Origin of the sequence: Paenibacillus sp. SN-8-1 (genome assembly GCF_050995535.1) — a bacterium.
Taxonomy (GTDB): Bacteria; Bacillota; Bacilli; order Paenibacillales; family Paenibacillaceae; genus Fontibacillus.
In genome coordinates, this window is the sequence record NZ_CP194782.1 from 2220247 (window position 1) to 2334949 (window position 114703).

126 protein-coding genes and 4 pseudogenes (2 of these 130 running past the window's edge) are annotated in these 114703 nt (G+C 43.5%); 24 read left to right on the plus strand and 106 right to left on the minus strand.

Translation table 11 applies throughout. The annotated features are described in order from the left end of the window. Together ACRRNK_RS10490 and ACRRNK_RS10495 are read left to right on the plus strand one after the other, a co-directional pair. On the plus strand, positions 1-814 hold the 3' portion of the coding sequence (locus ACRRNK_RS10490) for an alkaline phosphatase family protein (RefSeq protein ID WP_433946671.1). Its footprint begins 11 nt before the window's first position; the window shows 814 of its 825 coding nt (coding positions 12-825); its start codon lies beyond the left edge, outside the window; its stop codon occupies positions 812-814. Between the two features lie 19 nt (positions 815-833). Further along, entirely contained in the window at positions 834-1826 is a 993-nt protein-coding gene (locus ACRRNK_RS10495) for a histidinol-phosphatase HisJ family protein (RefSeq protein ID WP_433946672.1), read from the plus strand. 81 nt (positions 1827-1907) lie between these two features. On the opposite strand, the gene ACRRNK_RS10500 is transcribed toward ACRRNK_RS10495, so the two are convergent. The 3 genes from ACRRNK_RS10500 to ACRRNK_RS10510 all read right to left on the minus strand — a co-directional run bounded on the left by ACRRNK_RS10500 (position 1908) and on the right by ACRRNK_RS10510 (position 5169). Next, positions 1908-3140: an aminopeptidase gene (locus tag ACRRNK_RS10500; protein ID WP_433946673.1), complete on the minus strand. Its 1233-nt coding sequence runs from the start codon at positions 3138-3140 to the stop codon at positions 1908-1910. A gap of 90 nt (positions 3141-3230) precedes the next feature. Beyond that, a complete protein-coding gene (locus tag ACRRNK_RS10505) occupies positions 3231-3764 on the minus strand; it encodes a PadR family transcriptional regulator (RefSeq protein ID WP_433946674.1) in 534 nt (177 codons plus the stop codon). A gap of 52 nt (positions 3765-3816) precedes the next feature. After that, on the minus strand, positions 3817-5169 hold the full coding sequence (locus ACRRNK_RS10510) for a TrkH family potassium uptake protein (protein WP_433946675.1): 1353 nt from the start codon (positions 5167-5169) through the stop codon (positions 3817-3819). Positions 5170-5427: 258 nt separating this feature from the next. On the opposite strand from ACRRNK_RS10510, the gene ACRRNK_RS10515 reads away from it, so the two are divergent. From ACRRNK_RS10515 to ACRRNK_RS10525, 3 genes are all read left to right on the plus strand, one after another. Further along, the gene (locus ACRRNK_RS10515) at positions 5428-5673 is read left to right on the plus strand and encodes a hypothetical protein (protein ID WP_433946862.1); all 246 of its coding nucleotides are present in this window, start codon (positions 5428-5430) and stop codon (positions 5671-5673) included. Positions 5674-5718: 45 nt separating this feature from the next. Beyond that, positions 5719-6801, plus strand: coding sequence for an AI-2E family transporter (locus tag ACRRNK_RS10520; RefSeq protein WP_433946676.1), 1083 nt, complete (start codon positions 5719-5721; stop codon positions 6799-6801). 286 nt (positions 6802-7087) lie between these two features. Further along, complete coding sequence (locus ACRRNK_RS10525) at positions 7088-8908, plus strand: hypothetical protein (protein ID WP_433946677.1); 1821 nt, start codon at positions 7088-7090, stop codon at positions 8906-8908. Between the two features lie 78 nt (positions 8909-8986). Here the strand turns inward: ACRRNK_RS10525 and ACRRNK_RS10530 are convergent, their stop codons facing one another. Beyond that, positions 8987-10066 carry a permease gene (locus ACRRNK_RS10530; RefSeq protein ID WP_433946678.1) on the minus strand — a complete coding sequence of 360 codons (1080 nt, stop codon included), beginning with the start codon at positions 10064-10066 and terminating at the stop codon, positions 8987-8989. Positions 10067-10250: 184 nt separating this feature from the next. Between ACRRNK_RS10530 and selD the strand changes: the two genes are divergently transcribed. The 7 genes from selD (at position 10251) to ACRRNK_RS10565 (ending at position 15922) form a co-directional block, all read left to right on the plus strand. Continuing rightward, a complete protein-coding gene (selD, locus tag ACRRNK_RS10535; protein WP_433946679.1) occupies positions 10251-11303 on the plus strand; it encodes a selenide, water dikinase SelD in 1053 nt (350 codons plus the stop codon). A 60-nt stretch (positions 11304-11363) separates the two neighbouring features. Continuing rightward, positions 11364-12398, plus strand: coding sequence for a tRNA 2-selenouridine(34) synthase MnmH (gene mnmH, locus ACRRNK_RS10540; protein ID WP_433946680.1), 1035 nt, complete (start codon positions 11364-11366; stop codon positions 12396-12398). Between the two features lie 165 nt (positions 12399-12563). After that, positions 12564-13304: an ABC transporter ATP-binding protein gene (locus tag ACRRNK_RS10545; protein WP_433946681.1), complete on the plus strand. Its 741-nt coding sequence runs from the start codon at positions 12564-12566 to the stop codon at positions 13302-13304. Continuing rightward, complete coding sequence (locus tag ACRRNK_RS10550) at positions 13301-14131, plus strand: ABC transporter permease (protein WP_433946682.1); 831 nt, start codon at positions 13301-13303, stop codon at positions 14129-14131. The genes ACRRNK_RS10545 and ACRRNK_RS10550 overlap by 4 nt, the downstream gene beginning before the upstream one ends. Before the next feature lie 14 nt (positions 14132-14145). Next, the gene (locus tag ACRRNK_RS10555; protein ID WP_433946683.1) at positions 14146-14916 is read left to right on the plus strand and encodes an ABC transporter permease; all 771 of its coding nucleotides are present in this window, start codon (positions 14146-14148) and stop codon (positions 14914-14916) included. Between the two features lie 35 nt (positions 14917-14951). Next, a complete protein-coding gene (locus ACRRNK_RS10560; RefSeq protein WP_433946684.1) occupies positions 14952-15077 on the plus strand; it encodes a hypothetical protein in 126 nt (41 codons plus the stop codon). A gap of 134 nt (positions 15078-15211) precedes the next feature. Continuing rightward, the gene (locus tag ACRRNK_RS10565; RefSeq protein ID WP_433946685.1) at positions 15212-15922 is read left to right on the plus strand and encodes an alpha/beta hydrolase; all 711 of its coding nucleotides are present in this window, start codon (positions 15212-15214) and stop codon (positions 15920-15922) included. A 271-nt stretch (positions 15923-16193) separates the two neighbouring features. Here the strand turns inward: ACRRNK_RS10565 and ACRRNK_RS10570 are convergent, their stop codons facing one another. Genes ACRRNK_RS10570 through ACRRNK_RS10580 form a run of 3 tightly spaced genes read right to left on the minus strand, consistent with a single transcriptional unit; the run spans position 16194 to position 18282 of the window. Continuing rightward, positions 16194-17054, minus strand: a complete 861-nt coding sequence (locus ACRRNK_RS10570) for a hypothetical protein (protein WP_433946686.1) — start codon at positions 17052-17054, stop codon at positions 16194-16196. Further along, a complete protein-coding gene (locus ACRRNK_RS10575) occupies positions 17051-17626 on the minus strand; it encodes a hypothetical protein (RefSeq protein WP_433946687.1) in 576 nt (191 codons plus the stop codon). The genes ACRRNK_RS10570 and ACRRNK_RS10575 overlap by 4 nt, the downstream gene beginning before the upstream one ends. Continuing rightward, positions 17626-18282, minus strand: a complete 657-nt coding sequence (locus ACRRNK_RS10580) for a hypothetical protein (RefSeq protein ID WP_433946688.1) — start codon at positions 18280-18282, stop codon at positions 17626-17628. Before ACRRNK_RS10580 ends, ACRRNK_RS10575 begins: the two co-directional genes overlap by 1 nt. A gap of 179 nt (positions 18283-18461) precedes the next feature. On the opposite strand from ACRRNK_RS10580, the gene ACRRNK_RS10585 reads away from it, so the two are divergent. Both ACRRNK_RS10585 and ACRRNK_RS10590 read left to right on the plus strand, forming a co-directional pair. Beyond that, a complete protein-coding gene (locus tag ACRRNK_RS10585) occupies positions 18462-19610 on the plus strand; it encodes a copper amine oxidase N-terminal domain-containing protein (protein ID WP_433946689.1) in 1149 nt (382 codons plus the stop codon). Further along, the gene (locus tag ACRRNK_RS10590) at positions 19611-21059 is read left to right on the plus strand and encodes a hypothetical protein (protein ID WP_433946690.1); all 1449 of its coding nucleotides are present in this window, start codon (positions 19611-19613) and stop codon (positions 21057-21059) included. A gap of 259 nt (positions 21060-21318) precedes the next feature. Here the strand turns inward: ACRRNK_RS10590 and ACRRNK_RS10595 are convergent, their stop codons facing one another. The 7 genes from ACRRNK_RS10595 to ACRRNK_RS10625 form a co-directional block, all read right to left on the minus strand. After that, entirely contained in the window at positions 21319-22158 is an 840-nt protein-coding gene (locus ACRRNK_RS10595; RefSeq protein ID WP_433946691.1) for a copper amine oxidase N-terminal domain-containing protein, read from the minus strand. A 306-nt stretch (positions 22159-22464) separates the two neighbouring features. Beyond that, positions 22465-22941, minus strand: a complete 477-nt coding sequence (locus tag ACRRNK_RS10600; protein ID WP_433946692.1) for a hypothetical protein — start codon at positions 22939-22941, stop codon at positions 22465-22467. A gap of 51 nt (positions 22942-22992) precedes the next feature. Beyond that, entirely contained in the window at positions 22993-23190 is a 198-nt protein-coding gene (locus ACRRNK_RS10605) for a hypothetical protein (protein ID WP_433946693.1), read from the minus strand. A gap of 284 nt (positions 23191-23474) precedes the next feature. Further along, positions 23475-24638 carry a serine hydrolase domain-containing protein gene (locus ACRRNK_RS10610; protein WP_433946694.1) on the minus strand — a complete coding sequence of 388 codons (1164 nt, stop codon included), beginning with the start codon at positions 24636-24638 and terminating at the stop codon, positions 23475-23477. A 453-nt stretch (positions 24639-25091) separates the two neighbouring features. Next, on the minus strand, positions 25092-25262 hold the full coding sequence (locus tag ACRRNK_RS10615) for a hypothetical protein (RefSeq protein WP_433946695.1): 171 nt from the start codon (positions 25260-25262) through the stop codon (positions 25092-25094). A 265-nt stretch (positions 25263-25527) separates the two neighbouring features. Beyond that, the gene (locus ACRRNK_RS10620) at positions 25528-26739 is read right to left on the minus strand and encodes an MFS transporter (RefSeq protein WP_433946696.1); all 1212 of its coding nucleotides are present in this window, start codon (positions 26737-26739) and stop codon (positions 25528-25530) included. Between the two features lie 38 nt (positions 26740-26777). Further along, on the minus strand, positions 26778-27425 hold the full coding sequence (locus tag ACRRNK_RS10625) for an SDR family NAD(P)-dependent oxidoreductase (RefSeq protein ID WP_433946697.1): 648 nt from the start codon (positions 27423-27425) through the stop codon (positions 26778-26780). Here ACRRNK_RS10625 and ACRRNK_RS10630 point away from each other — a divergent pair. Then, positions 27418-27759, plus strand: a complete 342-nt coding sequence (locus tag ACRRNK_RS10630) for a hypothetical protein (RefSeq protein WP_433946982.1) — start codon at positions 27418-27420, stop codon at positions 27757-27759. The two genes, ACRRNK_RS10625 and ACRRNK_RS10630, sit on opposite strands and share 8 nt — an antisense overlap. A gap of 38 nt (positions 27760-27797) precedes the next feature. On the opposite strand, the pseudogene ACRRNK_RS10635 reads toward ACRRNK_RS10630, so the two are convergent. After that, positions 27798-28079, minus strand: a pseudogene (locus ACRRNK_RS10635) (RNA polymerase sigma factor); the annotation flags it as partial. A 603-nt stretch (positions 28080-28682) separates the two neighbouring features. Here ACRRNK_RS10635 and ACRRNK_RS10640 point away from each other — a divergent pair. Then, a complete protein-coding gene (locus tag ACRRNK_RS10640; protein WP_433946698.1) occupies positions 28683-29573 on the plus strand; it encodes a LysR family transcriptional regulator in 891 nt (296 codons plus the stop codon). On the opposite strand, the gene ACRRNK_RS10645 is transcribed toward ACRRNK_RS10640, so the two are convergent. From ACRRNK_RS10645 to ACRRNK_RS10705, 13 genes are all read right to left on the minus strand, one after another. Beyond that, entirely contained in the window at positions 29570-30181 is a 612-nt protein-coding gene (locus tag ACRRNK_RS10645; RefSeq protein WP_433946699.1) for a MarR family winged helix-turn-helix transcriptional regulator, read from the minus strand. The genes ACRRNK_RS10640 and ACRRNK_RS10645 overlap by 4 nt on opposite strands. An 80-nt stretch (positions 30182-30261) precedes the next feature. Beyond that, positions 30262-30501, minus strand: coding sequence for a thioredoxin family protein (locus tag ACRRNK_RS10650; protein WP_433946700.1), 240 nt, complete (start codon positions 30499-30501; stop codon positions 30262-30264). Between the two features lie 189 nt (positions 30502-30690). Continuing rightward, on the minus strand, positions 30691-31512 hold the full coding sequence (locus ACRRNK_RS10655; RefSeq protein WP_433946701.1) for a uroporphyrinogen-III synthase: 822 nt from the start codon (positions 31510-31512) through the stop codon (positions 30691-30693). Further along, positions 31505-31870, minus strand: coding sequence for a nitrite reductase small subunit NirD (gene nirD, locus ACRRNK_RS10660; RefSeq protein ID WP_433946702.1), 366 nt, complete (start codon positions 31868-31870; stop codon positions 31505-31507). The genes ACRRNK_RS10655 and nirD overlap by 8 nt, the downstream gene beginning before the upstream one ends. Before the next feature lie 20 nt (positions 31871-31890). Beyond that, positions 31891-34332 (minus strand): nitrite reductase large subunit NirB, encoded by a 2442-nt coding sequence (gene nirB, locus ACRRNK_RS10665; RefSeq protein ID WP_433946703.1) that lies wholly within the window; start codon positions 34330-34332, stop codon positions 31891-31893. 331 nt (positions 34333-34663) lie between these two features. Beyond that, complete coding sequence (locus tag ACRRNK_RS10670; RefSeq protein WP_433946704.1) at positions 34664-34906, minus strand: glutaredoxin family protein; 243 nt, start codon at positions 34904-34906, stop codon at positions 34664-34666. A 99-nt stretch (positions 34907-35005) separates the two neighbouring features. Continuing rightward, positions 35006-35356: a metal-sensitive transcriptional regulator gene (locus ACRRNK_RS10675; protein ID WP_433946705.1), complete on the minus strand. Its 351-nt coding sequence runs from the start codon at positions 35354-35356 to the stop codon at positions 35006-35008. A gap of 180 nt (positions 35357-35536) precedes the next feature. Continuing rightward, the gene (locus ACRRNK_RS10680; RefSeq protein WP_433946706.1) at positions 35537-35782 is read right to left on the minus strand and encodes a hypothetical protein; all 246 of its coding nucleotides are present in this window, start codon (positions 35780-35782) and stop codon (positions 35537-35539) included. Then, positions 35763-36263: an MFS transporter gene (locus tag ACRRNK_RS10685; RefSeq protein ID WP_433946863.1), complete on the minus strand. Its 501-nt coding sequence runs from the start codon at positions 36261-36263 to the stop codon at positions 35763-35765. The genes ACRRNK_RS10680 and ACRRNK_RS10685 overlap by 20 nt, the downstream gene beginning before the upstream one ends. A gap of 47 nt (positions 36264-36310) precedes the next feature. Continuing rightward, positions 36311-36640, minus strand: a complete 330-nt coding sequence (locus tag ACRRNK_RS10690) for an MFS transporter (RefSeq protein WP_433946707.1) — start codon at positions 36638-36640, stop codon at positions 36311-36313. Between the two features lie 249 nt (positions 36641-36889). Next, positions 36890-37975: a sensor histidine kinase gene (locus tag ACRRNK_RS10695; protein WP_433946708.1), complete on the minus strand. Its 1086-nt coding sequence runs from the start codon at positions 37973-37975 to the stop codon at positions 36890-36892. Continuing rightward, the gene (locus ACRRNK_RS10700) at positions 37972-38664 is read right to left on the minus strand and encodes a response regulator transcription factor (protein WP_433946709.1); all 693 of its coding nucleotides are present in this window, start codon (positions 38662-38664) and stop codon (positions 37972-37974) included. The genes ACRRNK_RS10695 and ACRRNK_RS10700 overlap by 4 nt, the downstream gene beginning before the upstream one ends. Positions 38665-38791: 127 nt before the next feature. Next, entirely contained in the window at positions 38792-39319 is a 528-nt protein-coding gene (locus ACRRNK_RS10705) for a nitrite reductase (RefSeq protein WP_433946710.1), read from the minus strand. Between the two features lie 469 nt (positions 39320-39788). Between ACRRNK_RS10705 and ACRRNK_RS10710 the strand changes: the two genes are divergently transcribed. After that, positions 39789-41414 carry a multicopper oxidase family protein gene (locus ACRRNK_RS10710; protein WP_433946711.1) on the plus strand — a complete coding sequence of 542 codons (1626 nt, stop codon included), beginning with the start codon at positions 39789-39791 and terminating at the stop codon, positions 41412-41414. A gap of 72 nt (positions 41415-41486) precedes the next feature. On the opposite strand, the gene ACRRNK_RS10715 is transcribed toward ACRRNK_RS10710, so the two are convergent. The 4 genes from ACRRNK_RS10715 to ACRRNK_RS10730 form a co-directional block, all read right to left on the minus strand. Continuing rightward, a protein-coding gene (locus ACRRNK_RS10715) for an IS3 family transposase (RefSeq protein WP_433943524.1) occupies positions 41487-42649 on the minus strand; the annotation gives its coding sequence in 2 pieces (ribosomal slippage) (positions 41487-42385 and positions 42385-42649; 1164 coding nt in all). A gap of 184 nt (positions 42650-42833) precedes the next feature. Further along, a complete protein-coding gene (locus tag ACRRNK_RS10720) occupies positions 42834-43877 on the minus strand; it encodes a sensor histidine kinase (RefSeq protein ID WP_433946712.1) in 1044 nt (347 codons plus the stop codon). Further along, on the minus strand, positions 43874-44593 hold the full coding sequence (locus tag ACRRNK_RS10725; RefSeq protein WP_433946713.1) for a response regulator transcription factor: 720 nt from the start codon (positions 44591-44593) through the stop codon (positions 43874-43876). Before ACRRNK_RS10725 ends, ACRRNK_RS10720 begins: the two co-directional genes overlap by 4 nt. 29 nt (positions 44594-44622) lie before the next feature. After that, complete coding sequence (locus ACRRNK_RS10730; protein WP_433946714.1) at positions 44623-44895, minus strand: hypothetical protein; 273 nt, start codon at positions 44893-44895, stop codon at positions 44623-44625. Between the two features lie 335 nt (positions 44896-45230). Here ACRRNK_RS10730 and ACRRNK_RS10735 point away from each other — a divergent pair. Beyond that, positions 45231-45359: pseudogene (locus tag ACRRNK_RS10735) on the plus strand (Tn3 family transposase); the annotation flags it as partial. A 126-nt stretch (positions 45360-45485) separates the two neighbouring features. Continuing rightward, entirely contained in the window at positions 45486-45902 is a 417-nt protein-coding gene (locus tag ACRRNK_RS10740; protein WP_433946715.1) for a VOC family protein, read from the plus strand. A gap of 79 nt (positions 45903-45981) precedes the next feature. Here ACRRNK_RS10740 and ACRRNK_RS10745 read toward each other — a convergent pair whose 3' ends face one another. The 32 genes and pseudogenes from ACRRNK_RS10745 to ACRRNK_RS10900 all read right to left on the minus strand — a co-directional run bounded on the left by ACRRNK_RS10745 (position 45982) and on the right by ACRRNK_RS10900 (position 76167). Next, complete coding sequence (locus ACRRNK_RS10745; RefSeq protein ID WP_433946716.1) at positions 45982-46407, minus strand: SRPBCC family protein; 426 nt, start codon at positions 46405-46407, stop codon at positions 45982-45984. A 76-nt stretch (positions 46408-46483) separates the two neighbouring features. Then, the gene (locus ACRRNK_RS10750; protein ID WP_433946717.1) at positions 46484-47440 is read right to left on the minus strand and encodes a sigma-70 family RNA polymerase sigma factor; all 957 of its coding nucleotides are present in this window, start codon (positions 47438-47440) and stop codon (positions 46484-46486) included. A 229-nt stretch (positions 47441-47669) separates the two neighbouring features. Continuing rightward, positions 47670-47825 carry a hypothetical protein gene (locus tag ACRRNK_RS10755; RefSeq protein WP_433946718.1) on the minus strand — a complete coding sequence of 52 codons (156 nt, stop codon included), beginning with the start codon at positions 47823-47825 and terminating at the stop codon, positions 47670-47672. A 166-nt stretch (positions 47826-47991) separates the two neighbouring features. Continuing rightward, complete coding sequence (locus ACRRNK_RS10760; protein WP_433946719.1) at positions 47992-48447, minus strand: HIT family protein; 456 nt, start codon at positions 48445-48447, stop codon at positions 47992-47994. Between the two features lie 373 nt (positions 48448-48820). After that, positions 48821-49843, minus strand: coding sequence for an MBL fold metallo-hydrolase (locus tag ACRRNK_RS10765; RefSeq protein ID WP_433946720.1), 1023 nt, complete (start codon positions 49841-49843; stop codon positions 48821-48823). Between the two features lie 20 nt (positions 49844-49863). Then, positions 49864-51594: an MFS transporter gene (locus tag ACRRNK_RS10770; RefSeq protein WP_433946864.1), complete on the minus strand. Its 1731-nt coding sequence runs from the start codon at positions 51592-51594 to the stop codon at positions 49864-49866. 52 nt (positions 51595-51646) lie between these two features. Continuing rightward, positions 51647-52252 (minus strand): TetR/AcrR family transcriptional regulator, encoded by a 606-nt coding sequence (locus tag ACRRNK_RS10775; RefSeq protein WP_433946721.1) that lies wholly within the window; start codon positions 52250-52252, stop codon positions 51647-51649. A gap of 255 nt (positions 52253-52507) precedes the next feature. Next, positions 52508-52816 (minus strand): hypothetical protein, encoded by a 309-nt coding sequence (locus ACRRNK_RS10780; protein ID WP_433946722.1) that lies wholly within the window; start codon positions 52814-52816, stop codon positions 52508-52510. Between the two features lie 39 nt (positions 52817-52855). Continuing rightward, the gene (locus ACRRNK_RS10785; protein ID WP_433946723.1) at positions 52856-53431 is read right to left on the minus strand and encodes a dihydrofolate reductase family protein; all 576 of its coding nucleotides are present in this window, start codon (positions 53429-53431) and stop codon (positions 52856-52858) included. Positions 53432-53528: 97 nt separating this feature from the next. Next, entirely contained in the window at positions 53529-53966 is a 438-nt protein-coding gene (locus tag ACRRNK_RS10790; RefSeq protein WP_433946724.1) for a GNAT family N-acetyltransferase, read from the minus strand. Between the two features lie 98 nt (positions 53967-54064). Continuing rightward, a complete protein-coding gene (gene cntE, locus ACRRNK_RS10795; protein WP_433946725.1) occupies positions 54065-55288 on the minus strand; it encodes a staphylopine family metallophore export MFS transporter CntE in 1224 nt (407 codons plus the stop codon). A 28-nt stretch (positions 55289-55316) separates the two neighbouring features. Continuing rightward, entirely contained in the window at positions 55317-56060 is a 744-nt protein-coding gene (locus ACRRNK_RS10800) for an ABC transporter ATP-binding protein (RefSeq protein WP_433946726.1), read from the minus strand. Then, positions 56047-56867: pseudogene (gene cntD, locus ACRRNK_RS10805) on the minus strand (staphylopine uptake ABC transporter ATP-binding protein CntD). Before cntD ends, ACRRNK_RS10800 begins: the two are co-directional and overlap by 14 nt. A gap of 7 nt (positions 56868-56874) precedes the next feature. Beyond that, a complete protein-coding gene (cntC, locus tag ACRRNK_RS10810; protein WP_433946727.1) occupies positions 56875-57765 on the minus strand; it encodes a staphylopine uptake ABC transporter permease subunit CntC in 891 nt (296 codons plus the stop codon). Further along, positions 57765-58697, minus strand: a complete 933-nt coding sequence (gene opp1B, locus ACRRNK_RS10815; protein ID WP_433946728.1) for a nickel/cobalt ABC transporter permease — start codon at positions 58695-58697, stop codon at positions 57765-57767. Before opp1B ends, cntC begins: the two co-directional genes overlap by 1 nt. Then, on the minus strand, positions 58690-60327 hold the full coding sequence (gene cntA / locus ACRRNK_RS10820) for a staphylopine-dependent metal ABC transporter substrate-binding lipoprotein (RefSeq protein ID WP_433946729.1): 1638 nt from the start codon (positions 60325-60327) through the stop codon (positions 58690-58692). Before cntA ends, opp1B begins: the two co-directional genes overlap by 8 nt. Positions 60328-60341: 14 nt before the next feature. Next, on the minus strand, positions 60342-61637 hold the full coding sequence (locus ACRRNK_RS10825; protein WP_433946730.1) for an opine metallophore biosynthesis dehydrogenase: 1296 nt from the start codon (positions 61635-61637) through the stop codon (positions 60342-60344). Continuing rightward, positions 61630-62469 carry an SAM-dependent methyltransferase gene (locus ACRRNK_RS10830; RefSeq protein WP_433946731.1) on the minus strand — a complete coding sequence of 280 codons (840 nt, stop codon included), beginning with the start codon at positions 62467-62469 and terminating at the stop codon, positions 61630-61632. The genes ACRRNK_RS10825 and ACRRNK_RS10830 overlap by 8 nt, the downstream gene beginning before the upstream one ends. Continuing rightward, positions 62423-63307, minus strand: coding sequence for a diaminopimelate epimerase (locus ACRRNK_RS10835; RefSeq protein ID WP_433946732.1), 885 nt, complete (start codon positions 63305-63307; stop codon positions 62423-62425). The genes ACRRNK_RS10830 and ACRRNK_RS10835 overlap by 47 nt, the downstream gene beginning before the upstream one ends. 335 nt (positions 63308-63642) lie before the next feature. Continuing rightward, the gene (locus ACRRNK_RS10840) at positions 63643-64206 is read right to left on the minus strand and encodes a flavodoxin family protein (RefSeq protein WP_433946733.1); all 564 of its coding nucleotides are present in this window, start codon (positions 64204-64206) and stop codon (positions 63643-63645) included. Positions 64207-64260: 54 nt separating this feature from the next. Beyond that, a complete protein-coding gene (locus ACRRNK_RS10845) occupies positions 64261-65514 on the minus strand; it encodes an ATP-grasp domain-containing protein (RefSeq protein WP_433946734.1) in 1254 nt (417 codons plus the stop codon). A gap of 34 nt (positions 65515-65548) precedes the next feature. Further along, entirely contained in the window at positions 65549-66763 is a 1215-nt protein-coding gene (locus ACRRNK_RS10850; protein WP_433946735.1) for an MFS transporter, read from the minus strand. Continuing rightward, positions 66753-67694 carry a transketolase gene (locus ACRRNK_RS10855; protein WP_433946736.1) on the minus strand — a complete coding sequence of 314 codons (942 nt, stop codon included), beginning with the start codon at positions 67692-67694 and terminating at the stop codon, positions 66753-66755. Before ACRRNK_RS10855 ends, ACRRNK_RS10850 begins: the two co-directional genes overlap by 11 nt. Next, positions 67691-68509 carry a 1-deoxy-D-xylulose-5-phosphate synthase N-terminal domain-containing protein gene (locus ACRRNK_RS10860; protein ID WP_433946737.1) on the minus strand — a complete coding sequence of 273 codons (819 nt, stop codon included), beginning with the start codon at positions 68507-68509 and terminating at the stop codon, positions 67691-67693. The genes ACRRNK_RS10855 and ACRRNK_RS10860 overlap by 4 nt, the downstream gene beginning before the upstream one ends. After that, complete coding sequence (locus ACRRNK_RS10865; RefSeq protein WP_433946865.1) at positions 68510-70357, minus strand: M20/M25/M40 family metallo-hydrolase; 1848 nt, start codon at positions 70355-70357, stop codon at positions 68510-68512. Further along, positions 70357-71406 carry an N-acetyl-gamma-glutamyl-phosphate reductase gene (gene argC, locus ACRRNK_RS10870; RefSeq protein WP_433946738.1) on the minus strand — a complete coding sequence of 350 codons (1050 nt, stop codon included), beginning with the start codon at positions 71404-71406 and terminating at the stop codon, positions 70357-70359. Before argC ends, ACRRNK_RS10865 begins: the two co-directional genes overlap by 1 nt. Continuing rightward, positions 71403-72725 (minus strand): DegT/DnrJ/EryC1/StrS family aminotransferase, encoded by a 1323-nt coding sequence (locus tag ACRRNK_RS10875; RefSeq protein WP_433946739.1) that lies wholly within the window; start codon positions 72723-72725, stop codon positions 71403-71405. The genes argC and ACRRNK_RS10875 overlap by 4 nt, the downstream gene beginning before the upstream one ends. After that, the gene (locus ACRRNK_RS10880; protein WP_433946740.1) at positions 72722-73384 is read right to left on the minus strand and encodes a degT/DnrJ/EryC1/StrS aminotransferase; all 663 of its coding nucleotides are present in this window, start codon (positions 73382-73384) and stop codon (positions 72722-72724) included. Before ACRRNK_RS10880 ends, ACRRNK_RS10875 begins: the two co-directional genes overlap by 4 nt. Before the next feature lie 23 nt (positions 73385-73407). Then, the gene (locus tag ACRRNK_RS10885; protein WP_433946741.1) at positions 73408-74301 is read right to left on the minus strand and encodes an ATP-grasp domain-containing protein; all 894 of its coding nucleotides are present in this window, start codon (positions 74299-74301) and stop codon (positions 73408-73410) included. 10 nt (positions 74302-74311) lie between these two features. Continuing rightward, positions 74312-74485, minus strand: a complete 174-nt coding sequence (locus ACRRNK_RS10890) for a lysine biosynthesis protein LysW (protein ID WP_433946742.1) — start codon at positions 74483-74485, stop codon at positions 74312-74314. A 393-nt stretch (positions 74486-74878) separates the two neighbouring features. Next, positions 74879-75624 (minus strand): annotated as a pseudogene (locus tag ACRRNK_RS10895) (cation diffusion facilitator family transporter). A 144-nt stretch (positions 75625-75768) separates the two neighbouring features. Then, on the minus strand, positions 75769-76167 hold the full coding sequence (locus tag ACRRNK_RS10900; protein WP_433946743.1) for a hypothetical protein: 399 nt from the start codon (positions 76165-76167) through the stop codon (positions 75769-75771). A gap of 373 nt (positions 76168-76540) precedes the next feature. Here ACRRNK_RS10900 and ACRRNK_RS10905 point away from each other — a divergent pair, with 373 nt between their 5' ends. After that, positions 76541-77233, plus strand: coding sequence for a L,D-transpeptidase family protein (locus tag ACRRNK_RS10905; protein WP_433946744.1), 693 nt, complete (start codon positions 76541-76543; stop codon positions 77231-77233). A gap of 18 nt (positions 77234-77251) precedes the next feature. Here the strand turns inward: ACRRNK_RS10905 and ACRRNK_RS10910 are convergent, their stop codons facing one another. From ACRRNK_RS10910 to ACRRNK_RS10930, 5 genes are all read right to left on the minus strand, one after another. Then, positions 77252-77680 (minus strand): MarR family winged helix-turn-helix transcriptional regulator, encoded by a 429-nt coding sequence (locus tag ACRRNK_RS10910; protein WP_433946745.1) that lies wholly within the window; start codon positions 77678-77680, stop codon positions 77252-77254. A gap of 14 nt (positions 77681-77694) precedes the next feature. Beyond that, positions 77695-78102: a hypothetical protein gene (locus ACRRNK_RS10915; protein WP_433946746.1), complete on the minus strand. Its 408-nt coding sequence runs from the start codon at positions 78100-78102 to the stop codon at positions 77695-77697. A gap of 211 nt (positions 78103-78313) precedes the next feature. Beyond that, entirely contained in the window at positions 78314-78787 is a 474-nt protein-coding gene (gene tnpA, locus ACRRNK_RS10920; RefSeq protein WP_433942914.1) for an IS200/IS605 family transposase, read from the minus strand. 331 nt (positions 78788-79118) lie between these two features. Beyond that, the gene (locus ACRRNK_RS10925; RefSeq protein WP_433942885.1) at positions 79119-80438 is read right to left on the minus strand and encodes an IS4 family transposase; all 1320 of its coding nucleotides are present in this window, start codon (positions 80436-80438) and stop codon (positions 79119-79121) included. A gap of 194 nt (positions 80439-80632) precedes the next feature. Beyond that, on the minus strand, positions 80633-82564 hold the full coding sequence (locus ACRRNK_RS10930) for a fructose-1,6-bisphosphatase (RefSeq protein ID WP_433946747.1): 1932 nt from the start codon (positions 82562-82564) through the stop codon (positions 80633-80635). 377 nt (positions 82565-82941) lie between these two features. On the opposite strand from ACRRNK_RS10930, the gene ACRRNK_RS10935 reads away from it, so the two are divergent. The 3 genes from ACRRNK_RS10935 to ACRRNK_RS10945 all read left to right on the plus strand — a co-directional run bounded on the left by ACRRNK_RS10935 (position 82942) and on the right by ACRRNK_RS10945 (position 84881). Then, positions 82942-83640, plus strand: a complete 699-nt coding sequence (locus tag ACRRNK_RS10935) for an acyltransferase family protein (RefSeq protein ID WP_433946748.1) — start codon at positions 82942-82944, stop codon at positions 83638-83640. A gap of 269 nt (positions 83641-83909) precedes the next feature. After that, the gene (locus tag ACRRNK_RS10940; protein ID WP_433946749.1) at positions 83910-84131 is read left to right on the plus strand and encodes a hypothetical protein; all 222 of its coding nucleotides are present in this window, start codon (positions 83910-83912) and stop codon (positions 84129-84131) included. A gap of 93 nt (positions 84132-84224) precedes the next feature. Next, entirely contained in the window at positions 84225-84881 is a 657-nt protein-coding gene (locus ACRRNK_RS10945; protein ID WP_433942790.1) for a glycosyltransferase, read from the plus strand. Positions 84882-84988: 107 nt separating this feature from the next. On the opposite strand, the gene ACRRNK_RS10950 is transcribed toward ACRRNK_RS10945, so the two are convergent. The 34 genes from ACRRNK_RS10950 to ACRRNK_RS11115 form a co-directional block, all read right to left on the minus strand. Beyond that, entirely contained in the window at positions 84989-85435 is a 447-nt protein-coding gene (locus tag ACRRNK_RS10950) for an OsmC family protein (protein ID WP_433942791.1), read from the minus strand. Positions 85436-85618: 183 nt separating this feature from the next. Further along, complete coding sequence (locus ACRRNK_RS10955) at positions 85619-87874, minus strand: ATP-binding cassette domain-containing protein (protein WP_433942792.1); 2256 nt, start codon at positions 87872-87874, stop codon at positions 85619-85621. Between the two features lie 23 nt (positions 87875-87897). Next, a complete protein-coding gene (locus ACRRNK_RS10960) occupies positions 87898-88320 on the minus strand; it encodes an NUDIX hydrolase (RefSeq protein WP_433942793.1) in 423 nt (140 codons plus the stop codon). A 62-nt stretch (positions 88321-88382) separates the two neighbouring features. Then, on the minus strand, positions 88383-88733 hold the full coding sequence (locus ACRRNK_RS10965; RefSeq protein WP_433942794.1) for a VOC family protein: 351 nt from the start codon (positions 88731-88733) through the stop codon (positions 88383-88385). 37 nt (positions 88734-88770) lie between these two features. Then, on the minus strand, positions 88771-89415 hold the full coding sequence (locus ACRRNK_RS10970; protein ID WP_433942795.1) for a hypothetical protein: 645 nt from the start codon (positions 89413-89415) through the stop codon (positions 88771-88773). Between the two features lie 70 nt (positions 89416-89485). Next, positions 89486-89920, minus strand: coding sequence for a GNAT family N-acetyltransferase (locus tag ACRRNK_RS10975; protein ID WP_433942796.1), 435 nt, complete (start codon positions 89918-89920; stop codon positions 89486-89488). A gap of 129 nt (positions 89921-90049) precedes the next feature. Beyond that, positions 90050-90703: a TetR/AcrR family transcriptional regulator gene (locus ACRRNK_RS10980; RefSeq protein ID WP_433942797.1), complete on the minus strand. Its 654-nt coding sequence runs from the start codon at positions 90701-90703 to the stop codon at positions 90050-90052. Between the two features lie 115 nt (positions 90704-90818). Further along, complete coding sequence (locus ACRRNK_RS10985; protein ID WP_433942798.1) at positions 90819-92051, minus strand: FAD-dependent oxidoreductase; 1233 nt, start codon at positions 92049-92051, stop codon at positions 90819-90821. A gap of 315 nt (positions 92052-92366) precedes the next feature. Then, complete coding sequence (locus ACRRNK_RS10990) at positions 92367-92825, minus strand: DUF2262 domain-containing protein (RefSeq protein WP_433942799.1); 459 nt, start codon at positions 92823-92825, stop codon at positions 92367-92369. A 34-nt stretch (positions 92826-92859) separates the two neighbouring features. Continuing rightward, positions 92860-93417: a histidine phosphatase family protein gene (locus ACRRNK_RS10995; RefSeq protein WP_433942800.1), complete on the minus strand. Its 558-nt coding sequence runs from the start codon at positions 93415-93417 to the stop codon at positions 92860-92862. 48 nt (positions 93418-93465) lie between these two features. Then, the gene (locus ACRRNK_RS11000; RefSeq protein ID WP_433942801.1) at positions 93466-94173 is read right to left on the minus strand and encodes a hypothetical protein; all 708 of its coding nucleotides are present in this window, start codon (positions 94171-94173) and stop codon (positions 93466-93468) included. Between the two features lie 238 nt (positions 94174-94411). Then, positions 94412-95074, minus strand: coding sequence for an HAD family hydrolase (locus ACRRNK_RS11005; RefSeq protein ID WP_433942802.1), 663 nt, complete (start codon positions 95072-95074; stop codon positions 94412-94414). A gap of 61 nt (positions 95075-95135) precedes the next feature. Further along, positions 95136-95564, minus strand: coding sequence for a GNAT family N-acetyltransferase (locus ACRRNK_RS11010; protein ID WP_433942803.1), 429 nt, complete (start codon positions 95562-95564; stop codon positions 95136-95138). A 158-nt stretch (positions 95565-95722) separates the two neighbouring features. Further along, the gene (locus ACRRNK_RS11015; RefSeq protein WP_433942804.1) at positions 95723-96235 is read right to left on the minus strand and encodes a hypothetical protein; all 513 of its coding nucleotides are present in this window, start codon (positions 96233-96235) and stop codon (positions 95723-95725) included. A 278-nt stretch (positions 96236-96513) separates the two neighbouring features. Beyond that, positions 96514-97314 carry an inositol monophosphatase family protein gene (locus tag ACRRNK_RS11020; RefSeq protein ID WP_433942805.1) on the minus strand — a complete coding sequence of 267 codons (801 nt, stop codon included), beginning with the start codon at positions 97312-97314 and terminating at the stop codon, positions 96514-96516. Positions 97315-97506: 192 nt separating this feature from the next. Beyond that, positions 97507-98424 carry an aminoglycoside phosphotransferase family protein gene (locus ACRRNK_RS11025; RefSeq protein WP_433942806.1) on the minus strand — a complete coding sequence of 306 codons (918 nt, stop codon included), beginning with the start codon at positions 98422-98424 and terminating at the stop codon, positions 97507-97509. A gap of 133 nt (positions 98425-98557) precedes the next feature. Continuing rightward, positions 98558-99094: an NUDIX domain-containing protein gene (locus tag ACRRNK_RS11030; protein ID WP_433942807.1), complete on the minus strand. Its 537-nt coding sequence runs from the start codon at positions 99092-99094 to the stop codon at positions 98558-98560. 35 nt (positions 99095-99129) lie between these two features. Further along, positions 99130-99819 carry a class I SAM-dependent methyltransferase gene (locus ACRRNK_RS11035; protein ID WP_433942808.1) on the minus strand — a complete coding sequence of 230 codons (690 nt, stop codon included), beginning with the start codon at positions 99817-99819 and terminating at the stop codon, positions 99130-99132. Between the two features lie 188 nt (positions 99820-100007). Next, positions 100008-100514 carry an HIT family protein gene (locus ACRRNK_RS11040; RefSeq protein ID WP_433942809.1) on the minus strand — a complete coding sequence of 169 codons (507 nt, stop codon included), beginning with the start codon at positions 100512-100514 and terminating at the stop codon, positions 100008-100010. A gap of 214 nt (positions 100515-100728) precedes the next feature. Beyond that, positions 100729-101484 carry a hypothetical protein gene (locus tag ACRRNK_RS11045; RefSeq protein WP_433942810.1) on the minus strand — a complete coding sequence of 252 codons (756 nt, stop codon included), beginning with the start codon at positions 101482-101484 and terminating at the stop codon, positions 100729-100731. Between the two features lie 234 nt (positions 101485-101718). After that, positions 101719-102132: a hypothetical protein gene (locus ACRRNK_RS11050; protein ID WP_433942811.1), complete on the minus strand. Its 414-nt coding sequence runs from the start codon at positions 102130-102132 to the stop codon at positions 101719-101721. A 979-nt stretch (positions 102133-103111) separates the two neighbouring features. Continuing rightward, positions 103112-103360 (minus strand): class I SAM-dependent methyltransferase, encoded by a 249-nt coding sequence (locus ACRRNK_RS11055; RefSeq protein WP_433946866.1) that lies wholly within the window; start codon positions 103358-103360, stop codon positions 103112-103114. Positions 103361-103917: 557 nt separating this feature from the next. Then, entirely contained in the window at positions 103918-104289 is a 372-nt protein-coding gene (locus ACRRNK_RS11060) for a cupin domain-containing protein (RefSeq protein ID WP_433946867.1), read from the minus strand. Between the two features lie 243 nt (positions 104290-104532). Then, the gene (locus ACRRNK_RS11065; protein ID WP_433942812.1) at positions 104533-104763 is read right to left on the minus strand and encodes a GrpB family protein; all 231 of its coding nucleotides are present in this window, start codon (positions 104761-104763) and stop codon (positions 104533-104535) included. Beyond that, complete coding sequence (locus ACRRNK_RS11070; RefSeq protein WP_433942813.1) at positions 104760-105074, minus strand: GrpB family protein; 315 nt, start codon at positions 105072-105074, stop codon at positions 104760-104762. The genes ACRRNK_RS11065 and ACRRNK_RS11070 overlap by 4 nt, the downstream gene beginning before the upstream one ends. A gap of 242 nt (positions 105075-105316) precedes the next feature. After that, positions 105317-105787, minus strand: a complete 471-nt coding sequence (locus ACRRNK_RS11075; RefSeq protein WP_433946979.1) for a hypothetical protein — start codon at positions 105785-105787, stop codon at positions 105317-105319. A gap of 495 nt (positions 105788-106282) precedes the next feature. Beyond that, a complete protein-coding gene (locus tag ACRRNK_RS11080) occupies positions 106283-106882 on the minus strand; it encodes a hypothetical protein (RefSeq protein WP_433942814.1) in 600 nt (199 codons plus the stop codon). Positions 106883-106971: 89 nt separating this feature from the next. Then, a complete protein-coding gene (locus ACRRNK_RS11085) occupies positions 106972-107484 on the minus strand; it encodes a hypothetical protein (protein WP_433942815.1) in 513 nt (170 codons plus the stop codon). Positions 107485-108003: 519 nt separating this feature from the next. Then, positions 108004-108633: a DUF1643 domain-containing protein gene (locus ACRRNK_RS11090; protein ID WP_433942816.1), complete on the minus strand. Its 630-nt coding sequence runs from the start codon at positions 108631-108633 to the stop codon at positions 108004-108006. A 325-nt stretch (positions 108634-108958) separates the two neighbouring features. Continuing rightward, positions 108959-109330, minus strand: coding sequence for a hypothetical protein (locus tag ACRRNK_RS11095; protein ID WP_433942817.1), 372 nt, complete (start codon positions 109328-109330; stop codon positions 108959-108961). A gap of 177 nt (positions 109331-109507) precedes the next feature. Further along, positions 109508-110050 (minus strand): GNAT family N-acetyltransferase, encoded by a 543-nt coding sequence (locus ACRRNK_RS11100; protein WP_433946868.1) that lies wholly within the window; start codon positions 110048-110050, stop codon positions 109508-109510. 70 nt (positions 110051-110120) lie between these two features. Next, positions 110121-110654 (minus strand): DUF1572 family protein, encoded by a 534-nt coding sequence (locus ACRRNK_RS11105; protein ID WP_433942818.1) that lies wholly within the window; start codon positions 110652-110654, stop codon positions 110121-110123. A gap of 129 nt (positions 110655-110783) precedes the next feature. Next, positions 110784-111107: a hypothetical protein gene (locus tag ACRRNK_RS11110; protein ID WP_433942819.1), complete on the minus strand. Its 324-nt coding sequence runs from the start codon at positions 111105-111107 to the stop codon at positions 110784-110786. Between the two features lie 177 nt (positions 111108-111284). Continuing rightward, positions 111285-111863, minus strand: a complete 579-nt coding sequence (locus ACRRNK_RS11115; RefSeq protein ID WP_433942820.1) for a TetR-like C-terminal domain-containing protein — start codon at positions 111861-111863, stop codon at positions 111285-111287. A 411-nt stretch (positions 111864-112274) separates the two neighbouring features. Here ACRRNK_RS11115 and ACRRNK_RS11120 point away from each other — a divergent pair, with 411 nt between their 5' ends. After that, on the plus strand, positions 112275-112658 hold the full coding sequence (locus tag ACRRNK_RS11120) for a YmaF family protein (protein ID WP_433942821.1): 384 nt from the start codon (positions 112275-112277) through the stop codon (positions 112656-112658). A 39-nt stretch (positions 112659-112697) separates the two neighbouring features. On the opposite strand, the gene ACRRNK_RS11125 is transcribed toward ACRRNK_RS11120, so the two are convergent. From ACRRNK_RS11125 to abc-f, 3 genes are all read right to left on the minus strand, one after another. After that, positions 112698-113141 carry a helix-hairpin-helix domain-containing protein gene (locus ACRRNK_RS11125; RefSeq protein WP_433942822.1) on the minus strand — a complete coding sequence of 148 codons (444 nt, stop codon included), beginning with the start codon at positions 113139-113141 and terminating at the stop codon, positions 112698-112700. 48 nt (positions 113142-113189) lie between these two features. Next, the gene (locus tag ACRRNK_RS11130; RefSeq protein ID WP_433942823.1) at positions 113190-113624 is read right to left on the minus strand and encodes a hypothetical protein; all 435 of its coding nucleotides are present in this window, start codon (positions 113622-113624) and stop codon (positions 113190-113192) included. A gap of 169 nt (positions 113625-113793) precedes the next feature. Next, positions 113794-114703, minus strand: partial view of a ribosomal protection-like ABC-F family protein gene (gene abc-f / locus ACRRNK_RS11135; protein ID WP_433942824.1) — the 3' portion only. Its footprint extends 569 nt past the window's final position; only the last 910 of its 1479 coding nucleotides appear in the window; the start codon falls outside the window, past its right edge; it ends in the stop codon at positions 113794-113796.

Here is a 114703-nt window from a genome sequence, read left to right on the forward strand (position 1 = left end):
GATTATGATTGTGCTGGATGGTCTTAAGTATGAGACAGCCAGAGCCTCTATGGGTTATCTGAATCACCTGGTAGAGGTATCCAAAGCTGCCTGCTATAAAGTGCGTTCCGAGCTTCCCAGCTTATCCCGCCCCCTCTATGAGGTGCTGCTGACAGGGACGCCCTGTTCCGTCAATGGTATAACAGCCAATCATATTGTAAGGCTGTCTCATCAGAAGAGTGTGTTCCACCTGGCTGCTCAGCAAGGGCTGAAGACTGCCGCTGCAGCCTATTATTGGGTGAGTGAGCTATATAACAGGGCACCCTTCGACAGGATCCGGGATCGCGAGCAGCATAATGAGGATCTACCGATCCAGCACGGGAAATTCTACTTTGATGACGTATATCCGGATTCCCATTTATTCGTTGATGCTGAAGTGCTTCGCAGGCAGCACGACCCGGACTTCCTGTATATTCATCCTATGGGGATAGACGATATTGGACATAAATTCACTTCTGACTCCAAGGAATATAGAGGAAAGGCCCTGGAAGCTGACATGATTCTAGCCACCTTCCTTCCGCTGTGGATGTCCCTTGGGTATGAGATTATTGTTACTTCCGATCACGGTATGAATACGGATGGTCATCATGGTGGAACAGGGGCAGAAGAAAGAGAGGTTCCATTCTATGCGATTGGCTCTTCGTTCACACCAGGTGATTATCCGGATGAGCTTCCACAACTTGCAGTTGCTCCAATCCTCTGCCAAATGCTGTCCGTGCCACTTTCTGACGCTATGAACTTTGTACAGGTGCCAGGCTTTAAGCTGAATATCTAGCAACCGGGAGGGAACTGATGTGAAGGTAGATTTTCATTTTCATTTGGAAGAAGGGCCTTATACACTGAACTGGCTTCAGCGCACATGTCTAGCTTTACAGCGAACCCGAAGAACGCCGGAAGCTGCAAGTAAGCATGATAGCTTGGAATCGGTTCAGTCCATTGTGCGGGCAATATCCAGAAGGATGGAGGAAGGCTGCTTTTCAGAGCGATGGATTACGAAATATATTGAGCAGGGGACATTGCAAGGAATTGAACGGTTCGGGGTAGTCGATCATCTATACAGATTCACTGAATTCAAGCACTATTATGAGAAACATATGTTAATCGATGACAGTCCTCTTGGACAGCTGCAGCAGGCTTGGCTCGACCAAGTATGTGTATACTCCATTCACGAATATTTGAATGGTGTTCAGAATGTTGCCCGGTTCTATGGGAATCTCTCGATCGGGATCGAAGCGGATTATTTCGAGAATGGGGAAGAGGAGCTTGGAGAGCTGCTCGGCAAATACAATTTTGATTACGTTATTGGCTCTGTTCATTTCGTTAACGGGTGGGGATTTGACAACCCAGAGACGCGGCATCTCTTCAAGGACCATCAGTTGAAGGATCTGTATGCGCAGCATTTCGAGAATGTGATCAGGGCTGTGAACTCGGGGTTGTTCCAGTTCATTGCACACCTCGATAATCTGAAAGTATTCGGCTTTCGCCCTTCCGAGAGGGATCTGCTCGGCTGGTATGATGCGGTGGCTTCGGCACTGGCAAATGCCGGTGTAGCTTCCGAGATCAATACAGGACTCGCTTACCGTTACCCTGTTAAGGAGATGTGTCCCAGTCCGAATTTTCTTCGTGTTCTACACAGGCACGGTGTTCCGGTTACTTTAAGCTCGGATGCTCATTTTCCTGATGATATAGGAACGATGCTGGATGAAGCTATCATTATGGCTAAATCCATCGGATACGAGGAGATTGTGTATTTCAAAAACAAACAAAGGTATTCATCCAAGGTCTAGAAATACAGTAAAAAGGATGCCATCCGCCACCTGCTATACAGCAGATCTTGGAGACATCCTTTTTGCTTAGGAAACAATAGATTAGATTGCCCAGTTGCCTTTATGGAACAGCTGAATCTTCTCACCGTCAGCTGTTATGCCGAAGATATCCATCTCGCCTGAACCAACCATGAAATCCACATGGGTTATGCTTGTGTTGAGTCCACGCTCCAGCAGCTGCTCTTGGGATAGACCCTTGCCATCCTTCAGGTTGAAGGCATAGGCACTGCCGATAGCCAAGTGGTTGGATGCATTCTCATCGAACAAAGTGTTATAGAACAGAATGTTGGACTGAGAGATTGGAGAGCCATGAGGAACCAGAGCTACTTCGCCCAAATAGTGAGAACCTTCATCCAATTCAACCAGCTGCTTCAAGGTTTCCTCACCTTGCTTAGCTTTGACATCCACAATGCGTCCCTGTTCAAAGGTGATAGTGAACTCGTCAATAATGTTACCGCTATGGCTAAGCGGCTTCGTACTGGATACGGTACCGTTCACACCGGTCCGAAGAGGTGCCGTGAACACCTCTTCAGTCGGCAGATTGGCAAGGAAGGTGTGTCCCTGTTCATTCACACTGTCTGCAGCAACCCAAAGGTGACCTTCAGGCAGCTCAATGGTAAGATCCGTGCCCGGTGCTATGTAGTGAAGCTTCTTGAAGTTCTTGTTATTAAGATATTCCGATTTCTGGTTCAAGTTTGCAATGTGCTCTTCCCATGCACTGATCGTGTTCGGTTGGTCTACACGTACCGTGCGGAAGATAGCCTCCCACAGCTTATCAATTTGTTGATCTGCTGGTACATCAGGGAATACTTTAGCGGCCCATGCCTCGGACGGAACAGCCACAATAGACCAGCTGAATTTATCCGCTTGCTGATACTGACGGAATTTGCTCATGGCTTTACCATAAGTCTTCTGATGGTTCGTCAGACGCTCGCTGGAGACACCCTTAAGCAGGTCAGGATCAGAGGAGATGACATGAAGGATTGCGGCTCCATTCTCAACTAGCTCTAGAAGCTCACCCGCATACCATTTAGGCTCGTCAAGGAAGGAATCTTCCGCAGCAAGCTGGTAGCGAAGACGGGTTACGGTATCGTCACTCCAGTTCACTTTAACAGTTCTTGCTCCTGCTTCATAAGCTTTCTGAACGATGAGACGTACAAGCTCTGCACCATCAAGGGTTGAGTTGACAACCAGGGTTTGCCCAGGTTGTACATTTACCCCAACTTTTACAGCGAGCTCAGCATATTTGTGTAATTTCTCTTGAAAATCAGACATGGAATTGACCTCCATTCAATTAAGTTACAGATACCATTTTACAGTAAAATAAAAGATAAAGAAAATTGCACCTAATCTTCTCTAAAAAACTTAAGAGATCATGGTTAGAACCCATTCGCACCAGGCAATTTCTTGCTGTTCCATAAGAAGCTTACGCCGATGGACAATGAATCTGCCAAAAATCTGATGTTCCTGGTCCATCAATTGTGGCCCAAATTCAGCTTCCATCTCCTGAATTAGCTTCTCACGCCGATGGACCTTGTCCTTATAATAGGAAAGTCTGTCTTCAAACAGTCCCCGAGCAGTATCCGCATCCGTCAATGAAATCGAATAGGCTTTAATAAGAAATTCATCTCGGCTAACTGGAACTGAGGGGGCTTTGTCCATCCATACTTTCAAAGCTTCCTTACCTTCATGGGTAATATGATAGAGCTTCTTGTTGGGTCTGCCTGTCTGTTCAATATTCTCCGGGGTTAAATAGCCGTCATTCTCAAGTTTGGCAAGCAGCGGATAGATTTGACTGTGCTTGGCCTGCCAGAATACTTCCAGCAACTCTGCCAGCTCATAACCGGAACAAGGCTTGCGGACAAGCATGGCGAGCAGGGCATAGGCTAGGCTGTTCATTATTCCGTACCTCCTAATCAGTATTGTTGTGTGATCTTGTTAAAATCTCCGTTCAACCAATCGTAATTCTCCCTTCCGGGTATCGATACAAGTCTTTCGTAGCTCTGGGTGCAAGAGCATAGGCCAAAGTTAAGGGACCGACCCGTCCAAGGAACATGACCATGCAGATGATGATTTTGCTGATAGGGGTCAAGGTTGGTGTAAGCCCCAGGCTCATTCCTGTCGTGCCAAACGCAGATGTGGTCTCAAACAATATGGGTAAAAAACTGCGATCTTCAAGGACGGACAACACCATGGCAACGAAGATGACCAGAAACAAGGCAAGCCATGTCTGGGTCACGGCCTTGATAATGGAGTCCTTTGCCAGCCTTCTTTGAAAAAGCACGATGTCATCCTTGCCCTTAATCATGGCCCACATCGCTCCGATTAGAACAGCGAACACCGTTACCTTGATCCCCCCTCCGGTTGAGCCTGGTGCTGCTCCGATGAACATGAGGATGATCAATAAGAACTGGGTGGAATGCTGCATATCGGTTACATTTAAGGTGCTTACACCACCCGAACGCGAGCTGATCGATTGGAAAAAGGAGCTTAGAAGGCTCCCGCCCTCTCCAAGCGGCTGCATGGTAAGTTCATTGCCGCGTTCCATGATGTAGATAAGAAAGGCACCGCCAAAGACCAGAACAGCGGAGTAAGACAGTACAACTTTAGAGTGAAGGCTTAGTTTTCTTTTGGCAGGGAATTCAATCAGATCTGACAAGACGACAAACCCTATCCCGCCTAAGAAAATCAAGCTCATGATGATGACATTAACATAGGAATCCCGGACATACCCGCTTAGACCCGAGAACGGACCATTAATCGCTCCGAATAGATCAAAGCCCGCGTTGTTAAACATCGTTACACTATGGTAGATACCATAGTAAATAGCTGTAGGCAGGGGCATGTCCATGGACCAGCGAATCGAGAGCAGCAGGGCTCCCGCTATCTCGATTACAAAGGAATACAGGATCACGCGCCTGATCAAAGACAATAGACCCTCCATAGATTTATAATTCATGGCCTCTTGAAGGATGAGTCTCTCTCTTAAGGATATACGCCTGTTGAAGGCAAGGGCAATCAAGGTCCCCATCGTCATGAAGCCCAGCCCGCCAAGCTGTGTAAGAACGAGGAGGACAAGCTGTCCAAATAGGGATAACTGTGTCCCGGGGTCGATAACAGTAAGACCGGTCACGCAGGTCGCGGAGGTTGCCATAAAGAATGCATCAAGCAGCGGAAGATGCTTGCCAACTGATGATATTGGAAGCGATAGCAGAAACGTTCCAGTCACAATTATGAGCGCAAATCCAAATGAGAGTACCTTGGGTGGAGAGAGTGTTCGGCGAATTTTCGCATCAGTTTTCAAGTCTAAGCACCTCATTATATATTATAAAATGAATCAACCTTCATTGGATCGTATAAAAAGCATGTATGACCTCTTAAAACATGATACGATAAAGCGTGAACATTCTTCAATTTTTATTAAAATTTGGAGAGAGGTATATATCCATTGTTCCACTGTTCCTGATTATGCCAGTTAGACAATGGATATACAATAATATAGTGATTTTGATACATGTGAAGGAGAGAATGAACATTGGAACTTGAATTAGTCAGTGCCGTAATGGAAAGACAGGAGGACCTTACCTACCTGGGCAAGACCATATTTAAAGTTAGCGGACATAAGGAGGAGTACGAAATCACCTTTTTCAGCAAGCGGGGCAAAGACTGGGATTACAGCCTGCATTTCGCGCATGAGTCCGGGGATGAAGATCAGCTCCTTGCCGTAGATACACGGATTGAAGAAGATGATGAGTGGTTCGACAAGCTGTTGGATGCTGCTCTGGATACTTTGCCTGACGAAGGTTAAATCTTTATTGCCGTTTAAGAATAAATAAAATAGGGGGGCGGCGGTTTGCTGCAAAATACATTTTTCCGGACATGTCTGGGAATTATCATGCTGCTTACGATTATTTTTCTGCTGCATCAAGTCAGATTTATCTTTAATCCGGTAGTCACCTTTGTCCAGATCCTCATTGTGCCTATGACGATTTCCGGATTTCTCTATTATCTATTGCGTCCTATCGTTCATTATCTGGATACCAAAAAGGTGAACAGGATGCTCTCCGTGCTGCTTATCTACCTCTGCATTGCCGGTATCATTACAATCTTCTTCTTCGTGGTTTGGCCGCCGCTTACTCGGCAGGTACAAGAGTTCATTAACAACCTCCCAACCCTGCTTGAAGGTGTGAAAACCCAGCTAACCGCTATACAGAAGAGCCGTTTCTTTTCTATGATTGACGCTGGCAATACTCAGATCTCTACGAAGATTACGGAATATATTAACGGTGCGGTAGCGGTGGTTACCGGTTATATGACTCATTTCTTTAACTTCATTAGTGATTTCATCGTGATCATTGGTACCGTTCCGATTATTCTCTACTACATGCTGAAAGAGGATAAACGGATCTCCCCGGCAGTGGTGAGGGTGATGCCTAAGCGATTTGCGCGTGACGGTGCACAGGTCGTAAGTGATATCGACGCGGCACTTAGCGGTTTTATCTCAGGACGTATTATCAGCGCTTTGATTCTTGCGGTGATGAGTTTTATCGGATTCTGGATTGTGGGGCTCCCTTATCCGCTTCTGCTTGCTATTATTGGAGCTCTATTTAATTTCATTCCCTATGTGGGAGCTTTCCTGGGTGCCATTCCGTGCCTGATCGTTGCCTATACAGTATCTCCATCAATGGCATTATGGGTACTTATTATCATCATAATTGCCCAGCAGGTCGAAGGGAACCTGATTGCCCCATATATTTACGGCAAGACCATTAATATTCACCCGCTGACGACCGTGATCCTGTTATTGATCGGCGGCGAATACGCGGGAATATTAGGGATGATTCTTGTTATTCCCGTATACATGATCATTAAGATTGTCGCGGTAAGAATCTATAAATTGTTCCTCTCTGATAAGGTGGAAGAAATTGTGGATTAACAGCATACTTAGTCAGGTAAGCCGATCTTTATGATCGGCTTATTTGAATTTTGCTAGCTAATCAAGTTAAAATAGATGGGCGTAGTACATAAAAATGAAAGATTTTAATAAAATTTAGTATTTTATTGTAAAAATGTTAAGTTCCACTCGCCAAATTCCGATAAATATTTACATGAACCGATTTTATTCGACGAGGTTCATGGAAGAATTTAAGAAGGAAGAGGGGAAAATAATGAAACGACTGTATTCTTGGACAGCTCTGGTCATTTTAATTTGCACTGCATCAATGCTAACGGGGTTTGCTTCCAGGCACGATGTCAAGGCAACTTGGGTGATGCATACAGAACTGATCGAGAATGGCGGTGGTAAGCTGATAAATTACGCATCCTCACAGGGTGTGAATGTCATCTATCTGCAGATTAACCAATCACTGTCTAACAATGTGTATGGGCAATTCATTGCGAATGCCAGCAAGAAAGGGATTGCGGTGCATGCCCTGGATGGAAGCCCGGATTGGGCTCTTGAGGAGAAAAAGTCGAAGTACACGGAGCTCATTAATTGGGTGAGTGCATACAATACTCAGGCATCGGCTGATCAGAAGCTGAAAGGGATTCATCTTCGGGTAGAACCGTATTCCCTGCCACAGTGGAGCACAGATCCAGGAGCCGTGACAACTTCATGGCGTGCTAACCTTCAAAGCTTCATCACTCAGGCCGCATCGAAGCTGCCTGGACTGGAACTAGGGATCGATCTTCCTTACTGGCTAAAAGGCGACAAGTTGCCTGGGGGAGACACCACGCTGCAATGGTTCATTAAGTCCTTTAACCATGTAACGATTCTCGATTATAAGACAGGTGTCTACGATAAGAATGGAATCATCGATAGTGTAAGCTCACAAATTCAATTAGCCAAATCATTGAACAAACAAATCGTAGTCGCCTTGAACACGAAAGAGGATCCAAGCAGCGCGGATGCTTCATTCTACGGGAAGAATCCGCAACTAGTAGATGATGCATTGTGGGAAGTCAATGATCAATTCAGCACCGTAAGTTCTTATGCTGGATCGGCGGTCAATGATGCAGAGAGCTGGGCAAAGTTGATGAAGGCAGATATTGTCACTCCTGCGCCATCAACTCCAACACCAGCGCCAACGCCGACACCAGCACCGGCTCCGACACCTGCACCAACACCAGCGCCGACACCTGCACCGAATCCTACCCCAACGCCGACGCCGGTTCCAGTACCAGATCCGGCGCCGGAGGCGCCAAGTACAATGGTTCCTGCAGCGAAGCCACTGGATCGCAGCCCGCAAGTAAGAGCTACCTATATTTGGGAAGCTGGAGATGTTGTGAACAGCCCAGACGAGGTGCTAGCATTCGCCAAGAGCAAGAACATTAATTTGCTTTATCTGCACATTAATACGGATTACAAGTTCGCCGCTTATCGGTCCTTCATGAAGAAAGCCTGGAATGCAGGGATTGAGGTGCACGCGATGGGCGGAAATGGAAGCTTGGCCTTTACCGAGAATCGTCCGCAGATCACCAAGTTAATTAACTATGTGAAGGATTACAATCGGCAAGCTGAACCCGAAGAGAGATTCTTCGGTATCCATTATGATATTGAACCTTGGGTTCTACCACAGTGGTATTCGGCCACAGACAGAGTTATCAGCGAGTGGACAGGCAATATGAATTATTTTATCGGAGAAGTTAAGAAAAACTCGAATCTGCAGACCAGTGTCGATCTGGCCTCGTGGGTAGACCGATATCTGGTAATGAACGATGGGGGAATCTCAGTCAGCAAGTGGTTCATTCAGAAGATGGATCATGTAACCATCATGGACTTCAGAAATTATGCTTCCGGTACAGGTGGACTTGCTGATATGGCTAAGGAAGAACTTGCTTTCGGCAATGAGCTGGGCAAGCCAATCATTCTGGCAGTTGAGACCAAAGTAAGTTCGGAAGGGCCTTATGTAAGCTTTTATCAGTTAGGAAGTGAGGTGCTTGAAAGAGAGCTGGCCAAGCTGCCTGCGCTTCTCTCCAAGTATCAATCCTATTCCGGTATCGCAGTACATGCGTATGAATACTGGAAAGCACTCAAACCTTAAGGCATTACTACTTTAAGTCATACAGTTTAGGTCTGACAAGAAAACCCACAACCTATATGGTTGTGGGTTTTTGTGAGCTTACAGGACGACAGTGCTAATCGCACCGCATATTAAGCCTAGAAGTATAACTGAGGCGAAGACAAACCAAATGACCTTGCGTGGAAATGAGCGGGACACCATCAGCATGGATGGCAGGCTGACTGCAGGAAGTGTAATGAGAAGCGCCCCGGCTACACCTGCTCCAAAGCCAAGTGATAAGAACGTTGCAATGATGGGAATTTCTGCTGCCGTGGGGATCACAAACAGGGTACCTGCGATAGCAAAAATAATAACGGCCAAGATTCCGCTCATACTGCCTGCTCCGAGTGACGGGAACATCCAGGCACGCGCTGCGCCGAGCAGGAGAACCGTAACCAAGTAAGCAGGTACGATGGTCAGAAGCATCGTGCCCATGCTTCTCAGCCAAAGGCTCACGAAAGAGCCTTGTGGCTCATTCGGCTGATTAACCACATCTTCAATCACATCTGGAATTTTAGTGTTCCCTGCGAACTTGTTCGCGAAGTAACTCACTGCGAAGGTAAGCAGAATTCCGAATACGATACGCAGCAGGGTGAATTTCCACGAAAGTACAAAAGTCATGAAGATCAGGGTAGCTGGATTAAGTACCGGATTCCCGATCCAGAAGGCCAAGCTGGCACCAATGGAGACATTTTTTTTACGCAACCCAACGGCTATCGGTGCTGCACAGCAGGTACACATCATTCCTGGAAGAGCGGCGATACCGCCGAGGGCTGTACTTTTGAAATTGGTTTTACCCAGAACCTTGAGCAGCCAGCTTGATGGAAGGAGAACCTGCACGAGAGAACCAAGCAAAATCCCCAGCACCGCAGCCTTCCATACCGATTTAAAGTATACCACTCCGTAATCCCAGGCAGACTGTATAGATGGAGCTGGAGCAGTTCCTTGGTCGCTGGTCAGAATTGAGGAGCCGATGCTATGTTCAGCTGCCGCTTTAATAGCCTTGAAATAGTAAGGCCACCACTTGACATAAGTGAGCCCGGCAATTGCAATAATCAGGAAAAGGATGACAAACAGGATACCTCTGAATGAGGATGGTCTCTTGCCTCCATGTATAGAAGCATTACTATTTGATGACATATGCTGACTGACCTCCATGTGATCGTAATTAATCAAGGCTACAATTATAGCATGCCGAGATATATTAAGTAACTTATTTTTTGTACACCGGTCGATTTTTCGTGTAAAATATAAGGTATTCTGTGAATGTTAGTAGTGTCGCATAGCCTAGGTTCATATTAATTGTTAAGGAGCTGAGTCCATCATGTCTCAAGCTGGAAATATAAAGTTAACCTCCCTATCCTCCAAAGGGGGCTGCGGATGCAAAATTGGTCCTGCGGATTTGATGCAGGTTCTCCGGACACTGCCACCGACTGAACCTAATCCGAATCTATTAGTCGGCACAGATACGAGTGATGATGCCGGAGTATACCGGCTCACAGATGATCTGGCAATCGTGCAGACCCTTGATTTCTTTACACCGATTGTGGACGATCCTTATTCATTTGGCCAAATCGCCGCTGCAAATGCACTTAGTGATATTTATGCCATGGGCGGGAAGCCGCTTACCGTTCTTAATATTGTAGCCTTTCCTATTTCCGTTCTGGATAAAAGCATACTCGCGGATATCTTGCGAGGAGCAGGTGATAAAGTGAAGGAAGCCGGGGCCACACTCGTTGGCGGCCATTCGATTGATGATAAGGAGCCGAAGTTCGGCCTGTCCGTAACGGGAACTGTTCACCCGGACAAGGTAAGAACGAATGCTGGAGCACAGGCTGGGGACAAGCTGATCCTAACGAAACCTATTGGTGTGGGGGTTCTAACTACCTCAATCAAGAAAGATCAGTTAACTGAAGAAGAAACTACCCGGCTTGTCTCCGTGATGTCCACGCTTAACAAGACTGCTGCTGAGATTATGGAGCCTTACACAGTTCATGCCTGCACCGATGTCACAGGCTTTGGCCTGCTCGGTCATGCTTCCGAAATGGCCAAGGGCAGCAATCTTGGGCTTGTAATTCATAAAGAAGCCGTGCCTGTCCTGCCCAGAGTCAGAGAGCTTGCGGAGAACGGCTTCGTACCAGGTGGCACTAAGAATAACTTTGCCCATCTGGACGGCAGTATTCTGTATCCTGAGCAGATGGATCAGATCGATCGTTATATTCTATGTGATGCCGTCACATCAGGCGGACTGTTGATCTCGGTTGCCTCTGAGGAAAGTGATTCATTGCTGAAGGAACTGAAAGCTGCCGGGGTTGAGGCTGCTCTAATTGGCGAAGTCATAGAGGAACATCCGGGTCAAATTACGGTAACCGCATAAATCTGATATTGGAAGACTTTAATCCTGAATAGAGCAACGAAGAATAAGAGGTGAACGACATTGTTTCAGGATATTTCATTAGAGCAATTAAGAGAGCTTAAGAACAAGAAGAAGCTGACGGTTATTGATGTGCGTTCTCCTTCAGAATATGAAGATTCCACATATCCGAACAGTCTCAATATTCCCTTTTTCAATGACGAGGAACGGGCTGAGGTAGGTACTTTATACAAGCAGACCAGCGTTCAAGCGGCCAAAGACCGTGGCCTCCAGATTATCTCGTCCAAGCTGCCAAGCTTTATCCGGGAATTTGGCGCAATCGAGGGCGATAAGGCAGTATTCTGCTGGCGGGGTGGTATGCGCAGCCGTACAACTGCAACCGTACTTTCGCTTATGGATATTCATGCTTATCGTTTGGTCGGGGGATATAAAGCTTATCGTAAATGGGTAATGGAAGAGCTTGAGGCCTTTGACTTCAAGCCAAAGTCATTTGTGATACATGGAAATACGGGTACCGGCAAAACCAATCTGCTTCGCCGTCTGAAGAAAAAAGGATACCCGGTGCTTGATCTGGAGGGACTAGCCGGTCACCGGGGGTCTATATTCGGTCATATTGGCCTTAAAGCGAATAACCAGAAGACCTTCGATAGTCTGCTGCTTGAGGAACTGATCAAGCTCCAGGATTCACCTTACGTTCTGTTCGAAGCGGAAAGCAAGCGAATCGGCAAAGTGGTTATGCCGAACTTCCTGGCTCATCAAAAAGAAACCGGAAGCCAGATTTGGATTGAAATGCCGATTGAGGCGAGGGTGCGGCAAATTTTAGAGGATTATCAGCCGCAGCAATATAAGGCGCAGTATATCGCTTCCTTTCAAAGGATCAAATCCCGCATTCACGTACCAATTGCCGCCGAAATTGACAGGTGCTTGAATGCCGATCAGTTCGCTGAAGCCGTAAGGCTGATGCTGGAGTATTATTATGATCCGAAGTATGACTATACTTCACAGCAATATGAAGAAGTCAGCAAGGTTACTTTTACCGTGAACAATTTGGACGAAGCCGAAGCTGCTGTTATTCATTATTTAAGCGAATTGAACTAAAGAGCGTTTAGCTGGTTATAACAAACAACAATTGGAACCATTAGCGAATTGTTTAAGCTCCTGTCCTTGCAAGTATGCAAAGGCAGGAGCTTTTTTTATACAACATTGCACGTTATAAATTCTTTATAAATCCCCTCTAAGATGTTCTTCAGGAGGGGATTTATTATGCTGTCAAATAATGTACTCAAGGTATCCAATGTATCTAAATCAGCAGGAAACCGAGTGCTGGTGAATCATCTGTCATTTGAAATCAGGGAAGGCGAGATTTGTGGTTTTGTTGGTCCGAATGGAGCGGGAAAGACAACATTAATTCGTATGATTACTGGACTTATCAAACCGAAGGAAGGACAAATCACGATTAATGGGATAGACATTCATCAAGAACGAGTTAAGGCTTTATCTCAAGTTGGGGCCATTGTGGAATCACCGATCTTTTTCCCATATATGTCTGGAAGAGATAATCTGATGAACCTTGCCCGGCTGCATCCGGGCTTGGCAGCGGAGGATAGGAACAAGCGGGTGGAAGAGGTTCTTGCCATCGTTGGTCTTCAAGAGCGGGGGCGAGACAAAGTAAGAACGTATTCACTCGGGATGAAGCAGAGGCTCGGAATTGCTCAGGCCCTTCTTGGTCAGCCCCGTATAATCATTCTAGATGAACCTGCGAACGGACTGGATCCGATGGGAATCAGGGATCTTAGGAATCTAATTCTTCAGCTTCGTGAGGATTACGGAATTACATTCTTCATCTCCAGCCATCTTCTCGATGAGCTTCAGCGGATGTGTGACCGGTTTGTGATCATTCGGGAAGGGAATCTAATCTGGCAAGGCACCAAAGACGAGTGGCTAAAAGAGGCAGGAACGCAGGGGCTTGAAGATCATTTCGTGGAGATGATGACATCAAGATGAGAAACTTACTGCTGAGTGAAATGGAACGCTTATGGAAACGCAAGCTTACGTGGGTGTTTTTCCTCGCGATCCCCTTAATTATATTCGCCACGGCCAAATACTATATGTCTACTAATCTGCTTACTCCCGTAAATAGCCCAGAGCATGTCAGTTCACAGAACTTTCCGGTTATGGCCTTGATTGAGCAGTTGATTGTTGTGTTTAACATCATTTCATTAATCATGTTAACTTTATCTTTTACGGAGGAATATCGCAGCGGTCAGCTGCGGATGGTGATGCTGCGCGCCTTCACGTTCGGTCAACTTTTTACGGCGAAATATTTGGCTTATGTCATCACTATTGTACTTTACTTTGTTGCTTATCTCGGTAACGCGGTCGTTATGGGCCAGCTGTTCTTCGGTTCTGAGCCCAGTGTGCGGCTGTTCTATCATGAGACTTCGGCTTCAGGAGCCGAGCTCCTGATCTATTCACTCCAATATTACGGGACAGCTCTTCTAACTACTCTGGCGATGGGAAGTGTCTTCACATTCATTGCTGTAATCTGTTCTACCTCAACAGCTTCTATAGGTGTTGGAAAGGGATTTCTGTTGTTATCTATGGGTTATCCCACAATCTATTCGGTTGCGAACAAGGTCTTGAAATTACAGCTGCCCGATCAACTAGAGCTGTTATCTATTACGCAGATCCAGTATAAGGGAGTTGCATTAATGCTGTCAGATAACAAGGTACACTATCCTGCTATTGTGCTCGGAACTCTCGAAGGGTATATAGCAATGGGTCTGCTTGGTGCATTCATTGGATTTACAAAAAGAGATCGCTGGATATAGGAGGAGCTAGAATCATGTTACCGTTAATGCAGAGTGAATGGGAACGTATGTGGAAGCGTAAGAAAACTATGGTGAGCTTAATCTTATTCGCAGCTATCGTGGTGTTTGACTGTTTTTTTCTGAAAATGCAAATGATTGGCGCCTTTGACAATGTCAACTCTGTACCGCTAAATGCTCAGAACTTCTCGGTCTTTCTGCTTAAGGAAGTGTCGTTCATTCTGACTCTAATTATTGGACCTCTCATCATGATCGATAGTCTGAATTCCGAGAATACATCCGGTCAGTTTCGACTGGTCTTAATCCGTCCAATCACATTCTCCAGATTATACTTAGCCAAGTGGATTACCCTTGCAATTATGCTGCTGATCTTTACTTGTCTTACGTTCATGATTGGAGAAGTGGCAGGACATCTTGGACTTCCGAGCGTCGAGCATGTCACCTTCCTTAATCCGAATCGATCCTACGATCCGTGGGAGGCATTTCAGTATAGTCTCCAAAGCTATGGGCTATTCTACTTGATTATTCTGGCTGAGCTAAGCGTGGTGAGCTTGATCTGTACCATGATGCCAAGCTCGATCATTTCATATTTTGTCTGGATTGGAGTTATGGTTGGAAGCTTATATCTGTCTGATATGATGAGTTTTTTCCTGCTAAGTGCTTCTACGATCTTCAAGCTGCTCGCCGGCAGCTATAATGAATACTTCTATTTGCCTGTTCTTGGCTGTCTGGGCGGTGGATTCCTTGCTACAATGTTCATATGGAATAAGAAGAATTGGTCCAAATAACAGATGACATTGAGCAGAAAAGGAATGAATGGCTATTGAGTGAACGTATCTTGATTGTGGACGATGAGGCGGAAATTGTTAGTATGGTGGAGCAATCTTTTCGAAATGAAGGTTATGAAGTATTTACAGCGTCCGATGGGAGACAGGCTCTGCATGATTAGGGGTGGATGCATGGTGCTGGCTTCGTTGATTTAGATGTCCATCGCTGGAATATACTGTATATAGATATGAGCAAGATCAATATATAGGGCAGTAAGCACAACCAGGATCAAAGTAGAGAAGGGGGCTGTGAATCTTGATCGAGGCGCACGTATCCCCCAATAGCACATGTGATGAACAGTGCAGAACGCTAGTATGTTTTTTTGCCGGTGTACTGACATACCGGGATAACTTCGAAGATGCTGCAATCGAGATTGCCAAAAGATATCAAAATGCTAAGATTGTCGTCGTCTTTCCTTATGGAATTGCGAATGGTACTTCAGGCACTTCATTATATCGTCTGCTGGCCCGGCAGCTTACTGAAGTTGGTTATGATCTCGCTCGGGAAATGTCGAGAAGGGTTACGCAGTCAGCACAAATCATCCACGAGAACCTAGCTGAGGCTGATCATGTTATCCTTATCGGACATAGTGCCGGAGGTGTGATCGCTTACCGTGCAGGGCTATATTTGGAGAAGATGTATGGGATTCAGCGGGCTCAGGTATTTGCTGTGGGCAGCCCAAAGCATTTTTTGAAGGATATACCATTTAACCAAAGGTTTACATATATAACGGGTCAGAATCCTGACAGGATTACCCAAATTGGCACCTGGCGCAGACCGGGTTCCAGACTGTACCGAGGCAGACCGGGACGTGAAATTCAAATGGAATTTAATCCATCTCACCAAGGATGGAGATTTCATGCATCGTATTTTCTGAGATCAGTCTGGACGGATTCAAATCAACAATTTCATGCCAATTCAGAAGACTTGGTTTCTAAAATTTTTGAACTTTATCCGGGAGACTGAGGTTACAAAACTCTCTAGGATGGTTAGTTTTCATTGCAATTTAACGTATGATTAACAACTGTTATAAATCAATCCCGTACTTATTCACAAAACCCGTATTTTGTACATATGTGTATTAGTTCTTTGGCTCTCAATAATATTTTACGAATTCTTCTTTCTTTCTTCTTTTTGCTTTATGTTGTCTTATCCTGCCTGTTAGTGCAACGAAACTGCCGGTTATTTCACGGCAGCTTCGAGATGAAAATTTATTCAACTATCATTCTCCGTTAGTTCAACGCTTTTCGGGTAATTGTTTGACTTCGATATCTGACTCTTTGATTTCCTTACCAGCACCTAGATTCGAAAGGATCACCATGAGCAACTCTTTGATCTCTATGTTCAGATCAATTACTCTTGGATCCTTACTAATTATATATGGTAGAATCGTATGGAGTTTTCCCTGGTTACTTGTCTTTTTTATCCATGAATTATAACTAATTCGACAGCAACGTCTGTGACGTATTCCAAACTTCTTGGTCGTGTCTCTGAAAGCTTCTACGTTATAATCATATTGATTGAATACGAATAGCAGACCCTTTGAGCTCAACTTCTCCATAATCGTTTGGCTTACTTTAGAGCCAGGCTCCCACTGCTCTTCTTCCCACAGTTTTAGTTTCTTCCAGATATCTCTTGACTGAGTGAGTACCATAATAACCAGATCTGAGTGTTCAATTACCTCTTTGGTTACCTCATCAAAGATCTCTGTAGTGACGTCTGTTATTACGACATCAGTAGTCATGTTCTCAATAGCGAACTTGATCAACTTGTCGTTAGCTTCTGAGTTGATATCTGTAGATGTAGAATCTAGAATTTGCAGGTTTGGTATTCCTGGGATCTTTGTGCAGTAGTCTGCTATCTCGTTTCCGGAGATAGCATCTGCTTCCAGAAGCTTCACCATTTGACCAATGTTCCTAGTTTTATCTTCCACTGGATCTAATCCCAGGAATGTGTTCAGCGAGGTATTATCTCCTCCGGTGAATGTAAGACATGTTGTTAAATTTTGAGTTGAAGCTAGGGCAACAGCAGTTAAAGCACTCACTGTTGTTAACCCTTGCCTACGGTCTGGAGATATGAAAGTAACGTTCATACTCAAGATCCCCACCCCCTTGCTAGAACTTTCAATGCTGATTTCTCTGACATATTCAATTTAGGAGTAAGTAGTTTTGCTATTGCGTTTGTTAGAGAGTTTGACTTCATAGGCTCCAATACTCTATAAGCTTCGAACATTTCCACTGACTTCCAGATAGGTAAAGTCAATGACACGTTCAAGGAATCTTTCTCTGCTTTATTGTCGTAATTGAGCACATTAATTGTTGTTACATCTCCGAGAATTTCTAGGAATGATTGAGCATCGTCATCTAGATCGTATGTCTTGATATAGACTACCAAGTCCATTTCTGCTGGTACGGTATCAACTATATCGTAGACAATGTGATCAAAGTCATCAGGTGCTTGTCCAATCTCTTCGAAGATTTCATCTGGAGTTGCGTCAGAAACTGATATGAATATATTCGCCATATGACCTTGACTTACGTAACCTTCAAGCAATCTTGTATAATGTCTATTATTAGAAATGAGTGCTACGTCTCCAGTTGCTTGAAGGAGTTTTAGCATGGCGTAAATGAATGGTCTCTTGTCGGTGTGTCCAAACACTCCTATATGCATTACTCAACTACTCCCTTCTCTACTTTCAAAGGAGCTTTAGTTCCAGAGTCATTTGGTTTGCTGTTGTCGCTACCGATTACGTTGTTGGCATCTTGCTGTTGTTGTTTAAGCTGAGCTTCTTCTTCCGCTTTTGCTTTAGCGTTGTTAGTAGCTTGAGTTTGTCCTTCATCGATCTTAGACTTAATATCATTACGACCAGAGTTAATTGCTGATCCCTGTTCAGTAGATACTCCAGACATACCATGTTCGATGATTGTCCTAGTATTGTTGTTAATAGCTGCGTTAACTTTTTCAACAATATTAGGATCTGCTGCCATGATAGCTAGAATATTCTTAGGAACTGCATAATAACTGGTTGCTTGTTTCTGAGCTCCTGGCTCGACATATTTAGCCATGTATACCATAGAACCACTTTGCATCTTAAGATAGTAGTCTACGATAGCGGCTTGATACTGATGAATCTCGGATTCGCTTAGATGTAGTTTTACAGTCTTACCGTTTAACTCTTCTACCCGCTTATGAGATAGTACAATGTAATCTTCTCCTAGTGGATAGACTAAACGGTAGTCTATGTAATCCCCCACTTTAAGACCTATAGGTAAAGTACTAGACACCACGTCAAACTCACGAACGGTGTCGTCAGATTCATGAACCATTACTTCAAAGATTCACCTTACAAAGCAATGTCACTTGCGTATCCAGAAGATGATTGGTCTAAACTTAAAAAGAAAACGAAATAAATCAGAGTTGTCGTAATCAGGGACATGTTCAATATTATTGGCATGTAACCAATCCGACAACTCCTAAATTAAAATTATGAGGAGAAGTGATAATTATGTTTAAAAAGATTCTTATGTCAGTTATGGTAAGTTCGGTAGTATTTAGTTCTGCAGGAGCAGTTAGTGCTGCGACACTACCACCAGTACACACACCAGCTCTAACAATTGATGTCGTAGTAGATGGTAAGAAAGTAAGCTTCCCAGATACAGAGCCATTCTTCGACAAGAACGGAAACACAATGGTGCCGCTTCGTTTTGTAACAGAGAAACTGGGAGCAGAAGTATCTTGGAATAATGCAACTCGTACTGCTACTTTGAAGTACAAAGGTAAAACAATCGTAATGACTATCAATTCTAAAGTAGTAAAAGTTGATGGTCAAGCAGTAACTCTTAACACCTCTGCAATTCAAGTAGAAGGTCGTACTATGGTACCTCTTCGCTTTGTCAGTGAGACTCTGCAATCCGATGTTAAATGGGACCAACAGTCTTATGCTGTAAACATCGTTAGTCCTGAATACCAAGCTAAGATTGATGCAGGGGATGTAAAGCTTACTTGGTGGGGTCGTGAGTTGCGTGCTAACCAAAACTCTAACGAATGGTTGCTTCTGTCTGATACTCCAGACTGGGCATATGCTGTGAAGAAATATCAAATCCTTGCTGGAGGAAACACTTTCAAAAACAAAGAGGAAGTTAATAATCGCACTTGGGATAAGTCCAACCTAGACCGTATCAGCATGAACATTAAGAACTACTACAAGCTTGCACTTAATGTAGATTATAGAACTATTGACCTTAACTCTTATGGGAAAGAATCTTGGAAGCAACTAGGTGCATGGAAAGGGTATAATCCAGAAGTGTACAGAGACTTTGTAACATTTGTCAAAAAGAACAAGCTGATAGTCGAAGGTTACGCTTCTCCAGATCCTAGTTCTGTTCATTACAATGTTGGTGTGCAGTTCATTAGAACGAAATTCAAATTCCGTGTTATCAGTGCAAATGACGCAAGCCAATTTAGCATGGATAGTTATGACCCAAGTTATGCTTCAGAGTCTCCTAAGTTTGTGAAGAAAGGGGTATGGTATGAGGGGTATGCGGATATCTCTCTATTTGCTAATGTTACAGATAATCAATGGGAATTCTACAAAGTATACTCTCCAGAAAACATGTTTAGAAAAGGTGCTTATTCGTACAAGGAGCTGAAATAATTGAAGAGGTATTTATCTTTAGTACTAAGTATAATAGTTCTCATAACAACATTACTTTCTAACACCAGCATAGTACTTGCAAGGACTGGGGATAATGATGGATCATCTGGAAGTGGGCAAATGGGACTCCGATTCGTAAAAGAAACGGGTAATCTACACTACGAGGCTATCAATAAACAAGCTACATCTGGTATCAAATACGAGTCAGTGGCATGGATTATAAGAATGGATACGACTTGTAATAGTACTGCACCGCTAACAGTGCAATGTACTCCACTGAAAGACTCAAACTACATCAGAATAAATTCCACAGATTTCGTAAAGTCAGACAAACCAAACTTTCCTAACCCGGGTCAGATAACAACTATCTACGAAATGGACAAAGACACCATTATGAAGAAGTTGGAAGCAAGTCCTAAGTTGAGAAATATAAAGGATGGACAGAACTTATATTTCTCAACTGTTTTTAGGGTTACACATAACGGGGTTAGGACTCCAACAGAATACGTAACTTTATCTGGTATTAGGAGTGCAGAGTTATGGGCTAATAAGAGTGGATTCAGGCAATATTACGATCAGCCTATAGCATTTTCAGGTACAGGTCCAGTCAAGATTAAGTTGTTGAAAGTCAAGGATAAAAGCTTAATAGATTCATCATCAGGTAAAGTAACAGCAGCTGATCCCACGATTAAAACTTCTATGACTAAATTAGTCAACACAAAGCGTGAAGACGAAGAATGGCCTATCTCGAATGCAACAGCGCCTATTACATTACCAAAAACCTATGTCGGTAAATCTGATGGTAAAACTTACAAACTTAAATGTTCTTACCTACAAACAATGGAAGACGAGTCTCGTCAGAAGTTGGATTGTGGCACTGCAAAAACAGGAGATCCAAACTCCAAGAAAGACGGTAACACAATTTCTCGTAATCCATTTGTACAACCTACGGGAAACGTAGTAACGGCGTATTACGAAGTACAAGACGATATTACTTGCAAATGTACCTCTTCACTATCTATACCGAACAGTTCAACTGTGGGTGGAGAAATCACAACTCCCACTATAGGAAAACAAGTTCCTGTTGTACTCAATGTAAAACAGGCTACAGAAGATCAAACAGATTGGAAAGTAGCTTTAACTGGAGTACCAAACGTTAAGCTGAAAGTAGATGTTACAAGAACAGGAGGAAGCGGTTCTCCTACATGGGTAGGTACTCCAGCTAGTGAGATTAACAACGAGATAAATTCATCAAGTTCATCATCTCTAATACCTGGCTGCTTCCACTCTGGAGCATCATATTTATCTCCGAAAAAACACATTGAAAATAATAATAAATCCGAACTTATCTTCTCAACAAACAGTAAAGCTCTCCTTTGTCTGATTGTGTGCACCGTTAAGTTGATTTCTATTCGATGGATAAACACATTTAAGGGATCTTCCTCATAAAAAGGATAACCTTCGTAAAATTGCTGAATATATTCTGGCGAGTTGTGGACATCTATTTTAACGTTATCATTATTCAGTTTAGTGATGACTTTTTCAATTTTCGTTGGTTCGTTGAATATAAAGCTAAGTTCTAAAAATGGTCCACCTTGTAACCAACTCATTAATAATCACCTCACAAATAATAATACCACTTCTTGGAACTATCCTGCCCGTTAGTTCATTAACATCGTCGTTTCGCTGAGGCACAGGTCTAATAGAATTAATTCTTAAAGACAAAAATGTTTATATTGGAATCTATCAATCTTGACGAGACAATAACCTTGTAGTTAGTATCCTTAAATTCCTTAGAGGGAAGCACGTCCTCAGCCGTTGTCTTTGCACTAAGATATTTCATCACTGCGGCCACTGTTTCTGAATCCACCTTCTGCAACAGGATCTCTTCAACATCTTTATATTGCTTTTTGTAGTCTGTTTCCGTATCCATCTTATCGAATGTTACCACAATATTTAGTAACGAATATTCGCTGCCATAAGTATCGTAGAGACCGTTACCTATAAGTAACTTCGAGTCTGGATCCAAATCAATTATAAAACCATTGTAGATCGATTTCCCTTCCTTTATTGGTATTTGCTCAAGGTTAACATCACTGTTGGCAGTGTCAATATGTATCGTATTACGCATAGTATCAAAGGTTACCAATGCTCCTAAAGCTTGGCCAACAAACCGAATCGGTACAAACGTTGTACCATGATTCACTATAGAAGAAGTATTCATTTTAAATTGCTGCCCATTTAAGGTATATGACTTCTTGCCTATACCCAATTCAATCTTATCCCCACCTAAAGTGACAGTTACTTTCCTTGTTATGACGTCCCATTGTACTTTTGCCCCAATCGCCTCACTTACAAAACGGAGTGGAACCTGCACCCTGCCGTTTTTATCATAGAATGGTTTCGCGTCTCTAAAAATAATCTCCTTATCATTAACGATGATTCGTAAAGACTTTTCCTTTGAATCAAAGGCGAAAGTTGTTCCTGAAGGCAAATAAAGAACTGAAAATATAGCAATTAATATCCCGCTTATGATTACAGATTTCAACAAAATCACTTCCCTTCTGATTTAAGTATACCGTTAGATTAGCGTTAGTTTATGACGAATGAACAGTCTAATACCTTAATCTCTCAGTGTACAACTTTGTTCTCTTCTATGTACAGTTGAGAATAGATTGCCACAGTCACATAGGAATTTTCCCATACTTAAGAAGCTCCTTCTATCGAGTTACAGTACTACTCGTTATTAAAATCCTTTTTCCTTTAATTGGGACCACCTGCCCGTTAGTTGAGAGAAAACCGGCAGCCGTCCGTGGCTACCGGTTCTTTATGATATTTGAGCTATAGTTCCCCGTTAGTTCAATGATTTATCGTTCTTTGTATCCCACTTTATGTTTTTATTCCAATCGTGCCATCCCTGCTTTACTGTGGTTATCAACCATTCGCCGCCTAATGTACAAGTTTCTTCATGAGTAAAATAAATAATCCAATCCATTTCTTTTGAAAACCAGAAGCCTTCGTTATAACATTCAGAAAAGTAAGGGTCACTCTTCCAGAAAAGCTGTTCTACCTCATGATTTAAAGCAAATTTATAGCAAAGTTCGTTGCCTGCCCAATATTCATAAATGTCTGTAACACCATGTGTAATAAGACAATCTTTCAAGAAGTTCATCTTTAAATCAGTATTTATAAAAGGGAAGTCAAACGCAATTACATCATTTCTATTCGTTTTAGCCAAAGGGTACCAATAGTAACCAGTAATGTCCCATACAGAATTTAGTTTCGCTTTGATATTTAATGATTCTTCACGATTCAGTTGCTTCTTTTCCATAATGAGCTTCCCCTGTTCTGAACTAACTTCCATAATAATTGAATAGAACTATTAGATAGTTATCCAATCTTCTTCATTAACGTTATGACTTAGTTTAGCACTCAACATTGCTTCTTCCAGCGTATTAAAGTCAAAATCTCCAATGACTTGCCAATCCAAGTCACAAGAAAATAGATAATATTCATGACTTCCTTCATAATGACAAATTGCCATTGCGGTAATGGGAAGCTTGTCAGTAGGGATGCTCATTATCAGTCCCTTCACCTCCTAAAGTGAATTGTTAATCAACTAAATATTACCACACATTGGAAGTAACCTGTCCGTTAGCTTAATGACCGGTTACTTAGCAAATATGTTATTGTCATCTGATATACGTTCCAGTAGTCCCACCAGAATGTAGGCACTTTTGTGCATTTTTGCATGACACAAATGTACTTACTCAAAAAGTTCGTGATTAATCTATGTCTGCCAAAACGAATTATGAATGGCCCGACTATAAAACGATGTCGGGCCATTCTTTTCAAGGCATAAAATTATGATTCAACATTACTTAGTTTCTCGCGGATTAGATCAGATACAAGTCGATCGGGAGACCGCTTTCCCCTTCCAACCTTCATACGATTACACAGTACCGCCACTGCAAGGCTTTTCGATGGATCGGCATATCCAATCATACCGCCCAAACCGGCATAACCGAAAGCCATCGGGTTGCCACCCATGGAATCACCTTCTTGACTAAGGCTATAGCCAAGTCCCAATTTAATGGGAGCTAGCGCAACTTCGTCGATGCCTTCAAAATGCAGTGACGTCGCCTCCACTACGGAAGCTGGCTCGAGCAGACGTCTACCACCATCCACACCTTGGCCAATCAGTGAGGCATACATACACGCTAACGCCTGAGCCGTAGCGACGACATTCACGGCAGGTACAGCCGCTGCATGGAACCAGGGCGAATTCCATTCAGAATTTGCAACTGGGACCAGAGCAGGAGGCAGAACTCGCTTGAAAAGCATGTCATCCGGCATGGAAGCAATCGGTACGGCTTCACCGCTAATCTGAGCTATACGGGATTCTGCTTCCGAGGATGCACTTAAGTACAGATCCTTTTCAATGCCTAAGGGTTTGCATATCTCGTCATGAACAATTTGAGCAAAAGTCCGCCCATCCGCTCGGGATGCGGTTTCCCCCAAAATCCAGCCGAAAGTCAGACCATGGTAACCAGACTTGCTGCCAGGTTCCCAGATTGGCTCAAGCTTCTCCATCTCGCTGACCATCGCTCGCCAGTCCGTGATGAGCCGCATATCCGCGTACGTGGGCATCAAGGGAACTCCTGCCGTATGGGTAAGAGCCTGGCGGAGAGTAATCTTTTCCTTACCATTCGCTCCGAATTCGGGCCAGTAATGGGAAATCCGCTCATCATAAGCTAGTTTGCCCTGTTGGACAAGAATATGAATGGCAGTTGAAACAATGCCTTTGGAGCAAGATTGCAGAACAAATAAGGTATCTGAGTCAACGGATCGTCGTCCTGCTGAATCCGCGCTGCCTGAAAAAGCATTCAGAACCAACTCTCCGCGCCAATAGGCTGCTGCTTGAAATCCTGCGCCGATATCGTCTTCCGCGAGTTCATCTAACAACTGCTGGACATGATTCTGAAGATCCACGAGATTTTGATGTTTTCTAATGAATGAATTGGTCAATGCACTCAACTCCCTTATATAAATGAACAAATAAGGTGCATAGCCCATCCTTTAGAAACGTCACGTGGGCGAACAGAGTTGCTTATGTCCGCCCATGCAAAGGTTCGCCCTAAGAATAGGCTTTGCATGAGCCGCGTAGCATATTGGCAAAATGATTTGCCATCAAAATCGACCACCTTTCACTGGAAATCATAGCAAAAAATCATCGATGCTCTCAACATGAAAAACATATATAATTAAACTTTACAATAAGCACCTCTACTCAGAATCGGGTTCGATACTTAGACAGCAAGGAATATGAGAATACCGCATCGAATAAGAAAAATATGTTGGTCAAATCGTGCCTTTTTACTGTGAATGAGACGAACAACAAACTTCGGCAGTTAGCATTCTCATATTGAAATAACGAGCAGTTTTGCGGAGCAATTAGTATAATAGCTTCGTCAACAAATCTTAAAAATTAATATTGTATAGTATTTTGTACATATGTTCAGCTATATCCACTATCATGCGCTTTTTGATTCTAATCTGATTATTTAAATTTCCCCCGCTCGCCTGCTTTTTGTCAGAGAGATAATACAGCCTGGCGGCCTCGATACTCAACCTTTGCTTCTCATCCTCCATGGGTCTCCCTCCCTCTGCATTATTCTATGTAAGACCGCACTTAAATTTTTTTCATTTGTACGGTTGTAACTACGGGGAATGCTTGGACTTCCGGCCGCTGTTGTCCCCAGATTTTTTTAGAATTCGAGACTGACACCTGCGTTAAGCGGCACTGTGGGATGGCGCCAGAACACAATACTGTTGTTGCCAATACCATCTAAGTAGCCGCCATGTTTCAACTGCCGTTTAGCCGTCATGATAATACTTCCTTCATCCTTGTATGCAGCTATGTATCACTGCTTGCAGCGCCCTTCTCCCGGGAGAACGGCTTAATGAACATGGCACCTCTGACCGTCCAGGCTGCTGCGAGCAAAGCAATTCCGGTTAACAAGAATACAAACGGAATGCCCATCCATCCACCAAGTATGCCGCCGAGCAGCGGGCCTGCAACGATGCCGAACAGGTTGGCGGATTGGCTGAGATTCACGGCACGGCCGCGAAAATCGCGGTCTGCATGTTGAATAATAAGTGCGTTGAGCGCTGGAAACACCGCCGCGAAGAATAGGCCGTAGCTAAACCGCAGTAATCCGAACCCGACTAGATTGTGAACGACTAGCTGCAGCAAATTGCCAAGTCCTCCGCCGATGAGACCAACAAGCAGCGTTTTATGATAACCGATCCTGCCGCCGATTTTCCCCCAGCGAGGACCCATGACCACCGTCGCCACGCCAACAGCCGAGAATACGATTCCGGAGCTTAGCGTCACTTTATTCGCACTCCCGCCGAGATGTACAACATAAATCGTAACGAGCGGTTCAAGAATTAATATAGAAGTCGAGACTAGCAGAATAAGACCATAGATCCGAAGCAGATTAGGATTCCTAGCGGCTCGTTTCAAATCCTGTATCACGCTCATTCGTTCCGATGAACGTCTGCGATTCGTCTCTTTCACCCTTAGCACAATGATAGCTGACAATAACGTAATGACTGACGATGCGATGAAACATCCGCGCAGGCCGACCCATTGCGACAAGACTCCGCCAGCGAGCGGACCAATAATGCCGCCTGCTGCAGTCGAGGTAGAGATGACGCCAAGTGCATAACCCACATACTTGTCCGGTGTATTCGTTCCAACAAGGGCGACTGAGGCTGGACTAAAGCCAGCCATCAGTCCTTGAAAAACGCGCACCAAAATGAAGGTGACCGGATCGTAAACGAAGTAATTAGCTAGATGTGCTAAGCCGAGCCCCACTCCCGAGCGGAATAGCATAAGCTTACTGCCGTAACGGTCGGCGAGCGAGCCCCAGAATGGCGTACATAGTCCGTTAATCAAAAAGCTGATCGATATCGATATGCCAGACCACGCCTCCAAGCCGCTATCTATCCCAAGCTCCTGATGCAGAAATAAGGGGAAGAACGGAACGGACAGTGTGTAGGCCATATGGTTAAGAAACAAGCCGATCCACAGGATGTATAGATTTCGTTTCCACTGCTCCACAGTTCGCTCTCCCCTCTCATCCAGCTGACGCTATCTCATCATGCGTATACGAATTCCGCCTGATCGCGCTTCTGATACAGCTCCCAATACTTCTCAGCTATTGCATCTGGATCATAAGCGGTACCTTTCGCAACATAGCCGCCAATCGTAACCGTGCCAACATAAATGTTGTCAGGCTGCAATTCCTGGGCAAGCGATAATGCAAGCGAGCGTACTCCAGCTTTGCCAATCGACAAGGATGCGTAATCCGGACTTGGCGAGAGTGCGAAGCCGCCACCCGTAATCAGAATCGTTCCTTCCTTGCGTTCGCGGAATGCTGGAATAACCTCTTTCACACTCGACAATGCTCCTACAACATTCACTTTGAATTCATCGATCAGCTGCTGCTCTTCTAATGTCGAGATAGTGGCTTTGGAGATAAACGCTGCGTTATACAGCAGAACATCTGGTGTTCCATGCTGCTCACGAATAGTCTGGAACGCCTCCGATATCGACTCCGGTTTAGATGCATCGGCTGCTACTGTGTAGGCTTCAATCGATTGGTCGCGAAGCTCGCTCGCGAGCACCTCCAGCGATAATGGATTACGGGCGACGAGTACAACTCGGAAGCCGTTCGAACCGAATTTACGGGCCACTGCTGCACTAACGCCTGGACCTGCACCGACAATAACGAGATTTTTGCTCATTGGAATCGCTCCTTCATTAATTGGTTTTCAAATCCCACTCATTTACATTATTGAACGCGCCAAGGTTAAGCGGCTTGCCGCCCACCACGACATTCGATACTGCCTGGAGTCGTTTCTCCGAGTAGATGCTGAGCGTCGGGAGATCGTCGTGCAGAATTTGCTGCAGCTTATTGTAGATGTCGTGCCGTTTGGCTGGGTCAGACTCGGACGCCCCTTGCGAGATGAGCTCATCGGCCTTTGGATTATGATAGAAAATAAAGTTGTTTGCATTATCGCTCTTGAACAGCGAGAAGTAGTTGCTAGGCTCAATATCTTTAGTAAATTAATGCAGTGATTATATGCAATTGTATACAACCATCCGGAAAAGGACGTTCCTTGGGAATATTGGTGTATATTTTGGTAACACTTTAAAAAGATTTCCTGAACCGCATCCTCAGCCTCTTCTTTATTCCTAAGCATGTGGTAACTATATACGTGAATTTTACGTTGGTATTCACAAACAAGCGCTCGAAACGCTTCCTTGTTCCCGTCTTTTATTTGAGCCACTATATTATCTATTTCTAACTCTTCGCTTTTCTGCTCCATATTTTCTCCTTCCTTACCAGGGCCCTGTTTATATGTGTAATAACAATCAACATAGATGCTTTGTGACATCTTTATAATTATTTTTTGGAGAAATCAATGAAACGTATCAAAAAGACAGTTCCAACGGCCATGTCAAAGACATTAATTAAGCTATTACAATGTTAGCTTTCCCTATGCTAAACTGCCTGTTATATAAGACGCAGTTAAAAATTTGACTTGAGGGTAAGGCGTAACGGAGGGGAAGCTTGGAACTGTAGGAGCGAAAGCGACCGCCTTTGTCTCCGGATTTCATCCGCCTTGCGGTATAAATCAAGAAATCTGGAGACAACAGCGGCCGAAAGTCCAAGCATTCCCTGTAGTTACGACTGTACACACAAATGTGAACATTTTAACTGCGGCTTATTTAGCTTAATGAATTAGAGCAGTAACATGTAGTTAAATACTTAACTAATCGTTAATCGGTACAAGTTCTTGTCCTCGAATCGGCACAAGAACTTGTACCGATAAAACAAAAAAGCCGCTAATTTAGCGACTTTTAATGGGATCAAGTTCTTGTCAATGCGCTCATACCGTCTCCACCGGAAGTGCAAAACAACCTAGTTAAAGCGTGGATGTTGTCATCCCTACCTCACAAGCTTACAATGGTAACAAAATACTCCTTGGAGGGAAAATATGGAATTCAGACATATGGAGTATTTCACCGCTCTTGCGGAGGAGCTGCACTTCACTCGTGCCGCAGAAAGAGTTGGCATTACACAGCCATCGCTCAGCCAGCAAATCCGGCTGCTTGAGGACGAATTCGGTACTCCACTCTTTGACCGCATTGGCAAAAAGACCGCTCTCACCGAAGCGGGAGCGATCCTTTTGCAGCATTGCTATCATATTATGCATGAGCTTCAGCAAGCAAGAGTCGCCATCCGTTCACTGCAAGGACTGCAAAGGGGATTAATGGATATCGGTGCCCTGTCCACGCTTGCCACAGCCAAGCTTCCGAGTGTGCTTACGGCCTTTCACCGGGAGTTCCCGTCGATCAAAGTGACCGTACGCAACCTATCTAGCGAAGAAATCTATGATGCCGTGCTTCAGAATAATATCGACGTCGGGCTCTGTTATCTTCAGCCGGAGCATGCCCAGCGGGATCAACTCGAGTGTATTCCGCTTCACACCGAACGCCTTGTGCTGATTACTCCCCAGCAGCACCCGTTAGCGAACGAGGATGGCCCGCCCCTTAGTGCCATAGCCAGCTTCCCATGCTTGTTACCGGCAGAGCCCTTCCTTCGCCGTGTCATCCAAAAGCCTTGCGAGTCATCAGAGACCGAAATCGCCCCAGCTTTGGAGATAGACAGCCTGGAAGGAATACTCGCCATGGTGCGCGAGGGCTTAGGTTTGGCCATCGTACCTTCCAGTCTGTTGCAAGAAAGTCTGAATAGTGGAGTTACCTCCATTCCAATCGGACAAGACGGTTTCCAGCTTGAGGTAGGGATGGTATACCGGAAGCACAAGTTTTTATGCGCGGCGAGCAGGGTCTTCCTGGACAGATTCGTCACCGCTTATAGGGACTAGTCAATCGACGATTGGTGCTCCGGACACTCCTTCAAAGAGGCTTCGTGTGACAAGTAATTTTGCAGCGCAGTGCAGTAGTGCGGTTTATCATCGCTTCCAGTGTTCGGCCGAAAGTTGACGCAGCCTCTGCATGGTTCCGCGACCGTCAGGTAGCCCTCCCGCTGCAAGGCTGAAATGACAGCTCCCAGCCCCAATTCCAGCATATTAAGAACTTCCGGAGGTAACGAAGCGATCGTACGCTCTAGCGATTCCCCCCACCGTTCCAGTGCCTCCATTTGCTGCATGCCTGCAGCTGTCAAGTGAATGATCGTGCTCCGCCGGTCACCCGGGTGCTGCAGCTTGTCGAGCAGTCCCTTTACCACCAGCCCATTCACGATCTTCACAGCGGTGACATGGCTTGCACCGATCGCCCTGGCGAAATGCCCGACCGTAGCCATGTCCTCTCTGGTCTGACCGGCAAAGAGCAGCGCATGCACCTGTACCGGACTTAACCCCACCGCATCGCTTTCCATCTGGGTAATTTTCTTCACAGACTGGCTTACGCGAAATAGTGTCATACTCACCCGGGCGGAGGGCTGCTTCTCTCGGTCGGCTGCATGGTAGAACATCCGGCATCACGCCTCTCGTACGGGCATACGACTTTGGCAAAAGCGGAAGGAAGCCGCACTAGGCTGCACCTTCTCTTTTGTTAGCTCTCCTTTACAGCGTCCAAGCTCGCACCGTAATTGATGTGGTATACTACCTGATTGATCACGAGTGCCGGAACTGATTTCACCCCAGCCTGTTCTGCTTCCTCGATCCGTGAGCGGTCAGTGCCCAGATGTACGACCTCTACCTGCACCTTCGATGGATCCAGGTAATCTAGAAATACCTGCTCTGCCTCTACACATACCGGACAACCCGCGTGATAAAATACTCCTTTTGCCATGCTGCATCTCTCCTCTAATATATTATGTAGCCTTGCTACATTTGTATCGTAATCGAGTTGAGGATACCAAACAATTCCAAATTTCTTATCATAATGATTGGCTGCGCCTATGACAAAGATGCACTGGGACAAGAACTTGTACAGATAAAACAAAAAAGCCGCTAAATTAGCGACTTTCAATGGACCATGTTATGGGCCCTCTACACCTTCATAGTATTGCGCGATCTCCACGATTAAAGCACCCATTCGTTCTTTCTCAGGCACAATAATCCGGCTTATCCCTCTATCTCGAAGCGCTTCAGCCGTTACTTTGCCGACAGCGGCAGCTAGTACATCCTGTTCAAAGACGGATTTCAGCTCTTCTTCACGTCCCTGTTCTCTTGCATAATCAAATAAATATCCGACTTGAACTCGGGTCGTGAAACAAACGGCATCCACTTCCCGCTGAATCAGTTCATTCAGGATCGATGCCAGCGTCTCCTGTTCAGGAGCTTGATAATGATAAGGCAGTATCGCCTGAACATCTATGCCGCCCTTGCTTTTGATAAACTGATATAACTCCGACGACAATTCGCCATGAAGCTGAATCCACACCTTTTGATCGTTAAAATCAAACACCTCAAGCTTTTCGATCATACTGGCAATCGTTCCATCATCATCACAGACGACTGGATGAATACCTGATTTCTTTAAAAGGGCATTTGTTTTGTAACCGCGGCAGGCAATCTTGGTTTCTTTCAATCTCTCTTCGAATTCAGAGACAGCGGTAAGCCTCTCCGCAGTTTGAATCATGGCTTCAAATCCAATACCTGTCGTGAAAATAAACCAGTCTGCCCCCTGCCGGATAAAACGCTTTACATCCTCTTCCACTTCAACCGGATCCGAGTACGTTAATCCCTGAAGTGACCGGACAAGGGGGACTCCACCTCTTCGTTCAATAATCTCAGCCATTTCTTCCGTCTTTTGCGACCCGGCAATGACAATTTTTTTGTTCTGAAGGTCTTTACTCATGGAACAGCCCTCCCTCATTCTTAAGTAATCCAACTCGTACCTCGTCCCCGATAACCTGAACCGGATAAGTCCGAACCGATCCCGTATCAGGATCAAGCACTTGACCATCCGTCAACGAAATTTTCCAATCACAGATCGGGTCGAACAGGACCTCTCCGGATATAATTCCTTCTGCAATCGTGCCTCCACGCGGCCCAGGGCTTTTATTCTCAAGTGCATAGATCTGTCCGTCCGTTGTCTTGAATACCGCAATCTCTTCATTATCCAAGCGCACAACCCGTCCCAGTCTCTCCGTGAAATCATCTACATGGCCAACAAGGTAATACGTGTATTCATTTCTGTTCAATATCGGTTCCATCTTGCAGCCCCTCCCTGTTACTAGTCCTGTTTCGTAGAGACACTGATATCTTCAAACATCCGTTCCCTTAAATTTGAATTATTCAGGATTTCACTCCAAGGTTCCTTCACCTGCGCCAGAGCGACCTCCATTCGCTCAGCCAAAGCCCGGCGGTTATCCAGATCATTGACCACAGCTTCGGTGACGGATTTAAGTCCCATCCTTTCGATCCATTCCGAGGTCCGCTCCAGATATTTGCCTGTCTCCCGGTAGTACTGCATGAATGCGGAGACAATCTCCAGAAGCTCTTCATCTGTTCGTACCTTACACAGCAGTTCAGCAAGCCGGGCTTTAATCCCGCCATTACCGCCAACGTAAATGTCCCAAGCCCCCTCATTGCCGACGATCCCAATATCCTTGGTTGATGACTCCGCACAGTTACGCGGACAGCCGTTAACAGCAAGCTTGAACTTGGCTGGCATATCTAATCGTTCGAACTTCTTCTCGAGTATTATTCCCATTCCCATCGAATCTTTCGTGCCAAAACGGCAGAACTGTGATCCCACGCAGGTCTTCACCGTACGAAGCGCCTTTGCATACGCATAACCGGACGGCATGCCAAGGTCCTTCCAGATCTTCGGCAGGTCCTCCTTTTTGACCCCAAGCAGGTCAAGCCGCTGACCACCGGTTACCTTAACCAGCTTGACGTTGTATTTGTCGGCAATGTCAGCAATAAGTCTGAGATCCTCTGGTGTGGTTACCCCTCCGTACATCCGCGGCACAACGCCAAATGTTCCGTCCTTCTGGATGTTCGCATGCATCCGTTCATTCACGAAACGTGAATCCTTCTCGTCCACATGCTCAGCCGGCCAAATCATACCCAGATAGTAGTTCAGCGCAGGACGACATTTGGAGCAGCCCTCCGGGTTATCCCATTCCAGCGCATACCTTACTTCTTTAGAGGTGATCAGCCCCTTTTCTTTAATCGCCGTCACGACTTCATCTCTACTCAGTGTGGTACAGGAACAGATTGCTTCCTGTTTCGCCGCCGCTGAATCATATTTGTCCCCGAGCACATATTGAAGAATCTGCTCTACAACAGGTCGGCAGCCTCCACACGAACGCGATGCACTTGTTGCTACCTTGATCTCTTCCACTGTGGTTAATCCTTTTTCGTTAATGGCATCCACAATGTGCTTCTTCGTCACCCCATTGCAACCGCATACGATCTCCTCATCCGCCAGATCCGCGGCCGTATTCCCGGTTTCGACCGAAGCTTGTCCCACAATCGCATTATGAATGGCTTCTGTCATCACGGTACCTGTTCGAATCCACTGCTGAAGTCTGGAGGATTCCTTTCCGTCTCCAATCAGGACACCGCCGACGATCCGTCCGCTGCGCAGCAGCACTTTTTTGTAAATACGTCGCCAGTCATCATGCACCCTCACAATAGACAGCCCTTCTGCATCCATAAACTCACCAGCGGAGAACACGTCTACGCCAGATATTTTAAGTTGAGTAGATACCACCGATCCTTCATACGGCTTCGTATCCACTCCACATAGATGCTTCGCAAGAATGGCTCCCTGCTCAAATAGCGGAGCTACAAGCCCATATGTAATACCTCGATGCTCGTTACACTCCCCTACCGCATAGATATCAGGCACTGAAGTACGCATAAAATCATCCACGAGAATACCACGATTAACCTCAATGCTGCTTTCCTTGGCTAATGCAGTATTTGGCCTGATCCCCACCGCCATGACGACGAATTCCGCTTCCAGCGTCGTTCCGTCGGAAAAACGAATACCGCTGACCCGATCATCCCCTAGAAACTCCTCGGTCTGTTTGCCGGTAGCAAATTTCAAACCTTGGCTTTCCAGTTCTGCCTGAAGCATCAATGAAGCGGTATGATCGAGCTGTCGTTCCATGATCTCTTCAAACAGATGGACCACGGTCACATCCATCCCCAGTTTAAGCAGCCCCTTGGCCGCCTCGAGTCCAAGCAAGCCCCCGCCAATAACAGCAGCCTTCTTGTACTGATCTGCTGCATGCAGCATATTCTGGCAATCTGCGATATCTCTGAAACCTACAATTCCTTCTTTATCTGCTCCTGGAACAGGAAGTATAAACGGGTTGGAACCAGTAGCAATGATGAGGGTGTCATATGGAACCTCCATACCATTGTCTGCCTTCACAAGTTTTTGTTCCGTATCAATATGCGTTACAGTCGTTCCCGTATATAGCTCTATTCCGTTCTCTATATACCAATCCCAGTCGTTCAGAATGATGTCTTCTACTGCTTTACTCTTCTCTAGCACATAAGATAACTGAATACGATTGTAGTTGGGATAAGGCTCGCTTCCAAATACGGTGATCCTGTAGGTGCTGGGCGCCAGTTTTAATATCTGTTCCACCGTGTTGATGCCCGCCATCCCGTTGCCAATCAGGACCAGATGCCGACGTTCTTGTACTTTCACCATGCAGAAACCTCCTAAATATATATACGAGTCCATGCAAAAGAGAACTTGTAACCTACTAAACATCACACGTATAATCGAACCAGTTTTAACAGATTTTCTCTGTTTCCATCATAAGAAAAGTGGGATATAAAAGGAACCCCCTTACTTTAATTTTTAACTGAATGATTCATATTAATGGTAACCTGATATCTCTCCTCCCGCTTGGCATGGAAAAAGCAGCTTCTGTTAGTTAGAATCTGCTTTGATTGATTAATTATCTTGTTATGCTGGTTCAATGAATTCTTTCATTTGGAATGATCTTTGGTACGATAATCCCCATATATTTTTTTACTTATTGAATTTTCAATAATTCACTGATTTTATTAAGATTCTCTGCAAAGCCGATAAACACCTGATCACCGATGACAATGGTTGGAACGATTTGTTTCCCTGTTAATTTTTTTACTTCGATCGCATAATCAAGGTTTTCTTCACAATTGTAATCTTCATAAGAAATGTTATGTTCCTTGAAGTAACGCTTGGCAAAGGTGCAATCACTACATGTTGGAATGGTATAGATTTTTACTGCGGTCATTTCCTCTTCCCCTTATCGGTTTTTCTGTTTTTTGTGTACCCCGGTACCCTATAATGATGATCTAAAAAAGAGCAGCACCCCGTGCTGCTTCAAACCCACTTATTTCATCAACTTATTCATCGTGGTTAACAGTTCATCCAGTACTTCGGTATCGCCATCTTGTATGCGCTCGATAACGCAGCTTTTCATATGATGTTCCAGTAATAGCTTACCCAACCCGTTTAATGCGGACTGGACCGAAGCAATCTGATTCAGAATGTCATCACAATAGGTGTCTTTTTCAATGAGGCCCTTAATGCCTCGAATCTGACCTTCAATACGATTCAATCTTGATATCATATTACTTTTCTCTTTATCGGAATGATGGCTCTTCTGCCCCGTTTCATCGCTGGAACAGCATCCTGGATCTTGGTTTACCGATTCTTTATTCGTTTCAACTTCAACATTCATCCATTTCCCCCCACACTTGAATGCTCGATTAATCTTGTGGCGATTCATTAGCGTTTCTTATTTTAATTTATGCCCCCCACCCCTATACTGTCAAGTTATACACACACCATATCCTTTCCAGTTCTTCATTTATAAATGAAGAACTCCAGCCAATGGATGAAGGCAGGAGTTCGGTTTGAATCACATCGTATTTGACATGTTGGTATCAGCTTGTTTTGAAGTTCGTACAAACAATAGGGTTAACACGGCTCCGGCGAAAGCAACGATTCCGGACCATAAGAAGGCAGCTTGAAATCCGGCATTAAGGGCTTCCGCGGAATGATCTCCCGTCTGGACATCGGTTGTGGTAGCCGCGATGGTCACCATAACGGCAAGACTGATGGCGGAGCCAATCTGATAACTTGTATTAGCTAGACCGGACGCCAAATCCTGCCTCCTCGGGTTTTGCTCCGGACATCGCCGTCATCATGGATGGTATATAGGCCAGTGACATACCAAGTGCACCCAAAAGAGATGCAGGAAGCACGTTGACCAGGAAGCCTCCATTCACTGGCGTATTAATGGAGAATACAATCAAGGAAGCCCCCAGAGCTGTCAGCCCGATGATGATATTTGCTTTCATTCCGAATTTGGCGATTAATTTACCAGTGACCGCGATCATGAAGATGGCGATTAATATGGTCATCGGGAGCAAAGCGACCCCGCCAGTAAATGCTGAAAATTTGAGAACTTGCTGCATGTAGAGATTGAGGAAATACCATAACGGAATCCATCCACCGGACAACATGATCAAAGCGATATTTCCAGCAGCCAGGTTCGGAGTCTTGAAAATTTTTAAAGGGATCAAAGGTTCTTTTTTGACTGCCTGAATGATAAGGAAGAGGATAAAGAGTGCTGCTCCTGAGATGAGGGTCCATACGGTGGTTGGGGCTCCCCATCCGTTATGTTCTGCCGTTACGTTATAACATTCTCATTCCAAGCAAGACCCGCCAGCAATGAAGCCAGGGTAAGAATTAAAAATCCCCACATAAACATGCGTTTATGTCCAAACAAGTCAGATAATTTTCCTCCAAGCAACAAGAGTCCTCCGAAAAAGATAACATAAGCATTAAAAACCCATTGCAAGTTTTCTTGGGAATATCCCAGGGCTTCTTTGATAGCAGGTAAGGCAACCCCGATAATCGATGTATCCATAATCACCATAAAATTCGCAAGGCATAATAACGCTAGCCCCATCCATCGTTTTGGATCAGCCTTGGAAAGACTCTGTGTCTGTGTTGACATGAGCGGACCTCCTACAATTGAATTCAGCCGGCACTTCCTTGACAAGACCCATATTCACCCGTGACGGCCGTCATTGACGAGTGCTGGTCTCATAAAGTACCGGTTGATGAAAATATAGTATAGCCCCCTACCCTATATTGTCAAGATTGTATTTTTGTCTTGTGTTAGTTCATGATTTAAGTCATGAAGAGATTAGTTTTTTTAGTTCCATTTCAAAAAAGGAACACTTGTGGTGAGACTGGATCGCTTTCAATGGACTATTGGCAGTTTGACATGAATTTGTGTACCCGCGCCTTCATCACTCTCCGCCCACACTTGTCCGCCATGACGTTCCACAAATGTCTTTGTAATGGCTAAACCCAGACCACCTCCGCCCATTTTCCGGTTCCGCGATTTCTCCACTCGGTAGAATCTCTCGAATATATGGGGCAGGTCTTCTGCAGGGATGCCAATACCACTATCGGTTACGGTGATCAGGACGGAATCGGCCATGATTGTCCCATCCAATCGTACATTGCCACCTTTGGGTGTGAATTTTAAGGCATTTGAAAGGATATTGGTCCAAATTTGAACCAGCCGGCTCTCATCGGCAAGGATCGTGGCACAGGGTACATAACCCTCTGATAGCTGAATTTCATGCTCTTTAAAAGATGGGCGCATCAGGTCCATAACTTGTTCAATGGATCTCTGCAGGAGAACTTCTTTGCGAGATAAGGAAAAGTCACTGGAATTAAAAGTTTGCAGTTCTTCTAAGTCCTGAACTAATTGAATCAACCTAAAGATCTCTTCCCGACTTGATTGTATTCGTTCCGGAGTCGGTTCCCACACCCCGTCTTGAATCGCTGCTAGGTAACTATTTAGCGTGGTCAGCGGAGTTCTCAGTTCATGGGCTATATTCTCAGTCATCGCAATCCTTAATTGCTCCTGTTGCTGTAGCTGCTCTGCCAAATGATTGATGGAGGTCGCAAGCTCGTCTAACTCATCTTTCGGTGCCCATTTTAAAGGCAATCGCACATCACGCTCTCCACTCGCCATTACCAGAGTTAAATTCCTCATACCGATTAAGGGTGACGCAATACGTTTGGCAATATAGATACTCAAGATTAGTGCGATAATCGATGCACCTCCAATCGTTAGCCCGATCAATTGAATAATAGCTTGCTCCAAATGTGAATTTAACAAATCAGCGGAATGATGGCTCTCTTCCATTTCGTTCCCATATAGCTGGAAATGGTAATGGGTAGCATGGATCATTGCAACCGATGCAATGATCAATATAGCCCCGGTATACATAATCAAAAGAATGCTTAATCGGAACGACAAAGAACGCTTCATTGGCTTCCCCCGTGAAATCGATATCCGGTTCCAAAGACTGTCTGTATGAACGAAGGGTTTTTGGGGTCGTCTTCGATTTTTTGACGCAGATTTTTAATATGCTGGTCGATGATTCGTGCGTCCCCCTCAAAATCATATCCCATAACCAATTCAATCAGTTTTTCCCTGGAGAATGTACGATCAGCGTTCCTGGCCATGACAAGAAGGAGTCTATATTCTGAAGGGGTTAAACCGATCACTTCGTTTTTAACAAACACCCTTTTGGCCTGGTTATCAATGGTCAGCCTTCCTCCTCCGTATTCCATCCGTTCAGCCAGAAGTTCCCCCGGATTCGTCCGCCGCAGCACTGTTCGAACCCGCGCGATAAGTTCATTCGGATCAAAAGGCTTCACGATATAATCATCAGCGCCGATGGAGAGACCATGAATACGGTGGTTAATCGATGCCTTTGCCGTTAACATAATAATGGGCATCGGACATGTTGCTCTTACCTGTTGGCAGACATCTTCCCCATTCATATCGGGCAGCATTAAATCCAGAATCATCAAATCAAATGTATTTTTTGAGACTTCATGCAGGGCTTCATTTCCGTTGCCTGCCTCCGTGGTTTCGAAGCCGTCTCTTTTTAAATATGCCACAATAACCTCTCTAATTTTTTCTTCGTCTTCTACAATTAAAGTTTTTCGCATGATGGTTACTCATCTCCTTTGCATCATTTTTATAATTTTCAGCTGCCCTATTTAATTTATTTTCACCCTAATCAAACAGGCCATTTCCCTGTTTAAAGAAATGACCTGTTGTGAGTTTTCTTTGATGTTACGCTGTGATTTGTTTTAAGTGTTCTATGGAGATCCGCTTGACGAACTTACTGAATTTTTCTTTACCTTTGGCGTGAGCCTTATAATAATCAATGAGTTTCAATACTGTCGGAATGACTTGTTCTTCGGTTAGCCCTGTTAAAAAAAGCTGAGCCAAAGGCGCCTTGATGCCTTTGGAATCTCCGCCCACATAAATATCAAACTTGTCTTTCATTTTGACAACCCCGATATCTCTTAATAGGGGTTCACTCGTTCCAAGGGCGCAGCCGGCATACCCCACTTTGAGCGGAGTTGGTGTTAAAATACCTGCGATCGCAAGATTCAACTTCTGTGCAATATCTAATCCCGCATCCTCAGGCCCCCTGCAGAAATTGCAAGCAATCAGGCTTTTGATTGCAAATCCCGAGGGATTGACCTCGAGGCCAACGCTTTGCAAATTCCGGGTCACCGTATCTTGGGATTCAACGGGAATTTCAATATACAGCTGTCGGAACGGTGTCATTTCAATTTGTTGATCTGGACCCATAATCTTACTGATAGTGAGGAGCTGCTTAGCAGCAAATAAGCTTCCTCCGACTTAAACCGGTGGGGACACCGCGATCACAACTTTGTCATTCGTCATTTTCTCACTCCCCAGAAGCAGATGGATAATATTTTTTTCTGTTGCAAATCACACCATGCAGTTATCATGACTTGCGGTCAATCGAATTTACACCCTGCTGGCAGCTCATTCCGCTGACATTTAAAGTAATTGTTTTCCTGGACCAACACTCCTTTATCTATGTTTCGTATTAGTATACCCCCCTATAGTATAATTTTCAACTTATGATTTATATTATACGTAGGGGATCTTTTAGGAATCAGCGTAAATTACGGCGAATAGATCCGGTTAACTGAAAGCCTTGAAATCATATAGGTATCTTCATAAATTCTATATACCTTTGTTTTATGATGGATAAGGCCAAGATGATATGAATGACAAGGGGGATTCTGAAATGAAGACAGCAATATTAAAAACCTTGGTTGCAGCAAGCTCAATTGCGATTATTGCCACAGGGTGTTACAGGGTCAACAATATGGGGGGTATGGATCATTCGAAAATGAACACAACATCGGATTCTAATTCCGTTAAACTGACATCCGCCATGAGTGTGGTCGATGGTAAAGAATTTACTATTACAGCTCAAGAAAGCAATCTGCTGGTTTCTAAAGGAAAAACGCTGTCTGTATGGACCTTTAACAACTCTGTACCGGGGCCGCAAATTCGTGTGAAGGTCGGGGACACAGTAAAAATTAACCTCAAAAATGAGATGAAGCAACCTGTCTCCATTCACTGGCATGGCTATCCAGTTCCGAATAACATGGATGGCATTCCTGGTATGACCCAGGACGCTGTAGAGCCTGGAAAAACATTTACCTATGAATTTAAAGCTACAACTCCGGGTACGTACTGGTACCACTCTCACCAAGACAGTGTGAACCAGGTGGATAAAGGCTTGTATGGTTCATTGATTGTTGAAGATCCGAAGGATGACTTCGATAAGGATTATACGCTGATGTTAGATGAGTGGATGAGCTCTGGGGACATGAACATGGGTGGGAAAACCGAGGAGTCCGCAAGCACCCATATGGACATGACACATGATTCAAGCGACATGGATATGGGAAACATGGATCATGGCGAAATGGATATGTCCGATTCCGATATGAATATGGATCACAGCAGTATGAACATGAGTGGGCATGATATGAGCATGTATGATATCTATACGATCAATGGGAAATCGGGTAATTCGATAGATCCGTTACTTGTAAAAAAAGGCGACAAGGTTAGAATCCGCCTCATTAACGCAGGATTTATCACACATCAAATGCATCTGCATGGCCATGATTTCAAAGTCATCGCGACCGATGGGCAGCCGGTGAATGATTCTGCTGTCATCCAGAACCAGCTGCTTTCCATTGCCCCCGGAGAGCGTTATGATATTGAGTTTACCACCGATAATCCAGGCTCCTGGCTTTTGGAAGAGCACGGAAAAGCATCATCTAAAATTCAGAATATGAAAGCTGTCATTCAGTACGAAGGCTCGGACGCAAAGACTGATAAATCCAATGCTTCTGACACCACCCTACCTCTGTTCGACCTCAAACAATACGGTAAAATGTCTAAAGCCAAGTTCTCTTTGTCTCAGAAATTTGATCAAGAAGTCACATTGAATTTAAATACAGAAATGAAGAACGGCGAAATGGTCTATACGATCAACGGAAAGGTATTCCCGGATACCGATAAAATTAACGTCAAAAAAGGGGACAAGGTCAAAGTGACCTTTGTTAACAAGTCCAATTCGGATGATCATCCAATGCACCTGCACGGACACTTCTTCCAGGTATTAAGTAAAAATGGTCAACCGTATCAAGGATCACCGATCATGAAAGATACGCTCAATGTGAAGCCAGGGGAAACTTATGAAGTCGCATTTGAAGCCGACAGCCCGGGAGATTGGATGTTCCATTGCCATGATTTACACCACGCTGCTGCCGGGATGGTCACGGATGTGATGTACTCGGACTATCAAAGCAGTTATACCCCTGATCCGAATGTTAAAAATATTCCAGAGTAAAAGTTTAAAACACCAGCTGATGTTGACATCTGGTCATACCCCTGTCAAGTAGACAGGTCTAAAAAGACATGTTTAAGCAGCAACCGTTTCTCGGTATTCAACCGGGGAACGGTTGTTTAGTTTTTTCTGGAATCTACTTTGGTTATAAAATGAAATATACTCGCGCACCTGTTTTTCTACCTCAGCTAAGGTTTGGGGCTTGCTTAAATATATCTTTTCCGTCTTCAGATGAGAAAAGAAGGATTCTATGCATGCGTTGTCCAGACAGTTTCCGCGTCTGGAATGGCTTCCGAGGATCCCAAGTCCAGTAAGTTTACGGTTAAATGGTTTGGAGGTGTATTGAAATCCCTGGTCTGAATGGAGAATAGCTCCCTCCAAATTTACATCTTTACTTAACGCGTCTAGCGTTTCGTTAACCAGAGCCAGATCGTTTCGTTCCGAAAGGTGCCATGCTACGATCTCGTTGTTATACAGATCCTGGATTGCCGAAAGGTAGACAAACCGTTCCCCAACCCGTATGTAGGTAATGTCGGTAGCGAGTTTAGATAAAGGAGTATCCGCCTGAAATTGACGATCCAGCCGATTGGGATTCACGACAGAAGCCTGTTTACCGAAAAAACGACGCTTCTTTCGAATGACCGACTGAATCCCCAATTTCTTCATAATCCGGTAGACCCTTTTGTGGTTAACTACGAGGCCTTCTTTCCGTAAAGCAACCGTCATACGCAGATAACCAAAGTAGGGATGAAGGCGGTGGAGCGACAACATATGAGCTTCCAGTAGCTTGTCCCTTTCTTTACGCTGCCTGGCTGTCTGCTGAGCCCTTCTCCATTTGTAATAGCCTGCTCGTGAAACATGGGCTAACTCTAATAGCCATTTCAGTGAATACCTCTCTCGCATTTCCTCGATGATTCCGAACCTGGTTGCTTTCTTCGTCACTCCTTGTGCAGATTTGGATACTGCTTTTTTAAATATTCAATCTCCGCTCGTAGATACGCCATTTCTTCTTCCATACTGGAAAACTTCGTTTTCGGTCGTCCTCGTCTTGGGCTAGTTGGCTCTAAAATCTCACCTGTTCGATATTTTGTTGCCCAGGTTTGTACCTGAGACTTATTACGAACGCCCAACTGTTTCGCCACTTCACGAATACTCCTCTGCTCCTCGTTCACCAACCGGACTGCCTCCATCTTTAATTCCAAGGAGTACTTCCGAAAGGTTTGCCCCTTTTTGGCCATGAAAAATCCCCTCCGCTCAACAAGAATTAAATCCATCTTACCAGATGTCTTTTTTCTCTTGTCTACTAGAAGGGGATAATACCAATCAGGCTGGTGTTTTTCTTTCTCCTTTATGGGGTAGCGCCAACAAACCGGGAAAAACGTTGATCAGTAACTCCTCGTAACCGTGCTGATTTCTCCATTGTCATATTCGTTCTGGCCTAGCAAATGATTTTAGTGTTATTCTGAATCTGCTCCCGTTTTCGCCTGAGTGTTCTAACTCCAGTTGCCCACCCATCATCTCGGCCAGATGCCTCGCGATGGAGAGTCCAAGCCCCGAGCCGCCTTGGTTGCGATTACGCGACGATTCTACTCGATAAAACCGTTCAAAAATGAGATCTCTCTGGTCAGCACGAATGCCTATGCCCGTGTCCTTCACAAGTACTACCAAGTTCTCGGCCTCCGTAGTTAAAAGAATGTTGACGTCACCGCCCTGTCGGTTGTAGCGAACTGCATTCTCGATCACATTATGAAAAACATGGAACCATAGATGTCGACTGCCGACCACGTTGTCCGTAGGTTGTTGCAAAAGGACTTCCAGCCTTACAGAAACCCCAAGCGTTCGTGAGATCGGTTTAATTTCCACTATGATATCATGCAGCAACTGCCGCAAATCGAAAGTCTCGTCATCTCCCGGGGCATATCTGCCGTCGGACAAAAGAAGCAAGTCCTCAACAAGCGATTCCAGACGGCTTAACATGCGATCCGCAGCAAGTCGGAAGTCTTCCCTATCTGCAGGATCATCCGGAGATAGAACAAGCACATCAAGCTGCGTTCTCAGTATGGCCAACGGAGTGCGCAACTCGTGCGACGCATCGCTAATGAATCTACTCTGTTGACGGAATGCAGCCTCTAACCGATCCAGCATGGAGTTGAATGACAGGCCAAGGTCGCACAGTTCTTCTTCCCATTCTTCCAAACGTAACCGGGTATGAAGGGTGTGGCTATCGATTCCGGCAACTGCTTCGCTCATTTCACGAACAGGTCTTAAAGCAAGCCCTGAGACCCAATACGAGCTAACCATCCCCGCAATTACAGTGAAAGCAAAGCTGAACAGCATGTTCGACAAGATCGGGGTGGAGTGAGAAAAGATAGCAAGCAAGCCGGCAAAAATCAAACATAGCATCATAAGAACGGAGGTGGTGTAGAGCGCTAATCGAGTACGCAAAGAGAGGCGGTATCTCTTCATTCGAAGCACACCGCCTCAACATGAGCCCCCGAATGCAGACGATATCCCTCACCTTGAACCGTTATTATATAGGCTTCCGTTTGATCGGCAAGTCTTCCGGTGGCAAGCTTCCGGCGTAATGAATTTATATGAACACGTACGGTCGTAGTAAACGGGTCGGCATGGGCATCCCAGATGTGCTCAAGTAAAGTTTCCGCTGATATCGTTGCCTCTGCGTTCAATAACATATATTCCAGGATCGCAAATTCCTTGCGGGTCAGCGGCAAGTACCTCCCCGCTTGCATGACAGTTCGAGCAGCCGAGTCCAGTAACAAATCCCGATAAGCAAGGCGAGAAACCTTAAGTGGAGTTTCCCGCCGTAGTTGCACTCGAATTCGGGCAAGCAACTCATGGTAATGAAAGGGCTTTCCGATATAATCGTCTGCCCCTACATCAAGCCCATTGATAATGTTATGCGACCCGTGACGAGCAGTTAACATGATGATAGAAAGACGGGGTTGTGATTGTCGGAGTCTCTTGCAGACCTCGACGCCATCCATAACAGGAAGATTAAGATCCAGCAGCACAAGATTGTAGCGATGCGCTTCCGCCATCTCCCACCCTGCCGCGCCATCCTCTGCGATATCCACCGCATACCCTTCCCGACGGAGGCCCTTGGCCAGCGCATGCGCCATATCCACTTCATCCTCTACCAGCAAAATCCGTATTATCCCCACCCCCTTGTCGAGCAAATTGAAAGTTTTTTTTATTTTAGCATGGTGGATGACTTCTTAACAGGGATGCTACAGGTCGCTGTACGAAGCTTGCGGAATCCGTACCAGGTTCCTCCCCCCCAGACAAGCGTCACCACCACGCCAGCAAGGACAAGATGCTCCCGGAGCATTACGCCCATTGCCGAACCCCCAAGCAAGCTGAGTCCCAAAGTTAGGGTAAATGGCAAGTGGCACGGACATATGAGAAAAGAAACTGCAATCCAGAAAATACCTTTGCGCTTCTCCTGCGCTACTTGACGCTCCATGGTAAATAACTCCCTTCATGTGTACTATAAGGCGATTGTAACAACTCCCTTATTAAATTGATGTTAATTGCCTTCTTAAATTCACAACGAGCTTCTTGTTCTATAGGTTGAATAGAATTGCCAAAGCTCTCTGGCAACATGTCCGATAGATCTTTGATTGAATTCACTAGTCTAGAGCCTGTCCTTTATGACCTTTTCTTGCGAACGAAATAAATAATTCCTGCAACCAGCACAATCACAGCACCTACGCAATAAATAATGGGGTTCATGTTGTCGCCTCCTTCTTTGATCCGGATAGTTTCATTGTACGATAGGAGATGTTAAATCTTCGTTAAGTCCACAAAGCGCAGGCTGTTCTCTTCAATTACCACCATAAATGCTTCCCTGCTTATTGGGGTGATGGCACCACGTCTTCATCGGACGGAATGTGCGTTCAGATCGGGGTTGCCGCACTTCATGCCGACGGCGAGTACCCTTTCAAAATTTATGTTTCCGAATCTATGAAACCGATGAATTCCCGGAATGGCTGACGTCTATATAAACGAAGGCATAATGAACACAAACTAAATTGACGAAGAGGTGTTTTGAAGATGGCATTAACGTCCGCGTTTACGAGCATCAACCTACCTGTAAAAACCGTAGAGCAATCGAAAGCGTTCTTCACCGGACTCGGATTTCAGCTCAATCCGCAATTCCCTAACAACGAGAATTCGGTAGCCTTTGTGATCGGCGACAACCTGCAGGTCATGCTGATCAGTCATGCAGTCTTTAATACGCTCACGGAGAAGGAATCCGTCGATACGAGCAAGTATGCTCAGATGACGATCGCATTGGCCTTCGAGAGCCGGGAAAAGGTTGATGAAATTGTGAAGACCGCGATCTCCTTGGGCGGGAAATTGCACGCTGAACCTGAAGATCATGGGTTAGTGTATCATTGGGGCTTCGTGGACCTGGACGGCCATTTGTGGGCTATTAACTACATGAGCACGGATGCGACACAAGATTAAGGTTAGCGGAGAGCAAGTTCGCACTAAGGTTGAAAAAGAAAGACGCCGGGCATCTTCCCCGGCGTCTTCTTCGCGATGATTAGTTTTGTTCGGTATAGGCTTTGAAATTGTCCATGATTGCTTGCCAGCCTGCTTGCTGGAATTCGACGGGATTTGAGCTTTCCGCGTCGAACGTTTCAATGAAATTCGTCTCATTCCCTTGATCGACGAAAGCAATATCCACTCTTCTTCCGTCTTCCATGGTGTAGCCGATCGCCTCATGCAGCTTCACCACATCGTAGACGCCGCCAAAATCAAAGCCCATGCTGCCATCCTTCGCTTCCATCCGTGTCTGAAACTTGCCGCCGACCCGCAGATCGTTCTCGGCTCTCGGCGCATGCCAGTCCTCGGACGCTTGATTCCACTTCGTGATATGATCCGGCTCGGTCCAATAACGCCATACCTTCTCAACAGGGGATTGAATAACGGCTTGCACGGTTACTTTCGTCGGTTGATTTGTTTCCATTTTTAATCGACACCTCTCTCATGATATTCGTCATTTGGTTATTCTCAATAATATAGACGTAAGCCAATGACGAAATTCATCGGTCAATTCGCTCAGGCAGCCCAAATCGCGAAAATAATGGCGTATGAATGAAGTTTTGTACATGCAGGATTTGATTTTCTTTGGTTTCGATGACGTGGATGCCCCAGGGTACCAGGCCAGAGCCCTCTTTGTCCGGCATATACTGGGCCAACGCCGGATAACCGCCATTCACCGTAATGGGCACAAATCGCGAACCTTCGCAATGCCAGCGAGTAAGCGAATAGAAGGCGGACAAATCTTCTTTGCCGCGGATCCACATCTCGAAGGGCGGCATCGACATACAGCCTTCCTCGTGGAATAACGCGACGAGCGCAGTAATATCGAATCGCTCGAAGGCCTCCACATACCGGGACAGCAGCTTCTGCTCCGGTTGAACTTCCATGCTGCTGAGTTCATCCGAGCGAAGCTGCGTCCGGTTCATCGTCTCTCGGGCTCTTTGCAAGGCGCTGTTCACAGCTGCCGGTGACATCGAAAGCGTGTCCGCGATCTGCTTGGAGGACCATTCAAATACATCCTTCAAAATGAGTACCGCGCGCTGCCGCGGAGGCAAGGTCTGCAGAAGAGCGATGAAGCACAGTTGAAGGGTATCTCTGCGGACGAGCCGATCCTCCGGATTACCACCAAAGTCGGGAGACGGCCAGATCCAGTCAGAGTCCGGCAATGTGTCTTGCGGCGTGGCGATAGCCACGGCCGGGCCCTGCAGGTCAACGGGAAGCACGCGGCGTTTGGATTGTCTCAGCTTGTCCAAGCACAGGTTGGAGGCAATCCGATAGACCCAGGTTTTGAATGAGGAATCCTGTCTAAACGTGCCCCAGCTCTGCCAGACCCGAATACTCGTCTCCTGAACGGCATCGTCCGCATCGTCCATGGAGCCTAGCATTCGGTAACAGTACGAGGTTAGGCCCGGCTTCAAGCTTGCAAATAATGTTTCGTCAAATACGGTCTCGTGCATCACGGCCTCCCTTAAACGATCTCCCCGAAGGGTTGTACCTTCATTATATGTAATGAAGTGGATAGCCTCAATCCGATACTTTGAACATCTACGTTTCTATCATAATTGGGTGGGCACTTGGTTATCTAAAAAGCAGCACACATAAAAAAGACCACTATCTTCAGTGGTCTTTTACTGATTCTGCTGACAACATATAAGTTGCATCAAAGCAAACATCATTTCAGGCAGCCTATTGGTTCGTCTTTTGGGACGCTCCTTTAGAGGCTTTAGCATCTGCACCAGCTACAATTGCGCCTGTATCTGCCGCAAATTCCGCATTAAGATTTGGAACGCCATTTTTCTTTCCTACTTGCTTGGAGCTATGTTTTGCATTTTTATTCTTCATCACCTTACACCTCCCCGAGTCATGAGAATCGGTAATTATCCGGTTTGAGAAAACCACTGTTTCCTCAATTAGTATTATGTGATGAGAAGCTTCACCCTATGTATTGTTCATGCAAGTAGCACGTCTCGTCCATGGCTTAGTTCGGAGTATATTTAAATTTGATCACCTATTCGATTTTACGCTGAAGAATACCTCTCAATCGGGAACAGACTTCTTCTACTTGATTAACTGTACCATGTACTTCTTTATAGTTTTTGATATTTGTTGGATGCCAAAATTCTTTGGGTGTGTCGGGATACCTTGGAATAAGGTGAATATGAAAATGAGGAAAAGCATCACCTTGCACAAAGCTATATACATGTTCAGCACTTTCTGAGTTTTTTAATACTCTACCTAACTTATTTAAAATTAAGCCAATTGCACGAGCTTCATCATCGTTCATATCTCCATAGCCAGCTGCATGCCGCTTTAAATCCACAATAAGGTAACCCAAATAAATCAAAGGCTCATTAGACCCAATGTGCCCCACATACACAAATTCATCTTCATAAATGCACCCACCATTTATTTTAAGTTCACCATTATGTTTGCGGCATACAAAACAATCATTTGAAGACATCATTTTAATATCCACTCCCTCATCCTCAATTTAAATCCAAAAAACAGGGTGGCGTAGGTTTTACCATGCGCAGTACCACTCTTCTTGAATCGTTATTGGGAGGAGGACCTGTATACTGTCTCACACCTAAAGACAGTTCTCTGAGTAACAGGTACTCCTTAATGCCCCCGATCTTTGCGTTTTGATTATATGATTTCAAACTACCTTTTAAGCCAATTCTTATTCTGAATTGCAATAAACTACGGGTTTACGAGACTTTTTACAAGACATTATACCCTTTGTGGTACAGTGCTGAAGAAAATGATTATGAAGCTCTTGGTTCTATAGCTTTTGATTTGTTCGAAACAGTATAAATGAACCCTTAGTCTGCTCTTCTTCACAGATCCTGCCACCATAAATCCTGCTGTGGAGTTGGCGGAATCTGATCCAGATAGACCGCTTCGCCGATTCTAGGTATATGGTATGGGATGCTCTGCTCTTCGGCTGCGGCCGATAACCGTCTTGCAGGTTCGTTCCAATCATGCAGCGCCAAAGCGAAACCTCCCCAGTGTACGGGCAGCAGAACTCCTCCCTTCACGTCACGATGCGCATGTACCGTCTCCTCCGGAAGCATATGCGCGCCGCTCCATCGCTTGTCATATTTCCCGCATTCCATATATTGTCCGCATTCCATAAGGGTCAGTTCGAACGGTCCGTGCTGACGCCCTATACGCTTAAAGTGAGGACCGTATCCCCCGTCCCCGCTGAAGAAGAGACTCCTCTTCTCTGTCTTGATTACCCACGAGCACCATAGGGTGGAGTTCTGATCGAACAGCCCTCTTCCCGAGAAATGTCTCGCGGGCGTACAGGCAAAGTGAATGCCCTGAACGATCCGTTCTTCTCCCCAGTCCAGCTCGATGACGGTATCGGGTGACGCTCCATCCTTCTGGATTCGCTTGCTGACTCCGAGCGGAACTAGGAAAGTGCTAGTTAACGGAATAAGCTTGCGTATAGAGAACGAATCCAGATGATCGTGATGATCGTGAGATAGAACAACGATGTCGATCGGAGGAAGTTCCTCAATTGGAATTGGCAGGTTGACGCTGAATCTGCGATTGCGGGAGAAAGGAAGCGGCGACGGGTTCTTGCCAAACATCGGATCAAGCAGAATCGTTTTGCCATCAATCTGAAGCAAAGACGCCGAATGTCCGAACCATACGATCTTGTCTATTCCGTCGCATAGCATACCCCGCTGAAGGGGGACGATTGGAAGCGGCTGCTTCGGCCTTCTCTGAGTTTTGGCGGATAGGAATTCAAGTAGCATGGATACAATGTCTCCTACCTTAAATTTCGCAATTACTGGGATTTCATTCTGGAATTTACCGTTCTTGGCTCGCCTCGACCGATTCCAATCGTTCATTTGTCTATTCTCCCTCGCGCTTAATGTGAAGTAACTGCTGTTCTCTTGGTTTCACCATTGACCTTCCGCCTTCTTTGATCCGAGAAGAAAGCGATTAAAATGCTTGGAATAAGTAGGAAACTAACTAAATGAAAAGTTGAGCTAAATCCTTTTGCCATATCCGATCGTATTTCAGCGTTGATTACTGACCACAACTGTTTAATCTGTTCTCGATTATGTTCAAAAACTACTTTAATCGCTTCCTGCTTTTGACTTGGTGCTTGAAGAAATGCTTCCTTTTCACGTTGATCGACCTGTTCCATTACTTTCTCTAATGTCATCTTTTGCTGGGCGTTAACTTCTTGTAGCGATTCATTGTTCATGGATTGAATACTTGTAATTATTCCGTCTTTCATAGACGCATCAAGTGTGGAAGCTTGAATCGTGTGTATAGCTTTGTCACGAGCAGTTGTGAGTTCGTTCTTCATATTACTGCTCAGTATTGTAGCTAATAAAGCGACACCGATTACCATCCCGAGTGTACGAGCCACATTGGTAACTCCTGACACGATCCCAAGCTTGTCGGCAGGAATGTTGTTCACAGCTGAACCAAACAGCGGCACAACCGATATCCCAAGCCCCGCACCTAACAGAGAAAGTCGCCACACCGCGTCAAAACGAGACGAATCCGCATCCAGGCTGCCAAATAAATAAACCGAAAGTGTGATAACGGCCAAACCGATACTTGCCAAGTAGCGCCCACCTATTTTTTCAGACACCGGTCCGGAGAATATCGAGAATACCGTTGCAGTCAAAGAGCTTGCTATGATTGTCATTCCCGCTTCAAGCACAGACATATTACGTAGACTCGTTAAGTAAAAGGCGATTAAAAAACTTCCAGCAGACGTTCCAATTGAAGTGAATAATAGCGCAGTGGAGGAAGCGTTAAAGGTTGAAATGCGCATTAATGATAAGGGGAGCATCGGATCTTGGGATCTTCTTTCGATAACGATAAACAATGCAAGTGACAATAATGATCCTGCGAATAATGATAAGACGTAGAAGGAACTCCAGCCATAATCCGATGTCTCGATTAATCCTAATGTGAAGCAAAAAATGGCGGCTGAGATCGTTAACATTCCTGATATATCCAGGCTTTTGCTAGCGGTTTTGTCGTAAGACTCTTTTAATAAGATATAAGAAACAATAAACGATAGGATAGCAATCGGTAGATTTACGAAATATACAGACTGCCAATTGAAATACTCGGTCAAAATTCCTCCTAGTGCTGGCCCACTTGCGCTAGCCACGCCTGCTATGGCACCCCAGATTCCTAAGACAGCGCCATGTCGTTTTTTCGGAAAAAGCCCGATGGCTAGCGGAATGGTGACGGGTACAATAATAGCCGCACTTAAGCCTTGCAGCACACGAAACAAAATGAGTAGATCCAGTGATGGTGCGATTCCGCATAAAAAAGAAGTTAACGCAAACAAAATGAGTCCGATGAGAAAAAGCCTTTTGCGACCAAATTGATCCGCTATGCGCGATGCTGTTAACATCAATACCGCAAATGCGATATTGTATCCATTCATGATCCAACTAATATCACTCACATCTCGATTAAAATACTCAGCCGTTTTCGGTAATGCAATATTCACAATCGTTGTATCCAACAGTGCGATAAAATATCCCAAAATAATACCAATAAACGTCAGAATGGTTCTGCCCCTACTTAAATTGTTCACTCGCCGCCATCTCCCTCTTTGTAATATTGTTTTTTTTGCAACGGTGTTGTCCTGCTATCTCAGTCGTCTGTAATCACTGTTACTCATCTTTAGAAAAGTTAAATTTATGTTTCGCACCTAGTAATCGATTCGAAAAGTCTTCCATCGCAGCAAGCGCTTCTGGTTCAATAATCCCCGATCGTAAATTGTCGTCTTCAAAAATACAGTCAAATACCGCTACGATCATAAAAGCAGTTTGCTTTGGAAATTCCACATTGAACAAACCAGACTCAATACCTTCTTCGATAACAGTTTCTACAAGCGGCTTAATTTCGTTATTACATCGAATTTCAAACAAATGATTCAGTACCAAACTTTCATTTTGATGGATGTAACTCATGAGATCGCTATTCCAACCTTCAAAATAAATAAAGGATTTAGCCATCTGCTCAAATTTATGAATCGCATCGAGTTGACTGTTACGCGCAGTTATTTCCATACCGTGAATAAGGGAATCAGAGTAACGCTCAAGCAGGTGATCCACTAGCTCATCTTTCGATTTGAAATAATGATAAAACGTTCCTTTTGCAACGCCCATTCGCTGCACAATTTCCTGAATCGTTGTTTTCTCGAAGCCTTTTTCCAAAAACAGAAGTTCGGCCGTTTGTAAGATTTCATTAAAGCCTTCGTCGCGTGTCCTTACCATCGATGATCACATCTCTTTCCAATTTTTATCAATCATATCTTAGTGACCGACCGTCGGTCAATGAGTTATTGAGAAATATTTCCTGTTTAAGCAAAGCAGCTCTTGTTTCCACGGGAGTATATAGAAAAAGCACGATAAATCAGGCTTCTCCAATAATAATCCATACCAGTATCTACTTCTTTAAAACACAAAAAGCCGCACAGGTGCGGCTTTAAGTTTGTAGTTCTGTCATATGGCACTTACCGAAATAGCCCTTTACCCTTCTACAATATCTGCCCGAAGATCAGATGCAATTTCGATCATGAGGGGCACGATTTCTTGATGAGAAATGGCTACATACAAATCCCCCATATAGTGTCTGAATGGAATGAGAGCCTCTCCATGTTTCCACATGAAGAAATCGCCATCTATAGACATGGTGCTCTCCTCCCCTTTCACGGTCAGCACCGTCTGATAAGTAAAATCAGCCTTGGATGAGAAGTAAACTTGACATTCTTCCAATGAAATCTCTTGATCAGCAGCATCTGGCTGCATGGATCTCGTAATTCGAAAGCGTTGGTTCATAAATATCCTCCAGAAATAAATTGATGGATTGAGACAAGGTCATCTAATCGTCTGGTAAACGAGACCTATGGCTCCAGAATCAAAGCTCTTGTTTTCGATAAGTTTAAGATTGATCTTCTCCTTGAGACCCTGGAATAACGGCAACCCGTTGCCGATCAGGACGGGAGAAACCGTGATTTTATACTCATCTATTAAATCAAGCTGCATAAGGTATTGTGCGAACCTAGGACTGCCGAGGATGACCATATCCTTGCCTGGCTGCTGTTTGAGGTTCTTAATCTCTTCCTCGACATCTTCTTTCACCAGTCTGGAATTGTTCCATTCGACTCTATCCAGCGTTGTGGAAAAAATGATTTTGGCTGTCTTTTCGATCCACTCGGCATGATTCCGTTCATGCTGCGAAGCTGATGGGTCCGAAGACACAGATGGCCAGTAACTGTGCATCATCTGATAAGTCCCACGTCCCCAAATGACAGTGTCGGCAGTACTTAGAATTTCTCTGGCGTGTTTCTCCAAATCAGCATCGTAGGAAACCCAGCCAATGTCCATTTCACCGTTCGGCCCTTCTACAAAACCGTCAAGCGATGAGTGCAAAAATAGAACGAGTTTTCTCATTTTCAGCTCTCCTTTGTTCATAAGGGATATGTACATTAACTACATTATAGGGCATTTTTAGCTTTGGGATGTTGTGAGTTATTAATACGCTTATTCCTCATAATTCCTTATTCATAAATATCAGTCTTTCTATTTCAATAAAGCCATTCTTCTTATAAAAATGTTCTGCTGCTATTCCTCTATTTGTTAGCAAAGTTATGCGAGCAATGCCTTCTGATTTCATATTCTCTTGCACATAATTTATCAGCTGTGACCCAATTCCACTTCTTTGGCAATTTGTTTCCACACACATCTCATTTATAAAGAATTCATCTCCGCTCCACCATCTCTTGCGAACTCCCACAATAAAGCCCTTGATACCAGCTTCATCTTCTGCAATATACCCCCTAAAGCCAGAAGCTTTAATATAGTCATTTAAATATTGCTCGGCATATTCTCTAGACCATTCATCATTCCATGGCTCTTGGTTGAACACACTAATAAACAAGTCTACACATAATCGAAAATCAGCCTCTGAAAAGTTTCTAAATTTCATATCATTCAACTCGTTTCGCATGAATAGTAGTATTTTCCTCAACTTGTTCCATTACATTATTCCATATTAACCAAGAGTAGTTAAGGTTCTTACTGTATCTATAGTCGATCCGCTGAAGAATCTTCACTTTTTGAATTTCTGGGCTGCCCAATTTCCCGGCGGTCATAGGCAAGTGCTGTTGTAACTACGGCGAGAATGGCACAAATTAAATACATAACGGAATAAGAGGTTAGATCCGCTAGCGGACCCATAATAGCTCCTCCCATAGAAACTCCTAAATCTGCCGTTGCAATGAATAAACCCAGAAGCACATTACGACCCTGTTGCGGAAGTACGAAGGATAGATAGGTCGTTAACGTGGGATAGAGCAGAGCTTGAGCGATTCCCAACAAACATGAACTAAAATAAAACAAGACGAGCCCTCCCCAGACATAACCGCTTAAGCTGATACTAAGTGATGAAATAGTTATAAATAGCATGAGCATCATGACATATGCAGAAGGCCACTTTCCATTTGAAGGGATTTTTTTTCGTAGAAAGAATCTTGCAGCCACAAGTGTGCATGCCTGGATTGAGAGGTAAATCGCTGCGTTGCTGTCAGGAATTTCCGCGGCATATAGAGGAATAAAGGTGGACATAGCTCCAAATACCAGGGATGCGATTAACATAAGGAGACTGCATCTGAATAAATCAGGATTCTTATACAACTTACTAAAGGATTGTAAGAACGATTGCCTCTGCAAATCTGGTCCGGGAGCCAAAGCTTTAGAGTGGTCTATTCGAATGCTATAGCCAGCAATTGTCGTAAATATAACGATGGTTATCATCGTACTTGCAAAAATATTCATCTCTCCAGACTTCCAAATTCCTATTGCTATTAGGGGTCCAATAATATTGGGAATGGTAGCAAATAAAGAATACAGAGATATTCCTTGCGAGCGTTCCTTGTCCGGCAAAGCATCGATAATGCCCAATTGTAAAGCCATTGAGAAGAAAGCCGTACATCCCCCTTGCAGCACTCGTGCGAAGAAATAGCCTTCCATGCCGGTAAAAGTATATAAAAGAAGTGCCAATCCGTTAATAGCGATAATTGCACGCAGCACCATAACAGGACCTGTTCGTTGAATAATGAACCCTGCCCATGGCCGAAAAAACATCGTTGTAAATAAGTAAGCTCCCATTATGATTCCGATTTCGGTATTGCTGGCTCCTAAAGAATCTCCCTTTAAGGGGATATAGACGTTTAGTATAGAATTTGCGCTGAAATATAAAAGGGTTAATAGATATAATCGCAGAAATGGCCAAGCTAAAGCACCCTTCAACCCTTCTCCTCCTTCCTGTAATACCGTGTTAAGCCATAATCATCCGCAACATCTTCCTGGCATACGGGGATTGCACGTCCTTTAAGTTTTCTATATTTACTATTTCTTCGACTTCACCGCTTCTCATAATCATGACTCTACTACATAGATAAGCCGCTGCCTGGATATCATGGGTTATAAATATATAACCGAGCTTGTCCCTATCCTTTAATTTTTTGAGTAGCTCCAGGATTTGCATCTGCACCGATCCATCCAGGGAACTAATTGCTTCATCCAGAAGAATACATGGAGACTCCGTCGCGATTGCTCTTGCTATGCACACTCTCTGAACTTGGCCTCCAGATAACTCATGCGGATATTTACTTCGGCAAGACAACTCCAAACCTACATGCTGCAAAAAATAATCAACCTTGGTTGCGTTTAACTTTCGCTTGCCCGGGTTCATATTTAAAGCTTCCATTATGGCCTGTTCAACTGTAAAAAATGGATTTATCGATGAGGTATAATCCTGAAAAACAGCGCTAATCGCTACTTTTCCAGCGCCTTTCTTTACTAGCTCCTCACCGTACAACAAGATAGACCCCCTGTCGGGCTTCTCAATTCCAAGCAGCAGTCTGCCTAGCGTGGACTTGCCACAACCGCTTTCCCCTATGATACCCAAGCATTCGCCTTGGTTGTATTGGAAGCTAATGTTATGTAGAACTTGTTGCCTCTCACGAGAGAACATACCGCCTTTTCTGTAGGACTTATTGACCTGATTAACGACTAACATAGGCAGGCCCTCCTATTACTCTATTAAAATGTTCATGAATCACTGCATGGGAACCTACTAAATGCCGGGTATATTCATGCTGGGCTTTAGTGAACAAGACTGAGGCTTCTCCATGTTCAACAATGTTGCCTTCTTTCATCACAAGAACCTCATCAGCTATCTTCCTGACAACACCTAAATCATGGGAAACAAAGATCATGGAGCATCCCATCTGCTCCCTTAATCGACAGAACTGTTCGATCACCTCGTATTTGGAGACGGTATCCAATGCAGATGTTGGTTCATCCGCGATGATAATGTCCGGTTCTAATACGATAGCCAAACTAATCATGACACGCTGAAGCATTCCTCCTGACATCTGATGGGGATACTTGTTCATGATTTCAACCGGGTCCTTGAGTCTTACGCTTTGCATGGCCAACTTCATTTTCTCAACGATTTCGCTTCGATTCCAGCCAAAATGGTGAACCAGCGTATCCCTGATATGAACGCCAATTACACTTGTTGGATCGAAGGCTCGCATTCCGTTCTGAGGAATCATGTAAAGCTGCTTTCCTCTTCTTCGCCTCATTTCATTTTCTGCTAACCGATCTATACGTTCGCTTGAAATAAAATCTCGCCGGATTGGCGGATGTTTCTTTTGTTTAGTCTCAAAATCGCTCTGCATGTTAGGGACTTGCCGCTGCCGCTTTCGCCAACGATAGCCAAGCAGCTTCCCGACTTAAGCTCGAATGAACTAGCAGTAATGATTACCTTTCCCGTGCTGCCATCCCAAATCCGTAAATTCGATATCTGTAGAATGCTCATGTTCGACTCACGCCACCTCTCCCCTATGCAGAATTGTTCTCTGCTTTAGTCCTTTTCTGTGCTTTCTCCCAATAGAAGTTAGTTTGGGATCCAATGCAATTTGAAGGGCATCGGTAAAGAAATTGACGGCGGATACGAAAATAATGATTGTTATCCCGGGTGCCAACATGACTTCGGGTCTTGAGAACATAACTTGTCTAGCTTCATTCAACATCATCCCCCATTCCGCATGTGGCGCTTGAACTCCTAAACCAAGAAAAGAAAAACCTGATATTTGCAACACCATGGAACTAAAGGAACTGCTGGAAGTTACTATGATGTCTGGTAGTGAAACGGGTAGGATATGCATCCGCATAATTCTGAAGCTGCTTGTACCGAGAGTCTTGGAGAACTTTACATATTCTGCATTAGCGTGCTGTATAACCGATGTGCGAATGATACGTGCAAACCAAGCCCACTTGATCAGCACAAAGGCAAGAAGAATATTCTCAAGCCCTACACCGAGAACACCGATAATTGCTAAGGTCATGACATATCCCGGAAAAGATAACATGATATCGCAGATCCTCATGAGAAAGGCATCGATTTTTCCTTTGAAATACCCTGCTACAAAGCCTACCACTGCTCCAATTCCTGCCGAGATCGCGAGCGTAAGCAGTACCCAGAGCACACTTGGCCTGATTCCGTATATTAATCGAGATAGAACGCAGCGTCCCAAGTGATCATTGCCAAGCAGAAACTTCCAGGACACAGAGGCGAACCTCAGATTCATATGAACCTCTTGCGGATCGTTTGGGGCTACCCATGGCGCGAATATTCCAACTAATAAAGTAGCTGTTATAAAGAGGAAAGAGAGAAAAGCCAGCCTATCTTTAAAAAGATAATGGATTCGGTTCATTAGGAATCTTCCCTTAATTTAGGATTTAACAACGTATTGATTACGTCCGAAAAAGTGTTGACTACAATAAAGGCCGCCGCCAATACGAGCACGTACGCTTGGATAATTGGGAAATCTCTGCTTAGAATGGATTTGACGCTAAGCATGCCGAGACCGGGCCAAGCAAATAGATTCTCAATTACTACCGTGCTCCCCAGAATAATTGGAATGGCCATGAAAAAAACAGAGCCAGCTACCTGTAAAGAATTTCTCAAAAGTCGCATCATGATTCGGCTTTCGGGCAAACCGCAGGCTCTACCGAATAGAACATAATCTTCATTCAAATGATTAAGCAGAGAGCTTCTGACAATCCGAAAATAGATTCCCGCGTAGCTTATTGTGATGACGCTAACGGGTAAAATATAACTTTGAACGGAGTCTATCCCGTTTGTGGGAAGCCAATCGAGTTGGACGGAGAAGTACCAGACTAACAGGGCTGCAAGCAAGTAGGAAGGCATGGAAGTCAGGAAAAAGGCAGCGCCTCTAATCGACTTGTCTACCCATCTACCTTCTGTCAGCGCGCAAATAATACCAAGACCAATGGAAACTACGATAATTGCTACTGCCGAGATGACGGTGAGCTTAAGCGAATTTAAGAATGCTGGCCCGAGCATGGACCACACCGGCTTGCCCGTGACATACGAGTTGCCGAAATCCAGCTGCAAACACGAGAGCATCCAATTCAAATATCGATTAAAAAAAGGCTGATCCATCCGTAGAGCCGTTCTTGTCTCTGCCAGCAATTTCTCCGTAATCTGGGGAACGCCTTGCGCATGAAGCACAACCTCTGCCGGATCCATAGGGGATAGAAGGTTTAGAACAAACGTTAGAAAAGAAACAACGAGCAATAGTGGAATGGCGAGTAAAGATCTCCTGAGAATATATCTACTCATTTAATTCAAAATACATTTTCTCGAACGGAAGCTCGAATTGCGTATGCTTGAAGGAAATGCCCTTTAAATTTGACGGAGCGACAATCGTCACGCTACCGTTCGTAATCGGAATGAAGACGGCTTCATTATGTACGATTGTCAGAATGTCCTTGTATAGAGACCTGAGTGTCTCTTCATTGGAGGTGATCATAACTTCGTCGATTTTTTTGTAAAGCTCTTCGGCTTTCGTGATTCCGCTAGTTGTATGGTAGTATGCCGCTTGGGAGGTAAAGGAGGCAATCGTGCTTTTCGGATCGTAGGCAAGACCCCAGGTTTGATTTAACAGTAAATCATACTCCCCCGTTGCTCTTCTGTTTGCGACTGAAGTGGATTCCTCACCAAACAACTCCAAATGGATCCCTATGTTCGTTAACGTGTTCTGAAGCATTTCTGCTTCTGCTTTCTGAGAGGAGGAGTTGACGTCATAGTAGAGGCTTATTGTTAATTCGTGATTGTCTCTCTTCCTGATCTCGTCTCCTTTGTTCAGAATCCAGCCGGCATCATCAAGCAGCTTCTTGGCTTCTTCCAAGTTATATTCTCTCTTCTTCAAGTTGACATTCGCGTAATGGACATTAGAAGAGAACAAGCTTTCCGCAGGAGACTCCTGTCCGTTGAAGAGTTCCTTGCTAATTGTTACTCTGTCGATCGAATACCAGATGGCCTCACGAACGGCTTTATCTGCTATAGGGCTTTCTGATCTGCTGCTATTGGCAACGATCATTTTCGTATTCATCGGCTCGCTTCGGACAATTTGATATTTTCCGCTATCGGCCAACGTATTCATAGCTTCGACATCAATACTGTCCGTTCCCCGATCGTCTGTAAACGCAAAGTTGACTTCGCCTTTCTGCAGGGCTAAATAAGTCGTTTCTCCTGTAGGAAGCACCTTTGCCGTAATTCTCTTTATACGCGGCGCGCCCCTCCAATAGTTCTCGTTCGCTTCAAAAATCGCATATTGATCGGTCTTGTGCTCCGTTAATTTGTAAGGACCCGTACCGTCATAACCGTTAACGCCATCTTTTGTCTGGCCATATCTAAAATCATTAGGAGAAAGGAAAACGTAGGGTCTAGTCATGGACAGTTCAAGCAAAGTCGGATAGTAAGGCTCGGATAATACCAACTGTACGGTATGCTCATCAATAACTTTCGTTGCTGCGAGCTTAGAAGATAGCTCAATCCAGGTATGTTTGGTTGCGTTATTCTGTACGGCATCGATGTTTTTCTTTACGGCTTGCGCATTAAATGGAGCGCCGTCATGGAAAGTTACATTTTTTCTGAGATGGAATGTGTAGGTTTTTCCATCCTCCGAAATTTCCCACGATTCCGCCAACAAGGGTTTAATCCCTTCTGCGGTATTCTCAACCAGGGATTCGTAAACCATTCCTTGAGCCGGCATCGATCCTTGATAAAGATGGGGGTTCATATCATTGATATCCTTGGCTGTAGCATACACCAGCTCCTGAGTCTGATTGACAGCCTTCTTTGTATCCGAATTTTCAGACCTATTATTGCTGTTGCTGTTGTTAGAGCTGCAGCCGGCCAAAGCTATCGCTAGCAACAGCGCTAATGAAATAAATCTTTTGTTTAACATGGGGGTTCCTCCCTTTACTTGTCTATGATTTCTTCGCCGATTCGAAGCCAAGCCTCTTCAAAGCTTTGGACTCCAAATGCTTCGGACAACTGCCGATTCCTAAAGTTCAGCAAACAACTTACAAGTTTACTCTCATAGGTAGCTATAAATTTGTCGAGTGTTGGAGTACTTGTTCCTGTCATTCTTGCCATGCCTTGAATCATTTTCACCCGGTAATAATCCTCCTTGGGCATGCGTGGAATATCCCATTCCCCTTCCTTATTCACATAAATCTGCCGGATTGGGACAGCGGAGAAATCGAAATATCTTCCTTCTTTGTCCGGTTGAGAGAATGGATCTATTAATAACGAGGCGTATCGGACATACAATAAATATTCTTGGTGAATAGGAGGAAAGCTGGTGAAATGAACGATATCGTGACGGGATAAGCTCGCAGGTTGTACTGGATAATTATCATCTGTCATAAATTTGAGTAGATTGACGGAGCTTACGTTCATCTTCTCCAGAATGAGTGAAATCTCTTCCCAATAAGAACGCATATCCCGTATGAGTTGCATGGTGATAGGTCCTTCGGGGTAAAGCTTATACACGTATTTCTTCGACTCTTCTTCTCTAAAAACAACGCTTAACGAAAATTCATTCATGAACAGAGGCGGGTGCACATACAGGGAAATGTTCCTCGATTCTGCCTCAATTGACGAATTCATGACACTAAGTACAATCCCCAACTGGGCATATAATTCGCTAATTATCTTCATATTGGCTGATGAGGACGACGAGGACCCAGCATATAACTTTTTCTTGACCCCGGTTGTCATCACTTGATTGGACGGTGTGCCATCCATCCAGCGCGTATCACCCAGATATGTGGAGAAGCTGACCACCTCAATGTCGAATTGCTTTTCTTTTAAGTAATGTCCCACCATACTGTTTGAGCCGAGAGTAGGAGAGATTAATACGATGCATCTTACCTTTTCTAGAATCTGCTCATCGAGTTTTCTCAGAATCTCGATGTAAGCATCGGTAGTAACCCCCATGATTAACGTATCCCATTCTCCCGTTATACCCGCATAACCATGAAAGACTTGATCAATCTGACACCTGCCCTCCATAAGCCGATGCTGTTCATTTTGAACGAAAGCCTGAATGAATTGATTGTTCTCATTCAATGCAGAGAATAGAGCAGCAGAATGAACCGATTCCCTGCCTGCGATCCCAACGTAGCTTTTTAAATAGTTCTTGAACAAAATGCTCATTTGAATGCTGACGGGTCCCGTACCTAGAACTAATACACGCTTGAAATCACCCATTCAGCTCAACAACCTTAGTACTTGTTAATGCTTTCTTGTATATGGCGACATCGAATACATGCTTGGGATGAATGATCGTATCGGTAAGCTCCCACTTCCGGGGATCCGTTTCCTGCTTCGGATAATTGAATATTGATTTCAATTGATTGCCATATCTCATTGCTACTATCACCTGCTCATTTGTCATGGGATGTAATTGATTGAGCAAATCATATTTCATGGCAACTGTTGAACTGAAGATGATATGTGACACCCCCCTTATGTCTTCAAGCTGCTCGATGCATTTGTTTTCCAGCTTAATTTTTAATCCTTCCCCAAGTTTATTGATAACTTTTCTACCCAAGTCGATGGCCTCGTCATCAATATCTATGCCTATCACCTCGGCACCGGTTTGCTTCGCTATGTATAGTGGAGTCATCGGAAACGAGCCAGAACCTACTAATAAAACCTTGGAGTCCGATTGAACATGGAACCCTCCGAATTCTTCTCTAATGCTGGATTCGATATTACGAAAGTATTCAGTGTTGTCTGTCTGTCCGCTCAATAGTTTTAGCGCACGATACTTTTCCATCAGAGTCACGCATAGAGCCGATTTTATTCTTAAATCATCCAGAAGAGCGGTATAATCCGAGGTGGCTGGTTGTTTTTCCCACTTTTCCCACTCGATATGGTTGCTTTCATTGATAATGAAGTCGGAATAATCGTTGAGGGTCTCCTCTAATTCTAAGCTGTTTGGCAGAATGCCCTCATAGGGGGTCGCAAGAACGGAGAACCTTCTATGAAATTCATACAAGCATTGCTGAAGCTGGGTAACTGTTCGCACTTCCTTCATACCCTCCCATCTCAATATAAGCTTTTCCTTTTGCTACGATCCCTACTGTTCCCTCGACAAAAAGGTTGGTTACCTTGTGCCCGCTGTATTCTGCATGAACGAGAATCGTACCGCCAGGCTGTGCAATTTGAACAGTTACGGCACTCTTCTTCTTCCATGATAAATAGGCACCTACTGAGGCTGTGCCGGACCCGCAACCTTTTTCCCAAACCATGCTATCTATGTCGGGAAGATAAATGAGCGGAGCCATCGTATTAGATTTTGGTTCAAACAATAAAACGCCGATCAAGCTAGATCCCAATGTACTACCTAATAGCTTTGCAAGCCCTTCAGCTTTCTTCCTACATGTCGGAGTGAATAATTCGACCTCAATAACAATATGAAAAAAGTTATCGTACTTAACGATCGCAATGCTCAACTCCTCGCCCTCGTACTGAATGGATCTTTGTACTATCTGATTAGGAAGAGGCATTGTTACCTGACAAGCATATTGATCATTTACTTTACTCACCTGGCAAACGATTAAACGATCAGATCCTGAGCTTTCTAATAAAATGTCTAGTTTTGTGTCAGGTTGAACTCCCTTTTCGCTAGCCAAATATGTAGATGCTGCCATGCAGGCATTACCGCAAAATTCACCTGCTGCCATATGCAGTCTTGCATCAGCGTCTTGTTTAGTCGGCTTCCGAATAAAACCTACTTGTTCGGCATGCACGCTATCGTAGGACATTAATCGTGAGGCAATGGGAATGCTGTCCTCCATAGGATGACTTGATATAACAAGAATGGTCATATTCTGTGTGGGGTTAACTTTCACAAAATCGATTTCCTGTTTCATAACATCAATCCTTTCGAATTAATCGTAATAATTACGATATTGGGGCATAGAATGACTAACCACTATTAGTTTTTACACTATTGTGATTATGAGTTGCCTCTATTCCTTAATCGTAATGTTTACGATAAGAGGATATCAGGGCGAGATTATCTTGTCAAACCATTCTTTTCTCATCAAAGAAATTAGATGTAATATTTTATACAGCCATAATTGTTACAAAGCAAAAAAGTACAGCCCTCTTCAATTTTCTTGAAGGTCTGTACCTTTACTTAGGACCAAGAAATATCTTTCTCAGCGGCCACGTGATCTAGTGACCTTTCTGCTTATGCTTGCCTTTATTGATGCTCAACCGTTAACAGCTGCTCCGCATGCCACTTTTTCCGTATTTGCTCCACAGCAGCCAATGCATCTTCATCTTCCAGGATGTCGCCCGGCCGATTTGCCCTGCCTAATATATACCCTTCATACTTCGTGCCCGTAAAATCAAAAATGTACTGGAATTGCTGGACCAGCGGAATGCCCTTAAGATGTGGCTCGTCATCACCGATGCCGATCACCCATGCTGATTTGCCCCGAAACTTCGCCAGAAATCCGTCCCTGTCTTCCCGGAGGGACTGCGACCAGCGGTCAATGAATGTTTTTGTAAGGCCGGATGCCCCATACCAATAGATGGGCGTTGCGAACACCAGCTTATCCTTGGCCAGCACCCGATCAATGACCGCCCGGTAATCGTCTTCAGGATACGGTTCTTTTTCGGTATGACGGTAATCCTGGATCGGCTTAATTTGGTAATCGGCCAAATAAATATGATCGGCTTCGAATCCTTCCGTTAACCGCTTGGCTAACTGTTCCGAGTTGCCATTTCTTCTCGAGCTTCCATAAATAACGGCTATGCTCATAGGTCAGCTTCTCACCCTCTGTATTCATAATAAATTACAAACTTCTTCCTTAAGCTAAGCGATCACCGCTTGATTCCGGTAGACAACTTTCAAACCTTCAAGCAAGGAGAGCGCTATTTGCTTGGCTTCTTGCGGTGTATCGCCTTCGACGATGAAATAAGCGAGCCGGTCATCCGAACTCTTGGCCTGGGCAACTTGATCGCCGGGTACCGCGGTGACATGCGCGCGTACGACAGCCGGATGCTCTGGCAGCAGCTCGAATCCTTCGATCCGTTCGAGCACGCCATCACGTTCCGCGGTGACGTAAGCGATGGATGCCGCCCGTTCATGCTTCTTCTCAATCTCTACGGGACGGTCCAGATAATAATTTACCGTCGCTTCAAAAATATCGACCCCGAAGGCAAGCACCAGCAGATCTGATGAAATGTTGTCCCCTCCTGGTCTTCCATTCACTTCAATAATCCGTGGACCGGACGGAGTAAGTTTCACCTCGACATGACTAGGTCCGTTCGTAAGCCCGATCGCTCCAAGCGCATCGACAGCCGTTCTGATAATATCTTCCTGTTGGTCGGTATAGGACGGGGATGGCAGCGTATGGAGCGTCTCTACGAAATAGGGCAATGGCGTTGTCAGCTTTTCGGTTACAGCCGAGAATAAGGGTTCGCCACCTTGCAAGAACAACTCCACACTGAATTCCGGCCCCTGCAAATATTGTTCGATCAAATACTCCTCTCGCACTTTGAAATCCATATACGTCACTTTGAATTCAACAATAACGTCCATGGCTTTACGCAGTTCGGCCTCATCGTTAATGAAATAGACATTTTGGCTGCTGGCGCAATTGGTCGGCTTCAAGACGACTGGATACCCGATCTCGTCAGCTGCTTTGGCCGCTTCTTCGAATGTTTTTACTTTGCGAAATTCCGCGCTCGGCACGCCGTGTTCGGCATAAGCCTGTCTCGCCAGATCTTTGTTCCGCGATTTTAGTGCCGCCTCATAAGGTACACTCCGCAGACCTAGCCGCTGCGCGACTTTCGCCGTCAAGTGGGAAGCGTAGTCCGTAGCTGGAATAAGCGCATCCAGCTTGCCCGCATAGGGCGATTCGGCTATCGCCTTGAAGAGCGAATCCTCGTCCCTAATATCCGCGACGATTAGGTCATGGTAGATGCCTTCATACCCGTATTTTTCCGGATTATCCTTGGACGACACGATCGAAATGACCTGATGTCCCTGTTCATAGGCCGCTTTGGCAAAGCTGACGCCATAAAAGCTCGGCTCGACAAACGCAACCGTCTTAACCGTTGACATGATATTCACTCCTTTCAAATATTTTAAAGAGAACTTATGCCTCTATCGTTTGTTTCTGCGGCGAATGGCTGTTTAGAATGTAATAAACGATGAGCCCGGCGAACATCAAGCCTGCCATGAGAATAAAGCCGAGCCCTGGCGAGTATCGGTCGATAACAACGCCTAAGCCTGTGGCCGAGAAGGTCTGCAGCAGCAAGGAAATGCCCATCCAGACTGAAGTCGCTCGCCCCATATACGATTTTGAGACCGATTCCATGAGAGCTGTTGTGATCAGAATGCGCAGCGAGGAATTCGTTAAACCGATGAGCACGCTTCCGATATAGAGTAAAATAACGGTTGAATTAAACGCAATGGCCACAAGATTCAATACAGATACGAGGAAGATAATCAGAATCGTCCCATGCTGCGTAAGCTTTCTCGCTAGTGGAGCAGCCAAGAAGCCGGACAGCAAGCCTCCTAATCCGTAGCACATATCCGACAGCCCGAATACGACGGAGTCCCCTCGAACCGACGTGCTGACATAACCCGGCAGTACCACGTTGAACACCATTGTCGACACAAGCGGGATAATGGACACGATGCCCAGTACGAATATAGAAGGCCTCTTCGCCAAATACCCAATGCCGGCCTTAAATGATTCGAAAAACGAGGTCTCTGCTTCCTCGGCTGCCAAGGCTGAATAGGAGATCCGGCTAAGAAAGAGGCTGCTCACGAGAAAAGCCGCGGCATTCAACAACAGGATCGCTTCAAAACCGATATATTTGTACAGGAAGCCGGATAGCCCCCCGGCCATGAACATGCCGACCTGCAGGCTGATCTCAATTAAGGAATTGCCCTGAATCAGCTCATTCTCAGGCAGCAGCTCCTGCACGAGGCTGCGCGAAGCCGACATGTAGAGCGCCCATCCCATACCGTTGACCACGGCAAAACTGTACAAATATTCGACATGGAATCCGGTTCCATAGAAGGCACTGGCAATCAGCAGCAGAGCGGCAGCTCTTACAACGTTCGCCCACAGCAGAATCGTCTTCCGGTTCCACTTATCGACGAACGTCCCAGCGAATGCCGATATAAGAAATCCGGCAATCACGTTAAGTGAAAGCATTAGTCCGACAGCGGTCATTGAACCCGTCCGGTCCATTAGATACCAATTGGCGCCGATCGTGCCCATGCCCACGCCGAAGCCGGATATGATATCCGAGATAAAATAGTTGCGAAACCTGTTCGTCTTTAGCACGCTAAATACCATTCGGACCTCCTGCTAGGGACAGGATTTGCTGCCTCAGTGTCTCGAGGCCAAAACCTAATTCGGCAAGCACTTCCGCATGCGTCCCCCCATAAGTCGGCCACTGTTCTCCACAGTCATGGGAATATACCAAATGCTCGGGCATTAGTAATGCCAGATAGGATGCGGTTCCGCCGGTCGCCCGATGCTCCTCGACGACGAGGAAACGATCGGCTAAAGCCTTTAACGGCTCTACGTAAGCTTTCAAACTTTGACTATCGATGTAACATGCATGAGCGTGCGCGACAAATTCGTACTCCTCAGTTAGCGTCTTGCATAGCTCCGTTGCTTGTTCCCCGACGGAAATCAGACACAGTCTAGCTGGGACATCCGTCCCCCTGTCTTCTATAAGCAGATCCCTGCAAGATCTATCCGATAAGCGTGGTAAGCTATCGAATGCGTCATTGCGAGATAGACGAATATAATATGGTTCCTCGGATGCGGCCGCTTCGCGGATAACTCTCCTCGTCTCCTCTTCCCCATGCGGACAGGCAATCCGGATATTCTGGAAGGACTGGATAACCGCGATGTCCTCAAGGGCATGATGCGTTGTACCGAACCATCCGCCGGACACGCCGCCGTAAGGAGCGACGAGTTTCACATTTTTACCCATATAGCCCATCGATAGCTTCACGCTCTCCGCTGCGCGCAATGCCGCGAATGCGGCGAAGGTCGAGATGAACGGGACATACCCCGCTTCGGCAAGTCCGGCCGCGATATCAACGCCCGCTAGCTCCGCGATGCCGAGATTGACAAACCGCTCAGGATGATGGATCTGAAATGGATGGTTTTTGCCCCCTAGATCCGCCTCGAGGCATATAATTCGTTCTTCGGTTTCCGCGAGCTTGGCGAGCTCGTCTTTGTACGCATCCCTCCCTGACAACAACGTAGTCATGATAGAGTCACCTTCCATCTTTTCGCCAGTTTGGCGGGGATTTTGGCGTAGTGAGCGTCCGGATTTCCCTCGAGGGCGGCAACGCCTTTGCCTTTAATGGTCCGCGCTAGAACGGCAAGCGGCTTCTCGCTGTCGGGCGTGAGAGCGGAGAAGATGTCCTCATGCTGATGGCCATCAATTTCCCGGACAGCAAATCCGAATGCCTCAAAGCGCTCCTTCAGATTGCGGATCGGCGAAATGTCTTCGACGTATCCGTCGTTCTGCCCGCCGTTGCAATCTATGATATAGATGAAATTCGAAAGCGACCTCGCCTGTGCGATTTGAGCCGTTTCCCAGATCAAACCTTCCTGCAGCTCACCGTCTCCGCCGATCGCGATGCCGAGTCCCCCGGTTCCCTGCAGCTTTTGAGCAAGAGCCCAGCCCGCCGCGTAAGCGACGCCATGTCCTAGGCTTCCCGTTGCAAAAGGGATACCCGGCAGCTTATGGTTCGGGTGCCCCGTATAGAGCGAGCCTTGCTGGCCGTAGCTCTCCGCCGGATTGGAGGGTAATTTCCCGTGAACGTACAGCGCCGCATATAAGGCCGCCGCTGCATGTCCTTTGCTTAGGATGACGGAGCTATGTTGGTCATGCCCGTATTTGGCAAAAGCTGTGACAAGCAGATCAATAGCCGATAGACTCCCCCCAATGTGGCACCCAGTTGGCGTGGCCGCCATGTCGATGATTAGCTTCCTCGCCTCTTTCGCCAGTTCGGCCAGATCGGTTGGTAACGGAGTCGCAAATTCCTGTTCCCTGAATACAGATATCGACTGTTCCATCTAATCCTCCGTTCGTAGTCGGAACCATTCGTTAACGGCTTCTCTCAGAATGGCTCTCGAAGATTCTACTTCCGCGTAGTGCAAATACTCGTCGTTCGTATGATCCAGGCTGGAATCGCCCGGGCCATAAGCTACCATCGGAACGGTAGACCAAGCCGACGCCAGCGTGTTCATGTCACTCGTACCTCGTTTCTTCAAGTAGCGGATCGACTTCCCGTGCTTGGCAAAGCTTCGGACAAAAGCCTTCACCAGCGTATCCGAACGCGGATTAGCATAACCTGGAGTTGCGCGAAGTACCTCGACCGTAATCGCATCACCGAAGGAAAGATCAACTTTGTCCTTATAGCCGTTGCCGGCTTCAGGTGATATTCTGAAATTCAAGATGGCGGTAACCGTGATATATCCGCGCTCGTTGCGATGCTCAATATCGATCAAGGATGACAAGCCCTGCGGATCGATATCCCGGACTCTGCCGCGGATGTCGGCCGCGACTTGATATAACTCGTCGATTGCGCTGACACTGTCCTTCGCCGCCGTATGCTCCTGGGCGCGCCGGATGGTTATCCGAAGCTTGAACAATCCGTAATACCCTAGAGTCAAGCTGTCTTCGCCGCTCGGTTCGCCAATAATGACGGCGTCCGCCCGGTAGTGATCCCGGATGTAGAATGCGCCTTTGGAAGATGAGATCTCTTCCTCCACTGCGCCAATGACGAGCAGCGAACCGTTCTCGGGCACGTCCGATTCCTTCAGCATATGGACGAAATTGACGAAGCTGCCTTTGGCGTCTACGACGCCTCTTCCGGCCAGACCTTCTACGTCCGATCGAACAGGCCACACATAAGGTACCGTATCGATATGGCCTAAGAGCATTAGCGTATGAGGACCGTTACCTCTGCGGAACACAATATTGCCGGCTTCGTCAATGTGTCCAGTCACCGATGGATCCTGAATCTCGCCAAGCAAGAACCGGGCAAGCTCGTGTTCGTCTTTGGAAACTGAAGGTATGCGTACAACCTTGTTCAGCAGCTCGTAGGCTGCAGGAGCACGCTCCGATTGCCAGAACCACGTTCGGCCGCCGTGCTCTAGCGAATGCGGACCGGAGATATTCACGTCACATACTCCCCGTTCGGCTGCCAGCCTTGCCGCCCTTACCTTCTGCTTCATGCGTCCTTTGACGGATTGCAGCTCTTCGCCACCGTACACATCCGGAATTGTGGACCCTTCGTCTTCAATATCTTGCAGCAGCCCCGCCGTGCCAGTCACGAAGCGTAGATGATGCGCTTCGAGTTCTACGGCAAGCTCTGCCGCCAATACATCTGCATCGATATTGATATACGATGAGAGTTCTGGATCCCAGATTGGAGGCGTCAGGCATACAACATCGAAATGATTCAGCGCATCTTGCAGGAACGAGGAATGGCTGCCGGTATATTGTCCGAAGAACGAATCCCGGACGATAACGGTTTTCTCACCTTGAATCGCCTTGATCGGTTTCGCCTTCTTGCCGAGGACTAGCCCGTTATCGCCGCCAAGCTGCGCGAACGTGTTAAGCCCCTGTTCCTTCAATCGCTCTCTGACCGGAGCCAAAATATTCTCATAGTAGGCGTCGCGGATATAGGGCAATTCCTCCGGGGAGCAATAGCGCACTTCGTCGCCGGATGGCAGCGTCAGAAAGGGCATCGGCCGCGACAGGTCTTCGTACTTCCGGCGTATCGCTTCCGCTCCGCCTGCGATGAGCAGCACTTGATTCCCTCTACGCGAGATGCGTCCAATCTCCTCGAAGATGCGAGGATGATTGACGATCGTACTGCTGCCAAGCTTGATAACATATAGATTGCCTCTGCTCATTATGGCCACGCCCGTTCGCCTTCTCGGGGCAGTCCTTCTTCCTCGGGGAATCCGAAATACAGATTGGCCGCCTGGACAGCTTGTCCCGCCGCTCCTTTAATCAGGTTATCGATCGTCGCCAAGGATACGCAGTTTCTGCCTTCAACATAGGCTCCAATCTCCGCGTAATTCGTCCCGTTTACTGTCTTGATCATGGGAGTACCATTGCCGGCAGGGATAAAATGAAGGAACGGCTTGGACGCATAAGTGCCATAGAATGCTTTTCGCACATCGACCGCGCTAACACCCTCCTTGAGCAAAGAATATGAGGTCGCCATAATACCCCGTGGTAAATCGAGACTATACACGGAAAATTGAAGATCGACTGTGCGTGCCAAATGGTAGGTCAGCGCCTGTTCGATCTCCGGCTTGTGCCGGTGGCCGTGAACTTTGTACGCCCGGAAGTTATTCGTACGCTCGGCATGATGCTCGCTCGTCGACTTGCCTCCGCCGCTTGAGCCCGTCTTGGCGTCCGTAATCACACGTTCCTCGATCAGGTCATGCGCTACTAGGGGATACAAAGTGTAGATCGTTGCCACAGCCATGCATCCCGGCAAATTCACAACCTTCTTGCTCCGGTCAATCTCGCTGAATTCGGGCACGAAATAATGCCATCCCCCTTCGAAATCATGCTTAAGCGTCTCCGGATAATACCGCTGCAGTAATGTCGTATCAGCAATCCGATAATCGCCGCTCACGTTAAAGATGTAGTCAGCATGCTCGGCGAGCTGACCGATGAGCTTCGGCAATTCGCCCGTTGGCAGGCATGAGAATATCGCATCATAATGTCCATCCAGCTCAGAAACCCGGCTGAATTTGAGACCTCCTGGCTTTTTCCTGTGGATCGAAGCCGTGTAATATTTGTCCACTGATAGGCCAGCATTCGACTCAGAAGAAATAAACGTCACCTCGAAGCCGGGATGCCTCCGGAGCAGCCTGTACAACTCGGCACCAGTGAAACCGCTGCCGCCGAGAATGGCCGCTTTCTTCAATTGCGCCGTGCCGCTCATCCTAACCTCGCATCTCTTTCGTAGACAACCTTCAGGTCGCCGCTTTGCTCCGCGAGCTCGCGTATCTTATCCGGATTCGCGTCGACCTTCTTGAATGCCAGGGCATAAGCCTGAATTCGCTCGTATTCGATCGGCGTCCGGAGCTCCCTGCAGATCGTGAGCGTGCTGCGCAGCATTTTTAGCGTCTCGGGGAACCGGTTCAGATCGTAACCAAAGTCCTGCCGATCCGACAGCGAGAAGGGATAGCCGTTGCCAAAGCCTCTTCTGTTCTTGAACGGAAGATGGCCGGGAATCGGCACGTTCTGCCATTCCCTTGCGAAGACACCCTCCGCATGAATCAGCTGCTCCACCGCATGCTTGACCCGGAAATCCTCCAGATCCCCAAGTCCCAGACGTTCCGGCGACAGCTTCACTCGGTACATATTGTAGCTGTGCTTATAGCCTTCCGGGACGAACGGTCCGCTGAACAGCTTTGTCTCCTTGAGGGCGTTCGTCAAATAATCGGCGTTTCTCGCACGAATCGCATCGTAATAGGGCAGTCGATCCAGTTGGCTTATTCCGAACGCTGCGGCGATCCAGGACATACGGTAATCGATGCCTGATTCATTCAGGAACGTGATCGCTCGCTGGTAGTCTTCCTTCTCCCGGAAGAATGCGATGCCTCCTTCGCCGCCGACGGGGAAGTTCTTATCCGCCATCAGGCTCTGTCCCGCGCCATCTCCAATCGAGCCGGCCACTCGGCCATGAATGGATGTGGAATGGGCATGGGAAGCATCTTCAACAAGGCGCAGCGAATGTTTATCCGCCAGTTGGCGCAAGGCTTGCAAGTCGGCCGGCAAACCGTGCACATGAACGGGCATGATCGCTTTGGTCTTGCTGGTGATGGCCTGCTCCACCTTTGAAGGGTCCAGGCAATACGTGACGGGATCGATATCCACGAATATCGGAATCGCTTTGGCAGCAACGACCGCTTGAGCAGTCGCGATAAATGTGAAGGCCGGTACAATGACCTCGTCGCCGGGCTCCACCCCAACTCCGACTAGAGCTAAATGCAGGCTCGAAGTGCCGCTGGACGTAGCGATCGCGTAATTGGCGCCCACGTAACTTCGGTATGTTTCCTGGAACTCCTCGACGACACTCTCGCCGTCTTGTTGAATGGAGACAAACATTTGAATAACATCTTCTTTTGTGATGATGGGAAAATTAGTCCTGCGAACATCTTCGGGAATGATGGCCGGTCCTCCGTCTACAGCGAGCCCAGACCAGACCGATTCCTCATTGGGCAGATCCAGCGGTTTACGGATAAAGTCAGTTCTCATGAGGATGAATTCCTCCTTAATAACGAAATCTTGACGCAGGCCGCCACGAGCGGGCTCAGCCTGTAGTTGAATTGGACTGCGGGCTGAAGCTCAGGCTCGCTCTCCTCCTGCGTCCACATCGTCTGCAGGTCGAAGGCTCCGAATATTTTGAGCCGCTCTGCCTTCTTCCAGATGAGCTCGTCATTCGACGCAACTGCGGCAACCGGGCCAAAGCCTAGCCCCGTGAAATCGAGGACAAGGACGGGCGACTGCGCACCGGTGCTTCGAGCCTCATGCTCTAACCGGTGAAGATTATGACTATCAATCACGATCTTGGAATAAGCGATTCCTGTATAGGAATCCGAGCTGAGCTGAATACCCAGCCACTTTGCAAACTTCCTTTCCTGCTCGCTGGCATGCTCGAGCCGCGCGGTCATACCGTAGCCGATGTCCTGCCCCCAGAATGCTCCATGCACCGCGCCCGTAAAGCTATTAAACAGAGAAACATATTTAGTATTCGTAAGCTTGGCTATCGTTTTGGCCAGTCCTTTTAACTCCTGGTCGTTTTTTTCGATGCTCATAATTACGCCCGAGTTCAGTACTCTAGACAAAACAAACGATAATGAAAAATAGTGCTCCTTCTCAATTGGAGCCGCTGGTTTCGTTATAGTGTCTTCCATTCGTCATTGTTCCTCCCCACATACTATGAATTAACCGTAAGGTTTACCTTATTTGTTCTGTCAATCTTCTCCTTTACGTACTTGGCGATATGATAGGCGACATCAACGCCATGTACCTTCCATGATTTTGCGAATTCGGGATTCTGATTCACTTCGCATACGACATAACGTAGCTGTTGGTAATCGAAAAATAAATCAGCCCCATAAATGCCTTCACCTAATACGGTGACCAAATCCCCACAAATTGCAGCAATGTCGGCGTTGATCTCGATGGGTTTAATTTCCGCGCCCAGATGCGTATTCGTCTTCCAGTTTTCGGCCGATACCCGGCGAAAAGCAGCGATCGGCTTACGGCCGACAATGACGACACGAATGTCGTAATCGCCTTTCTCCACATATTCCTGCACGAGGACGGGAAACGATTGGTGGCTCGGATCGACCGACTCCCTCGCGGCGATCCATCCATCCAGGCATTCCTTTCCCGTTATTCTGGCAATTCCCCGCCCCCATGAGGAGGTAGCCGGCTTGATGACGCATAGATTTCCTAAGTCCGAAAGCGCGTCGTACAGCTTCGCGGGGGTGAATGCAACTTGATAACGAGGCTGCGGAATGCCCTGTCTTTCGAACACAATAGCCTGATGAATTTTATTTGTGCAAATCGTGATAGCTTTAGCCGAATTTAGCGTCTCAAATCCAGCAAGCTCGAGTAGCTGGGAGCGGCTTAGCGCGTTTTTTTGGGACAGGCACCGAATGAGGGCCTGTCCGTATGGCGGGACGTCATCTTCTCCGATGGGCAGATCCATGGAGTCCAAATTCACTTGAACACGGATGCCGAGCTGGCCAAGATGTTCTACGATAAGCCGCTCTTCTTCCCTTAGCTTCGTGACGCACATTAGAATGGAGCTAGAGTTCTCCATAGATTTATACCTACTCTCCCCAAGTTTCTTCGATTTCGGGAGCCAAAGCGATGGTGACACGGCTCGCTTCAACCTGGACTTCGTGCTCCTGGCCGCAGGAGTCGCACTCCACAATTTCTCCTGTGGTTGCACGTTCTTCTACCTCTATCTCTGACTTGCATACAAGACAGCTAAGCTCTGCCATCCTCCTTGCACCTCCTATTGGTTATAAAAAGATGTATTATAACGGATTGAATCCCTTATAACTTAGTTCACATCATTTTCATATAATTCCTATCAATTTAGTAAACTATTTATATTTAAAAGAATACCTTAACTGGATGTATTTGGATAATAGGAGAAATCTATTTGTAAATAGAAGAATTCTAACTGGCGCTTTGATGCGAGATGGACGACTTTGGTTTCTCCCGGATCGGCTTCTTGTCCATTTCGATAATTGGTAGAAGTTTTGCCCAGAACTTAAGACAAGTACGTGTACGTATAAAAAAATCCGCTAAATTAGCGGCTTTTCATGGAAATATGTCCTTGTCTTTCGACAAATGTTTATTTTTCAGAAGCTTAAAATTCTATTCTACTTCTAATGGTTGTGATGGGCATGAGCGTCTGGTGGGCTCGCCTTTATGCTGCATAGTGTAGTTTCTTCATGCCTATGTTTTTCGGATTCAATTTGTAAAGTCGGATGCAAAATGTTTTTATGTTCAAGCATGTGCTCTATTTTTTGGAGAAGGTTTTCGGCCTCATACACTGTTGTATCTCCGGCTACTACGATATGGGCCGTAAGCGCGTTTAAGTTACTCGTAATCGCCCAGATATGCACATCATGGACGGCTTTCACCCCTTTTATCTGTGAGATGGCCTGCACGATTTCGTTGACATCAATGTTACGCGGGGTTCCCTCCACTAAAACATGCAGAGATGATTTACTAACATAATAACCACTTCGTAGAACGAGTACTGCAACGACTACACTTGCCAATGGATCAGCCCACCCCCAGTTGAAGAACATCATTAGTAAGGCAGCGATAATTGCTCCGACTGATCCCAACATATCGCTGAGGACGTGCAGATAAGCTCCCCGCATATTCAGGTTAAGGCCTCTCTCTCTCCTAGCTTGAAAGCCAGCAGAGCGATCGCTAAAGCAATCGAGTCGGATAACATATGACCGGCATCGGACAATAAAGCCAGACTATTCGTAACAAATCCGCCTACTGCTTCAACCAACATATAACTGGTAATGATAATAAATGAGATTAGCAATACTCTTTTATTGTTTGTTTGTCCGTGCCCATGGTCGTGATCTTGATCGTGATTATATGCTGCCATCAACATACCCACTTTCTTTGTTTTTCACATAACTCTATTTATACCACATTCTTCTACCACCCAGTTCTTTTCTTCCAATGAAAAAAGCCGATCCTATAAGGAACGGCTCCTACTGAAATATGTACAATTATAGCTGTGCACAAGCTAATTCCTTGTTTCCTGCGTTATCCCGGTAACTGGCTGGCGTCTAACCGTTCTCATTATCACCGACGTCATCTTACGCAGAGTTGGATCAAGTCTTGTAATCCAGGTCAACTGTTCTAACTTACCGATACACCAAAGAGTCAGGACTAGACCGACTAACGAGGCCATAACAGCAGCGGGTAACGCCCATATTGAAGCCGGATGGGAGAAGTAAGGAATTAGCGAGACGGCTAAGATTGGAGCAGCGTTCCATTTAAACAACTTGATAAGTGACAGTGTAAGAATCGCAGTTGCAAAAAATGAAAGCACCCCTGTATCGATGGTATAAAAAAGGCTTCCAAGTGTCGCGGCGATAATCGCCCCAATAATAATCCTTCCTATGTCTTTAATAGGACCCACACGGTGTATAAACAAGAAACTGAATGCGCCAAGGGTCGGAAAGAAAACCATCTTTAGTGATGGGACTTGATTGGATGCGCAATAAATAATTGCTAAATAGCAGCAAATGACTAACGAACGCAGAAACATAAGAAGAGAAATCATCCTTTCCGTCTAACAAAAGCCGAGTTAATTACTTAGTTTTTTATTCTACAGAAGGGTGATCCTTTATGTCAACAAGTTTTCAGAAAGATGCTCCTTTGTTTCATTCTATTTCATACCTCTTCACCAATATTGATTTGAATCCTATGTCATTCCAGCCGCAATCCGTATAAAATGGGCTCATTTAATATATAATAGCCAAAACTACAGCATCCCGAAAAGAGTTTAAACAATGAAACGACTCCTATTCTCCATTCATCTCTACTCGGTTGTATTTTTGCTTACACTGGTTTCATTTGAACATAACCACTCATTCGCCGAGCCCACATTGCCAATTGTGGCAGATCAAGGAGATTTCTCCATCGAAGTCTATCCTTCTGACCACCTTTTGGTTGTACGGACGAAAGACCGCACAATTAAAAAATATAAAGTCGCCGTCGGGAATCCATCCACTCCAACACCCATTGGAGAATACCAAATCGTGTATAAGGGCAAGGACTGGGGAGCCGCGTTCGGTCCACGCTGGCTGGGTCTGAATGTACCTTGGGGAACTTATGGCATACATGGTACGAACAGGCCCTATTCTATTGGACAACACCTCAGTCACGGATGCATACGTATGCGCAACAATGACATCATGGAATTGTACAACATTGTCCCAATCGGAACAAAAGTAACGATCTATGGACATGTCCTGGGTGATCCTGATCATGATGCGAGAAATTTGGCTGAAGGAGACGTCGGTGGAGACGTTCAATTGATTCAATCCCGATTAAAAAGCGCTGGATATTTTACTGGACTATGTAATGGCAAGTTTCGCTCGAATACCACGATAGCCCTTAAAAAGTTCCAAAGGGATCACCACCTTACGCCAAACGGTGTAGTCTCATCAAAAGTTTATGAAGAACTCGGGCTTGTCGAATAAACAATATAGGAAATATAGTCATTCAACTAATTTTCGTAGTGAATCTTTAAACTGTGCCAATTCAGACCCTAATGTCCCGAAGAACTCAGAATCTATGGATTCAACAATGGGTATAGCTTTACTGATAATTTCTAAACCTTTTTGGCCAATTTCAATGGAATTGGCCCTTGAGTCTATAGGGCTTTGCTTTCTGCTTACAAATTCATTTCTCTCAAGTGTACGAAGTATTTGTGAAACAGTCATTACATCAATTTCTGAGACGCTTGAAATTTTGGCTTGCGTGATATGTTTTTCAAATTGACTTAAATAGTTAAGCGTACTCAACACAACAAACTGAGGATGAGTTATTCCTAAATTGCTTAATGCTGACTTTATTCTACCATGCCACTTATTATAAGTTTTAACAAACAGCAATCCGGTTGATTCATCAGCATTGTTCTTAAACATTGAGTTGAATTCCATTAAGCCTCAACTACTTCTTTGAATTTCCACAACACTTTTGGGAAATCCGAAAAAATTTGAGTCACAACATTTAATGCAATTTCGTTATCCTCAGCAGAAGAAATTGAATGTTTCACAAATAGTTGTCCGTCTTCTTCTGTGATATCATGGCAAAAATAAAATGTACCTGCGTCTGGGATCGTATACTTATCGTGATAGATCTCGTTCTCAACTATTTTTGATAAAACAAATTCCATGGCTGGCATGTCCTTCAATTTCATTCGGCCAGTAGTGCCTGTTCTTACTTCCCCGTCAAATTGAAGCTCTTCTAAGTCTTCCTCCCATAATACACGCTTTTCTTTGTTAATATAGTGCTCCCATATTTTCTCTTTCGGTGCGTTAAAAGCAATCTTAATACCAATTTCCATTATCGCAGCTCCTTTATAAGGTTACTTATTATATATATACTTATAATAATCTGTTATCCAAGTAATGTCAATCATGACCACCCGTCCAACGGGTGGTTTGCTCTTGGGGTATAACCCCCTGTTGCCAAACTGCGCCTAAAGACGCTAGCCTGACCACAAATCTGTTCAGGCTCAGTGTTAATTGTCACTTTCACTTACCAGTTAAACCGGTTTATTTCTTTTTGCCCCTGTTGCTGCTGAATGGATCTTCGTACTCTTTTACGCTCAGCTTATCTACAGCTTGGTCATGTGCCTCTTGTTCACGAATGTACTTCGCTACGGTTGCTTCATTCAAACCTACCGTACTCACATAATATCCTTCTGCCCAGAATTTTCGATTCCCGTATTTATACTTTAGTTGTGCGTGCTTCTCGAAGATCATTAACGAACTTTTTCCCTTTAGATATCCCATGAATGATGAGACTGAAATTTTCGGTGGGATAGCGACCAACATATGGACATGATCAGGCATCATGTGACCTTCTATAATTTCTACTCCCTTGTACTTACATAAGCGTTTGAAAATTTCTATTAAATCTCTTCTTACTTGATTATAGATCTCTTTCCGTCTATACTTCGGGGTGAAGACAATGTGGTATTTGCACATCCACTTTGTGTGAGCTAGACTATAGCTCTTGTTTGCCATTTAAGACCATTCCTTTCTTTGAGCCTGAACATCTCAATTTTATCGGAATGGTCTTAGTGGTCAAACCGCTGATCCCTCCACCCGCATAGCGGGTGGTTTTTTTGTTTCGCGCGTTTCACGCACTCAACCGGCTAAAGCCATAACAAAAAGCCTCCCTCGGGAGCAATGTCATTAAGTTAGTCTCCGAAGACAAGATCGCGAATAGAAAATGAATCTGAAGCGGCATGGGAAATACCCTGTGCCGTTTGTTTTTTGTTTGCAAGACTGAAAAATGGGTACAGCAAACAAACGGATGGACGATCCGCTTAAAAAAATGTTCATATGAATCGAATTATGCTACTCTGTAGACGAAGCTGACAGCTGATCTATAGCGGATTTTGCGCGTATTCTTTTGTCCCGGGCTAAAGGGTCGAATCGGCAAAATGTTTTTGCGAATCAGTGCTTCAACATCGAGCGGGGGTTCATCGCCTCGAGAGCGCAAGAATTGTCTACAAACGTAAACGGCAACCGTGAAATTGACTTGATATTGATGCCGTTTATCCATTTGCGAAATGACGACGTGCGAGGTCATCATTTCAGTGAAGTTGTAGAGAATCATTCTTGCATAAATCTCTTGGGCGATGAACGCTTGCTTCTTTGCGTGAAAGCTCGTCAGACCGACCGTGTATTTTAATGCCCTAAACGAGGTTTCAATGCCCCATCGCATGCGATAAAGGGACCTGAGTTCATCGGGCGGGAAGTCCGCGGCAGAAAGATTCGTAATGACGGTTTCATAAGCGCCGTCAGGCAGGACGAAACGAACAACCCGAAAAGATAGCGGGTAAATCATGTTCTCATGCGAATCCAAAAAATCAAATGTAGAATTGGACGGAAGGAATTTGTACCCAGGATAAGACTTGAACGCTTTGGTTTGTTTTCTGGTAAGTGTCAGATAAATGTCCCGATCAAACTCTTCGCTAGCGGGCAAACGTAAGCTAGACAGAATACCACTGGAATCCAAATCCTTTACCCGAATAACGTAGTTCCACCCTTTACGTTCAATATGCGCGAAATTGTTATAGCTTTCATAGCCTCTGTCCGCAATCACAATGGTTTTGCTCTTGATGGGCGAACGATCAACCATGGTTGCCAGCGCCCTTCCCTCGTTACTTAGCCTTCTTGGCTGGACAAGAGCATCCACGTAAAGTCTGTTACATAAGTCGTACGCTGCGTTCAAATGCAGGAGGTTATAGCCCTTCGTGTTGGGTTGACTTTGAAAGAAGCTGTTCTTGTCAGCCGGATCCGTTGCGATATGTAAATCCGAACCGTCAATGGCAAGTAATCGATATCCGCGGTAATCTTTGATATCCTTGTACGTTTGAGTGAATTTGTGAAATAAGCATTCTACAGCAGACGGCAAAATTTTATTGCGTTGTTGGACAAAAGCGGAAGTCGTTGCCGTGTTTACGTCATAACCTTGCGATTCCAAGAGCTCCTTGTATATGCTGTTTCCACCCATAGAGATCAGAAGTTGCATCATCGTTTCGAAGGGCAGCTTTTTCTTCCGGGTAAAGTCCTTTTCGGGGTTTTTGACATAAGGCGCTGGTGCCGCTGACATCTCTCGAATGAGGGTTGTCAGCGTTTCTTTTAGTGAACTCGCGTAAGCATGCATGGGCGAAACCCCCTCATTTTTTTCAAGGGGCTTCGCCACACATTTTCAACTGCTTGTCAAGGCTTATTTGTCTTTTTGGGCACAAAAAAGAGCGGGCTATCTATTCGATAACCTGCTCTTGCTTTTGAATATTGGGCACACGCTTTAACTTAATGACATTGCCCTCGGGAGGCTCTTTGTACTTTGCAGCTGTATCATTTCATGTAGCGATATTCCAGGAGATCCTTCAAATTTGAAATTTTCTGCTGCAGCTCCTCGCCGACATTGGTCTCTCTGACCAGCTTCCGCTCCAGTTCTTTGTCCACCAGTCTTTTTACAGACAAGACGTCTGTTCCGTTACATAACACTTCTTCTTTTGAATTAAATTTCTTATGGGCAACGAGCTGCATGCCGAAGGAATTATACAACAAGGTATATCCTGCGATGCCCGTTGTGGATTGATAGGCTTTGGAAAAACCACCGTCAATGACGACCATCTTCCCGTTCGCTTTAATGGGGTTCTCTCCACGAATTTCTTTAACGGGCGTGTGGCCGTTAATGATATGTCCATGATCCGGATCCAAATCGAACTCCAGCAGGATTTTGCGGCAGATCTCCTCATTTTCACGCAAATGGTAGTAAGGGTTCTTTCTCTCCTTATGGGTTTCTTTATCTTGGATAAAGTACCGTTCAAAGGTGGTCATTTCTCTCTTTCCAAATAGGGAAGAACATTCCCCTGTCCAGATGTACCATACCATATCCGTAGCCAGATCATCCGTCTCTTCCGGATGGGTAAAGGCGTAACGTAAATAATGTTCAAAAACATCGATCAGCTGACGGCCCGAATACGTCCTGTCTTCAATCTGCATTTTTTCCATGTTGCCTTGTTCATCCAAAGGAATACAGCCGTGGATTAACAGATTCCCGTTATATTTCAAATAAAAACTACCCTTTTTCATCAGAAATTTCATATGTCTGGCCAGCTTTTCCGAATGCTGAACGGAGAACAACAGCTTGTCCATCACTTGCTGTTCTTCCTCCAGCAATTGTTCAGGCTGCTTCGGATTTACGGTAGCGAAACAGGTGTTCTCCAGCGGGTAAGTTTGTCCGCCGAGCTTGATTTCATTTTTGTCGTAATCGATATGCTCAAGCAATAGTCTATTGGACATTTTAAAGTATGGGCGTCTCTTGATAATCGGGGCTTCAAGCTTAAACTGGATCATGGCGATGGCTTGATGAATTTTGGTAATCTGCTGGATTTCCTGTTCCGATATGTTATGTCCGGCTTGCAGCTTCGGTCTGAAGGCCGGATTGTCATCATAGTATTTCTCCGCCAAGTTCACCAGTGGGCGAAGATTGATCCCGTATACGTCTTCAATGATGTCCAGATTATCGTATCTGGCGCAGATCCGGATAATATTCGCAAGGCAGACCAGGGAACCTGAATAGGCTCCTATCCATAGAACATCATGGTTCCCCCACTGAATGTCTACAGAATGGTAGTTGATCAGCGTGTCCATAATTTTATCGGGGTCAGGTCCGCGGTCATAGATATCACCGACAACATGAAGATGGTCAACCACCAGGCGCTGGGTCGTATAAGCAAGGCCGATAATGAGCTTGTCCGCTTGGCCTAAGGAGATAATTTGCTCGTATATTTCCTCATAATAAGGATCCTTATTGTTCGTCAAATCCGTCTTGTATAGAAGCTCTTCCACAATATACACAAATTGCTCCGGCAGAGCTTTACGCAATTTCGAGCGCGTATATTTGGAAGAAGCATAAGAAATGAGTTTGAGCATATGTTCAATCGTTTGTCTGTACCATTGGTTCAAGGCTTGTGTATTGCACAAGTCTGTTTTAACCAGCTTTATTTTATCTTCCGGATAATAAACCAATGCCGCAAAATCATTAATTTCGTTATCCGTCCATACCTCACGGAATAAGTCTCTGATTTTCTCTTTTACAGTACCCGAACCGTTTCTAAGTACATGCTGAAAAGCATGGAACTCCCCATGCAAATCACTGACAAAATGCTCTGTTCCCTTTGGGAGGTTGGAGATGGCTTCAAGGTTGATGATCTCTGTTATGACTTTCTCTTCCGTATCATATTTATGGGCCAATAAATCTAGAAACTGTGCATCCAAATAGATGTCCCCCTTCAAGTAAGTATAGAGATGTATATACCTAATTAGCTCATTTGAAGCAAATTCCTGCCTGTGTCCTTCTTTCCGGAGTCCTGTTATGGATAAATCCAAAAAAAACCGCCAATGGCGGCTTGGATTTTATACCTTTATTTAATTCCCTCTCCTCATAGCGTATCCACCCGTTAATTCAATTAACCCTTTCGTTGAACGCTGCTTTAAGTTCAAGATGATTCAACACCCCACAGTTATTGACAAAAAATTCCGAACTGATTTATATTTGGAATTTAGCATATTGAAATCATTGGATTCATAACCGTTATGTTCCTAAATTTCTCGTTAGTGACATAAGAAAACGATGGGACGAGAGGGAGATGATCGTGAAACAAAAAATCATTTATTTGGAAGGGATTAGGGGTACAGCTGCATTTATCGTTGTATTTGCCCACTTCTTTCAGGTATTCATGCCTTCGGTGTTTGAAGGTAATGGGGATATCGTGCACTTTGCCTTTGAGACACCAGCTTCTAAAACTCCGATTAATCTACTTTTTAATGGTAATTTTTCGGTAACATTGTTCTTCGTCTTAAGCGGGTATGTTCTAAGTTATCGTTTTTTTCGGGACAAGGTGAACCGGGTTATCTATTCGAGCGCGGTACGCAGATATTTCCGGCTAGCAATTCCAGCTTTTGTTTCCGTTATATTTGCCTTTGCTCTGATGAGCTTCGAATTCGGTTATTTCGACGATATAAGTCCGGTTACAATGTCTACAATGCCAGATCCATATGCCGCTGACCCAACCATCTGGGCAATGTGGACAGAAGGGCTCTTCCATACATTTTTCACCTATGGGAATAAGTACAATCCGGTATTATGGACGATGACATACGAGTTATTTGGATCGTTTCTGATTTTCACATTCTTGATCCTGCTAGGTAAGCTAAGGATTCGTTATATCGCTTATCCTCTATTGATTTATTGCTTCCTGGATTCTTATTATCTGGGCTTCGTCTTAGGCTTGCTGCTAAGTGATCTGCATAATAGCGGACGCAATTGGCTTGAGCTGGTCAACCGCCCGTGAGTCAATGTACTGCTTGTCATTATCGGTATTTATGTAGGATCATTTCCTTATGTCGCAGGTGAAAATACGGTTTATTCGATTCTTGTTTGGAACGCACCTGGGTTTTCGTTTTTCGTATTCTATCATGTTATAGGGTCATTCTTAATCATACTTGCCTCGCTCAATTCAAAGTGGATGCAGACCCTGTTTAGCAGTAAGCCGTTTGCTTATTTAGGAAAAGTATCGTTCTCGCTATATCTCGTACACTTTACTATTATTCTCTCTCTTGGATGTTATCTGTTCATGCAATTATCCAGCAGCTTATCGTACGGCCCAATCTGGCGATTGTAATGCCAATTACGTTGATCGTTATCTTCGCCTTAAGTCACCTTATGTATCGCTATATAGATAGCGGAACGGTTAAGCTTCTTGGTACATGGAGCAGTCGCTTGTTCGATCCGGAGCTTAGCAAGCCAATCAAGGAAAAGGGACATATACAGCAATCCTCGTAAATCATCTTCGTAACTAAACTCTGTATAAAGTCGGCATATTTAACCATAATAAGACAGCCTGTTTTATTACATTGTACAGAGGAGCAGATGAATGTGAAAAACAATTGGTTGCTAGCCTTGCCATTATCCTTGGCGCTCGTAACTAGCATGTCACCGACAGTTGCATCCGCGCATGCGGCGAAGATTACCCAAGAAAAAGGTGCGCTTTGCATAAGTCCCAAAATGGTTCAGTTAAAAACCGATATGCAGAAGGTTTGGATTGACCACACAATATGGACAAGAAGCTATATCGTCAGTGCCATATCCAATCGCCCGGATCAGCAAGATGTATTGAATCGGCTTTTACGAAACCAGCAGGATATAGGGAATGTGATCAAACCTTATTATGGGGAAGCTGCAGGCAATAAACTGGCGGATCTTCTAAGAGAGCATATTCTGATCGCAGGGAAAATTGTAGCGGCGGCTAAAGCGGGCAATCAGGCGGAAGTGAAAAAGCTTGAGGCGGATTGGCATAGAAATGCCGACGATATCGCCAAATTTTTAAGCGCAGCGAATCCGAACTGGCAGTTTAAAGAGCTGCAAGATATGCTGTACACGCACCTTCAGCTGATAACAGAGATAGTCCTTAACTGTCTCAAAGGCGATTGGAAAGCGGATATCGCAGCAACCGACAAAAACGAGATCCACATGATTCATTTAGCGGACATTCTGACAGAAGGTATTGTCAAACAGTTTCCTGATAAGTTTTAAGTGAGCACTAAGACAATTCATATAAAAATGGGCAATCCGTTTTGTATTACGGATGCCCATTAGTATTAAGATGAACTTTATGAGAAACATCTGAGGAACGAGAAGTTCTAGTTTTCAATAATGACGCTTTCTAATCTAAGATTTACCGGGTTCGCAATAGTATCTCCAACCGGGCACTTGCTCTCCAGAAATTGTATAAAATCGTCAACCTTCTCTTTTGGTGAATCGGTTTTGATTCGGAACGTATACCGGATGTCTGAGTAGCCTGGACGAACCGTAGATCTGTCGAAAAATCCATCGAGATCAATATCCCCTTCAACCTCCACGTGAAAATCGTTGAGATTCACACCGAATTTGGAAGCATAGACCCTGGCTACGATAGATTGGCATGCGCCTAATGAGGCGAGCAATGCTTCAACTGGATTCATTCCCGTATCCGTTCCGCCTAAATTCTTGGGTTCATCGATGGTCAACTCGAAATTTCTGGAGGTTGTTTTAACTCTTACTCCATCTTGTAAGTGTGCTGTTGCTTTGAAGGTATGAACATCAGCCATAATATACTCTCCTTTAAATGTAATTACGTGCATAATCATTTGCAATACCGACTTATCCACTATGTATAATACGCATTATAAGCGCGATGTTAGAATCTGTCAATCCAACAAACCACAAGAAGACCCTGGCATCAAATACCAGGGTCTTCTTCAAATAGATTACTAAAGTGGATTTAGAGCAAATTACACCAAATATTTTCCCGTGATCGACCGTTCCTCATGGATAATTTGTGATGGTGTGCCTTCAAACACAACCTGTCCACCCTTGCTGCCTCCGTCCGGTCCCATATCGATGATCCAGTCGGCGTGGCTGATCACATCCAGGTTGTGCTCAATGACAATCACCGTATTACCGGCATCCACAAGGCGGTTCATGATCTCAAGAAGGTGACCGATATCTGACATATGCAGACCGGTCGTCGGCTCGTCCATCACATAGATGCTGCCCTTCTTATGCAGCTCGCTGGCCAGCTTGATTCGCTGGCATTCACCGCCCGAAAGCGTACTGAGCGGCTGGCCGAGTGTAATATAGTTCAGTCCGACATCGTTCATGGCCTGGAGCTTGCGCACCACTTCTTTTAGCTGAAAGAATTCGAGTGCCTGCTCTACAGTCATCTCGAGCACTTCTGCAATTGACTTGCCGTCTAGCTTGTACGCGAGCACCTCTTCTTTAAACCGTCTGCCTCCGCACACTTCGCATGGCAGCTTCAAGCTGTCCAGGAATGCAAGATCTGTGTACACAACGCCTAGCCCCTGGCAGTTCTCGCAAGCCCCCTTGGAGTTGAAGCTGAACAAGCCTGGGCTCACCTTATTTGCGGAAGCAAACGCCTTGCGTACATCATCCATAATTCCCGTGTAGGTCGCCGGATTCGAGCGTGTTGATACGCCTACCGCTGATTGATCGATAACGATCGCATCCGGATGCTGGCTGAGGAACACTTCGTTAATTAGCGTACTTTTGCCCGAGCCAGCGACACCTGTAACCACTGTCAATACTCCTGTTGGAATATCTACGCTAACGTTTTGCAGGTTGTGGAGCTCTGCATCCTTAATGGAGAGTTTGCCGGATGGCTGTCTGCAATCGTGCTTGAGCTCAAGCGGCCGCTTCATATGGGTGCCTGTCAATGTACCTGACTCCAATAGGCCTTGGAAGCTTCCTTCATACATGATGGTACCACCGCGGCTGCCGGCGTGTGGCCCGACGTCAACGATATGGTCCGCCACCTTAATTACATCAGGATCATGCTCGACGACAATCACGGTATTGCCTTTGTCCCGCAGCTTCTTCAGCAACTCATTTAACCGGTGTACATCTCGGGGGTGCAAGCCAACGCTGGGCTCATCGAAAATATAAGTGACATCTACCAGGCTTCCGCTCAAGTGCTTCACCATCTTGACACGCTGCGACTCGCCACCGGACAAGGTATCCGTCTCACGGTCCAGCGTCAAGTAGTCAAGCCCGATATCCACCAAATGCTGCAGTCGTTCCGTCAGTGACTTCACAACCGGTGCGGCGGCAGCCATGTCAATCTCTTGGATGACGCGAATAAGCTGACCAATCTCCATCGAGGACATATCCGCGATGTTCAGCCCATTGATCCTGCAGCTGAGCGTGGCCTGACTGAGTCTTGCGCCGTGGCAGCTTGTGCAAGGCCCCTCCGAAATGAAGGGGGCAACCGTTTTTTGCGTTCGCTCGGACTTCATCTTTACATCCTGCTTGATGTACTTATTGGTGAACTTCTCAATGACGCCTTCCACTGTAATATTCATTGTCTTGCCGGCGAATTGTGTCGCCACTTTTCTCGCCTTGCTGTACAGCAACTGTTCCAGTTCTTCCTCTGAATAATCGCTCAGCTTCTTGTCGAGATCGAAATTCCCCGACTGCACGGTCATCGACCAATCCATACTGTCCACCGTATAGCCCGGCAGCAGGATTGCCCCTTCATTAAGCGACTTAGACATATCCAGCGCCTTGCTCATATCTACGCCCAGGCTGCGGCCAATTCCGTTACACTCAGGGCACATGCCCTGCGGATCGTTGAAGGAGAACATATTCACATGTCCAATATAGGGTTGACCTACACGGGAAAAGAGCAGCCGGAGAATGGGAGAAATGTCAGTAATCGTGCCTAGTGTAGAATGGGAACCTCCACCCAGCCGCTTCTGATCCACAATAACAGCCATGCTCAGGTTCTCGATCGCATCCGCATCTGGCTGTGGATAGCGCGGAAGGAAATTACGTACGAACATGCTGAAGTTCTCATTCAGCAATCGGGTGGATTCTGCTGCAATCGTATCGAACACGATCGATGACTTACCGGATCCGGATACTCCGGTGAAAATGGTAATCTTCCGCTTCGGGATGCGGAGAGACACGTTTTTGAGATTATTCTCCCTCGCAGCTGTGATTACGATATACTCCTGATTAGATTCGCTCATACTTAACATCCTTTCGAATATTGTTATTTAACCCCTTGATTGAAATATGTAATGTCTTTACCTTTAACTAGTTCTCCAAATCCCCCCTTATAATAAGGCATTAATTCATCTGCTCTTTCAATGTCCAACCAAGCAATCTCGGAGATTTCTTCCGGGTATAATATCTCTTCTTCCCCTCCGGCTATCTCTGCTTTGAATGTAAAAAAAACCGCATGTTCACTTATGCTTTCAAACCTACACTCATTGATCGCTACAATGCCATAGACCTTAACATCAAAGCCTGTCTCCTCCTTCGCTTCTCGTAAGGCTGCTTGTTCTAATGATTCGCCCAACTCTACCGCTCCGCCTGGTAGCGACCAACTCGAGCGATCAACGTTATAGACTGCGAGGATTTTAGAGTTCGTTATATCTGTTATTAATGAGTACACTACATCAACTCGTTTCATTCATTCGCTCCTTTCTGTATTTAACTGGATACAACGTTAACCGAAGAATCCTGCATCATTAATTATGTGTGGGCAAGGATGTTTATTAGCTTGCCAAATGGGTCCCGGACGAAAAAACGTCGAACCCCCCATGGCTCATCTATTGGACCATATTCTATTGAAAATCCGGCATTCTTCATAAGTTCATAACAAACATCAACATTGTCAACTTCAATAGAAAGATCAGGTGTTGGCGCCTGTGAGCCTCCCTCAAAGGCGAAACTGATTTGGACACTCATGTCTTCATTTGATCCATAAGTTACAATCCAGCCATGGTCCATCAATAAATCGAGTCCTAGTACATCCTGATAGAACGATTTAGCCGCGCTTATATTCCTTGTATCTATATTCGGGACAATTCGTTTGACTTTCATTCGCTACCTCCTAATCTTAGAAATGTTAGTTTCGAAATCAGTCAAAACTAGCTATATCCATTTCTTTCATTGCCTTATTACTATCAAAATCATAATGAATCTCCGATATCTTTCCGCTTTTCTTTTCAATTATAAAGTAAGCATAATAATTACCTAATTTAAAACTGTACGAATTGGTTATTTCAGAATTGTATTCTTCATTCATATTATTACCATATACCTGTTTTAATTTGTCCAAATGATCACCCACTTGCATCCCTCTTATTGTATGTACTTTCTTTAGATCAATCGAAATAATACGGCCTTTTTTTAAAGTTTTATTATATAAATATTCCAAAATCAAATCAGGATTTGCTTTATTCGGATATGTAACCTGGTACCAGCTGTAATGATTTTTATTGACGATACCTGCTGCTTTAATCGCAACATTCTCGTTATCTTCATCAATTGGAATCTGCAATTTAGTAGAAAGTTCGGAAAGTGGTGTCTTATCATTCAAAATAATTTCATGGTAACTAACATCAAAATCGGACTTTGTAATTTCAGTTTCACCTGATTTGTTTGCTGAATCTACTGTAAGTTTACTTGATTTACTTAAAGTATCGTTACTGGCACACCCAGATACCGTAAAACAAAGTGTTAACAAGATCACAACTAAAAAGACGTTGCTCCTACACTTCATACTTTGCTTCCTCCCACTTTATATTAGTATAGTGCTGTTGCTACATGGTACTACTTTTCTTGATGAGCTATCATTTTAATGCTTTTACAAACCTGTATCCATTTATTTCAAACCCTTTCGCCTTATAAAAGTCATGTGCTTCCATTCTTTCCGCCTTTATCCCACTTGTTAAATAAATAATTTCAGCTCCCTGCTCAATACTCTTCTGCTCCGCAAACTTTATTAATGCTCTTCCCACCCCGCGTCCTCTAAAAGCAGACTTAGTCACTAGTGATATTATTTGTATAATTTCCTTATCCAGTTCATAGTTCAATGCAATACGAATACCGATCATACCTACAACGGTATCATCGATAACAGCTACATAGGTTTGATACTCCTTATTGTTCATGATGCGGCTCATTCTTCTGTTCATTTGATCTACAGAGGTTGGATAGCCCAACTCCCCCATTAACTCCGCCATTACCGCGACATCACCAGATTCATATGCTCGTATCTTCAACATGATTGTTCTCCCCATTCTGCATTATTTGTATCTTCTCAATATCCCAGCAGAAATAAAAGACCGGTGTTCAACCGGTCATTGTAGATTAATAGACAAGCATAGAATTTCGAAATATCATTTCAGTAGTCGTCACACCTCTTTAACCCTTTGTTCTATTCCATCAAGTAATAAGATTATTCCGGAATCAAACAGTTCATCAGAACCAATCAACTTAAATATATCTTCTTCGTGCATTCGTTGAAGCAATTTAAATTGAGATAGATCCACATGGTTTTTCTCTTTACCATCCTCCTCTAACGATATCTGCAGCATACGTTGTTCATATTCTTCAACGACAAAGTTGATGACGTAGTTAAACAAATGGGTCGTATATGAAAATTTTTGTTTATCCGTCAATAAAGTAGGTTCGAGCATCTGCAATAGAAATTCGAACAGCTTCATAAACTCAGCCTCTGGTCTTGACTTCATCAGAAGCTGACCGGAGCATGGGAATTGCTGAAGCTTGCTCCGCATAACACTTGCGCTTTTCTCAAGCATTTCTCGCCAGTCTCCTTGCTTAGGGAGATCACTGATGATCTCTTTTGCAACCAGGTTAGCCAACGTTTGATAAAGGACTTGTTTGCTCTCGAAGTACCAGTAGATCGTGGGAGCTTGAACATTCAACTCCTGGGAGAGTTTTCTCATTGTAAAATTTTCGATTCCTTGGTCGGCGAGTAGCCGCCATGAGGCTGCTATTATTTTCTCTTCGCTGATATGTGGCCTGCGGCTAGGCATAAAAAGCATTCCAACTCCATTCAAAAATTCTTATATGACTTATTATACTCTATATAGTGGACTGCATAGTCAGTAATATACTCAACTACAACAATATTCCAAACGGTGTTTTTAGAAAACCTATTTATTCCTCCAATTCTACATCTTCATCGGGCAACGGCTTCTGGTTGAACATGCTTTCCCCAGCTTTCGAGGAGAGCCGAACATCCCTCATCCCACGTTCAATGGCACTCACTTCATAATCGCGTAAAGCGGTCAAAAGTTCCTTTTCCCCGTTTTTTACGTTGATTAATTCTTTCGACAGCTCATAGGCATCAAAAAGTGCCGCGTTCCCTCCAATACCCGCTGGTGTCATGGGGTGCAGGGCATCTCCAAGTAAAATTAGAGAGGTCGTTTCTTTCCATGGCTTATACGGCAGAACATTACGAAGGTGATAGACCGCCGTTTTGTCTGGTTCTGCTAATTCCAGCATCCAATTGACTTGGGGATGCCAATGTTTGGTTTTTTCTTTTGTAAAAGACAACAATTCAGAACCGTTCATTTGGAAGAGCTGCTCATCAGGAATCCCAAACCACTCAGGTGAGCACGCAAACACAGCGTACAGGTAATCCTGTTGAGGAGAAATCTTCACATTAAGGAACATGGAATCAGGTAATTGTTCAATATTCGGCTTGAAAGCCATATCTTCTAGAAGAAGGGACACCGGAGCTTCTCCTTCTGGGCTTGCAAGTCCTCTCATACTGCCATCCCCAATAAGTAGATTTAGTTCCTTACGCCGCTCATCATTTAGAAAAACCTTGGTATAGAGAGCCCTTCCCCTAGTATCGAAAATTTCTACTCCAGGTTTGTACTGGTGGCGGACTTTGGAGCCTCCACCGTCTGCACCAACCAAGACATCCGCATCAATATGCTCTCCATTATCAAACCACGCTCTTAGGCGTCCGTTTTTCAATCTTTCGTAATGGGTGAAACGGTAACCGAAGCTAATCTTGTCACTAAGTTCGCCAAGCAACACTTCACGAAAAGTAAACCTATTTACGGATGGAGTGACCTCCGCTTTGTTGTACATCGGGTGCTGCTCTTCTGTGAGTTTCAAAGAAATCGGATCTAAGAAAGCAGGGTGTGCCGGTCCTACAACAGATGTCTCCATAAAGAGATCATAAAGTTTTTCTGGAAGGCAAAACCCTAGAGCGTCGAATCCATTCGCATTTATTTTGATTCGATAACCTGTTTGTACATAATTGTCTTCATGTTCACGTTCATACACGTGGAAATGAATATGATTTTTCCTCAAACTTTGTGCCAATGTAAGCCCTCCAAGACCTCCACCTATAATAACTACAAATAGTGATCCCATATAATTTCTCCTTTCTATAACGTTGTTAGATTTATCTTACATCGTTATATAGAGGATTTCAACCTAGTTGTTAATTTTTGTATACAAAAAAGCACCCCCACGTCGAACACCTACTTTTAAGTGTCAAGTTTAAGGGTACCCGTATAGTTGCATTAAATTAGGATGCTATTGTATTTCCCAATATTCTTATTATGTAATAATGACGCTCTATTATCTAACCATACCTCATAAATGTTCAAATTAATAAATTCATGCGAACCAGGAGCTAAGCCTGTAGTGTAGATAAGAGCTAAGTGCTGTTTCTTGGCCTCTTTACTATATCTCAGCTTTAATCAGCTTATAGTCATCGTTAAAATAGGCATGAATTCTGTGTCCCCCAAATAAATCTCCATCTAAGTATTCACAATAAATTTCACTGGACCGAATCTCAATGAATAACAAACTTATCAATTCAACAAATTGTTCAATTGTTACGTCATACTCACCTGCATCTACAGCATCCCAGTCTAGCTGAACATCATTTTCATCATACGCTGGCCAGAAATCATTTTTATATTCTAGTAATTCCTCAGCTATTTCTATTTTGGCCAATTGCTCAAATCTCTCGAACTCACTAACTAACAGCTTGGCTTTATTTACTAATACATCAACATCGGTACTCTCATCCTCAAGTTTCAGTGCCCAGTGTACCAATCCTTCGTTGTGAATATACGAATTTTGTTCCCTGCTATATGTAAAATGACCAATCCCGTTAACTGTAACGATCTTTTCCATTTAAGAATTCCTTTCAAATAAAAATTGCATCAAGTTACTCCCACAACCTTGTTACTTTAATCAGTTCAGTTTTGTTAAAGTCCAATTTATAAATATCCGGCATCGTCGTCGTATCCCAAAAATTATAATCATAACTCTTGTCGAAATAATTCATCATCAAAGTCATTATATCTCCATGAGTTCCAATAACTACTTTCGTGCCTCCATATGTGCTCAATAATTTCATTAAAATCCTTATAGCCCTTTGTTGAGCAACAGTTGAAGATTCTCCTTCTGGGAATGAGAAATCAAAGTCTTGATATACCTTGAATTTTGATTCCTTAAACTTATTTTCAGGAATTACTCCAATATTTCTCTCCCGAAGATCTTCAAATGTTGTAATATCATGGCTTCCAGCAGCATTTTTTATCGTTTGTATAGCTCTATCATAAGGGCTAGATACAAAATGATTTATTTCTTCGTTTTGTAAAATGTCTCCGACTATAAGTGAATCAACTCTCCCTTTGTCGGATAAGCATCTAGATCGTTCTTGACCATCTACATATGGAGATTCTGCATGTCTCACAAAATATATAGTTGTTGTTGTCTTCAAAGAATCCTCCTCTTTCTATAAGTACTGCAAAAGTGGCTGCGATTGTATTCACGAACCCTCATTAGCATAATAAAATGACTTGACCCAGACGTAATTCCTATTCCTTTCTTTACACCATTCTACAAAATTGTCTTCCTTGTGATTGTTAAATTCTATCCAGTCATTAATAAGGTTATTGTAATAATCCAGATCGATTTTAATTTGTGATTTTATTTCCTCATCAAGAACATTCACCATAAGTTTACGTATCTCTTTAAGCAACTTTTGATCTTCCTTTAATTCACCTAAATAGGTATTCTCCGAAATATGGTGAAATGAATACCAGAGAGAGTAAAACTTCATATCAATGACTTTATTCAAGGCACTTTGTTCATCATCGTATCCACCAAGTTCGATAGCTTTCTGTAGGTACAACAACTGATTTTTTGAATTAAGAAACATTCCATACCATCTATAAGGCCTTGAGTCATTACTACTACCCATCCAGCATTTAAGAATGGGTTTCAACAGATTTTCCTCTAAAGGATAAACTAAGACATGATGGATATTTTCTGAATCTTCAATTATGCCAAAAAACCAAATTACAAATTCTTGTTGTTTCTCAGCATTCCAATGATTTGCTTCATCAATGAACGCCTGCAAGACCACAAATGATTGTTTTCGGAGTCCCTTTTCTTTCAGTGAACAATACTCACGAAATAATCGGTACTCCAAAGGCACATCACTTGAAAGAATATTTATAAGGACATTGCTCACGGGCCATAACACCTCTAATTTCTTATTCTTGTGGGGATATAAACTTACATAATTCCCTTAAATACACCCTTAGCACATAAGGTTGATCGTTAATCAGATCATTATTGTCTGCTTCTTCAACTGGTATTCCTCTAAGATAAGGAGAATTTATAAATTCCCCAATTAAGTCCTCGAGATTATCTGATAACTCAATATCACAACCAAATGGAAGAATTGAATGATTACACGACATACATCACTACAATGAATTACCTTCAACAATATCTCTAATTTCCCTTAATTCTTTGATTGTTAAATGATTATTTGGAGGCATTTCAAAATAGTTATCTTCCTTCCAGATACCAATCATCCCAGCATTCACACTCGCTTCAATGTCATTGATTGGATGGTCCCCCACATAAATTGCTTCTTGCGGTTGCAATCCTAAGCGTTCCAATGCTCTTTGGAATATTTCGATTTTAGGTTTTCTTAAGCCTTCACTTTCTGAAATTAATATCTCGTCAAAATAATGTTCAATTTTGAGTCCTCTTATATTATTCATCTGAAAGTTAGCAAATCCATTCGTAATGATTCCTAACTTTAATTTCTCCTCTTTTAGGAATTCAAGAGTATCGATTAAGCCTGGAAAGCCAATGCAAAAATGTTGAAAGGAGTCTATATAATCGTCAAGTAAAACTTGCCATGGTAAATTTATTTTCAGCTCTTTAAGGAGTTGTTGATAGACTTCATCTTTCAAAACATATCCCTTCTGATCTAATTCAATAAACTTTTGAATAAAAAAATGTTCTTCAACACACTGAAAAGCCTGTATTCGATGATATTGATTTCGAAGAAAAGCGACCAACGATTGGTCGCGATCAAGTAATGTTCCATCCAAATCAAATAGTATTCCTTTAATCATGATTTCAGTCCTTTAGTGTATGTCGTATAACCATTTCCTCGAATATCCCAACTTATCACATTTACATCTTAATAAGGAATCCTGTCTTCTCCCCTTTTACAAAACCCGCTTTTTCATAAAATTGATGTACTTCTTCTCTCTTGGAACCGGTTAAAAGCATCAATTTATAACAATTATGTACTTGAGCAATTTCCTTTGCCTTCGTCAATACCATGTGACCATATCCCTGACGTCTGTACGATTCATGAGTAACTACATTCTCAATCAAGCCGTACGGCCTTGCGTTTCTTGTAAGGTTCTTGATGATTAAAAGTACACACGAAGCTACAATTACGCCTTTATATTCAGTGACGATAATATTCATATTCTTGTCTTCTAACATACTCTTCCAATGGTCTAGTAACCTTTGATCTCTAACAAGTTCTGGATCTGAAGGCTGCAAAAATCTATAAAGTGCCAAAAGGTCTTCTAATTCTACCTCTTTGACCAACCTACATTCAGCCACTGCCCTCACCTGCTCTCATATAATGTTATTTGGTGGTTTCATTTAACCTCTTTGTATTCACGAATCTTCAGAAGCTTAAGATCCAACAGGTCACATCCGTGATACGGATTGGTTCGCAGTGTAACCGACTGATGAATACTTTATTAGGTAAAGTTCTCAAGCTCTCTAGAAACCACTTTAAACCTATTTACTCCTTCGTTTATTTCCGAATAAAAAAAGAATATATAATTATGTAAATATTGAAGTTGAAGAATTGATATCTGATTATTACGGATTTCATCTCTGATGTTCGATACTATTTTTAAAATTAGCTCAAAATAGCCGTAAAAGAAATCGGGGGAAGATTTCATTAATGGTTGTATAGTCTTGTAATGTTCATCAAAATGTTGATGTAATTTAGAAATTTTGTTCTCAAAAAAATCAATCAGCATCCTAATATAGTCAATTAAATCCTCATCTTGACTTAACTTTTCTACTATCCTTAACTCCTCAATCTCATTTTTATCTTCAAATTTAATTAGTATGAACCTTAAGAGTCGCCAGTTCAACTGTACCCAGTTAATATCATGAGAAACAAGCTCATAAATTGGTTTGTAAAATTCAAGTTCTTTCTTTAAGCACTTTATTTTCTTTTTTTTATTGAATATGATGCCCACCTCTTTCAATTCGTTGAGAATTCACATTGTGTTCTTGAATTCACGACCCCCACTGTTAAGGTGTTGTTAGGTCTGCAGATTTAACACGGTGTTACATGCAGCCCTAACCTCTTGAGTTACTTCAAATATGTATTTGTTTGCTCTAATATTACCTGATAACTCGTACTTGATTTTCATAAATGCCCCTTTATTCTACTTGCCGTTATGTTGTCCAACTTTTGGGACCGTTGACTATTTGGTTCTCTTCTATTTCAGGTGATTTTAAGTTATTTCTTGAACTAATTTAATCCTTCCCTAACGATACTCATTAATTCTTCTTTATGATCTGGGTGACAAGCTATTATATATGGTTCAGTAGTCATACCAGTGAATGCATTACCTTCAAAATCAATAACGATTCCACCTGCTTCCCTTACCATTAAAATGCCCGAATATAAATCATCTCCTTCTGAATTAAATAGTACAATACCGTCAATATCTCCCTTGGCAAGCATGCACCATTGAAGTGTTGGTGCCCATAATCTAATCATTCTCTTAAATTTAATATCAATGAAATTTCTTAGCTTTACAGCTCTCATATCGTTCTGCACTTTATGGCCTTGAATCCAACCAATATTCCCTTTTAAAAAGTTGGGATTAGATTTAACATGGATTTGTTGATCGTTACAATAAGTTCCTTCACCAATAACAGAAACAAATAAACGATCTGTCATGGGTTCATATACCACTCCAAGTACCGGCTCTCTTCTGTACATCAATGTAATAGAGGTCGTAAAGATTGATAACCCAATTGCAAAATTATTAGTTCCATCTAGTGGATCAATTAGCCATAACCAATCACTCTCGGAGCCTAATGTTCCTGCCTCTTCGCTGTGAATCTGGTGTTCTGGAAATTCAGCTTGAATCTGTTTAATAATGATTTCCTCAGCTATATGATCTACTTCAGTAACTACATCCCCAAATTCATCTTTAGAATTTACTTCAATAAATTTATCGAATTTGTCATTAGCTATCATTCCCGCTTGGCGAATAATTCTTATTGATAATTCTTTTGCAGCTTGGATAGTCTGAAGATCCATATAAGCACCTCACCTCTGAATTCAACTGAGTTTCAACTAACCTTTTTGTACTCGCGAAATGCCCCAACCTTAGAAAACAATTATCTTAGGCTGGGGCATTTGTTCCAGTCTCTTCCATTATTATACATTCAGTAACCAAGTGGCAATACCACGTTGCGAACATGGTGATATGTGATTGATGCCTTTTCTCGATTAACCCTCTGACTCAGAATACCATTTCGGTTTAATTTGTCTAAAAGAATCATGATCTTCTAACACTCGATTAATCTTATCCATCATTAAATTCGTTTCTTCTGGTTTAACCTTTATTATCCATACAATCGATGAAATAAGACACATCGCCAAGTATAGCGAATACAATCTCCAAAAAAGATCATCAGGTTCCGAATCTTTATGATATCCTCTAATCTGGCCAATTGAAAAAGGAATACTTACTTCCGAACTAAACATTCCTACCTTTAGAAATTCATGAATGGGATCTCCCCAATCAAATCTATTAAAATCAATTACACCTGATAGATGATTGTCCTTAATTATTAGATTCCCAACATGAAAATCATCATGTTGAAATAGATTTGGCCTATGTCTCATTAATTGTAGATTATCTTCAATAAAGGACAAAATCCTCGATTCATTTTTAATCCTAATATTCAACTGGCGATACTTATCAAGATAGTCTTTATGTTTCTTAAGCTTTCGCTCATACCACGAGGTCATATTATTTGGAGCATTTAATTTATGGATTTTGAGCAATTCCTCCCCTGCTTCAAATCCAACATTGAATTGCTCTTTCAACGAAATGTTAGAAAGAACTTCTGAGGCATCATCACCTTCTATAAAAGATAAAATCATAAAACCTATTCCAAAGCCCTCTAAATTACCTATCTCTAATGGCCTTGAGCATTTCACGTTATATTCCTTCATCCTCAATAAAGCCTCAAATTCCATTTCTTTTGAAGAATAGTGTTTATTATCAAAAGTTTTGAGAAGAAATTTTTGTTCATCTTTTAAAACAATATACTTACTTTCACTTGAGTAACCCTTATGAATTTGTTCAATTTTAACCTTATCTTGTAAAAAGTGAATATGTTCTCTTAGAAACTGCTCCATGAAATCATCTCTTTCCCCAGTACCTCTTATTTCCTATACTGATGCCTAGTTCTGCTTGTTGTGAATCGTAATCAAGTTTTTTAAGTCAATCAAACTTACATGAGTTCCTCCAAAGGACATTGCTTTGTCTGCCTCATAAATTCAACCACATGTAGTTCTCTTCTAATACAGGCTTTAGTTTATAGTCCTCGATGATGTCTATATTTCTTTTAGTCTTTACATACTCTTTGATTTCATCTTTGATATTCGGGAAAAGTATAATAGAGTCTAATTCATTTAAATCTACCCATTTGACTGCAGTTTGGTGTGGGTCTGGTTTATCCGGTAATCGTGGGATAGCTCCTTCTTTGATCGTACATTCAAAAATTATATTTAATCCATGCTGTGCGTTAGAACCATAGTCACCACTTTGTTTATGCGGAGCAAACTCATAAATAAGTGCTACAGGCCCTACCTCTATTTCTATACAAGCTTCTTCGTAGGCCTCTCGCTTGATACTTTCGATCAAAGTCTCCCCCGGTTCTGCTCCCCCGCCAGGTAAATTATAATGAGTTCCATTTTCACAGTACTCTACAAGAAGTATGGAATTATTTTTAATTATTAGCGCGGTTGGGCGAACTCTAATGTGTGACAAAAGACACCTCAATTCAGTAGTTTTAGGTTTGCACAAGTTTTTCCCTCTTGAAATATGTTACCTTTGATCACTCACATATGCTTCCACCATATCCCCGCACATTCTGGAACCGTTGACCATTGGTTCTCATCTATTTTTCTTGCAAGATCAGGCCCAAAGAAAAACTCTGTGTTCTTCTTCGCTTCCATTGTGTTAGAAAATTTATAATCTGTACGGATCCATCGATGCGAGAATTTATGTTTATTTTCAAGAAGTGAATAGTATTCCTTCAAGAATTCCGGTGGATTTGGGGTTTCTGTTCCTGTACCTAGAGTTTCCAAAATAATAATTGATCCATTCGGCCTCAAAACTCTTGCAATTTCTTTTAAAATAATCTCAAGGTTCTTATTGCCATCCACATTACCGGAATTAGCTAAATAGCTTATACTCCATCCAGAAATCACAAGATCAACAGATGAATCTTCAATTGGAAGTTCTCGATGATCGGCTACTAATGTAGTCCAATTAGGATTAGTGTTATTGTTCTTTAATTTTTCATTCAAAAGATCCAACATTGACCTCGATATATCAGTACATAATATTGATTTAGCTTCTGGAGCAATAAAACTAGAAAGCCTTCCAGAACCTGCTCCCAGATCCAATACATCAAGCCCTTTAAAAGGCTTTATTTCTTTAATTACTTCCGTTAAATCAGGTTGACGATTAATCATTTCTTCGTATAAAAAGGATTGGTCATTATAAATCTCTTTATGACTTGCCATAAAATATCTCCTCCAATCATTTATTGTGCTAGCACATGATTTCAGCTAACATGCTTGTATTAAAAAAAGAACCCAGCCTTAGATAGCTTATCTTAGGCTGGGTCATTTGTTGTCAGCGTCACTTCCATCATTATACATCTGGCAACCGAAGGACGATAGCCCTGTTGCGTGAATATGTGTTAATGAAGCTACTTTGCATTAATTACAAAGTCCTTCATTCCTTCCTTTAATTGATTTATTCCATCAAATACGATCTCCATGTTGTCTTCTGTGTTCATATGCTTTCTCGCATGAAGTAATACAGGTCTTAATGATTCAACTGAATTCCCGAATTTCTTCATCCATTCATACCTCGGCACCATCCACAAATGAAAGTGATGAGTTGTGTCTTCATTATAAAAATAATAGACCTTATCTATGCCCAAACGAATTCTTTGTTCATTTCTTATTTTATGTATCAACGAAATATACTCAAACTGCTCTTCACTTGTTAATTCATCCATACAGTAAAAGTGTCTCTTTGAAGCTAATATGACTAACCCTCTAATTGGATATGCTACATCTTGATGGACATTAAAGTTGCTCGATTCATAAATCACTCCACCAGTTGGTGCAATCAAACCGCTTGTTAAGGCGCAGCTTAGACAATCAACTTCTACTGACCCTCCATCAGCTAATGTAATTTGTCTTGTCATTTAGAACCTCACGCTTTTATTTGGAATCGCTTCACAATTTCATCAAAAGTTGTTGTACTCACAACGCTTCACTAAATTAAGCCCCGAATAGGCGATCTCGATAGGGTTAGGTCGTGAGGGGGTGTCAGTTTGATCCCTTTTTCGATTACCCTCGTCGCAACGAGGGTTTATGCCCTATGCGTGAATTCGGTGGTATACGAAGGTCGCTTTACATTTAATCTGACTTAAGATTCCTTAAATTCGCAATTGCCTCAGACATTCTATAGTAATGCTCCAACGGAAAATCATAGCCCCATTTCTTCTTGAAATCCTCTAATCCAAGGCTCTTCAACTTAGTTAGTTCCCCATAAATTACTCGTAATACTCTAATAGTTCTAACTTCTTCAGAGAACGCCAAGTGTCCCTCGTGAGTGAATTGCGAGCTAAAATTATCGTCCATTTCGTAAACCTCAAATAAGCATGAAGGCGTTAAGTCAAAGTAATCTTTCGCGAATTCTACAAAATCCTCTGGCGTTTGATAAATTGTACCTAACAAGAAATTTGAACCATCCTCTTCTCCATCTGGAATCTCTACCTTCCCCTTTTGCCACCAAAGATCACAATTTTTACGCCATATACAGAAAGTAACATCCTCATTATTTATTGCTTCATCCTCAAGTAATCCGAATAATTCCTTAGGAACTCTTTCATATATTCCTGGCCATATCTCATGTTCATCTCGCGCATACGGACTTAATTTAGACTCGTGATCAAAACCTTTTATAATGGTTCCCTGAGGTGCAAATAAGATAAATAAATGATCACCTGCTCCATTATCGATCTTGGCCATCGAAGTCTTGTCCTTCCACTCTGGAAAAAAACTATGGTAACGAATCCATTCATCCCTACATAGAACTATATTTAATAAAGCATGGATTTCCATAAGTTTCTTCAACTTAATCGGTTCTGGAAAATTATCTAAAACATTCATGTTTATGCATCTCCCATTTGTAGATTTATAAATATACATAGAATTTATTACACACACATTTCCATTAGCTAAAAACAAACGCTATGAGGAAATGCTTTATAGAATGAATAGGATTTGATGATGTTTGTTGAGTTCCTATAAGGTCTTTGTATTCACGAACCCTCACAGGCGTATGGAGCTAACGCCCCGATGCGTGAATATGATGTTATCTGATGTACCATACACTTCAATGAGTTAGCCATCAAAACGATCTGATCTTTTAACATTCTCTATATTTATCACTGCTTTCGTTCTCTTGTAATAATGCAACTCAATATCTATATTTTCATCTATGTTCTTCATTTGATTATTATTCACCCTAAACTTCTTGCGTTCTCCATTTATAGTACTTATTTTAATCAAATTGCCTTTTCTCGAATTTAGTCTTCCTAATACTGAAATATAATCTTGTTTTGCTAGATCCAACGAAATAATAATTGCGATAAAAATAAATATAGAAATTGGTATCAATAGCAATAGAATAAGCCAGTTAGGCCTTTCCTGTAGTACATTTATAAATAATTGTATCGATGCATTGAAGATCATTAACAGAGAAAAAAACAGTAATAACTGAAGCGTTTTTTTAGCTTTACTCTTATCCTCTTTCATTATTGTAATCCTTTCATTATTTCGTAGTAATTCAGTTAACGTTCTTGTATTTACGAAACAACCCAGCCTTAGATTGCTCTTATCTTAGGCTGGGTTGATTGTGGTCTGAGCTTCTACCATGATTATACAGCTGACCACCAAAAGGCGGTAGTCCAGCTGCATGAATACGGTGTTAGCTGATTTTCTTCCAGAATTGTTATTGTTATATATTTACTTCATCCCAATTATAAATTACGTACACTAATTGACATATTACTATGACCAAATAACTGATATTTATAGAAAATTTACTTTTATATCTTTTTAATTCATTTATAAATTTTTCTTTGTCTATTCCATCAAAATTTAACTTTGTATTCTTATAAGCCTTTAAAAGCATTCAGAAACATGCCTACTCCTAGATCTGTTATTCTATTAACTCTATAAGACAAATGGATTACAATTGTTGTTGCGCAAAGAGCTAATCCTATCAAACTCATTAGTGGCTGCGTTTTTCTAATTTATTTTCTCCTGCCTTTCAGTCAATTTCACCTAACGTTCTCATATACACGACGTCCCACCGAATTAAGGCTCCGCCAGTAGCCGACCACGATGCGGTTAGTCGATGCGGATGTGTCCGGCTGAATTCGCTTCCAGCAGCTGAAATGCCTCAACGAATCCGCTTCTATCTTCTACCGGACCAAGGGCCGAATGGTCCGATGCGTGAATATAATGTTAGACGGCCTTTCTTGGCTTAAGAGCGATTTCCCACATGACCTTCTTATTCTGGTACCTTAAAGGCTCATACTCCTCTATGTATATGTACTCCCACTTATCTTTGCTGAAAAAACGCTCTATCTCACTCTGATTAAAGAATCTTCTATTAATTCCTTCATTCTTGTATAAATACTTGTCCTGGCTTTGTTGAACTTCACCTTTATTTACTATTTCTTTTGTAGAGTTTATTCTACACAACAATAGCCCTTTCGTATCTAACGTGTTATGAATGTATTTTATGGGTTGTATCTTCATCAAAGTAATGCAGACTGAGATCCGCGATTAGTATGTCTATTGATCCTTTTTCAAAGGGTAACCCCTCACTCATGTCAAAGCAAAGTGTGTTACAATCAGGAATTGATTCCTTAAGTTTTCTCAATGCTTCCTCAGAAATATCACATGCAATTGGCTTAAACCCTCTCTCTGATAAATAAAGGCTGTTGTTCCCTATTCCACATCCTAAATCAATAATCGTATATTAGTTTCATTAGTTTTATTTAATTCTTTAGAATATTTATCAAGCCAATTATCATAGGTGGGCTTCAGGTTTGGTCTTTGAAATGAATGATTCCAATATTCCTTTAAGGTTTTCATAATAACCTCCATTCTAAGTAATGTCGTCTAACGTTTCCGTATTCACGACGTCCCACCGACCTAAGCGACCAACAGGTAAGTTTTCCGATTCGATTGTAAAGCAACCTCCGTCCTTTCTTCCACACTTAAAAACAATTATCGTACATTTTTCTGGCCAAGTTTTTGGTACTGTTGATAGAAATCTCGGTGGTACAAAATGTTTTATTTTAGTTTTTTCTATATCTTTGTGACTTTTGTGTTTCATAAATGCTCCTTAAAGTTCTGTTGAATAACGTTCTTGTATTCACGAACCCGAGGGGCTTAAAGGAGCGGAGCGACTGGGTCCGGCAGGACTTAGCCTTGCAGGGTTGTCTGGCTGACTTTTACTTCCCCGAAATGCCTCGGTCCGGAACAAGGGGGTAAGCCGCTGCGTGAAAAATACGGTGTTATATGACTTCACCACTTCTTTGAGTTACCTTCAAAATTACTCTCTACTAATTCCCTGTCGTTTCTTGTATTTGGTTGAGAAATCACAAGGAATTCTAAATCCCTATACGACTTGTTATACACTTGAAGTGGTAATATAGGCTTTACTTCAATTCCTTCATGTTCTTCTAAGTTGTATACTGTTCCATCCAACTCAATTGTCATTGTCCCAGATAAAATAAAGAAAAACTGTTTTGCTTTACTATGAAAATGCCTTACTTCGCTCGCGCCAACAGGCATTCGTTCATGTATAATACATCTGTCTTCTTCATCGATTAAGCGCCATCCATCACAATTATCTCCCCATATATAATGTTGTACATTTTTCTTGCTAATCATCAGATCACCTACATAGTTTAAGATTTATAAAAATTTCAATGGTTTTAGAATAATTTTTATTATATTTCGGTGAATAATATAACGTTTTTGTATTCACGAAACGACCTAGCCTTAGATAGCTCTCTTATCTTAGGCTGGGCGTTTGTTGTCTGAGCTACTTCCTTGGTTATACATCGGTAAACCGAGGGGCAATAGCCCCGATGCGTGAATACGGTGTTATCGGTTGTCTTCGTCTTCTTGAGTTACTTACAAAATATTCTTGCATTCATTCATAACCGCTATTACAAATTCAGTTTTTCCTTTGGTATAGTCTTCCCGGTTATGTTTATATCTTTCTGCGAGTTCTTTCTTTAGAGTTGCATAAGTTTCAATTAATTGAGGTTGTTTTCTTAAGATATCTCTAAAAGTAATATGCTTTAATAAAGCATCACTTTCTTTATTACAAACATAAAGATTATGTTCTGCTTTTTGATTCATTTTTTGGTATAGGGAACACTGTCATCCGTTCTTGCAAATGCCTCTCTGTTCTCAATTCCTAAATCTCCTTCGTGAATGTAACCTAGATTGTTCAATTTCTTTATTACCTGTGGAAGTAATTCCATTGAATCTATTACGATATCAAGATCGATAATTGGCTTTGACGCAAGGCCTGGAACAGAGGTGCTCCCGACATGTTCAATAGATAAGGCCAGATCATCTAGGTGTTCTCTCAATATTTCCTGTAATTCTAAAAACTTTAAAGGCCAATCGTCATTATATTTTTCTATAATCACAGGTTTTGAACTCATTGTAGATACCCCCACACAACAAGTATAGCTTTACGAAGATTTCCGATAACGTTCTTGTATTCACGAAACGGCCCAGCCTTAGATAGCACTTATCTTAGGCTGGGTCATTTGTTGTCTGAGCTTCTTCCATGATTATACATCTGACAACCGAAGGGCGATAGCTCTGTAGCGTGATTACGGTGTTAGCCGAAGTAAATGTCTACTTGATTGCTCCTACAAAAAAAGCCACACTCTTGTGCTTATCAAGCAATTTCCTCATCATCTTCATTGTATTCATCATCTTCACCAAAACTTATTAAAAGGCCGTCATCATCCACTAAATCAACTTTATATTTCTCTAATATTTGTTCTATATTAGGAATTTTAGTTTTTAAGAACTTTACATAACTTGTTTCCATCCAATTCCAGTTCTTTTTCCATGCCCTCTTAAAGTATTTCTCAGAATCGATAATTAACATGATATTTCTTAATAATCCGATAAAATTTTGGGACTGTTCTACATATAATCCAAGTTCATGTTTAGTTATGAGATTATTCAAGTCTGAAAGAGTTTTTAATCCGAATGAATTAAGTTCTCCAATTATTTTTTTGTCAGACTTTTTAAAATCAGGTTCTAACTGATTAGATTCAATATAGTCTTTAAACACATGAGATAAAAAATTATTTAAAGAAGTTGTATTAATATCAATATCCAGTTCTGATCTGACCGTCATTTGTTCAACTTGTTTTTCATATTGACTAATTTCTTTAGCTAGTGAATCGAATTCCCGATCAACTAATTCAAGAGTAGCAGCAGCTAAAGAAAATCTCCTTTGAATATCGTTTTCTGGGGGTAGAACCCCATTAAACTTATAGTTTCTATCGTGAGATATATCAGCCCACGCATGCTCTAAGATGCAGGGTTGTCTGCTGACTCTGCTTCCTCGATAACCATCTGCAGACCAAGGGCCGCCAGGCCCGCCGCGTGAATATGGTGTTATCTGACGTAATTGGCTTACTTAATAAACTTATTGATCCCTCTTCATTTGGATTTCCACTCTATCATTTATGTTGGGTTCTTTCCCAATTATCATAAAATCGCAATTAAAAAAAGTTCTTGATAATAAAGCAATACGTTTAATTGGATTTTTTACATCTTTAATCAATCCCCGATAAATAATCGAGGATTTCGAATCACCCAACTGGTTCACTGCACTTTCAATCAACTTCTACTCAAGACTATCTAAGTACTGCGAATTAATTATGTCACCATCCTGTATAATTTGACCAATAGAATCCATAAAATTATCTGTTTCAATCTTCACAGGCTCTGAACAAAAGTAAACATTTGGATTTCCAAGTTCAAAACATACTGAATGGTATTCATCATCTGGTAGGTTGCCAATTTTACTTGGTCTAACGAAAATAGTATTAGAAGTTACTGTGCTAGAAACAAAGCATTTATTTAGTTCACTTGATTCATAGAACTTTGGAGCACAATAAAAAACCAAATTTCCAAGTCCCTCTAGGTCTAACAACAAATTGTGTTGATCAGAATGCCGTAAAGCCATTAGTTCAAACCTGTAATATGGACCATTAAACAAATATCTTTCACTCGCATTTCTTCTTTTCATATAATGGCTCAATTTGAATTGATAAAAAACTGGTTTTCCCTTTATTTCAACATTCACATCAAAACCTCCCCCATTCTTTCCCTCATCATAAAGTGAAGGAAATATGGGAGCAGTACCAATTGATGAACTAACCTTCTTAACAATTTCATTTGTTAACGCAAATCCAAATGTGAATTCCGAGAAATGTGGTTTCATTTTTTTCTCTCCCCAATTATTTCCGATAACGTTCCCGTATTCACGAACCAGAGAACCTTACGCCCCCAACGGGGGCGGCCGCGACGCGGTTAGGTTCGCAGGGTGGTCCGCCTGATTTTACTTCTCGAAATACCTCGGGCGGACCAAGGGACGACTCCAGTCGGCCCGCCGCGTGAATATAATGTTAGGTGATGTTGCCGCTTCTTCGAAATACTCCCTATCCAAATGTCTCCTGTATTCATAAAATAAGACCGTTCAATTCTTCCTTCAATCATTGTTTCATTTGTTCTTATTGCCTTTTTACGGACTTCATTAATATCTTTCTCTGTTTCTAAATCACTTTCCAAAACGTAATATCCATTTACGCATCTTTCCCAGACAAACTTACCTATTGATGGATGTCGAATATCAATTGGAAAATCTCTGGGTTCTTCGTTTTGCATAAATAAATTATTGTAGTAATCGATTTCAGTTCCTAGTGCAGCAACTATTTGTGAATCCATGAACTCTGGATCAGCCAGCCATATCTTCAAGTAATATGGTTGATTCAATTGTTCAAGTTTCTCTTGCCAAGCTAAGTATATCTCAATCAATTGATACAAAACTTGTCTTCTAAATTTATAGGAAGGATTCTTCTTTCCGATTTTGTTGGAGTTAATTTGATATAGATTATAGAAAGGTTTAATCCATATCTTCACATATTCCTTACGATGTTTGAGTAAAGACTCGATATCCAGTTGCTTATGATACTCCGCCCATGAGGCGAGCTTTCGTACTTATTTCTTCATGCCTCTGGTCTTCTTATGTATTGATGTAAACTTCATGAATTACCTCCAATATCAGCACTTCGGCAATTTCACCTAACGTTCTTGTATTCACGACGTCCCACCGACTTAAGGCCACGGAGTGGCCGGGCGCGATGCGCTTAGTCGGTGCGGATGTGTCCGGATGATTCCTCTTCCCCGCTTACTGAAATCCCTCATCGATTCCACATCGGACTCCTGCCGGACCGAGCAGCCGTAAGGATGCGACGTGTGAATATGGTGTTATAGAATGTCAGCGCCTTCATTGAACTACTATCAAATCCCCTAAACGTTCCTGGTCGAAATCATTAGATTGAATCACCTGACAAATAAACATGTGAACTCAATCTCACTTAACTTACGTATTGCTACATCAGAGTACTTCTCTTGCTCAAATAAGGGTCGTGGATGGGGTACATAATACATGGGCCTCTTTACATAATTCTTGTCCGACGATTTTAATACCTCATAGCAATATGTTCTATTTAATGCATTTTTAAAAGTACCTACTAATAAGGGATTGCTATTTTGTTGCTTTAGAATTCCTTTATGTCCTTTAAGTCCCCATCCAATGAAGACAAAATTTGCTTCTGAGATGGCTCCATTGATAAATGTCCAATTGACAGGATCAAAATCAAACTGTTTGGTATTTAAATTACTACTCGAACCATCAATGATACTTGAAACGTTCACAACATATAGCGCATGACAACCTTGAACTCTTGCAACTTTGATCAACTGATCAACCGTCTTATCAGATATATCATGTGCTGCATTGCTAGGATTCATCATAATAGCTGTAAGTACATTTCCACCTTGTGCCCAGCGCTTTTCTAAAAAATAGCGCCGCGAACCGCTTGAATTAAACACCGCATTTCCTAATATACTTGCATGGATTCCAGTTTTAATTGGCAATTCATTGCTATTTGCCACCTGAATAAACCACAAATCAAATCCCCTCATCAATGTTAATATGAACTTGATCTATTTTTATCTTAATTTGCTTTGATATAACCCTATTTGCGCTGATTTCCTATAACGTATGTGTATTCACGACGTCGAGAGGCTTAAGGATTCCAAAGGTCGATCCGATTAGGATCGGCCAGGTCCGGGTGGCGCAGCCACTTAGCCTCGTAGATGTGTCCGCCTGAATCCGCTTCCTCGAAATGCCTCGGGCGGAACGAGCAGCCGTAAGGCTGCGATGCGTAAATACGGTGTTAGGCGAAGTTACAGACCTCATTGAAATACTTGAGAACCTTCTCTTTTAAATTCATTATTTAATGTCAGGTATGATATTATTTTTATCCCAATTTGCAAAGACAAACATGCTTTTTAAATTATGTCTGAACATGATTCTTGCTGTATGATCATTAATTAATGCATAACAAAAGTGCGTGGTATTCATTGTCCGTGTTTCTTGAAGTAATTCTTTGTATCTTCTAAATAAGTTATTAGTATATGCCACTATTGCTTCACCAGTTGCTTGTTTATAACAAACACAAACTCCCCCTGAATTGGGTAATTCAATTTGGTCATTGTCAACTTGAAAGTAAGGAGAATACTCTAATTCAAGTAATCTATTGTATAGATTTTGTCTAATCACTTGATATTCAAGCTCGTTATCTATTTGACTTTTGTCAAACATTTTAGATACCTCCTAAGGATATGTATTATTCGTATTACTGTAATTTCGCCTAACATTAAATCTACGACACACGTCGCAGTAAATCCTGCTTCAGTATGTATCTATACCACTTGCTTACCGTATAGGGCATCCTCTTCCTATTTGAACAAAGTCTCCCCGATTCAGGTCACGGCTCCCCTACGTTAACTCTCGCTCTTTACTTTCCAACCATTCCTTCTCCAACATACTCATCTCCCACACTCCCCAGAATGTGTTATCCATGTTTCGTGCCTCACGGATTAGTCCTTCTCGAACAAACCCTACCTTCTCATAACATGCCATTGCAGCATAATTGAACTCTAGTACACCGAGGCTAGCTCTGTGTAATTTCAACTCTTCGAAAGCAATTGTTAAAACCTTTTTAAGCATCAATTGCCCTATGCCTTGTCCTGTTAAGCTTCTGTTTCCAACCAGGACCTTACCTATCCTTGCAGATTTATTGATCCAATCCATTTGTAAATTGATATGCCCAATTACCTCATTAGTTTCTTCAAGTACCACTCTATAAATATGAGCCTGAGCAGGATTGGTATGAGAGCTTTTGATGTAGTTATCCAGTTGTTGCTCAGTTAATGGAAAACTAAAGGTTTGACCACTCCATTGAAATAAGAACTTTGGTGTATCAATCCATTCAATAAGCTGCGCAAAGTCGGCACGTTCGAACTGCTCAAGTCTGATCATTAAAAACATCATTCCCTGCATATTTAATACTCACAATTATTGACTATATTAGAAGTTTTATTTACTTGAGTTAGTGGTATTGACCGGTTATATTCTCACTAGTCTCTCGTAACATTTTGGTGAGTACTACGATCTGTCCCGCATGGTACCCGTAGTGTGCGGAGACCTGAACTAGAAGCTGGCCAATCAATCTTGTATCGCAGGCTTCATGGACAGGAGAATCAATTCGGTGCATACGCCTCCAATCCTCCAGTTCATAGCGGATCGTTACTTTCCGTAATAGATCATCATCTGTCAAAGCAAATAATACACTTTCCGACTCGGATCGAGTTTTGCGCAGTAGACTAATCAGCTCATCCTTTGATATTCCCCCACTTGTAGTAAATTCACGAGATCGCTCCCGTATGAACGGTCTGCCTCCAATAGCGCTCACAACATTCTGGTATTCGTTTCCCGCCAAATGAAGGCATAGATTGCCGATGCTATTCATAGAATCTTTCATTCTCATCCAAATAAGTTCATCATTAAGCAGATGAAGGCTTCGCTCGATACGATCAAGCTGCTTATTCATATCTTCCATAACATCCTTAACTAGTTCTACCATGATGGTCCCTCCAAATTGATATCTCAAAAACAGTCAATCTTGAGTTAACCAGACAGTGCTTAAGCTTCTAATCGATAGGGCTGATACCGATTTCTCCTTATTAATAACACACCTGATCAGACATCTGGTCTAAACTGCTTTTAAAGAGTTTAATTTTCCTTCAACCCGCACATTCCCATTGGATGCAGTCAATTTATCTTTCTCTAGTGTGACATCGACTCCAACGAGATCAAAAAAGGATTTAGCCGGAAGCAATAGATTATCCTTAATCAGGATAGGTGGGACATTTAATTCCTTAGATTGCTGGTCAATAACCAATGAAGTTTGCTGTAAGACCTGTTGATTCTGTGTGGCTTTTCCTGGGGCGGCAGTTGCGGAAGGTGCCGATAATACCATGGCACTCACTGTAACTGATGGAATTAGTAGACGAGTTAAGGTATTCAGCTTTCTCATCTTCACTCTCCTAGCGAGCTCAATATTTAAATTCTAAATAACATCTGAATATACAGAAATATACAATTACACACTCTGTATATTCTCCGCTTCCTTGCATTATCCCTTCTCCATTAGCTAATCTAATCCGCCTCGCCTCCTGCGAATTCTGCCAACAATATTGGAATGGCCGATTCATTAAGCATTCTGATTCCTTAACAAAGCGAACTGCTCGGCTAAATAATGCGGCGTATATGGCATGTCATTTCGAAGCCAGGAGACAATCGTACCAATCAATGCTGAGGAACCATACCATTTCGCGATATCTTTTTGAATACCGGCCTTGGAGATTAAGGAGTCATTCTCTAACCTTAATGCGACAGTCTCGGATAACATATTGAGCAGACGTTCTGTGAAGACTGGAGTGCGTCTCGAAGCCAGAACAACCTTGTAGAATTTAGCATGTTCAGCGATATGTTCAAGGAGACTTACCAGGACAAGCGAATCGTTCCCCTCCACCGAACTTGGCTTCACAGGCGTGCGGCTTAGTGCAAGCTGAATATCTTCGATCATTTCTTCCGACATTTTTTCCAGCATATCTGGAATATCGCGATAATGCAGATAAAAGGTAACACGGTTAATTGTGGCGCGCTCTGCGATTCGATTGACTGATATTTTCTCAATCTCCGTCTCTTGCAGCAAATCAACAAAGGCATCTTTAAGCAATTGTCGTGTACGAATAACCCTTGGATCTGTTCGAGGTTTACTATAACTCATGATAATTACTCCTTTACACATCATGAAATTTACATTTTAATGTGCTGTGGTAATTTATAATGTGTAAATTATCTAACACATTGTAAATTAAGTCTAGAAAAATATGGAAATGAAAGTCAAATCTTTAAAAAAACGCCTGCCTAAGAGGCCTAAAAACAACAAGACAACTACCTATTTCATAGGTAGTTGTCTTCGTTTTAAAGCTTGATGCTGATCGGGTTGTCGTTACCTAACCCATAGTAGAAATAGCTCCCTCTTACGTTAATTGGGTTCAAAAATGCTTATCAACATAATAAAAAACTGACCCTCTATAATTGGTCAGTTTTTGCGGTAAAGAAGTAGTTCTCAGAACCAATTCAATTACTGTGCATAAACTCTAAAGAAGCATTTTATAAGGAAAGGAAGATTGAAATGGAAATACCGATTACAGGCTTCATTGTTCATCCCAATGATTCAGATTCCTCCCACTCCCATAGACTGTATATTACTTCCTGGGATGGCCGCCCTGTGCATACACATCATTTTTCTGGGCACACCTCTTTTGATGCAGGACATAACCACTATTACGCAGGCATGACAGAACCTGCTCCTTCAGGAGTTCAGCACGTTCACAATTATAGAACGGAGACGTCTTTTAATGATGGGCATGCACATTTAATTAGCGGAACTACTGGCCCGGCAATCCCGCTGCCAACGGGTGGACACTATCATTACTTTGAGGGATATACCACCGTAAATGGACAGTACCCACATAAACATGCCTACAATGGAAGTACAAGTAAAGAAGCAGATTAACTTAACGAGGCATTGTTTGCCATTGATATTAGATGTTATTTAAACCTGTCTATCGGGGTACCCATATTGTTCTCTATATTTCTTTCTCTCTTCAGTAAAATCCCACCATTGTTTGTTGCTATTTCGATTACTTGCATAATGTACTACTAATCTAAACTGGTCTTCTACACAGGGATCAATCGGGACCCCGTATAATTTCTCAAGATTCTCAATTAATAATGCTCCGTCTTTGCCTATTAAATCATCTAGCGAATGATACCCTAATAGAATTAGATCCTTTGCAAACTTTGGTCCAATCGACGGAATACTCTGAAACTCTGTTAATGCTTTTAGCTCCATTGCTCTTTGGTCTGAAATGCTTAGCATGGAACTTAATTGGGTTGTTGAATAATCAACAATTTCATTTATTTTTATTTTGTTATTCCTTAAAGCCGCCCTCTCGGGCATGGTCAAATCTAGTTTAGGTGTCTTGCTATTTTTCACTAAAAAACCCCACCGCCTCTCTTATTCAAGTTACTTATGTCTCTTAATTTATGGCAACATTCCTACTTCCTGTTCCGTTATTACTCGAAATTTTCTTAAGTCGATATTCAGTTTTTCAACCCCCTGTTTATCAAGACCATGAGTATCAAAACTAAACGAGCCAGAAATCGCCATGGTTGAGCCACCGTTAAGTGACTTGTTTATTTGATTCAAGAGTCCAGTGTTTTGGATTCGATTACTTAAATCAGCCGATAAAATAGGTTCAACCGATCTCACTACAACTGTATTTTTGGTTTTATTCCAAAGAATGAAATTATAGGAGACGACAGTTTTATTTAAATCCCCTCCAATCCCAAAGTTAATTGAGTCTGTAACCAAACCATCTTTGGCTGGATCATTTATCGGTTGAGTCTTAGTACATCCGGCAATCATAAGAACCGATAATAGTAAAGAAGAGATCATGAATAGCATTAATTTTCTCACCAAACCACCCCCGCGTTTGAGCTCCCACTAAAATTCTCCTCACGTTCTTTGGGATTTCTCACTTAACGTACAAATACAGCTGAATGGTTAAACTTTCACCAGGTTCATATTCCATAATTATACAACTGGGGACCGTGAGTCGAAAGCCCCCAGCACTGCAATCAGCTGTTTACAATTTCACGATCTTCGTTGCCACATGGTTGCAAAATTCACGGTCATGTTCAACAAACACCATCGTCACATTGTGTTCCATGAGCAGCTGCTCAATTTGCATACGAGAGATGACATCGATAAAGTTAAGTGGTTCATCCCAAATATGCAGATGAGCTTCCTCGCAGAGGCTTTTGGCAATAAGCACTTTCTTCTTTTGTCCCCCGCTGTAGAAGGAGATGTCTTTCTCAAATTGGATACGGGAGAAGTCCAGCTTACGAAGTATCGCTTTGAATAGACTTTCATCTATCCCCTGCTCTCTTGCATAATCAGTCAGCGTTCCCTGTAAATGCGAGGTATCCTGAGATACGTACGATATTTTCAGTTGATTACCAATCCTGACTTCTCCCGAATATGGAATATCCTCGCCGATGAACAGCTTTAGAATACTTGATTTGCCTGAGCCATTCCTGCCGGAAAGTGCGATCCGGTCGCCTCTTTCGATCGTAAAATTCACATCTGAGCATACCATTTTGTCTCCATAACTGATCGTTACATGGCTCAGCTCTGCAATCTGGCTTTTGTGATATGACAGTTGTGACAGCTTAAGATTCTCAGAGGTTTCAATATTTTTCAAAAGTGACGATTTTTCCTCCATCGCAGCATGCTGCCGGTTCTCAAGATTTTTGGAGCGTTTCATCATCTTGGCCGCCTTATGGCCAACATATCCTTTGTCAACCTTGGATCCGGAATTGCGCGTGCCGTTCTTAGTCTTCTCTACTTCATGTGACCAGCTGTTAGTACGTTCAGCCGCCCCAGCTAGACGTTTAATGTCTTTCTTCAGCTTTTCATTTTCCGCGAGCTCGTATTGATCCTGTCGTTCTTTCTGTTCCCACCATTCCGAGAAATTCCCTTTCTGAATTTCAATA

What these genes read in the sequence shown, in the direction of transcription:
- ACRRNK_RS11115 (WP_433942820.1), bottom strand. Translation starts at nt 111,863, where the DNA reads ATGAGTTATAGTAAACCTCGAACAGATCCAAGGGTTATTCGTACACGA.
- ACRRNK_RS11110 (WP_433942819.1), bottom strand. Translation starts at nt 111,107, where the DNA reads ATGAGAAAGCTGAATACCTTAACTCGTCTACTAATTCCATCAGTTACA.
- ACRRNK_RS11065 (WP_433942812.1), bottom strand. Translation starts at nt 104,763, where the DNA reads ATGAATCAAAAAGCAGAACATAATCTTTATGTTTGTAATAAAGAAAGT.
- ACRRNK_RS10865 (WP_433946865.1), bottom strand. Translation starts at nt 70,357, where the DNA reads ATGAGCAGAGGCAATCTATATGTTATCAAGCTTGGCAGCAGTACGATC.
- ACRRNK_RS10655 (WP_433946701.1), bottom strand. Translation starts at nt 31,512, where the DNA reads ATGAGTAAAGACCTTCAGAACAAAAAAATTGTCATTGCCGGGTCGCAA.
- ACRRNK_RS10555 (WP_433946683.1), top strand. Translation starts at nt 14,146, where the DNA reads ATGTTACCGTTAATGCAGAGTGAATGGGAACGTATGTGGAAGCGTAAG.
- ACRRNK_RS10615 (WP_433946695.1), bottom strand. Translation starts at nt 25,262, where the DNA reads ATGGAGGATGAGAAGCAAAGGTTGAGTATCGAGGCCGCCAGGCTGTAT.
- ACRRNK_RS10575 (WP_433946687.1), bottom strand. Translation starts at nt 17,626, where the DNA reads ATGCATATAGGAGTGTTTGGACACACCGACAAGAGACCATTCATTTAC.
- ACRRNK_RS10890 (WP_433946742.1), bottom strand. Translation starts at nt 74,485, where the DNA reads ATGGCAGAGCTTAGCTGTCTTGTATGCAAGTCAGAGATAGAGGTAGAA.
- ACRRNK_RS10530 (WP_433946678.1), bottom strand. Translation starts at nt 10,066, where the DNA reads ATGTCATCAAATAGTAATGCTTCTATACATGGAGGCAAGAGACCATCC.
- ACRRNK_RS11040 (WP_433942809.1), bottom strand. Translation starts at nt 100,514, where the DNA reads ATGACAAGACAAATTACATTAGCTGATGGAGGGTCAGTAGAAGTTGAT.
- ACRRNK_RS10955 (WP_433942792.1), bottom strand. Translation starts at nt 87,874, where the DNA reads ATGAGCGAATCTAATCAGGAGTATATCGTAATCACAGCTGCGAGGGAG.
- ACRRNK_RS11095 (WP_433942817.1), bottom strand. Translation starts at nt 109,330, where the DNA reads ATGTTTGACAAAAGTCAAATAGATAACGAGCTTGAATATCAAGTGATT.
- ACRRNK_RS10875 (WP_433946739.1), bottom strand. Translation starts at nt 72,725, where the DNA reads ATGAGAACTGACTTTATCCGTAAACCGCTGGATCTGCCCAATGAGGAA.
- ACRRNK_RS10885 (WP_433946741.1), bottom strand. Translation starts at nt 74,301, where the DNA reads ATGGAGAACTCTAGCTCCATTCTAATGTGCGTCACGAAGCTAAGGGAA.
- ACRRNK_RS11050 (WP_433942811.1), bottom strand. Translation starts at nt 102,132, where the DNA reads ATGAAAGAGGATAAGAGTAAAGCTAAAAAAACGCTTCAGTTATTACTG.
- ACRRNK_RS10525 (WP_433946677.1), top strand. Translation starts at nt 7,088, where the DNA reads ATGCTAACGGGGTTTGCTTCCAGGCACGATGTCAAGGCAACTTGGGTG.
- selD (WP_433946679.1), top strand. Translation starts at nt 10,251, where the DNA reads ATGTCTCAAGCTGGAAATATAAAGTTAACCTCCCTATCCTCCAAAGGG.
- ACRRNK_RS10720 (WP_433946712.1), bottom strand. Translation starts at nt 43,877, where the DNA reads ATGAAGAGATACCGCCTCTCTTTGCGTACTCGATTAGCGCTCTACACC.
- ACRRNK_RS10975 (WP_433942796.1), bottom strand. Translation starts at nt 89,920, where the DNA reads ATGTTGAAGATACGAGCATATGAATCTGGTGATGTCGCGGTAATGGCG.
- ACRRNK_RS10700 (WP_433946709.1), bottom strand. Translation starts at nt 38,664, where the DNA reads ATGCGAAAAACTTTAATTGTAGAAGACGAAGAAAAAATTAGAGAGGTT.
- ACRRNK_RS10780 (WP_433946722.1), bottom strand. Translation starts at nt 52,816, where the DNA reads ATGAACCAACGCTTTCGAATTACGAGATCCATGCAGCCAGATGCTGCT.
- cntA (WP_433946729.1), bottom strand. Translation starts at nt 60,327, where the DNA reads ATGTTAAACAAAAGATTTATTTCATTAGCGCTGTTGCTAGCGATAGCT.
- ACRRNK_RS11120 (WP_433942821.1), top strand. Translation starts at nt 112,275, where the DNA reads ATGGAAATACCGATTACAGGCTTCATTGTTCATCCCAATGATTCAGAT.
- ACRRNK_RS10785 (WP_433946723.1), bottom strand. Translation starts at nt 53,431, where the DNA reads ATGAGAAAACTCGTTCTATTTTTGCACTCATCGCTTGACGGTTTTGTA.
- ACRRNK_RS10855 (WP_433946736.1), bottom strand. Translation starts at nt 67,694, where the DNA reads ATGACTACGTTGTTGTCAGGGAGGGATGCGTACAAAGACGAGCTCGCC.
- cntC (WP_433946727.1), bottom strand. Translation starts at nt 57,765, where the DNA reads ATGAACCGAATCCATTATCTTTTTAAAGATAGGCTGGCTTTTCTCTCT.
- opp1B (WP_433946728.1), bottom strand. Translation starts at nt 58,697, where the DNA reads ATGAGTAGATATATTCTCAGGAGATCTTTACTCGCCATTCCACTATTG.
- ACRRNK_RS10600 (WP_433946692.1), bottom strand. Translation starts at nt 22,941, where the DNA reads ATGGAAAAGAAGCAACTGAATCGTGAAGAATCATTAAATATCAAAGCG.
- ACRRNK_RS10650 (WP_433946700.1), bottom strand. Translation starts at nt 30,501, where the DNA reads ATGGCAAAAGGAGTATTTTATCACGCGGGTTGTCCGGTATGTGTAGAG.
- ACRRNK_RS10835 (WP_433946732.1), bottom strand. Translation starts at nt 63,307, where the DNA reads ATGAAACAGGAAATCGATTTTGTGAAAGTTAACCCCACACAGAATATG.
- ACRRNK_RS10675 (WP_433946705.1), bottom strand. Translation starts at nt 35,356, where the DNA reads ATGAATGTTGAAGTTGAAACGAATAAAGAATCGGTAAACCAAGATCCA.
- ACRRNK_RS10965 (WP_433942794.1), bottom strand. Translation starts at nt 88,733, where the DNA reads ATGAAAGTCAAACGAATTGTCCCGAATATAGATACAAGGAATATAAGC.
- ACRRNK_RS11100 (WP_433946868.1), bottom strand. Translation starts at nt 110,050, where the DNA reads ATGATCAGACTTGAGCAGTTCGAACGTGCCGACTTTGCGCAGCTTATT.
- ACRRNK_RS11005 (WP_433942802.1), bottom strand. Translation starts at nt 95,074, where the DNA reads ATGATTAAAGGAATACTATTTGATTTGGATGGAACATTACTTGATCGC.
- ACRRNK_RS10515 (WP_433946862.1), top strand. Translation starts at nt 5,428, where the DNA reads ATGGAAAGACAGGAGGACCTTACCTACCTGGGCAAGACCATATTTAAA.
- ACRRNK_RS10690 (WP_433946707.1), bottom strand. Translation starts at nt 36,640, where the DNA reads ATGTCAACACAGACACAGAGTCTTTCCAAGGCTGATCCAAAACGATGG.
- ACRRNK_RS10730 (WP_433946714.1), bottom strand. Translation starts at nt 44,895, where the DNA reads ATGGAGCGTCAAGTAGCGCAGGAGAAGCGCAAAGGTATTTTCTGGATT.
- ACRRNK_RS10970 (WP_433942795.1), bottom strand. Translation starts at nt 89,415, where the DNA reads ATGAAGTGTAGGAGCAACGTCTTTTTAGTTGTGATCTTGTTAACACTT.
- ACRRNK_RS11020 (WP_433942805.1), bottom strand. Translation starts at nt 97,314, where the DNA reads ATGGATCTTCAGACTATCCAAGCTGCAAAAGAATTATCAATAAGAATT.
- ACRRNK_RS10545 (WP_433946681.1), top strand. Translation starts at nt 12,564, where the DNA reads ATGCTGTCAAATAATGTACTCAAGGTATCCAATGTATCTAAATCAGCA.
- ACRRNK_RS10750 (WP_433946717.1), bottom strand. Translation starts at nt 47,440, where the DNA reads ATGCACGAGACCGTATTTGACGAAACATTATTTGCAAGCTTGAAGCCG.
- ACRRNK_RS10950 (WP_433942791.1), bottom strand. Translation starts at nt 85,435, where the DNA reads ATGGCTGATGTTCATACCTTCAAAGCAACAGCACACTTACAAGATGGA.
- ACRRNK_RS10790 (WP_433946724.1), bottom strand. Translation starts at nt 53,966, where the DNA reads ATGAAATTTAGAAACTTTTCAGAGGCTGATTTTCGATTATGTGTAGAC.
- ACRRNK_RS10580 (WP_433946688.1), bottom strand. Translation starts at nt 18,282, where the DNA reads ATGGTTCATGAATCTGACGACACCGTTCGTGAGTTTGACGTGGTGTCT.
- ACRRNK_RS10860 (WP_433946737.1), bottom strand. Translation starts at nt 68,509, where the DNA reads ATGGAACAGTCGATATCTGTATTCAGGGAACAGGAATTTGCGACTCCG.
- ACRRNK_RS10800 (WP_433946726.1), bottom strand. Translation starts at nt 56,060, where the DNA reads ATGTTAGTCGTTAATCAGGTCAATAAGTCCTACAGAAAAGGCGGTATG.
- ACRRNK_RS10775 (WP_433946721.1), bottom strand. Translation starts at nt 52,252, where the DNA reads ATGGTAAGGACACGCGACGAAGGCTTTAATGAAATCTTACAAACGGCC.
- ACRRNK_RS11025 (WP_433942806.1), bottom strand. Translation starts at nt 98,424, where the DNA reads ATGGAGCAGTTTCTAAGAGAACATATTCACTTTTTACAAGATAAGGTT.
- ACRRNK_RS10850 (WP_433946735.1), bottom strand. Translation starts at nt 66,763, where the DNA reads ATGGTATTTAGCGTGCTAAAGACGAACAGGTTTCGCAACTATTTTATC.
- ACRRNK_RS10645 (WP_433946699.1), bottom strand. Translation starts at nt 30,181, where the DNA reads ATGTTCTACCATGCAGCCGACCGAGAGAAGCAGCCCTCCGCCCGGGTG.
- ACRRNK_RS10915 (WP_433946746.1), bottom strand. Translation starts at nt 78,102, where the DNA reads ATGGAAATTGGTATTAAGATTGCTTTTAACGCACCGAAAGAGAAAATA.
- ACRRNK_RS10585 (WP_433946689.1), top strand. Translation starts at nt 18,462, where the DNA reads ATGTTTAAAAAGATTCTTATGTCAGTTATGGTAAGTTCGGTAGTATTT.
- ACRRNK_RS10905 (WP_433946744.1), top strand. Translation starts at nt 76,541, where the DNA reads ATGAAACGACTCCTATTCTCCATTCATCTCTACTCGGTTGTATTTTTG.
- ACRRNK_RS11070 (WP_433942813.1), bottom strand. Translation starts at nt 105,074, where the DNA reads ATGAGTTCAAAACCTGTGATTATAGAAAAATATAATGACGATTGGCCT.
- nirD (WP_433946702.1), bottom strand. Translation starts at nt 31,870, where the DNA reads ATGGAACCGATATTGAACAGAAATGAATACACGTATTACCTTGTTGGC.
- ACRRNK_RS10760 (WP_433946719.1), bottom strand. Translation starts at nt 48,447, where the DNA reads ATGATGTCTTCAAATGATTGTTTTGTATGCCGCAAACATAATGGTGAA.
- ACRRNK_RS10840 (WP_433946733.1), bottom strand. Translation starts at nt 64,206, where the DNA reads ATGAGCATAGCCGTTATTTATGGAAGCTCGAGAAGAAATGGCAACTCG.
- ACRRNK_RS10755 (WP_433946718.1), bottom strand. Translation starts at nt 47,825, where the DNA reads ATGAAGAATAAAAATGCAAAACATAGCTCCAAGCAAGTAGGAAAGAAA.
- ACRRNK_RS10880 (WP_433946740.1), bottom strand. Translation starts at nt 73,384, where the DNA reads ATGGAAGACACTATAACGAAACCAGCGGCTCCAATTGAGAAGGAGCAC.
- ACRRNK_RS10990 (WP_433942799.1), bottom strand. Translation starts at nt 92,825, where the DNA reads ATGGAAAAGATCGTTACAGTTAACGGGATTGGTCATTTTACATATAGC.
- ACRRNK_RS10705 (WP_433946710.1), bottom strand. Translation starts at nt 39,319, where the DNA reads ATGGGTCCAGATCAACAAATTGAAATGACACCGTTCCGACAGCTGTAT.
- ACRRNK_RS10740 (WP_433946715.1), top strand. Translation starts at nt 45,486, where the DNA reads ATGGCATTAACGTCCGCGTTTACGAGCATCAACCTACCTGTAAAAACC.
- ACRRNK_RS10960 (WP_433942793.1), bottom strand. Translation starts at nt 88,320, where the DNA reads ATGAAACGAGTTGATGTAGTGTACTCATTAATAACAGATATAACGAAC.
- ACRRNK_RS11105 (WP_433942818.1), bottom strand. Translation starts at nt 110,654, where the DNA reads ATGGTAGAACTAGTTAAGGATGTTATGGAAGATATGAATAAGCAGCTT.
- ACRRNK_RS10625 (WP_433946697.1), bottom strand. Translation starts at nt 27,425, where the DNA reads ATGAGCAAAAATCTCGTTATTGTCGGTGCAGGTCCAGGCGTTAGTGCA.
- ACRRNK_RS10500 (WP_433946673.1), bottom strand. Translation starts at nt 3,140, where the DNA reads ATGTCTGATTTTCAAGAGAAATTACACAAATATGCTGAGCTCGCTGTA.
- ACRRNK_RS10670 (WP_433946704.1), bottom strand. Translation starts at nt 34,906, where the DNA reads ATGACCGCAGTAAAAATCTATACCATTCCAACATGTAGTGATTGCACC.
- ACRRNK_RS11045 (WP_433942810.1), bottom strand. Translation starts at nt 101,484, where the DNA reads ATGAATGTTTTAGATAATTTTCCAGAACCGATTAAGTTGAAGAAACTT.
- ACRRNK_RS11035 (WP_433942808.1), bottom strand. Translation starts at nt 99,819, where the DNA reads ATGGCAAGTCATAAAGAGATTTATAATGACCAATCCTTTTTATACGAA.
- ACRRNK_RS10765 (WP_433946720.1), bottom strand. Translation starts at nt 49,843, where the DNA reads ATGAACGATTGGAATCGGTCGAGGCGAGCCAAGAACGGTAAATTCCAG.
- ACRRNK_RS10745 (WP_433946716.1), bottom strand. Translation starts at nt 46,407, where the DNA reads ATGGAAACAAATCAACCGACGAAAGTAACCGTGCAAGCCGTTATTCAA.
- ACRRNK_RS10640 (WP_433946698.1), top strand. Translation starts at nt 28,683, where the DNA reads ATGGAATTCAGACATATGGAGTATTTCACCGCTCTTGCGGAGGAGCTG.
- ACRRNK_RS10910 (WP_433946745.1), bottom strand. Translation starts at nt 77,680, where the DNA reads ATGTTTAAGAACAATGCTGATGAATCAACCGGATTGCTGTTTGTTAAA.
- ACRRNK_RS10505 (WP_433946674.1), bottom strand. Translation starts at nt 3,764, where the DNA reads ATGAACAGCCTAGCCTATGCCCTGCTCGCCATGCTTGTCCGCAAGCCT.
- argC (WP_433946738.1), bottom strand. Translation starts at nt 71,406, where the DNA reads ATGAGCGGCACGGCGCAATTGAAGAAAGCGGCCATTCTCGGCGGCAGC.
- ACRRNK_RS10710 (WP_433946711.1), top strand. Translation starts at nt 39,789, where the DNA reads ATGAAGACAGCAATATTAAAAACCTTGGTTGCAGCAAGCTCAATTGCG.
- ACRRNK_RS10925 (WP_433942885.1), bottom strand. Translation starts at nt 80,438, where the DNA reads ATGCATGCTTACGCGAGTTCACTAAAAGAAACGCTGACAACCCTCATT.
- ACRRNK_RS10550 (WP_433946682.1), top strand. Translation starts at nt 13,301, where the DNA reads ATGAGAAACTTACTGCTGAGTGAAATGGAACGCTTATGGAAACGCAAG.
- ACRRNK_RS10605 (WP_433946693.1), bottom strand. Translation starts at nt 23,190, where the DNA reads ATGAGCATCCCTACTGACAAGCTTCCCATTACCGCAATGGCAATTTGT.
- ACRRNK_RS10695 (WP_433946708.1), bottom strand. Translation starts at nt 37,975, where the DNA reads ATGAAGCGTTCTTTGTCGTTCCGATTAAGCATTCTTTTGATTATGTAT.
- ACRRNK_RS10940 (WP_433946749.1), top strand. Translation starts at nt 83,910, where the DNA reads ATGTTATCTGTTCATGCAATTATCCAGCAGCTTATCGTACGGCCCAAT.
- tnpA (WP_433942914.1), bottom strand. Translation starts at nt 78,787, where the DNA reads ATGGCAAACAAGAGCTATAGTCTAGCTCACACAAAGTGGATGTGCAAA.
- nirB (WP_433946703.1), bottom strand. Translation starts at nt 34,332, where the DNA reads ATGGTGAAAGTACAAGAACGTCGGCATCTGGTCCTGATTGGCAACGGG.
- ACRRNK_RS10980 (WP_433942797.1), bottom strand. Translation starts at nt 90,703, where the DNA reads ATGCTTTTTATGCCTAGCCGCAGGCCACATATCAGCGAAGAGAAAATA.
- ACRRNK_RS10830 (WP_433946731.1), bottom strand. Translation starts at nt 62,469, where the DNA reads ATGAAGGAAGTGCGAACAGTTACCCAGCTTCAGCAATGCTTGTATGAA.
- ACRRNK_RS11075 (WP_433946979.1), bottom strand. Translation starts at nt 105,787, where the DNA reads ATGACGGTCAGATCAGAACTGGATATTGATATTAATACAACTTCTTTA.
- ACRRNK_RS10845 (WP_433946734.1), bottom strand. Translation starts at nt 65,514, where the DNA reads ATGTCAACGGTTAAGACGGTTGCGTTTGTCGAGCCGAGCTTTTATGGC.
- ACRRNK_RS11080 (WP_433942814.1), bottom strand. Translation starts at nt 106,882, where the DNA reads ATGAAACCACATTTCTCGGAATTCACATTTGGATTTGCGTTAACAAAT.
- ACRRNK_RS10825 (WP_433946730.1), bottom strand. Translation starts at nt 61,637, where the DNA reads ATGGGTGATTTCAAGCGTGTATTAGTTCTAGGTACGGGACCCGTCAGC.
- ACRRNK_RS10985 (WP_433942798.1), bottom strand. Translation starts at nt 92,051, where the DNA reads ATGGGATCACTATTTGTAGTTATTATAGGTGGAGGTCTTGGAGGGCTT.